The organism is Prevotella sp. AM34-19LB, from assembly GCF_003468525.1.
Classification (GTDB): domain Bacteria; phylum Bacteroidota; class Bacteroidia; order Bacteroidales; family Bacteroidaceae; genus Prevotella.
Genome location: NZ_QSIG01000008.1, coordinates 1 through 93,635, shown reverse-complemented (window position 1 = coordinate 93,635; position 93,635 = coordinate 1). Strand labels below are relative to the sequence as shown.

General features: G+C 46.0%; 77 protein-coding genes, 2 tRNA genes and 5 pseudogenes. 8 read left to right on the top strand and 76 right to left on the bottom strand.

Annotation, left to right across the window (positions count from 1 at the left end; translation table 11 throughout):
* From DW830_RS04325 to DW830_RS04265, 14 genes and pseudogenes are all read right to left on the bottom strand, one after another.
* Nucleotides 1–1,576: cysteine peptidase family C39 domain-containing protein (locus tag DW830_RS04325; protein ID WP_119249020.1), on the bottom strand; the 1,576-nt coding region annotated here is incomplete at its 3' end.
* A 4-nt stretch (nt 1,577–1,580) separates the two neighbouring features.
* A complete protein-coding gene (locus DW830_RS04320; protein WP_119249016.1) occupies nt 1,581–3,887 on the bottom strand; it encodes a TonB-dependent receptor domain-containing protein in 2,307 nt (768 codons plus the stop codon).
* A gap of 12 nt (nt 3,888–3,899) precedes the next feature.
* Entirely contained in the window at nt 3,900–5,402 is a 1,503-nt protein-coding gene (locus DW830_RS04315; protein WP_119249015.1) for a radical SAM/SPASM domain-containing protein, read from the bottom strand.
* 83 nt (nt 5,403–5,485) lie between these two features.
* On the bottom strand, nt 5,486–5,632 hold the full coding sequence (locus DW830_RS15780; protein ID WP_158573438.1) for a hypothetical protein: 147 nt from the start codon (nt 5,630–5,632) through the stop codon (nt 5,486–5,488).
* Nucleotides 5,633–5,770: 138 nt separating this feature from the next.
* Nucleotides 5,771–6,145, bottom strand: coding sequence for a DUF3244 domain-containing protein (locus DW830_RS04310; RefSeq protein ID WP_119249014.1), 375 nt, complete (start codon nt 6,143–6,145; stop codon nt 5,771–5,773).
* A gap of 183 nt (nt 6,146–6,328) precedes the next feature.
* A complete protein-coding gene (locus DW830_RS04305) occupies nt 6,329–7,738 on the bottom strand; it encodes a tetratricopeptide repeat protein (protein WP_119249013.1) in 1,410 nt (469 codons plus the stop codon).
* 619 nt (nt 7,739–8,357) lie between these two features.
* Nucleotides 8,358–9,317 carry a hydroxymethylpyrimidine/phosphomethylpyrimidine kinase gene (locus tag DW830_RS04300; protein WP_119249012.1) on the bottom strand — a complete coding sequence of 320 codons (960 nt, stop codon included), beginning with the start codon at nt 9,315–9,317 and terminating at the stop codon, nt 8,358–8,360.
* Nucleotides 9,318–9,345: 28 nt separating this feature from the next.
* The gene (locus DW830_RS04295; protein ID WP_158573437.1) at nt 9,346–12,243 is read right to left on the bottom strand and encodes a two-component regulator propeller domain-containing protein; all 2,898 of its coding nucleotides are present in this window, start codon (nt 12,241–12,243) and stop codon (nt 9,346–9,348) included.
* A gap of 250 nt (nt 12,244–12,493) precedes the next feature.
* Nucleotides 12,494–14,951: pseudogene (locus DW830_RS04290) on the bottom strand (glycoside hydrolase family 2 TIM barrel-domain containing protein).
* Nucleotides 14,952–15,039: 88 nt separating this feature from the next.
* A complete protein-coding gene (locus DW830_RS04285) occupies nt 15,040–16,116 on the bottom strand; it encodes an arabinogalactan endo-beta-1,4-galactanase (RefSeq protein WP_119249010.1) in 1,077 nt (358 codons plus the stop codon).
* A 124-nt stretch (nt 16,117–16,240) separates the two neighbouring features.
* Entirely contained in the window at nt 16,241–17,629 is a 1,389-nt protein-coding gene (locus DW830_RS04280) for a DUF5114 domain-containing protein (protein ID WP_119249009.1), read from the bottom strand.
* A 12-nt stretch (nt 17,630–17,641) separates the two neighbouring features.
* Nucleotides 17,642–19,308 (bottom strand): annotated as a pseudogene (locus DW830_RS04275) (RagB/SusD family nutrient uptake outer membrane protein).
* A gap of 18 nt (nt 19,309–19,326) precedes the next feature.
* Nucleotides 19,327–22,295 (bottom strand): annotated as a pseudogene (locus DW830_RS04270) (SusC/RagA family TonB-linked outer membrane protein).
* A 253-nt stretch (nt 22,296–22,548) separates the two neighbouring features.
* Nucleotides 22,549–22,621 (bottom strand) — tRNA-Phe (locus tag DW830_RS04265).
* A gap of 174 nt (nt 22,622–22,795) precedes the next feature.
* Here DW830_RS04265 and DW830_RS04260 point away from each other — a divergent pair.
* Nucleotides 22,796–22,868 (top strand) — tRNA-Pro (locus tag DW830_RS04260).
* 154 nt (nt 22,869–23,022) lie between these two features.
* Complete coding sequence (locus tag DW830_RS04255) at nt 23,023–24,183, top strand: tyrosine-type recombinase/integrase (protein WP_233544375.1); 1,161 nt, start codon at nt 23,023–23,025, stop codon at nt 24,181–24,183.
* Between the two features lie 48 nt (nt 24,184–24,231).
* On the opposite strand, the gene DW830_RS15775 is transcribed toward DW830_RS04255, so the two are convergent.
* The 24 genes from DW830_RS15775 to DW830_RS04135 form a co-directional block, all read right to left on the bottom strand.
* Nucleotides 24,232–24,384 carry a hypothetical protein gene (locus DW830_RS15775; RefSeq protein WP_158573436.1) on the bottom strand — a complete coding sequence of 51 codons (153 nt, stop codon included), beginning with the start codon at nt 24,382–24,384 and terminating at the stop codon, nt 24,232–24,234.
* A gap of 44 nt (nt 24,385–24,428) precedes the next feature.
* The gene (locus DW830_RS04250) at nt 24,429–26,102 is read right to left on the bottom strand and encodes a hypothetical protein (RefSeq protein WP_119249008.1); all 1,674 of its coding nucleotides are present in this window, start codon (nt 26,100–26,102) and stop codon (nt 24,429–24,431) included.
* A 2-nt stretch (nt 26,103–26,104) separates the two neighbouring features.
* Nucleotides 26,105–26,656 (bottom strand): hypothetical protein, encoded by a 552-nt coding sequence (locus DW830_RS04245; RefSeq protein WP_119249007.1) that lies wholly within the window; start codon nt 26,654–26,656, stop codon nt 26,105–26,107.
* Entirely contained in the window at nt 26,587–30,693 is a 4,107-nt protein-coding gene (locus tag DW830_RS04240; RefSeq protein ID WP_119249006.1) for a phage tail tape measure protein, read from the bottom strand. Before DW830_RS04240 ends, DW830_RS04245 begins: the two co-directional genes overlap by 70 nt.
* Nucleotides 30,693–31,259, bottom strand: a complete 567-nt coding sequence (locus tag DW830_RS04235; protein WP_119249005.1) for a DUF6549 family protein — start codon at nt 31,257–31,259, stop codon at nt 30,693–30,695. Before DW830_RS04235 ends, DW830_RS04240 begins: the two co-directional genes overlap by 1 nt.
* A 10-nt stretch (nt 31,260–31,269) precedes the next feature.
* Entirely contained in the window at nt 31,270–31,716 is a 447-nt protein-coding gene (locus tag DW830_RS04230) for an N-acetylmuramoyl-L-alanine amidase (RefSeq protein ID WP_119249004.1), read from the bottom strand.
* Between the two features lie 306 nt (nt 31,717–32,022).
* A complete protein-coding gene (locus tag DW830_RS04220; protein WP_119249002.1) occupies nt 32,023–32,412 on the bottom strand; it encodes a hypothetical protein in 390 nt (129 codons plus the stop codon).
* Between the two features lie 3 nt (nt 32,413–32,415).
* Nucleotides 32,416–33,918 (bottom strand): hypothetical protein, encoded by a 1,503-nt coding sequence (locus tag DW830_RS04215; RefSeq protein ID WP_147487205.1) that lies wholly within the window; start codon nt 33,916–33,918, stop codon nt 32,416–32,418.
* A 696-nt stretch (nt 33,919–34,614) separates the two neighbouring features.
* Nucleotides 34,615–36,087, bottom strand: coding sequence for a hypothetical protein (locus DW830_RS04210; RefSeq protein WP_119249000.1), 1,473 nt, complete (start codon nt 36,085–36,087; stop codon nt 34,615–34,617).
* An 18-nt stretch (nt 36,088–36,105) separates the two neighbouring features.
* Nucleotides 36,106–36,867, bottom strand: coding sequence for a hypothetical protein (locus DW830_RS04205; RefSeq protein ID WP_119248999.1), 762 nt, complete (start codon nt 36,865–36,867; stop codon nt 36,106–36,108).
* The gene (locus DW830_RS04200; RefSeq protein ID WP_119248998.1) at nt 36,867–37,910 is read right to left on the bottom strand and encodes a hypothetical protein; all 1,044 of its coding nucleotides are present in this window, start codon (nt 37,908–37,910) and stop codon (nt 36,867–36,869) included. Before DW830_RS04200 ends, DW830_RS04205 begins: the two co-directional genes overlap by 1 nt.
* 14 nt (nt 37,911–37,924) lie before the next feature.
* Complete coding sequence (locus DW830_RS04195) at nt 37,925–38,200, bottom strand: hypothetical protein (RefSeq protein ID WP_119248997.1); 276 nt, start codon at nt 38,198–38,200, stop codon at nt 37,925–37,927.
* Between the two features lie 28 nt (nt 38,201–38,228).
* Nucleotides 38,229–42,074, bottom strand: a complete 3,846-nt coding sequence (locus DW830_RS04190; RefSeq protein ID WP_119248996.1) for a hypothetical protein — start codon at nt 42,072–42,074, stop codon at nt 38,229–38,231.
* Between the two features lie 54 nt (nt 42,075–42,128).
* Nucleotides 42,129–42,671 (bottom strand): hypothetical protein, encoded by a 543-nt coding sequence (locus tag DW830_RS04185; RefSeq protein WP_119248995.1) that lies wholly within the window; start codon nt 42,669–42,671, stop codon nt 42,129–42,131.
* Entirely contained in the window at nt 42,650–43,162 is a 513-nt protein-coding gene (locus DW830_RS04180; RefSeq protein ID WP_119248994.1) for a hypothetical protein, read from the bottom strand. The genes DW830_RS04185 and DW830_RS04180 overlap by 22 nt, the downstream gene beginning before the upstream one ends.
* Entirely contained in the window at nt 43,159–43,971 is an 813-nt protein-coding gene (locus DW830_RS04175) for a hypothetical protein (RefSeq protein WP_119248993.1), read from the bottom strand. Before DW830_RS04175 ends, DW830_RS04180 begins: the two co-directional genes overlap by 4 nt.
* A complete protein-coding gene (locus DW830_RS04170; RefSeq protein WP_147487203.1) occupies nt 43,934–44,758 on the bottom strand; it encodes a DUF6712 family protein in 825 nt (274 codons plus the stop codon). Before DW830_RS04170 ends, DW830_RS04175 begins: the two co-directional genes overlap by 38 nt.
* Entirely contained in the window at nt 44,739–46,184 is a 1,446-nt protein-coding gene (locus tag DW830_RS04165; RefSeq protein ID WP_119248991.1) for a hypothetical protein, read from the bottom strand. The genes DW830_RS04170 and DW830_RS04165 overlap by 20 nt, the downstream gene beginning before the upstream one ends.
* Nucleotides 46,181–46,432: a maintenance system killer protein gene (locus DW830_RS04160; RefSeq protein ID WP_119248990.1), complete on the bottom strand. Its 252-nt coding sequence runs from the start codon at nt 46,430–46,432 to the stop codon at nt 46,181–46,183. The genes DW830_RS04165 and DW830_RS04160 overlap by 4 nt, the downstream gene beginning before the upstream one ends.
* Nucleotides 46,432–47,502, bottom strand: coding sequence for a hypothetical protein (locus DW830_RS04155; RefSeq protein WP_119248989.1), 1,071 nt, complete (start codon nt 47,500–47,502; stop codon nt 46,432–46,434). Before DW830_RS04155 ends, DW830_RS04160 begins: the two co-directional genes overlap by 1 nt.
* A gap of 115 nt (nt 47,503–47,617) precedes the next feature.
* On the bottom strand, nt 47,618–47,899 hold the full coding sequence (locus DW830_RS04150; protein WP_147487202.1) for a hypothetical protein: 282 nt from the start codon (nt 47,897–47,899) through the stop codon (nt 47,618–47,620).
* A gap of 2 nt (nt 47,900–47,901) precedes the next feature.
* Nucleotides 47,902–48,240, bottom strand: a complete 339-nt coding sequence (locus tag DW830_RS04145) for a hypothetical protein (RefSeq protein ID WP_119248987.1) — start codon at nt 48,238–48,240, stop codon at nt 47,902–47,904.
* Nucleotides 48,237–48,575 carry a hypothetical protein gene (locus DW830_RS04140; protein WP_119248986.1) on the bottom strand — a complete coding sequence of 113 codons (339 nt, stop codon included), beginning with the start codon at nt 48,573–48,575 and terminating at the stop codon, nt 48,237–48,239. The genes DW830_RS04145 and DW830_RS04140 overlap by 4 nt, the downstream gene beginning before the upstream one ends.
* Nucleotides 48,576–48,577: 2 nt before the next feature.
* Nucleotides 48,578–48,832 carry a hypothetical protein gene (locus tag DW830_RS04135; RefSeq protein WP_119248985.1) on the bottom strand — a complete coding sequence of 85 codons (255 nt, stop codon included), beginning with the start codon at nt 48,830–48,832 and terminating at the stop codon, nt 48,578–48,580.
* 704 nt (nt 48,833–49,536) lie between these two features.
* Between DW830_RS04135 and DW830_RS15770 the strand changes: the two genes are divergently transcribed.
* Nucleotides 49,537–49,710 (top strand): hypothetical protein, encoded by a 174-nt coding sequence (locus tag DW830_RS15770; RefSeq protein WP_158573435.1) that lies wholly within the window; start codon nt 49,537–49,539, stop codon nt 49,708–49,710.
* A 288-nt stretch (nt 49,711–49,998) separates the two neighbouring features.
* Here the strand turns inward: DW830_RS15770 and DW830_RS04125 are convergent, their stop codons facing one another.
* From DW830_RS04125 to DW830_RS04080, 10 genes are all read right to left on the bottom strand, one after another.
* The gene (locus tag DW830_RS04125) at nt 49,999–50,394 is read right to left on the bottom strand and encodes a pilus assembly protein HicB (RefSeq protein ID WP_119248983.1); all 396 of its coding nucleotides are present in this window, start codon (nt 50,392–50,394) and stop codon (nt 49,999–50,001) included.
* An 88-nt stretch (nt 50,395–50,482) separates the two neighbouring features.
* Nucleotides 50,483–50,644 (bottom strand): type II toxin-antitoxin system HicA family toxin, encoded by a 162-nt coding sequence (locus DW830_RS04120; protein WP_233544374.1) that lies wholly within the window; start codon nt 50,642–50,644, stop codon nt 50,483–50,485.
* A 640-nt stretch (nt 50,645–51,284) separates the two neighbouring features.
* Entirely contained in the window at nt 51,285–51,686 is a 402-nt protein-coding gene (locus DW830_RS04115; protein ID WP_119248981.1) for a DUF5053 domain-containing protein, read from the bottom strand.
* Between the two features lie 50 nt (nt 51,687–51,736).
* Nucleotides 51,737–51,895 carry a hypothetical protein gene (locus DW830_RS15765; protein WP_153090723.1) on the bottom strand — a complete coding sequence of 53 codons (159 nt, stop codon included), beginning with the start codon at nt 51,893–51,895 and terminating at the stop codon, nt 51,737–51,739.
* A gap of 617 nt (nt 51,896–52,512) precedes the next feature.
* Nucleotides 52,513–52,839, bottom strand: coding sequence for a JAB domain-containing protein (locus tag DW830_RS04105; RefSeq protein WP_119248979.1), 327 nt, complete (start codon nt 52,837–52,839; stop codon nt 52,513–52,515).
* Between the two features lie 38 nt (nt 52,840–52,877).
* Nucleotides 52,878–53,192: a UPF0758 domain-containing protein gene (locus DW830_RS04100; protein ID WP_119248978.1), complete on the bottom strand. Its 315-nt coding sequence runs from the start codon at nt 53,190–53,192 to the stop codon at nt 52,878–52,880.
* Between the two features lies 1 nt (nt 53,193).
* Nucleotides 53,194–53,847, bottom strand: coding sequence for a phosphoribosyltransferase (locus DW830_RS04095; RefSeq protein WP_147487201.1), 654 nt, complete (start codon nt 53,845–53,847; stop codon nt 53,194–53,196).
* A 489-nt stretch (nt 53,848–54,336) separates the two neighbouring features.
* Nucleotides 54,337–55,773: a hypothetical protein gene (locus DW830_RS04090; protein WP_119248976.1), complete on the bottom strand. Its 1,437-nt coding sequence runs from the start codon at nt 55,771–55,773 to the stop codon at nt 54,337–54,339.
* A 174-nt stretch (nt 55,774–55,947) separates the two neighbouring features.
* On the bottom strand, nt 55,948–56,538 hold the full coding sequence (locus DW830_RS04085) for a hypothetical protein (protein WP_119248975.1): 591 nt from the start codon (nt 56,536–56,538) through the stop codon (nt 55,948–55,950).
* 1 nt (nt 56,539) lies between these two features.
* The gene (locus tag DW830_RS04080) at nt 56,540–56,851 is read right to left on the bottom strand and encodes a hypothetical protein (RefSeq protein WP_147487200.1); all 312 of its coding nucleotides are present in this window, start codon (nt 56,849–56,851) and stop codon (nt 56,540–56,542) included.
* Nucleotides 56,852–57,066: 215 nt separating this feature from the next.
* Here DW830_RS04080 and DW830_RS15760 point away from each other — a divergent pair, with 215 nt between their 5' ends.
* On the top strand, nt 57,067–57,234 hold the full coding sequence (locus DW830_RS15760; RefSeq protein WP_158573434.1) for a hypothetical protein: 168 nt from the start codon (nt 57,067–57,069) through the stop codon (nt 57,232–57,234).
* A gap of 27 nt (nt 57,235–57,261) precedes the next feature.
* Here the strand turns inward: DW830_RS15760 and DW830_RS04070 are convergent, their stop codons facing one another.
* The 10 genes from DW830_RS04070 to DW830_RS16320 all read right to left on the bottom strand — a co-directional run bounded on the left by DW830_RS04070 (nt 57,262) and on the right by DW830_RS16320 (nt 67,314).
* Nucleotides 57,262–58,230 (bottom strand): hypothetical protein, encoded by a 969-nt coding sequence (locus DW830_RS04070; protein WP_119248972.1) that lies wholly within the window; start codon nt 58,228–58,230, stop codon nt 57,262–57,264.
* A gap of 101 nt (nt 58,231–58,331) precedes the next feature.
* Entirely contained in the window at nt 58,332–58,922 is a 591-nt protein-coding gene (locus DW830_RS04065) for a hypothetical protein (protein ID WP_119248971.1), read from the bottom strand.
* A gap of 39 nt (nt 58,923–58,961) precedes the next feature.
* Complete coding sequence (locus tag DW830_RS04060; protein WP_119248970.1) at nt 58,962–59,933, bottom strand: hypothetical protein; 972 nt, start codon at nt 59,931–59,933, stop codon at nt 58,962–58,964.
* Nucleotides 59,933–60,979 (bottom strand): Clp protease ClpP, encoded by a 1,047-nt coding sequence (locus DW830_RS04055; protein WP_119248969.1) that lies wholly within the window; start codon nt 60,977–60,979, stop codon nt 59,933–59,935. Before DW830_RS04055 ends, DW830_RS04060 begins: the two co-directional genes overlap by 1 nt.
* An 80-nt stretch (nt 60,980–61,059) precedes the next feature.
* Nucleotides 61,060–61,470, bottom strand: a complete 411-nt coding sequence (locus DW830_RS04050) for a hypothetical protein (RefSeq protein ID WP_119248968.1) — start codon at nt 61,468–61,470, stop codon at nt 61,060–61,062.
* An 87-nt stretch (nt 61,471–61,557) separates the two neighbouring features.
* Entirely contained in the window at nt 61,558–62,043 is a 486-nt protein-coding gene (locus DW830_RS04045; protein WP_119248967.1) for a hypothetical protein, read from the bottom strand.
* 468 nt (nt 62,044–62,511) lie between these two features.
* Nucleotides 62,512–65,802, bottom strand: a complete 3,291-nt coding sequence (locus tag DW830_RS04040; protein ID WP_119248966.1) for a CHC2 zinc finger domain-containing protein — start codon at nt 65,800–65,802, stop codon at nt 62,512–62,514.
* A 226-nt stretch (nt 65,803–66,028) separates the two neighbouring features.
* A complete protein-coding gene (locus DW830_RS15650; protein WP_147487198.1) occupies nt 66,029–66,220 on the bottom strand; it encodes a hypothetical protein in 192 nt (63 codons plus the stop codon).
* Nucleotides 66,221–66,559: 339 nt separating this feature from the next.
* A complete protein-coding gene (locus tag DW830_RS04025; protein WP_119248963.1) occupies nt 66,560–67,108 on the bottom strand; it encodes a helix-turn-helix transcriptional regulator in 549 nt (182 codons plus the stop codon).
* Complete coding sequence (locus tag DW830_RS16320; RefSeq protein ID WP_119248962.1) at nt 67,093–67,314, bottom strand: hypothetical protein; 222 nt, start codon at nt 67,312–67,314, stop codon at nt 67,093–67,095. Before DW830_RS16320 ends, DW830_RS04025 begins: the two co-directional genes overlap by 16 nt.
* 123 nt (nt 67,315–67,437) lie before the next feature.
* Here DW830_RS16320 and DW830_RS04015 point away from each other — a divergent pair, with 123 nt between their 5' ends.
* Nucleotides 67,438–67,845: a hypothetical protein gene (locus DW830_RS04015; RefSeq protein ID WP_147487197.1), complete on the top strand. Its 408-nt coding sequence runs from the start codon at nt 67,438–67,440 to the stop codon at nt 67,843–67,845.
* A 177-nt stretch (nt 67,846–68,022) separates the two neighbouring features.
* The gene (locus DW830_RS04010) at nt 68,023–68,982 is read left to right on the top strand and encodes a helix-hairpin-helix domain-containing protein (protein ID WP_119248960.1); all 960 of its coding nucleotides are present in this window, start codon (nt 68,023–68,025) and stop codon (nt 68,980–68,982) included.
* Nucleotides 68,983–69,074: 92 nt separating this feature from the next.
* On the opposite strand, the gene DW830_RS04005 is transcribed toward DW830_RS04010, so the two are convergent.
* The 6 genes from DW830_RS04005 to DW830_RS03985 form a co-directional block, all read right to left on the bottom strand.
* A complete protein-coding gene (locus DW830_RS04005; protein WP_119248959.1) occupies nt 69,075–70,430 on the bottom strand; it encodes a sodium-dependent transporter in 1,356 nt (451 codons plus the stop codon).
* Nucleotides 70,431–70,483: 53 nt separating this feature from the next.
* Nucleotides 70,484–71,848, bottom strand: coding sequence for a sodium-dependent transporter (locus DW830_RS04000; protein ID WP_119248958.1), 1,365 nt, complete (start codon nt 71,846–71,848; stop codon nt 70,484–70,486).
* Nucleotides 71,849–72,059: 211 nt separating this feature from the next.
* Nucleotides 72,060–72,545: a CYTH domain-containing protein gene (locus DW830_RS03995; RefSeq protein WP_119248957.1), complete on the bottom strand. Its 486-nt coding sequence runs from the start codon at nt 72,543–72,545 to the stop codon at nt 72,060–72,062.
* Between the two features lie 30 nt (nt 72,546–72,575).
* Nucleotides 72,576–72,725: a hypothetical protein gene (locus DW830_RS16070; RefSeq protein ID WP_176425554.1), complete on the bottom strand. Its 150-nt coding sequence runs from the start codon at nt 72,723–72,725 to the stop codon at nt 72,576–72,578.
* A gap of 29 nt (nt 72,726–72,754) precedes the next feature.
* Nucleotides 72,755–73,879, bottom strand: coding sequence for a peptide chain release factor 2 (gene prfB, locus DW830_RS03990; RefSeq protein ID WP_119248956.1), 1,125 nt, complete (start codon nt 73,877–73,879; stop codon nt 72,755–72,757).
* A gap of 26 nt (nt 73,880–73,905) precedes the next feature.
* The gene (locus tag DW830_RS03985; protein ID WP_119248955.1) at nt 73,906–75,714 is read right to left on the bottom strand and encodes an AMP-dependent synthetase/ligase; all 1,809 of its coding nucleotides are present in this window, start codon (nt 75,712–75,714) and stop codon (nt 73,906–73,908) included.
* A gap of 131 nt (nt 75,715–75,845) precedes the next feature.
* Between DW830_RS03985 and DW830_RS03980 the strand changes: the two genes are divergently transcribed.
* Nucleotides 75,846–76,910 carry a M20 family metallo-hydrolase gene (locus DW830_RS03980; protein WP_119248954.1) on the top strand — a complete coding sequence of 355 codons (1,065 nt, stop codon included), beginning with the start codon at nt 75,846–75,848 and terminating at the stop codon, nt 76,908–76,910.
* Between the two features lie 50 nt (nt 76,911–76,960).
* Here the strand turns inward: DW830_RS03980 and DW830_RS03975 are convergent.
* From DW830_RS03975 to dut, 4 genes and pseudogenes are all read right to left on the bottom strand, one after another.
* Nucleotides 76,961–78,708, bottom strand: a pseudogene (locus tag DW830_RS03975) (murein hydrolase activator EnvC family protein).
* 41 nt (nt 78,709–78,749) lie between these two features.
* Nucleotides 78,750–79,646 carry a DUF4292 domain-containing protein gene (locus tag DW830_RS03970; RefSeq protein ID WP_119249018.1) on the bottom strand — a complete coding sequence of 299 codons (897 nt, stop codon included), beginning with the start codon at nt 79,644–79,646 and terminating at the stop codon, nt 78,750–78,752.
* A 5-nt stretch (nt 79,647–79,651) separates the two neighbouring features.
* Nucleotides 79,652–81,538 carry a tetratricopeptide repeat protein gene (locus tag DW830_RS03965; protein ID WP_317125368.1) on the bottom strand — a complete coding sequence of 629 codons (1,887 nt, stop codon included), beginning with the start codon at nt 81,536–81,538 and terminating at the stop codon, nt 79,652–79,654.
* 28 nt (nt 81,539–81,566) lie between these two features.
* A complete protein-coding gene (dut, locus tag DW830_RS03960) occupies nt 81,567–82,004 on the bottom strand; it encodes a dUTP diphosphatase (RefSeq protein ID WP_119248952.1) in 438 nt (145 codons plus the stop codon).
* Nucleotides 82,005–82,162: 158 nt separating this feature from the next.
* Between dut and DW830_RS03955 the strand changes: the two genes are divergently transcribed.
* Nucleotides 82,163–83,500 (top strand): deoxyguanosinetriphosphate triphosphohydrolase, encoded by a 1,338-nt coding sequence (locus DW830_RS03955; RefSeq protein ID WP_119248951.1) that lies wholly within the window; start codon nt 82,163–82,165, stop codon nt 83,498–83,500.
* Nucleotides 83,501–83,547: 47 nt separating this feature from the next.
* Here DW830_RS03955 and DW830_RS03950 read toward each other — a convergent pair.
* The 8 genes and pseudogenes from DW830_RS03950 to DW830_RS15755 form a co-directional block, all read right to left on the bottom strand.
* Nucleotides 83,548–85,763 (bottom strand): annotated as a pseudogene (locus DW830_RS03950) (peptidase domain-containing ABC transporter).
* 35 nt (nt 85,764–85,798) lie between these two features.
* Entirely contained in the window at nt 85,799–86,572 is a 774-nt protein-coding gene (locus tag DW830_RS16315; RefSeq protein WP_119248950.1) for a galactosyltransferase-related protein, read from the bottom strand.
* Nucleotides 86,562–87,584 carry a hypothetical protein gene (locus DW830_RS03940; RefSeq protein WP_119248949.1) on the bottom strand — a complete coding sequence of 341 codons (1,023 nt, stop codon included), beginning with the start codon at nt 87,582–87,584 and terminating at the stop codon, nt 86,562–86,564. The genes DW830_RS16315 and DW830_RS03940 overlap by 11 nt, the downstream gene beginning before the upstream one ends.
* Nucleotides 87,585–87,600: 16 nt before the next feature.
* A complete protein-coding gene (locus tag DW830_RS03935) occupies nt 87,601–90,501 on the bottom strand; it encodes a carboxypeptidase-like regulatory domain-containing protein (protein ID WP_147487196.1) in 2,901 nt (966 codons plus the stop codon).
* A 5-nt stretch (nt 90,502–90,506) separates the two neighbouring features.
* Entirely contained in the window at nt 90,507–91,691 is a 1,185-nt protein-coding gene (locus DW830_RS03930) for a radical SAM/SPASM domain-containing protein (protein WP_158573433.1), read from the bottom strand.
* Between the two features lie 121 nt (nt 91,692–91,812).
* A complete protein-coding gene (locus DW830_RS03925) occupies nt 91,813–92,001 on the bottom strand; it encodes a hypothetical protein (RefSeq protein ID WP_147487195.1) in 189 nt (62 codons plus the stop codon).
* Between the two features lie 298 nt (nt 92,002–92,299).
* Nucleotides 92,300–92,671, bottom strand: coding sequence for a hypothetical protein (locus DW830_RS03920; RefSeq protein ID WP_119248945.1), 372 nt, complete (start codon nt 92,669–92,671; stop codon nt 92,300–92,302).
* A gap of 155 nt (nt 92,672–92,826) precedes the next feature.
* Nucleotides 92,827–93,635 (bottom strand): hypothetical protein (locus tag DW830_RS15755; RefSeq protein WP_158573432.1); only part of this gene is annotated, 809 nt, incomplete at its 5' end.

The following is a 93,635-nucleotide window of genomic DNA, read 5'->3' as shown; positions in this document are numbered from 1 at the left end:
TCGCCGTCACCTTGCCTTGAGGTATATGAATATCCACCCCGTCTATTGTCTTTCTGAGGGCATGAGGATCATACTTGAACATGATGTTGCTGATATGGATACCATCCTCAGGATGTTCAAGACCAGTCAGCAAGCCCTCCTTTCCGTTCTCATCATCCATCTGATGAATCTCATTGATACGTTCCAGGCTGATTTTCACATCCTGAACGGAATAGAAAAAGTTCATGAGTTGCTCCACCGGCGAGTTGAGCTGTCCGATGATATATTGCACGGCAAGCATCATACCCAAGGTCATGTGCCCTTGGATTACCGCCGTTGCGGCAACCACCGTCACTACGATATTCTTCACCTCATTGATAAAAATACTTCCTGCCTCCTGGGTCTGCTGTAGTTTCAGAGATTTCTGCTGCACTCTGAAAAGATTCACCTGTGTCTCCTCCCACTCCTTCCGCTTGCGCTGCTCGCAATCCTGCAACTTGATTTCCTGCATAGAAGTAATGAACTCGTATGTCCTGTTGTTGTTGATGGCCTGCTGCTCGAAGAGTTCATAATCGAGCACCTTTCTTCGACGCAGGAAGAGAGCCATCCATCCTCCGTACAGGATGCTGCCCAATAAGAAGATGGCAAACACCACCTTATTATATATAAAGAGCACCACCGAAAACACCACGAAGGTAAGCATGGCAAAGGTAATGTTGAGCGTCTGCTGGGTGAGAAAGTTGTTCACACGGCTATGATCGTTCATTCTTTGCATCAAGTCGCCCATCAGTTTGGTGTCGAAGAAAGACATCGGCAGTTTCAGCAGTTTGATGAAGAAATCGCTCACCAGGGAGATGTTGATACGCATGGAGATGCGGAGCAGGAACCATCGGCGGGCAAAGTCTATCGCTGTTCGACTGATGGTGAGCATCAACTGGCCTAAGAGAATGAGCCAGATGAATCCAATGTCTTGGTTCTTGATACCGACATCCACGATGGATTGGGTAAGGAACGGCAACACCAGCTGCAGGGCACTGCCCGCAAGCAGTCCCAAGACAATCCAGGAAAATGCCTTGCGGTATTTCTTGAAATATCTGAAAAGGAACTTGAAGGAACGCTTCTCCTTCTGTCTATCTTCTCCTTCCATCTGATAAGTGAAGAAGGCAGGAGTGGTCTCGAAGAACATGGCGATACCCTTGTCCTCGTCATTAGAGTGAGTGCTTATCCAATGCTGCTTGAACTCTTCTAAGCCATAAGTGACCAATCCCTTTCCTGGGTCAGCGACATAGAACCTCTTGCCTTTCTTAACCTTATATAATACAACAAAATGATTCTGATTCCAATGAAGAATACAAGGCAAAGGGATTTCACCTAACATGGTCGTGGTTGCCCTTGCACTTACCGTGTGAAATCCTAGCGCATTAGCCGCTTCATTAATACCTAGCATGGACACCCCTTCTGTTGTGGCAAAGCAAAGTTTCGACAGAGAATCCAATGTATAGTCTCTGCCGAAATATTTACATACCATTTGCAAGCAGGCTATGCCGCATTGCATGGAGTCATGTTGACGAAAACATATAAAATGTGTTATATCCATTGTTCTACAAACGATTTACCTCACTTTGTGCCGCACCTTTTCCTTTATAGTTTTTCTTTTTATTAAAAGTATAAGTAGCACTAACAAATACATTGTGAGATGCACCCTTCAAATTTTGGTAATAAGATACCCCATTGGTTTCAACCAAATTGACTTGATGCCACAACTTAAAACAATCATTCCAATATATAGTAAATGCCCAACTACCAATACTCTTATTCAATCCCATATCAAGAATAACCCGATTCTTGGTGTAATTGGTTGAAGAATTTCCTCTACCAATCCACATTCCATCAAAATAACCATATATTTTCCAAGGCAAATCAAAGCGGTTACGCACAATAATACGGAAACGAGGTGTATCATACGAATTCTTTGGTTCTCCATATTTTAAATTTTGAACTTTTAAGAGTCCATATAAGGACGGATGCCAATTACCAATATTGAATCTTTGCCCTAGAGTTATTTGAAAATAATTATAATTTGGCAGGTTAATCACTTTATAAATATTCATCTGCTTATCCGCTAAATAAAAATAGGCAGAAGCTAATTCCCTCATACAATGTACGTAAGTGAATGCTAAACTAGTTTGATGATAATTAAAACTTAGTTCCAAATTTCTATCCAACTCTGATTTCAACAAGGGGTTTCCCATAAACCACAATGTATGAGAACTATATGTGTAAGAGTTGGCTAACATTTTATAACTTGGACGGACAACCACCGTATTATAAGACAAGCCAAATCCATAATCTCCATCTTGATAATTAATGCTTATATAAGGAAGCCAATCTGAGAAGCCTTTAGTTTGTTCTGGAACTATTTTCCCATTCTCTAAATATGTAAAATCTGTATATTCCACACGTAACTCAGTTCTAGAGCTCCACTTTTTACCTATTTTCCAATTAGCAGCAATGTAACCTGCTGACAAATGCTGGCTTTCCTCATCAGACGAGTCTTCAAAGAAATCCTTAGCTTCTGCGACATTTGCGCCAAACGTTTGTTGAGTTCTTGTAAAAGAATACTGTCCACCAAGATTTAAGCTCACATATTTCCAACGAGCACTTAAATTAGCTTTTGCTGCAACTATCTTATTTTTAGCACTATTTGCTGTAGCTATCTTATTTTCATATGAATTTCCCAATTCTTCTACATTAGAAGAATTGGAGGACAAATTATAGACATAATCAACATCTGTAGTAAATTCATAATTTTTCATTTTACCAAATTTAAACACAGCATAAGAATTTAAACTATGCCGTGAACTTTGACTAAATTTTTCGCTTGTAGAACTCAGATTTTGCGAAACAGAAGTTACATTTGTTTCTATAATATTACGTGTATCGTATTTATCACTTGGTGTCCTACGAAATTCATACCGAATACCAAGAGAATTATCATTAAAGTCATAACTTGAGCCTACCGCCAATTTTATGTTCTGAGAGCAACGTTTAAATTTTCCATTTGTTTTTGTCGTATTCAAATCACTATTAAACTGTTCTAATATATATCCTTTTTGCTTAAAGCCATCCCCCTCATAATCTCCATTGGCATAAAAGCCTAATCCTTTATCACTATTATATGAAAAGTCTAGGTCTGCCATACCATGAGACATTTCGGAAAAAACTCCCGAAACTCTTGCAATACCTGCCCAACCTAATTTTTTTTTCTTTGTATGTATAATAATCACGGATTTTACATCAGCCTCGTATTTCGCACCTGGGCTCGTAATTATCTCGACATTCTTTATATTTTGTGAAGACAGTTGCGACAATTCATTATTGTCTCTTACCTTTCTGTTGTCTATATAAAATACAGGCGTTCCTTTTCCTAAGACAGAAATGTCATTCCCAACCGCATCTATCAAAGGCATTTGCTTAATAGCATCTAAGGCTGTGCCTAATTTCGAAAGTGGATTATCTGTCATAGATATGGTTATGCCCATATTGGTTGTTTTCACATAATTGCGGTGACCTTTTACAACAACCTCATTAAGTTGTTTCGCATTATCCTTTAATTCCAAATTACCCAAAGAGTCACCTTTACAGGTAAAATACCCCACAGAGTAGCCTATTGCAGAAACCTTGAGAATATCATTATGAGTGTAAGAGGGCAATAAAAATTGCCCATTCTCATCACTCACAGTACCCCTAACGAAAGAAGAATCTTGGTTAGACAACAAAAAAACATTAGCATAGGGAATTATATTACCTTCCCTACTAACGATTTTTCCACTAAGTTGCTGAGCCGAAATATGGCATATACTCAACCAAAAACTCACAAAACATATAATAGCCTTTTGTAAATTCATTCCTATATATTTTTAATACAACAAATCTGATGTTACTTTTGGAGCATATTGACAACGTGGGTCTGGATAATCCCATTTATCTTTTCCATAAGCTTTGATTACCTTGACGAAACATCTACGATGATTCTCCAAGTTACAAAAATCAAAAATTTTACAATGCGAACAAACACTCTCTTTACGAAAAACGCCTTGGCTTAAATTGTATAATTCCCATGCCTTTGGAGAATTCCAAATTTCCTCAATAGATTGTTTTTTCAAGTCTCCAATGATAAATTGAGGATGCCAATATAGTTGTTCACAAGCACTGACTTTGCCATCAGGCAAAACAAATGCCAACTGTTTCAACATAATACATTTTCCTCCATAAAAATGTTTGTCAATATCCTTTCCTTCGCCTAAATGCTCTTCTAGACAATTATCACTACAAAAAAGTTTGAACTGTGCTTTTGGTCTAAGCGTTTCATTTATATAATCTATACAGTCCAACAACTGATCCTTATTCGCCTTTATCTCCTTATAAGTTTCTGGAGTATATATAGAAACCTCAGGTATTCTTATTTCCCAATATTCTAAATTCGTAACTTTACTAATGAAAAGGAATAATTGATCAAGACTTTTCCGATTGGCAGTAAGTTTCGTCAAAATAGTATCAAATTGCACTTTGAATCCATACGCTTCCAAATTTATAATGGTTTGTTTCATTTTGTTTACATAGCCAACTTTACAATCTATCAAAGTACTTAAAACCTGTTCATCCAAAGAATCTAAAGATATTTGAACAACATTGTTGTACCCGGTATCTTTTAACCTTTTGATAGTCTCTTCAGCAATAGGCATTTTCGTAGATATAAAGTTTGGCATAAGCCCATTGTCCACAATCTTTTTGATTATTATATCCCAATCCTTACGACAAAAGACCTCACCGCCTATTACATCTATATAAGACATCTTTAAGCGTTTGGCATCATCAATCAGATGTAATACCTCATCTGTACTCATAGGAGTATACTTTGTATTCTTATCGGCGTAGCAGTACTTACATTTTGTCACACACTTATTGGTTAACATTAGCAAAATGCTTTGTGGCGCAATATGCATTCTATCTTGTTTTAAGTTTACATCATTACAATTTACTTGAACAATATTATTTGTGTCTTCCTTAAAAAGCTCCTCCACATTATGCCAGGCAATCAAAACATTTTGAGGAAAATATATTTTATTTTCTTTAAAAATAGTATGGACTACATTTTTATTCTCAATATACGGAGCGAGCATTTCTGAAATTTGCCCCTCTGAAATTCCATATTTAAGTGCCAACAATTTACATTGTTCCCCAAATGTTCTCTTTACTGCAAAAACATTTAGAATTTGAGCTTGTGTAGGGTGTATAAAGCTTACCCAATCAGAAGAACTGAATGAGGAAACTTGCTTTTTAGAATACATTACTATACGATCCTTATCACCTTTGAAGTGATAGTCTGGATTTAGGACATAAGTTTCATTCTGTGACATCATAAGATTTTATTTAAGAAAGTGCGTCGCACAAACTATGCGACACACTTTCTTCCATTTTTAATGTTAGTTTACTTTGTCAGTAATTACACTCTGCCTGCAACTGCACTACCAGCATTGCAGATAACACCACTATCTTGTGCTCTACATTCAATTTCAATCTCATCAATACCACCCTTTACAGCCATCAGCTCCATAACTTCAAGCTTACCTTCAATTTCATTTGTCTTCATAATTTAAATAATTTAGACGTTCAACAATTCATTAACCACCCAGTTTTAACGCTTTTGGGAATGTATGCGCTTTTTGCCAGTTGTGTCTGGATATATAATTTTAGTCGACAAAATTATTATCAATTATAAGAATCTACCCTATATGTCAAACATGCCCCAATAAATCATATTTTCTAGTTCTACAGTTACATTATAAGAGCCATTCTCTAATGCGGACAAATCTAAAGTGCACAATCCATTACCTTCTATAGCGACAGAAGAACTAGCCATGAGGCTTCCATTGTCTCCATAGACATAGACTTTTACAATGCCCATATAACAACCAACATTAACTGTAAGCTGATTTTGCTCTAAACTTGCTGTTACGCTAGGTTCTGCAGTTCGTGTTCCCAAATGCTTTTTTACCTTATACACAGGAATGTCTTTCGCTTTAGAAGAACACTCTGCTTTTACTTGACTGGAAGCAAATAGCAGAAACAGCAGAAACGAAATATACATTTTTACCTTCTTCATAATCTTACCTTTTAGATGTTATTGAATCTCGGCTGCAAAATTACATAGTTTTTTGACTTCATCCAAACAAAACAGGTCTATTTCTATGCCATTGCACAAATTACATATAATACTAAGAAACAAGTACTTATAATTGCCCCCCCATATTTAAAAGGTCTAAAAAGCATTATATAGCCCCTATTTCTAGAAGTTTTCTATGTAGTTACGAAGCGAAAAATGCTCATTTTTTATGCCTACCTTATCCTTATACAAGAACAACTTTTGCTTGATAGCCTTCTCACTAACACAATAAATAGATGCTAGAGTTTTTTGTGATAACCTCAAACGCAACAGCATCATTAATCGCAAATCTGCCTTAGACAAATTCGGATGCTTTTGTTTTAGTCTTGACACAAACAAGTCCTCTACACTATCCAAGAAGACTTCTAGCTCTGTCCATTCATTATCAGAAAGCACTATATGCTTACACCCATTCGGAACATTCGAATTTAACTTTTCAACTACCTCAATCTTCTTTAATAAAAAATTACGCATCACAGACAATTGTACATCCCTATGCAAAAGTTCTTCTTGATGCAACTTCTCTATCATTTGCTGCTTTTGGCTGAATATTTCCTGTTCATGAACCATGCGAGCTAATGACAGTTTTCGATACGACCAATAAGCATACAAAACAAAAGAAATAACAATCAAGCCCAAAAGTAAAAACAATCCAAATACCCATCGCTGCATTTCCGTCTTTCCTTGCATTTTTGCCCTTTCACTTTCTTTCTTCAAAAAAGAAGTATAATAGGAATTCTTGGCTTTGGATGCTGTCCGGTACATTTCTTGCAAACAAGAACATGCAGAATCACTGAAAGTTTTAGCCGTCTTATAATCCTGGGCTTTTACAGCTGCTTGACTTTGCATATAAAATACCGAATAATGATCTTCAGCAGTTTTAGGAGTTGCTTGATCCAATATTGCAAAAGCTTGCTTTATGGAATCTCCAGTAATATAAGCAGAAGCCAACATTAACTGACAAGAAAATCTATCATTACCATTCAAGTCATAAGCTTGCCGAGCATAAAGCAGACAACTATCCTTTTCTCCCATTTCCTCAAACGTACTAGCCAAATTTTGTTTTACACTTGACAGCAATTCATTATCGTTTGCATATATCGCCAACCTATATGCTTTTTTCTCTACTTCCAAAGCTCGTCGCAAACTATCAACATAAAAGAAGTTCTCCCCTAACCTCAAATGCGCTGCCACCTTATTATATATACTAACATTTGGCATGGACTCATACATCTTCACCAAAGCTTTAGCATAGTTCAAAGCTTTGTAAGGTGCCAGCTGTTCTTCTACTTCAATCAGCTTATCCAATGCCAAGCATTTTAAATTCATATTATGGAGACTGTCAGATATGGAATAAGACTTTTCCAAACAAGTCTTTGCCTGCTCCATACTATCATTCAGCAGAAAGTATTTTCCCATATAATACAAGGATGAAGCATAAAGCGAATCGTCCTGATGTTCTCCATACCAATCATACGCTATGCGAATCAAGGAATCGTTATCTACTTCCAAGCCCGACTTATCTTGTGCCATATAATAAATGAGGCATACTTCGCCATATCTTTATCTGAGAGTTTACCTTGATTGATACGGTTCAAAAAGACCAAGGCACTATCTGGCTTAGACTCTGCCAACGTATAAGCTAAGTCTAACTCTTTCTTATGACTTTGATAACATGATACCAACACTGAAAGCATCATAAAAAACAATATCGTAAACGAAATACTTCTTCTCATATTTTAGTATAATTACATTCTGGGCGCAAAAATACAAAATATTTTTCAATAATAGAACTAAATAGGATCTAAAATACAAAGTCTGCAGAAAAGCACAATATAACTGATTATCAGGTATATATATTATATTTATAACAAAAGGGGGTCTAAATAATAGTAGTATTTTCGCAAATCCAACTCATAGTTTTATGGCTTCTAAGTCTATGAGTTCCGAGAAGGAAAACATAGAGTTAAAAAGCAAAGAAAAAACAACACGGACAAATTGAATTTGTCCGGACAAATTGTCCGGCAGTCTATAAATTACTAATATTTAACCATTTACAAGCACCCGGACAAAAGAGCCGGACAAATTCAATTTGTCCGTGTTTCTAATTTAACTTAATTATTTTAACTTTTTGGTCAAAAACCACCTGTTTTCAGCCTTTCTGCCTGAAAGCAGAAGGCGTGACCCCTCTCATCTTCTTGAAGAACTTGGTGAGATGAGCCTGAGATGAGAAGCCGAAAGTGTTGGCTATCTCCTGCACCGTATGCGTGGTGGTAGAAAGCTCGCGCTCTATCTCCTTCACGATGTATTCATCGATGATTGCCTTCGGTGTCTTGCCGGAGATGCGGCGGGTAACCTGCGCCAGATAGCGGCCACTCACATTCAGCTGGTCGGCATAGAAATGCACATCGCTATAGGTGCGGCAGAAGTTATTCACCTGCGAGATAAACTGGTTGTAAAGTTCGGAACTCCTACCCTGCAGATTACTCTCCCTAGCCAGTTCTATATTGATGAAATCCTGCGCCATCGCCAACGCCTCCTCCATCTTCTTGCCCTGGTTCAGATAGATAGCAAGGGCAGAAGAGAAGCGGTTGATGAGACCATGCGAATTGGCATTATCGAGCCGGTAAATCCTGAGCCCCTGCTTTTCGGCAAGCTCCAGGAGTCGGGAGTTCTGAAGGATGATATCACTCTCCTTCTTTCTCGCCACGACTACCGAACAGAGCGGCAGCAGACGGTATTTGATCTGGCTCACCACATCCTCGGTCATCAGCGCATCACCCTGGCTCGACCAGATGGAAGGGGCGTAGATGATATGGTCGGGACGATACTTGGTCAGGGCATCAATAAGCACATTCAGCGTCTCAACCTTGCGTATCATTCCCACCTTCACGATGCTGGGCTGCATATCGTTCATGATTGCCTCTATCTGTCCGGAAACAATCTCGGCAGGAATATCGAAGAACTCCTGGATACCCAGGGTATTCTGCACGGTGATGCTGGTTATCGCCGAAACGGCATAACCTCCCAATTCGAATATCGTCTTGATATCCGCCTGCACACCAGAGCCACCGGTGCTGTCGGAACCTGTAATCGTTAATATTGGCAACATATCGTTTGAACTTTAATCCATATACTTTTTAACTGCGCATAAACTCGGTAGGAGTCATTCCAAATGCCTTGGAAAAACACTTGGAGAAATAGCTGCTGTTAGAGAAGCCTACGGTGTACATTACCTCCGACACGCTGAACTTGCCCGCCTTTAATAATTTTGCCGCCTTCTGCATTCTCATATCACGGATATACTCCACCGGAGTCTGACCCGTAAGTGCCTTCAACTTTCGGTAAAGCTGCTTGTTTCCCATACCCATCTTCTCCTGAAGCATCGACACGTTAAAGTCGGAATCCACCATATTCTCCTCTATCATCTCCCGAATCTGGTTGAGCAGTTTCCTATCCATCTCATCCATCTCAACTTCCGGATCCTGAGGAGCATGGAAATCTACAATCATTGCCGACTCTGATTCGTTGTCGGAAGCATTCACATCAAGATGAGAAACTACCAGATCATTCACTTCCTCGAACGAATGGTGAGCGGCAGCATTCTTCAGGTCATCGGCAAGGTTGGCATAGAACTGCATACGCGCCTGCACCTGCTCCAGGATTTCCTCCTTCTGCTTTTTCGCCTCCTTCAACTGCTTTCTTACGAAATGAGCATTGATGACCCAGGCTATACCCACAATCAGAAGGGTAAGATAGAACAGCTTGCACCAGATGGTGAGATACCATGGTGGAAGAACGGAGATTTCGAGCTGATAAACTTCATCTCCGATATTTCCCTCGCCATCCACCACATGCACGGTGAGATGATAATCGCCATACGACAATCCATTGTAAGTGATGTCAAGATTGCCCTTGTCCAGATAATGCCACTCGTGGTCGCTACCCTCCAGACGGTAGGCATAGACGGCGGTAGGATGATCGGCAAAAGGCAAATCAGACAGTTGGAGCGTGAAGTTGTTCTCATCATGCTTCAGTACCAGCGTCTTCAGTCCCACGGGCGAAACACCCGGTGTTCCCTCAATGTTCTCATCGAGCAAGACATCCTGGGTCTGTCTGCCATTCACCACGATACCCGCCAGGAGCAGCTGCGCCTTGTCGTCCTTCGGCATGGTAAGGTCGGCACGGATGGAAATGAAGCCATCGTTGCCCCCCATCACCACTTCGTGGTTCAGCTTGGAATAATAGATATTGTTCGGATTCTCCATCGGAATGATGAAGCGGAAACTGTTGTTCTCCGGGTCCAGTACGCTGCATGCATTGCCTGCCACCACCCAGACCTTGTCTGCCACATCGCACATGGAGACCACCTTCCCACCGATCTTCCATTCCTTGCTTTCCACCTCCTTGCCCTTCATCGGCAAGTTCACCATATAGCACTTCACGCTGGAATTATATCCTACCCATACATTGCCATTGTCAGACTTCATCAGATAATTGATGGCATCATTGCCTGAAATATGTGAGATGCGAAGGGTACGGGTATCGATACGGTCGAGATGATCATAAGAGGAAGCCCAGACAAATCCCTTGCCATCGAGTACCAGCTGACCGATGTGCAGGCCCGAGAGGGCGTTCTTTCCCTTGTCTGAGAAATGATAATCTGCCACACAGGTGGCTATAGCAGCAGATGAGAGCGAGATGGCTGCCAGAAGTCGCTGCTTGTCCAGCACGAAGACGCCACCCTGATAAGATGCCATCCACATCCTGCCCTTCTGATCCTGAAGAATATCATAAGCCCAGGCAGTAGAATACTTGCCGGTCTTGTCATAGACGATAAAGTTGAGCAACTTTCCCGTACTCTTCTGATAGAGGTTGATGCCGTGGTCTGTACAGATCCATACATCCCCCTCCTTATCTTCATAAATCTTGCGCACACGGTTGTGAGCAAGAGGAGCCGAAGGATTGTTCTGCTTATACCATACCACATTCTGATATCCAGAAGCTGCACCCTGCATGCGCACTCCCTCTGCATAGTGAATCAAGCCGTTGGTTCCGCCCATCCACCAGTCACCGCTGCGGGTCTGAAGGATAGCATGCAGACAGTTACCCTCGCCCGAGAAGGTAATCTTATCGAGCGAAGTGAAGCGATAGTAGGTATGGGTAGATAAACGGGAAAGTCCGTGATCGGTACCGATCCACACATTCTGCCACTTATCCACATAGCAGGACCATACGATATTGTTGGGGATGGTTGCCTCATTGCGCGAGTCGTGAACGAAATGCTCCAGACTGTTATTCATCGCCATGCGATAAAGTCCATTATCTGTACCGATATAGAGATTGCCATCCTGGTCTTCGTCCAGACACTTCACGGAGTTTCCATCCAGCGCCGCAATCTTGGAGAAGTTCTGCAAAGCCTGGTCGGCACAGTACAAGGCTCCCTCGGTACCTATCCAGTAACAGTGGCGCTTGGCATCGTAAGCCAGGGCATTCACCAGCGGCTGTGCTCCGGGAGTCAGGAGAATCTGGCGCTGGTTGAGACGGAGTCCGGCGAGAGAACCCACCAGAAGTCCCTTCTGTGTATGCAGGATAGCATACACATCGTTGCCAAAGGCATCTTTCCTGCCCTTCATATCAAGCACTCTCAACTCCCTTGCCACCTTTTTCCTGCCCTTGCCTCCATCAGATTCCATCGCTGGTGCAGAAGCATAGATTCCCTTCTGCGTATCAAACTTCAGCATTCCATTGCCCGTAGCCAGATAGAGCATGCTACCCTCGAAGCCGAGCGCATTGATGCGGATATGACTAAAGGTATTGGAAGCAAAATGACGATAGTCGTGGTAGCCATCATAACTGTAGAGACCGTTGTCGGTACCCAGCCAGACTACTCCTGATGTATCTTGGGTAATAGCATAGACAGCCTGAGCACCATCCAGGGTGGTGTTGATGAAACGTTGCGCATGGAGCGCTATGGATATAAAAAGCATAGCTATCGCCATGCTGACTCTAGATAAAGCGGTTAGTGATTTGTTCATAGCTGCAAAAATACACATTATTCACGACAATGCCAAATATTATTAGAGAAAAATAACAATAGAATAAGGAGAATTTGTTGCTACCATTAGAAGAAATCTCCGTTCAATACTGCTGAACGTATGTTCAACAGTGTTGAACACACATTCAACAGTGCTGAACACACATTCAACGTCGCTGAACGAAGAATTTCCCTAGGAGCAAGAACTTCTTCTCCTAGGGGAATCTATAATTATCATTAATAAGTTTGTATTATATTGCCTGCAGCGTAAGCGACTTTTCCATATTGCGCTTGCCATTCTTTACTGTGAGGATGATGTCGCCCTTCTGTGCCTTGCTCTGAACTACAATAACGAGTTTACCAGAGAAGAGTCGCATGTGTGGCTGAGTGAAGGAATCGAGCGAAGTAGCATCACCATTGCATGCTGCCTTGAAGGTTCCGGCACCCTTTACCTCGAAGGTAAGTTCATCATCGGCGAGCGGACACTCGTTGCCGTCCTTATCTAAAAGGCTCACGGTGATGAAGGCAAGGTCGTTGCCATCGGCATTCAGCAGCACGTTGTGCTCATCGGTGCATCCCTCTACCATGCAGGCGATAGGCTCATGGTCTGGAGTCTCCACGCTGAACTTCATCTGCGCTGGTTCACCGGCTGTACGCTTCACGTCCTCGCCTACCTTGTCGCCATACTGGTTGTAGGTAACCACGCGAATCTCGCCTGGCTCATACTTCACATTGTTCCAGCGGAGGCGATAGCGGTCGAGGCGGCTTGACTTATCCTTGCGAACTCTGCCCTGGCTCTTGCCATTTACGAAAAGTTCGCCTTCCACACCATCGGTGTAGCAATATACAGGGGTTACCTGTCCTTCTCTACCCTTCCAGTTCCAGTGTGGAAGAAGATGAGTGGTGTGCTGATGCTCGTTCCAGCGGGCACGATACATATAATACCGATCCTTTGGAAGTCCGGCAAGGTCGCAGATACCGAAGTAACTGCTGCGGCTTGGCCAGTAGGTATCGTATGGAGTCGGCTCGCCCAGATAGTCATAGCCCGTCCACACGAACTCTCCGATTACCCAACTGTAGTCATCCTGCATCTTCCAGTCATCATCCGGAAGATTACTCCAGGAGCAATACTCCGTGTCATAGCTGGAGCACTGGCCATCGGCGTATGGGTTGTTATCGTTGGCACGCACCTCGACAGGGAACTTATACACGCCTCGGGAGCTGACGGTAGATGCTGTCTCTGAACCCAGGAGGAAGCCCTGAGGCAACTGCTCGATATTCTTATAATATTTATGTACGCGATAGTTGAAGCCCGGAACGTCCATTACCTGGGCAAATCCACTCTTCAGGCATCCTCAGCCCTATCCATACCCTGGGTTACAGGACGGGATGGGTCGTACTGATGACAGAGATCCTGCAGATGCTTGGAAATCTCCATACCCTCCTTACTCCACTGCTCAGGAATCTCGTTGCCGATGCTCCACATGATGATGCTAGGATGGTTGCGATGGTGCTTCACCAGGTTGGTGATATCCTTGTCGCTCCAGTCCTTGAAGAACTTGGCATAGCCATTCTTGCACTTAGGATAAATCCACATATCGAAGCTCTCTGCCATTACCATCATGCCGAGAGAGTCGCAGATTTCCATCTGCATGGTAGAAGGCATGTTATGGGCTGTACGGATGGCGTCGCAGCCCATCTCCTTCATCGTCTTGATCTGGCGGATGAGTGCTGCCTTGTTCTCTGCAGCTCCCAACGGACCGAGGTCGTGGTGCAGGCAGACACCCTTGATCTTGCGGGTAATGCCATTGAGCTGGAAACCATTATTCTTGGATACCGAGATGGTACGAATACCGGTCTTCAGCGTCTGGACATCAGCCACTTTCTTGCCTTCATATCGGGTTAACTTCACCTGATAGAGATAAGGAGATTCCGGAGACCAGAGCTGAGGATTTGCTACTTTCAGGGTAGTCTTGATGGCTGGGGCGGCACCAGAGATAGTCTGCTCGGCAACCTTTGTACCAGCCTCATCGAGCAAGGCGATGACGGTTTTTCCCGACTTTCCAATCTTTCCTTCCAGCAGGGCGTTCACTTCCACTTCGGCTTCCTGCTTGTCTGCTTTCAGGGTACGCACGAAGGTATCCCAGGTAGAGAAGTTCTCGTTACCGTAAAGTTCCACGGAAACCGGACGGTAAAGACCGCCACCTGGATACCATCGGCTGCTTTCCTCTACATTGTTGAGATGAACCTCTACGAGATTCTTCTTTCCGCCAAACTTCACGTAAGGTGTGATGTCGATGCGGAAGGCATTGTAGCCGTAAGCCCATCTGCCAGCCTCCTTACCATTCACGCTCACTACAGGCTGACTCATCGCACCATCAAATACGAGGACGGCACGCTTGTAGCCCTTCGGCAACTGAAGATTCATCTTATACATACCCTCTCCAATCCAAGGGAGAGCTCCAGAACGTCCCGACTTCTCGGTCTTCTCCTTTTCGCCATTCTGCTCAATAGCCACCATCTGCAGGTCCCATTCTTATCGAAAGGACCCGCGATAGCCCAGTCGTGAGGCACGGCTACCTGAGACCACACATTGCCATCGCGGGAGAAATCCCACGATGGCAAATGAATGACTTTTCTACTCTGTGCCTGGCACATGGTAGAAAGCGCCAGGGCGAGAGACACAAAAGTAATGCTTCTCTTGATCATATCTTTTTCTTCTATGTTAGTACATTATTCCATTTTAGAAATCGCTTCCATCGCTCCCAAAGGAAGCGAAGAAAGCTAACTTACCCGATTACTTGAAAGCATCGAGTGCAGCGGTTGGCTTGCCGCTGTTGTCGAAGGCTCCCTTGTCGTAACCGTTCCAGCCGCTGTTGCACTCAGGCTCCCAGTAGAACACGCCTTCGCAGGTAGAGATTGCCTTGCAGCCATCCACCATCTTCTTGAGGAATGGAGCGGCATTCTCAGAATTCCACACCATACCGATCTCTGAGATGATGACATCGCAGTTGTATTTGCCGGAAAGGGTCTTGATGTTGCTGAGGCAGTCATCAGAAACCTGCTCCCAGGTCTGGTCGGTAATCCAATCTGGATAGAGCGACATACCGATGACATCCCACTTGGCTCTATTCTGCTTCAAGCCATCAAACATCCAGGTATATTGACTCAGATTGTTTCCCTTGTCGAGATGCACGATTACCTTTGCCTCCGGATAAACCGCCTTGACGGCATCATAACCGGCATTGATATAAGCGGCAAAGTTAGTCATGTTCTTAGAGGCACGACCTGTTACCTTCAGGGCAGCATCGCCAGCCTCATCATTCCAGAGCATTCCGTCGGTGGTCTCGTTACCTACCTGTACCCACTCAACGTTGACGCCTCTTGCCTTCAAGGCATTCAAAACATCCTTGGTATGATCGGCAACCGCCTGCTTCATCAGATTGAAGTCATAGTTTTTCCAGGCAGCAGGAACACCCTGCTTTCCTGGGTCTGCCCAGGTATCAGAGTAGTGGAAGTCAATCATCAGACGCATACCGAGCTGCTGGGCTCTCCATGCCTTTGCCACCACATCATTCTTTCCGTTCCATCCATCCTTAGGGTTTACCCATACACGAAGGCGGATGGAGTTCATGCCGAGGTCGCGGAGAAGCGCCATGCACTCAGTAGCCTTACCATTGGCGTTATAGAACTTCTTTCCGTTCTGCTCCATCTCTGTAATCCAACTTACATCGGCTCCCTTGGCGAAGCCACTCATATCGTATGTTTTCTCCTTTTCGAGAGTGGTATTATCATCATTGCTGCAGCTCGTGCCCGTGATAGAAAACAAGAGTGCTGAAGCCAGCAATATGGCTTTTCCTAAAATATTCTTCATTGTTATTATGTCTTTAAGTTATTATTATAATGCAAAGATAATCAAATAAATGATTCGTTTACAATAAGGAAACTTACCCATGATGAATATTCTGCGCAATCGGTTGCACAGAATATTCATTAAGCTATTCATACTTCCATGTCATGGTATTAAGATCGGCTGTAACCGTAAACTCAGTTTCACCATTCTCATCACCAAACCAGATATCCCAGGCACCATCGCCTGAAGTTAACTTGAACTGCTCACCATCGGCACCATACCAGGTCTGCTTGTCGTCCTTGTTCTCGCCAACGAAGATGAAGCGGAAATTCTCCCAGGATGTTGGCTTGTACTTGCAGGTATAAACACCATCGCTCACCTTGTCCATCACAGCAAGAAGGGTGTTGCCATCCTTGCTGAACATGCAGAGAGTATTGCTAGCCTCTGGCTCTGGAGCAGTCTGGTTGCCTGACTCGATAGAGTAAGTCAGGTCGCTGTTCTCACCTACCTTCACGGTAACAGTATAAGTACCCGCCTTGGCTATGTTCACGCTGCCAGCAGTTGCGGCAGCTGTCATCTTGCCATCGGCAAGAGTGTAGTTCATTGTCTTGACTACGGCTGCAGCATCATCAGTTGCGGTTGCCTTGCTGTACTCTGCACCAGTAGCAACAATACTGATAGGTGTATTATCAGCAGAGGTTGTAATCACCTTGGTCCAGGCATAGTTAGGAGCATCATAGGTCATGTCCTCACCATTCAACTGCATCGCCTTGATGTAGGTTGGCTTGAATTCCTTAGCCTTTGTATCTACCACAGTATAATAAATACCAGTCTGACCAGGGAACCAGAAGTTCCATGCCGACTCTGTATTATCCATTTCATATACATGACCATCCTGTCCTACGTTACCCCAAATGGTTCCATCATTCTCCTTGCCCCAGAAGTTGAGCCAGGAAGAAGCATTCATATATCCTGCGTAGATGCCATCCTCGTCTGGAGAATTGAGAGAGGTCAGCACCTTGTTCTTATCCGCATTCCAGATGGTCATCTTGTCCATGTGTATAATATAAGGTGTAACGTTCACCTGACACACATTGCTGTAAGCAGCATCTAGATTGTTGCCCATCAGACTCTTGATGCGGAAATAGAGAGGCGCACTCTGACCCGGAGTCGTTCCCAGATCCTTGGCAAGGGTGTTGAGATCAGCACCGGTGAAAGCCTTGGAGAGATCGGTTACAGAATACTCCTTTACCGTAGCAAAGCTCTCTGAAGGAGAAGCCTGCAGATAGGTTTTCAACACACCGTTGCCCGCAGGCTTGGTCTCGTTGCTCGAAAGCAAGGTAGGATTCTTCCAAGCCATCGAGAGCACGATGTCCTTCGTATTGTCAACAGACAGGACCACATCGCTGGCCGATGCCATCAGATCGGATGCCTTGAAGCCATCCAGATATATCTTGTCGCCACTCTCGTCGCAACTCACCAGGGCGGTGAGTGCGCAGAGAAGCATCATCAGGTTTCTAAATATCTTTTTCATTCTTTTATCCTATTAATAGTTGTCGTTATGAAGATTTGGATTGGCGGTAAGCTCGGTGTTAGGGATTGGATAGATGTTGTACTTGCTGTCAACAGCCTGTCCATCGTGGGTGCCACCCTTCCACTGCCAGATATACTTGCTGGTAGTGAACTCGCCGAAGCGAATCAGGTCGGTGCGGCGATAGCCCTCATGATAAAGTTCACGGGCACGCTCATCGAGAATGAACTGGAGGAACTCATCATCGTTGGCAAAGTTGTTAGCCCATACATCGGTATTACCTGCACGCTCACGGAGGAGATTGATCCAATAGATGGCTCCCTGCTTGCGGGAAGCGATGACCTCAGGATCAGCGGCATCAGTCTTTCCTTCTGGCCATGGATCCCAACTTGCACCCTGGGTACGGGCTACGCACTCGGCATACATCAGATAGACATCAGCCAAACGGAAGAGAGGGTAATCGGTTTCTACACCATCATTAGCAGTATTGGATGCAGCTGTTCCATCGTCCTTCAGGTTACTCCATTTCTCTGAGAGATAACCAGTGGTTTCATCGGTCATGCTGGTTACATCCTTGCTCTGACCATTGGTGAAGAACTTGCAGCGCTTGTCGCCATTGCCATCAATATCGGTCTGGGTAAACTTATCCACGAACTCCGGACGGAGACGGAACTCGCTCCAGCCATTGGTAACACCGAAGTCGGCAACATTCTGGTTGGCATTCGACATACTCAACTGTCCGCAGACCAGATAGGTAGAAGAACCCCAGCTTATGGTATGCTCTGCACTTACTGGCAAGGCGAAGATAATTTCGTTGGTACGCTTGTCGTTATCGGCATTGAAGAGCTTGCCGTAATCAGACTCCAAAGAGTAGCCCATATTCATCACCTTCTCACAAGCCTCCTTGCACTCGGCATACTTGGCAACGCCGGTATAAACCTCGCTGTTCAGATAAAGCTTGGCAAGCAGAGTGTAGCTGCGCCCTGAGAAGCCTGACCATAAGGACAGGTAGAAGCAGGAAGCATATCACCTACACAATCCTTCAACTCGCTCTCGATGTAATCGAAAGTCTGCTGTGGGGTATAACATGGAGGAATAAAGCTGCCCACAGGGTCGTTCTCTGTCACCATCGGAATGTTGCGATAGAGATCGAGAGCATGGAAGTAGAACAAGGCGCGCATGAAGCGGACTTCTGCCTTATACTCCTTCATCTTCACCTCGTCCTCGCCCGAGAAGCTGGCACCATTGGCATTACGGAGGAACTCGTTGCAGAGGGCGATGTTGTAATAGATGCGATAATACATATCTGATACCCACGCATCGTTGGCATCCCAAGAGAGATAGGTCAAACCTGTGGTCTGCTCACCTGTCAACCAGGTAGAGGCAAGCTCATCTGTACCGCACTCCTGGAGGTTGAAGAACATACGCATGTAGTCGAAGCCACTGCCGCCGTTCAATACGGAAGACATATCCTTGTTGTCGCCGCCCTTACCCTGACCGCTGGTCACCATGGCAGCATAAATCTTACCCAGCACAGCCTCATAATTGGCAAGCGAGGTATAAACATCCTTAGAGGTTGTCTCCGTCTGAGGATATTGATCGAGGTCGGATACACAGCTGGTAGCGCTGGTCAGCACTGCTGTTCCCAACATCATACTATATAATATATTCTTAAGTTTCATTGTTATCAATTTTGATTGTTAGAACTGAAGTCCGAGGCTTACTGAGTAAGTGCGAGGACGTGGATAGAACGAGTTGTCCATTCCGTTTGGCACCTCAGGGTCTGTGCCTGAGTAACCGGTAATGGTGAATACATTCTGTACCATCGCAGATACGGTGAGTGAAGCCCACTTGTTGATCTTGCCTACGTTATAGCTCAAGCTCAGGTTGTCGAGCTTCAGGAACGAAGCATTCTCTACGTAGTATCTGAGAGATACTGACGGGTCTTGAAACCGGTCTTCAGGAAGCTGGCGTTGAGGTTATTGAGCTGTGAGTTGTTGTAGCTCACGGTCTCCCATGCACCAGTGCTCATACCCATGCCATTATATACGTAGTTGTCGATGTTGGCACGGAAGCTCATACCGAGAGTCAGCTGCTTGTATCTCAGGGATGTGCTCAAGCCCATGATGTACTTAGGGGCTGGAGAATGATAGCGGTAGAGATCGGCATCATTGATTTCGCCATCACCATTCAAGTCTGCGTAAGCACCCTCGATCGGCTTGCCTGTCTCTGAATCGTAGAGCTGATGATATACATAGAACATATATGGCTCATATCCCTCGGAGAGTACCTGGAACTGGTAAGCATCGATAGATGGACCTACCTTCACATTGGTCTGACTTCCACCCTGGGTAAGAGAAAGGTTCTTCACCTTCATGTTCTGCCAGGTGAAGTTGTAGCTCAGGTTCCACTCCCAGTCCTTGGTCTGGACAGGAGTTGCATTCAGGGAAACTTCGATACCCTTGCTATCTACATTACCTACGTTGGTAAGGATAGTCTTTGAGAAGTTGGTACCTGCTGCTGTAGGAACAGAAGCCAGCAGATCCTTGGTCTTGCGGGTATAGAAATCGATGGCACCACCGATACGACCATTCAGGAATCCAAAGTCGAGACCGAAGTTCCAGGAGGTAGTTGTCTCCCACTTCAGGTCTGAAACGTATGCCTCAGGACGATAAGTTGTAATATACTGTCCGTTGATGAGTGCCTCGGCACCTGTTACACTGGATGTATAGACCGGCAGATAGTTGTAGTTGCCGATACCCTCCTGCTGACCGGTAACACCGTAGCTGGCACGGAGCTTCAGGTTAGAAACAACCTTGTTGTCCTTCAACCAAGGCTCCTCTGTCAAGGTCCATCCCAAAGCTACAGATGGGAAGGTACCCCAACGGGTATCCTTAGAGAAACGGGAAGATGCATCGCGACGGACTGTAGCAGTCAGGAGATACTTTCCATCGAAGGAATAATTGACACGACCATAGTATGACAACATCACGTGACGGTAATCAGAAGCCTTCACGGTAGAAAGGGTTGTACCTGCCGCACTCTTGGTATAATAAAGAGGTGTAGTACTCTTCCAATACTGGTAATCGTAACCAGCAGTAAGATCCACATTGCTCTTGATATTCTCGAAATACTTCGCATAGTTGGCATAGAGGGTAAGCAGGCGGTTCTCGTTCTTCTGAGGACCATACTTGTAATCGCTACCGCTCAAGGACTCATCCTTGTTGAATGACTGTGCTGCATAGCCAGGAACATAAATGGTACCATCACCCTTGGCATAATCTGCACCAATGGTAGCATGAAGCTTGAGGTCTGGCAGGAAATGAACCTTGTAATCCACATCCATCGAACCGATGAAGCGGCTTACCTTACTCTTTGAATCATACAGATCTACAAGACCGCGAGGGTTTCTCACACCCGCATTTACTGGATAGCCATCAGCATCGAGAGCCTCATTGAAACCACCATAGCTGTTATTACCTGAATATACAGGAATGGTTGGGTTGAATGTTGCGGCAGCCCATACTGCACCACCATTATTGAAAGAGTTGTTATTGAGTGTACCCTTGGCGTTGATGGTCAACTTCAGGTGATCCTGGAAGAAACTAGGAGTCAACACCACGTTACCTGTCCAGCGCTCCACATTGTCCTTGCGCACCAGACCGCTCTGGTTGTAATATCCGGCAGAAACACGGAAAGGCAAATACTTGCCGATGCTTCCACTCAAGCTGAGGTTGTTATCAGTACCGAAAGCTGTGCGATAAACCTCGTCGTTCCAATCGGTATAGGCATTGCCGAGCAATGACTTCTGGTTATCGGTACCAAACTGATTGATGACATTCACAAAATCATCATGGCTCAGCATATCCACCATCTGTGCACGGGTCTGCATACTGTTGGTAGTATTGAAGTTCACCTTCAAACCGCCCTGCTGTCCCTTCTTGGTGGTAATGATGATGACACCATTGGATGCACGGGAACCATAGATGGCAGTTGAGGAAGCATCCTTCAATACGGTCATGCTCTCGATATCAGATGGGTTGATCATACTGAGGAAGTTGCTGCTGTTACCAGAAATACCACCCTGCTCCAATGGCACACCATCAAGCACGATAAGCGGGTCGTTGCTGGCATTCAGAGAAGCACCACCACGCACACGGATGGTACTACCTGCTGAGGCAGAACCACTGTTGGACATGATCTGTACACCCGAAACCTTACCATTGATCAACTGCTCTGGCGAAGAAACGAGACCCTTGTTGAAGTCCTTTGCCTTCACCGTAGCCACGGAACCCGTCAGGTCGCTCTTGCGCGCCGTACCATATCCGATGACTACGACATCGGCAAGCGCCTTGCTATCCGATTCGAGTTTCACCTGCATGTTATCAGAAATTGTCAGTATCTTATCTATATAACCTATATAAGATACCTTGATCTTCTTGGCAGAAGAAGATACTTGAAGACTGAAGTTACCGTCGAAATCAGTAACCGTACCACCCTTTTCGCCTTCTACCATAATGGTAGCGCCGATAAGAGGATCACCATTTTGTGCATCTGTCACTTCACCTTTAATGGTGCGAGTCTGAGCGAAAAGCTGCAAACATCCCATGAGCAACAATGCCACGAGAAGGAGACTTCTCTGTTTTGTTTTGCTTAAGACGTGATTCATTTTGCTTAATTGTTTTCAGGTTCTTTTGATTTTTTATTTGATTTCGATTGCAAAAGTAGGTTAGAATACCGCAATCTCACGCTAAATATCAGACAAATCTAGCAACAAAAGGGACAAATACCCGAAATATATCGAAGAAAAAGGGAAAAGAAAGAAAAAAGACGCAGGAATCCAGACTGCAATGCGCCCATAATGAGAAAAAGCCTTATAAACACAAAAAGCCGAACCTCTTTGAAGAAGTTCGCTTTTTAAGTGGTACCACCAGGAATCGAACCGGGGACACAAGGATTTTCAGTCCTTTGCTCTACCAACTGAGCTATGGCACCATACTCTTACAGATGATTTCTCATTTGCGGGTGCAAAGGTACAACAATTATTTGGTTCCACCAAATTTTTAAGTGAAAAACTTTTCAAAAAAGATAAAAAAGTGCTTTTTATTTGGTATTATGGAGATTTTGGTGTACCTTTGCACCGTCTTTGTACTCATAAGTACCACAAAACGGGATTTAGCGCAGTTGGTAGCGCACGTCGTTCGGGACGATGAGGTCGCTGGTTCGAGTCCAGTAATCCCGACAAGATTTGCGATAACTTATTGAGTATCAGACAATATAGGCTGTTCGCTACAAAAATACTCGGTGAAAAGTCGGAAAAGTATATAAAATGATAAGATTTAGGCCATATTTCTAAAAAATTAAAGATATGGCTAAAAAAAAATTATTTCTCAGGTTTGGCTGGTGACGATATTCACCATGTCATTGCGTGGAAGCTTCCTACCTTCCATCAGAAAAGCGAGTGTTATGTTTCGTTCTCTTGCTTCGATCCAGCAATCGGCAAGATGCATCAAAAGAAGATTATGCTTGACCACATCAAGGGCAAGCATAATCAGAGAGTGTATGCTGATCAGCTGATGAAGCGCATCACCCAAAAGCTAGAGAGTGGCTGGAATCCATGGGTAGTGAAGGATCGCCCTCTTGAATACACCCTCTTCACAACTGTCCTGGAACGATATAAGAGATATCTCGAGAAGCTATGCAATGAGCATAGCTTGCGTGATGATTCGTATATCGACTACTCTAGTCGTGTGCGAGTCATGGAACTCTGGATTGAGGAGAAGAAGATAGACATCCACTTCTCCTATCAGTTCGACAGACAGTTCGTCTCCAAGTTCCTTGACTACGTCTTCATCGACCGCAACAACACCATTATAACCAGGAACAATTATCTCGGCTGGTTACGCACATTTTCCTCTTATCTTCTTGAGCGTGGTTATATCTCTCGCAATCCGACAGAAGGATTCAGCAGAATCAGAAACCGCCATCTGAAGGAGCGTGAGGTCATACCTGATGACGTGATGATGCAGATTCGCAACTACCTATTTGAGAAAAACAGGCACTACCTGCTTGCTTGTGAGATACTCCACTATCTCTTCGTCCGACCGCGCGAACTCTCGTACCTGAAGATTGAAGACTTCCATCTGGAAGCTCAAACACTATCGCTCCATGGTTCGCATACTAAGAACGGAAATGATGCCGTCATCACACTGCCGTCTCACGTCATCAAGTTGATGATTGACCTCAATGTCTTCTCATACCCTAGTCACTATTATCTGTTCTCAGATAACTTCTGCCCTGGTGAGATTCGCAAGAGCGAGAAGAGTTTCAGAGATTATTGGGGCAGAAACCTGCGCAAGGCGCTCGGCTTCTCCGACCGCTATAAGTTCTACAGCTTGAAGGATACCGGCATCACCAATATGCTGAAGGCGAATGCCGATGTCTTGTCGGTCAGAGATCAGGCACGACACTCCTCTATACTCATCACGGATATCTACACTCCTAAGGATATCAAGGCTGCGAATGAGTATATCAAGAATTATAAAGGCATACTATAGTATATATATAATAAGGTGAGATACGGAAACGTACCTCACCTTATTATATTATGATAGCATATAGAAGTAGCCAGTATAGATAGGCTCGATGGTATCATCCTTGACTTCCATCTCAATCTTCTCGCACACAAATCGCTTATTCCTGATGATGTATATCTTCGATGGATCCGGAATATCAGCAGACTTGAATTTCACTTCCATGCAGTTTCGGTTATCAATTTTGATAACTTCACCTTGAAACTGACTCAATGATGTGGTACCGGCTGTGTCTGAATTGAACGATAGAGTATAGAGATCTCTATCAATGAAGCTATGCCATTGTACCTATAGTCAGCATTGACTCGGTAATCTGTCAGGAATTGAGGCCATCTGGATTTCTCCCCAACCCAAGTAATCTTGCCGTATGGCTTGTCATGCTGCTGCACTCTACCTGGTAAGATGAAGAAGATGCTCATCACTTCCTCCTCGTCCTCGCTCTCGTCCATTGCCGACTCATCATCGATGGCATCCTGTACAGAAACGTAGCTCAGACCATCCTCGTCAGAATCGCACTCTTTTGCATCCGACTCCCTGGTATTAGTGATAGACAGCAGGCAGCGCTTTTCAATCCAATTGTCTTCTAAGACCACGCTGCTTCTGAAGTTGATATCTTCTGCTATCTGTGCAGCAGGAGAAATCTTCAAGTCAACATAATCATCAGAATCCTCGTCTCGGATAAGTGGAGACCAGATGCCTGCAAGCTGCCACTTGCGGCTACCCTCTTCACCTATATATATATAGTAATCTCCGAAATTATGGATGATAGTCTGCCTTTTCTTCTTCTCAGACCACCCCATGGTTGTTGTAGCGAACTGCTTGGAATAGCCTAGCAATTCTCTAGATTCTACCTGCTCGAAGTTCTCAAAGACCTTCTTCGGTATGACTTCATAGTCTCCTCTGTTGGCAGAATCGTCGAATTTATATTCGAGATTTGCGGTCGATGAAGTACTGAAGGAACCGTCCTCATCATAGTCTGTCGCATACTCTTCTAGCGGTTCTATCACTACGGAATCGGCTGAACTCAGTTCTGAGGAACTGACAACAGAACATGTCTTGCCCACCTCGTCGAAGTAGATGGAAGCATTGAAAAGCTTCCGGAACTCCTCGATGAATGTGTAGGATGACCAGTGCGGAAGCGCTCTGCGAAGCTCGCGAGACTTGAACGCTGACGCTATATACAGCTGGTTCCACGGTTTGATATCTATGTCATTCCTGATCAGCCGATAACCTTCGTGTTCGACAATCTTCTTGAAGATGTACATCAGATTTGGTTGTACAGCGGTATTCTGGATGAATGCCGTTTTTTGGCCACAATGTCTTCCGGTACGGTCAACCCCTACATAGTTGGCAATCATTTTATATGTCTCATCCTCTACCGGCATAAAGCACCATTTACCCTCTACACCTAGGAATTTGGTTTTGTCTGTGCTCAGGATGAAGATGTCTGTAACCTTGGATAAGTCGTTGAATTTGTTTTCGACCGATTTATTCACTGTTGAACCTGGAGCATCAGCTATGCCCAGGTCAATCTCATCGATGTAGTGCTTGGTCATCTTGTCATTGAACTTGATGCGGGATTTGCCTCCGACAATCTGCAGCTTGACCTCCTGCTGGTTCACCGAGAGGATGGTACCAACACCGCTCATGATGATTTTGCTATCAACATATAGCTTGCAGTCATCGAATTTGGCGATGTTTTTCTTGACTTCCAATCGGGATACATTGGAAAAGATTTCCCGGTTGGCCAGGATATTCATCGGGAAGGTGATATCGTAGGTGTATTCACCATCATCGGTGACATACTGATTAGCGTATGTCACCTTGATGGATGATGTTGATATCGGATAGGCTCTATGGCCATTGATAATGCATGTAATCATAACTACTTATTGCTTAACATACGATGATATTCCTTGAGTTTGCGGTCGATGCCGTCTCTGCCTGCGATAGACACATCTGCCTTGATACCTCTCTCAATATTCTCGTTGAGTCTGCTGACAGCAGAATTGACTCCATCGAGAGACTGGCGTACCTCGGCATTGTCATTGCTGACATTGACAATAGGAGCAACGACAGCAGCGCTGGCTCCTGCTCCCAGTGCTCTGCTGATATCATCAGCGGTCAGAGAGCCTACGGTGTTGGCGCGCTGCGCTCTATCTATTAGGTCGAATGCAGGTCTGATAGACGAGTTGTTGACCGCTCTATGGTTGGCAACGAACTCACCTTCGTGAACCACTCCTGCCTCCTTGCGATAGCGGTTGCCTCCTGTGTAACCACCCTCGTAGTACCCTGCTGCCTCTGCCTGATGCTGCTTCTTGATTGTTGCAATCTGCATCATACCTGCAGCTGTGGCCATGCCGGCAGCTATAGGTGCAAGTAACCAGCCAGTACCCTTGATGGAAGCTGCAGATGAGTATGCGTTGATAGCAGCCATAGCGGTAGATGCGATTGCCTGGCAATCTCAATCTTCATCGCTTTCTTGTTAGCCTTCGACTTGGCTGCAGCCAGTTCCTTGTCTCTCTTCTCTTCGAGCTTTTTCTTCTTCTTCGAATTATTGCCAGCTGCAGCAATCTGCTTCTCGTAGTTCTTGGAGATTTTCGCCTGCTCTAGGTCTGAGCAAGCCTGTGCATAGGCTGATGCTGCAGAGAGTATGTTGTTGATGCCGTTGTAGGCTGCAGATGTCTGCTCTACCATATCATTGAGGAAGTCAGCAGTCACCATTGCCTTCGCCTGCATATAGGCTGCGTGATTCTGCTCATCGTCACCATACAGCTCCTTCAGCTTCTCCATCGTGTTCTGGTAGTTGGCTATCTGAGACGTGAAGTAGCTTCCGAAGCTGGCATTTGCAGGGTTCTGCGCATCTCCTGCTTCAGCTTTAGCCTGGTTAACCATACGGTTAGAGACTCTATCCACCTTCAGCTGGGTAGAGCCTGCTCCATGATCTTCAGCTTCGAGCTGCGCCTTGCGGTCTGCATACTGCTCGATGAGATCTAGCTTTATCTGCAGATATTCCTCCTCCTTGATGAGACCCTGCTTGTAGATGTTCTCTAGGCCATTGAGATACATCTGCTTCTCAGCTTCGATGTCCTGCTTGCCGAACTGCTGGCGAAGTTCTCGCAGCTGGTTCTGGTATGCCTCCTGCATCTGTAACTGATGATCGAGCTCAGCCTGTTCCATCTCAGCCTTCAGATCCAGCCACTCCTCGCTGCCCTTATTGTAGAGTGCAAGGCGCTTCTGCATAGCATCAACATCATTCTGATAGATGGCTTCATCGAGAGCGATGTCATTCTGATAGATATCAGATTTCACATCGTTGTACTGAGATTTGATGTTCGCCTGCTTGATCAGGCGTTCGCGCTCAATGGTCTGCTCATTCATCTTCAGGATGGCATCATCATGCTGCTTGGTAGCGCTCACCTGGTTATCAAGCAGCTGCTTGTACTCATTGCTCTCCTCACCATAGAGCTGCTTCAGCTTTTCGAAGCCACTCAACTGTATTGACTGACGATCATCCACGAACTGCTGGTATGTCTTGGTACCCTCCGCATAAGCTTTGGCATTCTCAGCTAAAAGCTGATTGGTCTCAGCCTTGATGGAATCAGCAGCTTGCTTCTGCTTGCGCTTGGCTTCTGCCTCACGCTTGCGAGCTTCAGCTTCAGCTTTTTTCTCAGCCTTCTCACGAGCCTTGCGCTCCTTCTCAGACTCTCCACTGGAACCACCACCATTATCATTGTCGTTATCTTTATCTTTGACCTTCTTCACCTCCAGGCTCTGAATATCATAGCCATAAACTTTTGTGATAGTGGATATAATTTTATTTATCTCTTCAAATTTAGAGTTGATATCATCAAGTTCAGATTTGAGATGGCTGCTGGCATCTATGCGAGTATTACCAGTCGCTCCCCAACTTGTTGTGTATGACATGCCAAAACCAGCCTTCTTTGCATCATCGTATCGCTCCTGCACTTTTTGCTTCTTTATCTTTAGATCTGCCTTTTCATCTGATAATTGTTGAATTCTCTTCTTCGCTCCCTGTACCTCATAGAGATGAACGAGTGATGCAATGTATTCATCAAGCGCCTGCTTATTCTCTATGTACTTGCCTGTAGTCTTGTCTATAGTAGCATTGTAATTAGGTACAATTCGGTTCAACTCGCTAATTGCTGTATATCGCTCATTGAGCGACCTTGTCTCATCCATAGCAGCCTTGCGAAGATTCTCGAGTTTGATTTTCTCCTCAACAATCTCCTTCTGTGCCTCCTCTCTGATGTCATTGAGTTCTTTGGAGATTTTCGCAGCTGTATCAGATTGACGGTTGAGGTCTATCAGGACCGCTATCAATGCCGTAACGGCAGCAGCTACAGCCATATATGGGTGAGCGACAAGAACAGCCCATAGCTTCTTGGAGCCAGCTATCACAACATTATTCCACAAGGCAATCGCCTTCAGCTTGATGACGTGTGCAGATTCTGCAACTGTCAGCGCAATGATAGCTGCCGTGAGGGCAAGTATCGTTGTACGATACTTAATGATGAAGTCAACAACTTCAGATAGGATGCGAACAGTAATGCTTGCTGTTGACAAACAGAGGCGAGCAGCTGGGTATAGTTTCTCACCAAGTGATATTGACAGATCCAGGAACTTCTTACCTGCCTTGTCTAGCTGCGCCTGTACACTCTCGTTCTGCGTGTTGAACTCGTTGATGACTGATGTACCCTCTGCGTATGCCTCGTTGGCCAACTGCTGTGCCGTCTTGACATCATCAAGCTTGTCAGCGAGGACGGTGAGGACACCGGTCGCTCTCGATCCATCCATCTTCATCTCTTCGAACATAGGTGCCAGCTCTGCGAAACCACCTTTGGAACGCATAGCTGCCAGGAACTGAAGCAAGGCGGTATTGGCATCCTTCTTCAAGGTATTGGCGAACTCCTTGACATTGAGTCCTGCAATCTTTGCAAACTTAGCGGAATCCTGGAACATTTTAGCAAGGAGATTCTGTACTGCAGTAGCAGCCGTCTCGTCCTGCTGCATATTCTGGTCGAGGACAGAGGCGAGACCCATGATCTGCGCCTGCGTGAAGCCTGCCTGCTTGCCGACACCAGCTACACGCGCAGTGAAGTCAACGAGATAGCCAGCTGAAGCAGAAGAGTTCTGCGCCAGCTCATTGATGGCAGAACCGGTAGAGAGCATGGCTCCTCTCAGACCTTTGGTCTTGTCCTCACCGAACATCTGCGCCAGCTTGCCAATCTGTGAGACTGCTTTGTCTCCGAGGTCATCACCGAGTGCGACATTGATTTTATCGGCACCATCAACGAATTCTTCGATGGCAGCTGTTGACGTGATGCCCAATCGACCGGCATCCTCTGCCAGCTGGTTGAGTTTCTGACGAGGAGTTCGGGTGTCCATCTTCTTGAAATCCTCATTCATCCGCTCCACTTCATCAGCAGCCTGACCGGTATATTTGCGGACGTTTGTCATCTCGTCATCCATCTTGGCATACTCCTCCACGCACTTCTTGACGGTGAATGTGATGCCTGATATAGCAGCGATGGCGCTGATGGCGAGGCCCTGCATGCGGTTGAAGGTATCCGCAGACCGCTTGATCCAGGACTCTTGAGCTACGCCCTCGGCTCTGACAGCCTGCAGCTCAGCCTTCAGCTGCTTTGCCTGCAGCTGCATCTGCTTGAACTTCTCGGTACCGCGGTCCATACCAGCCATCTGCTGATTGATTGCCTTGATTGAGAATTCGAGGTCACGGATGGATGATGTCTTCAGGTTCGACATGGTGCGGTTGACAAGCTGCATCTGCCGCTTTGTCTCCTTGATATCGATATTGGTCTCCTCTATCTCCTTGTCATACTGCTGCATCAGAGTAACGACTCTACGCTCACTCTGATGTATGCGCTCCAGTTCTGCCTCCACCAGCTTCAGCTGGGCTGCTCTAGAGGCGTACATACTTGACTGAGGGTCGAAATCAGCCATCTGCGACTTCAGCTTGCTTGATGTGAAGTTGAGGTCGTTGAGAGAAGCATGCTTCAGATTAGACAAGGTCGCAGTCATTCGATGCGCTTCTTCATCAGCCTTGCGGGTCGCCCCCTTCAGCTGCAACATCTGCTCCTTGACTTTGCTCAGCTGGTTCTCCAGCTTGGCATAGTCTGACGGATCAGATGCCGCCTTCATCTGACCCTTCAGGTGTCGGGCAGCTTTCTCAAGCTGTCCGAGGCTTGCAGAGGACAGGTTATCGAGCGTCTCCTTGACGCTCATGGTCGAGTTCTTGAATTGCTTCATCTCTCGCTCGGCAGCCTTCAGGTCCTTGGCGAGGGATGCGCCTAAACGGGAATCGCCCGTCGAGAAGGCATCCTGTTTTGCCTTCTTCAGACGAGCGACTTTATCTTCGAGCTCCTTCAGACGGTTCTTCGCCTCTTCTGAATTGAGCTTCACTACGGTTGTATATACCTCTTGTCTTGCCATTATTCGGTGACTTGGATATAGTTATTATAAGATATGGTGGAATGAGGGTTGAAGTTGATGACCTTGACCTGGTATCCCTTGGTACCCCACTTCCAAAACAAGAATTTATGTTTGAATTGCCTTGCGATGATGGTCTGCAAGCTGTCTCTTGCCTTATATGTAAGGATAGAGTCTGCGGTGTTGAGCCGGAAGTTCAGCCAGGCATCACTATAGCTATAGATATGGTTTCTGCGCTTCGTCTTGACGGAATCGGCTGTGACAACAACCGTTCGCTGGTCAGCAACAATCTGCTTCACCTGCAGATTGATATCCTTGAGCAATTGCCGGTCAATGGCGTATGACCTATACTCATCAGGAGGCATCATCAGCACTTGCTGAGTGATGACCTTTACGGAATCTCTGATGGTATCACGCTTAGCTGGCGCATAGTTCAGCGCCAGTTGGTTGAACTGCTCCCTCAACTCTTTCTCCGCTCGCTTCTGTCTCGACTCGAATAACCAGACGAATGCAGCGATAGCCAATATCACTGCGATGACTATGCCTATGTATCTCAGATTTTTCTTCATACCCTATGAATTAGATGTCAGCGTATTCCGGAATCGCATCGAAGCAAGGACACTCCTTGATTCGCTCCCAAGGGTCAACCACGCCATTTTGATTCTTGTCAGGCGAGATATCACGATGACCGAGAATCTTAGCATCAGGGTATCTCTGTCTGAGTTCCTTCAGTAATTCGCGAAGGCTCTCCTTCTGCGCATCTGTGCGGTTGTCTATAGGCTTGCCAGTGCGCGAGATACCACCCATGTATGCGACATTGATAGCCTCGTGATTGTGACCCTTTACACCATTGGATGGCAGGTCTTCTGTCATCAGCTGGGTGCGCTTGCCATCCGCTGTAACCACCCAGTGATAACCTGGATAATGCCAGCCCTTGTTTCTGAACTCCTTCAGCAAGGCATCGACTGTCCATGTCTGTCGGCTTGCTGTGCAATGTACGAAAATGAATTTAATCTTTCTCCCCATGATTTTTATATTTATCTATTAAATCCTTGACTCGAGTATCGAATGTAAGTTCGAAGCCAAAAGCTGTCGCAACGTACATAAGACTCTGACCAAAATACCATAAAACGTTTGATGTAACATCATTCGAACAAAAGTAGCTGATATACACTAGTACGATTGCTGCTATCAGTACGAAACCAGCGCTGCTATAGCGTATCCAGTCTTTAGTATTTCTCTGCATCTTTTCTCTTTTTTAGGGCAAAGATACAATTATGTGGGGAAAAATAAAAATACGGCAGGTAATGCTATGACTACCTGCCGTATTGATTATGCAATATCTCGCTCGAGAATCTCCTTGGCGATTTCTTTCGCCTGCTCTCTCCACTCCTGGAATGCCTGGTATTCTGCCTCGTGAGCAGTATCGCCATCTCCATGGTTGCAGAGGATCGCTTCAACGTCATTCTGGCTGTACCTGGTTCTCACAAGTCCAGCAACGAAATCGTTGTAACCTGCAGAAGTTGCCTCAATCTTGACTGAGCCATCCGGCTCGCTACCTTCATAACTATATGCTGTGACCGTCTTACCATCACTCTCAGACTCCATCATATTAGAGTCTGGCTGATAGTTTTCAATTTTCTTTTCATTCAGATACAACAGATAATGATTTCCATCGTATCTAACATAGTTCATGCGAACGAGATAAATTTTCTTATTCATCTACTATATAAACTTGTAAAACGTTTTGCCGAATTTGTTTTTCAGCTCTCCGACTACAACATAGAAAGGCTTCTCTAGGAAGCACCATTCCTCACGTGCTTGTGTAATAAGTATCTCTGCACCGGAATACAACCACCAGGTTTCATCCTTCCAGTGCGGAACCTCGATAGGTTCCCCGTTCTCATCCAGCTCCTCTTTCCTCTCCACATGATCGATATATCTGAACTTCAGTGCCAGTCTATCGTTCGGAACCTTCTCCTGAACGATGAACTTGTTGCCGTGTTCATCAACTTTCTCGACCTGTTGAGTCTTGAAGCTAACTGTTGACTTATCAATCTTGTAGTCCTCGATGAGGATAAGATGATCTTCGTAGTCTATACCATCCTTGCACAAAACATCTCCTATGTGCTTCTTCTGCCGCTTGGTCATGCTTGCGAAGGGAATTTCCCCTCTCTTGATGCCGAGGTTGTCTCTATAAGTTTTCATTCCGATTTTCTGTAATAAGTTTTTTGTGTCTGCGTGTTTCGCAATTCCTAGCCTCGATGCAGCTATGACTCTGATTTGCTCATTATTATAGCCACTCTTGCGTAGTCTTGCGACCTGCCTGCACAATGCCAGCTTGCTACGTTTCCGGATTTTAGCATGATCCGCATATATGACCTGCCCGCAGAAGTCTATGCCATCGCAGGTGCGATGAACATTCCACGACCGGTTAATCTGCAGCTTCCAATCTCTGGCCAGATGCATAGCGCTCAATTCGACCATCAGTCGCAGGAAGACCTTATCCTCATGCAAGATGAAGATATTGTCCATGAATCTATAATAATAGCTGAGTCCTTGCCGAACGAAGCGATCGAATCGCTCATTCAACGATTGTACGCTAGTTATCAATCTTGCCTGCTCCTCAGTCCTACAAGTGACGAGCATATCACTGACGTAGCGTGCCTGCCAGTAGTGATACCGCTCAGGATCCTCCAGGATATCGAAGCATCGCATAGCGAGATAATCGAATCTAACCAGATATAGCTGACCTAAGAGCTGGGTAAGCTTGACACCGAGGACAACGCCATTGGCATAGCTGTCAACGACTTCGTCGATGAAGTATAGCAGTTTGCGATCCTTGATATACAGCCGATACTCTCTCTTTAACCGATTATGTTCTATGGTCATAAAATAATGATGTATGTCCATAGGTGCGCAATATGCAGTCTCCTGCTGTGGAGAATTGTAAATATCACTTTTGATAATCTTGTAAAAGAAATGAGTACCACGCCCTTTGGTACCTGCCGGACAATTGAACGGAATCTTGCTACGCAGCAAGGGTTCCGATGGATTGAGGGCAGCATGTTGGATGACGTGATCAGGAACTGGCAGCTTGTTGACTGTACGAACCTTCGGCTCTGTCACAACCTTAGCTTCATACTCCGATGTATGCCACAGCCCAGACTTGTAAGCACTCAGGAGCTCCAGAAGCTTATGCTCCAGGTCCTCTTCGAATGCTTGCACGCTTAATCTCGACCTCTTATGCTTCGAATACTCATAAAAGGCTTCACGAAAATTCTGTAAAGTCTCGACAACAACTGATATATTACCTATTCTCTTCACTATGCATTAATTAATGAATGATAACTAATATGGTGTATATGTCGGTGTATATGACGGTGCATTTGTCGGTGTATAATGCGGTGTATATGTCGGTGTATAATGCGGTGTATAATTCGGTGTATGAATCAGTTGTCTGCTTTTTCTAAAATCCTAACTTTCGACCGGATGACCCTACTGTCATCATCTACCAGCTAATCTTAACAAGTGTATTTTCTGCCTTGGGGCAAGGCCTGACTCCCGATTCTCCACATAAGCACACAAAAACTGTGGATATCTTTAAGTTGAGGGCCGCACCGTAGTTCGCATTGGCATCAGAGACAGCATTGTTAACGTTGAGCGTCGAAAGACACATTGACCACCATTGTTAGCATTGGCACCACGGAGGCAACAGCGAAAACCGGCACTGGGAATCACAACCTGGATTATATCCGGGTGCAAAGGTACGAAAAAAAATCGGAATGAAAAAAAGTCAAAGAGCGAAATTTCAAAAAAAATCGTCCGCCCAAAGGGCGGAAGGTGGGGCTCGCTGCGCGAGCCGTGTGCTCAGGAGCCCCAGGTTCTTCTGATTGTTCTGTCTTTTGAGCCTACGCAGCCAACCTAGGCTGCTGCGTAGTATGTTGGCTCCACAGACCACTCGGATGCTGCTTCGCAGAGGGCCGCACCGCAGCCCGCATCGGCAGCAGAGACAGCATTGCGAACGTTGAGCGACGAAAGACCACATTGACCACCACTGTTAGCATTGGCACCACGGAGGCAACAGCGAAAACCGGATGTCGCTCCACTATTGTTCCAGAAGTAGCTAGTCCAATAGGTCGAATCAGAACCACCTTTCAGAGTTGGGAAGTTTTCGAGGTGCTCCATGCACAGTTCCTTCACCCAACCTTCACCTATTGTTTCAGACTTGCTATAGGCAACCATGCCATCAGCCTTGCCTATTGTCCAGGTACCATAGATGGATGGAGCAACGAGGTGTACAACCGATGTATCCTCGTTGCACTGCACCTGCTCATCATCCATCATACGCCAGAGGTTACCGAAACCATTCTTGTATCCGAAGAAGCAAGGAATCTTGGCAGTATAGACTACAGTACCATCATCCTTCTTAACCTCGTAGCTAGATTCACCGCAGGAGTCACCTAGTTCGATGCCGGCAGACATCGGGATGACCGGACGATAACCGTTGTAGCCATTCCAGTCAGGCATCTGCGTTACTCCAGCTCCTAGTCCACCCTGGAACAGGCCATTCTCATCTTTAGCAGAATTGACAGCAGCCTGGTCGTAATGAGTACCGAAGATGACACCGAACAGTACTGCGATGGCAGCTGTATGGCGCATCGTCGTGCAGAGCCATCCGGTACCATTCTTGCGCGCTGCTGCTCGGAAGTACTCTGTAGTCTGCTGAGTTGCTGGCTTGCCCAGCATGGTGCGGTTCGTATTGTCGAGAGTCGCATCATTATTGCCTCCTCGATAGTCAGCGCCATCGTTGATGTAGCTTACGAGCTTGCCAGTACTGCGCTCGATTGTCGCAAATCCTGCTGCAGAGATGCTGGCAATTGGAATCTTGTAGTTGAACTCTCCCTGAATAGGCCAAGGGCTAATCATCTCGTAATGTAGTCTGCCTACGGTCTTGATGACCATGTACCACTCTTTTCCCCAACCCCACTGATAGTGCCCCTCGGTACCATCGAGTTTGGCCGCTTCGCCAGTCGCATACTTGTAATGATCCTTGGAATCAAGCTTGCGACGAGTATGGTCATTCTTGACCAGATAGCCACCAAGTCCGAGTTCCTCATGCAGGTTCTGCAAGAGCTCGAGGGAGCCTACATAGGCAGCAGCCTTAGGGGTAGCGTTGTCGAGGTTCCACACTCTACCGCACCACGGGTGCTGACCGAGCTGCACCGCATTCTTGATAGTCATCTGCTCAGACTTGCCCGACTTTTTGTCGAAGACCTCGATAATCTTGTCGGTTGCAGACATGTCTGACTGAGGCAGGTCATCGACCTGCTGAGCATTGTCGAAGGCTGCGATGATAGCCTTCAGCTTCGTTTCTTCACTTTCTGTAAAAGCCATATTAATTATTTTAATCGATTAAACAATTCGGATTTTATTGCCGTTTTTGCGAATCTTGCCTGATGCCGAGAGACGCATATATGGTTGTCTGACGTTGATAGTCACCTCCTGCCACAACGGTGTATTAGCGGTAGGAATCACCCAGAACTTGGTCTTGCCAACATCCTTGATGGTCAGATTGCCGGACGGGTCAGACATGACGGAATCACCCTCTACTCTCTGATAGAGGACGCTCTGCGGCAAGTATGCCGGCAGGATGTTCGCCTCAATCTTCTGCTTCTGCTTGTTGCGGATGCTAATTTCAGCCTGATAGCTGAGAATCATGCGAGATGGTGCGATGAAACCTGTCGCAATCTGCCCTGCGAGACTGTTCATCTCAGCTATCTTCTCGTCTGCTCTCGATGCGGCTTCCGTTGCAAGCTGCGCCTTCTCCTCTGCAGCTGTAGCCTGCTGCTGTGCTTCTGCTGCCTGTGCGGTTGCAGAAGCAGCTGCAGTATTAGCAAGATTCGCAGCCTTGTTGGCATCATCGGCTGCACTCTTGGCCTTGGTTGCCGCAGTCTTGTCTAGCCAGAGGCGCCAGGAGTCGCTGGTGTCTGCTGGCTCAGATGTATTGCCATCGATGAGAGATGCGTACACACCATTGGCTGTGTGGACGATGTCATTGGCATCGTAGCCCTGAATGGTCTCTCCCTCGAACTCGAAGGAATAGCCTTTGACCCACGCTCCCTTGTCGGTGAAGGCAACATTGCCCACCACAATGATATTCGTATTATCTGCCATTATACCTTGATAACTAATTTATTTCTACGTTTGACTACGTGCTCAGATACGTTAGAACCGTAGTCTATCATCAATAACTTATTCCTGGACTGCCGGAAGGTTGGGTACATCGCACCACCTCTTGCGATGACACCGGTATCTTCGTAGGCATGAGTCTGCAGGTTCCACTGCCACCAGTTGCCATTTTCTCCGGCAATAGTAGGATGCTCATTGAGCTCCTTGGCTAAATTTGTCTGTACTACTGAACTGGCAATAGCAGTAGATGTATTGGTCTCTCGTAGATGCTCAGCAGAGACTCTGCCTGCCTCTGCATTGACTCTGCCTGCTTCTGCTAAGGTTCTATCTGCCTCTGCATTACTCCTGGCCCTCTCTGCTGTCTGTCTTTCATTTTCTAAACTGACTCTAGAGTTCTCGGCTGATGCTCGATCAGTTTCTGCAGAAGCTCTCTTCTGCTCTGCTGAAGAACGTGCAGACTCAGCAGCAACTCGCTTGTTCTCAACATCAGCTCTGCCCTGCTCAGCCTTGACTCTCGCAGCCTCTGAGGTGGCTCGCGTCTGCTCTGCAGTCTTGCGAGTTTCCTCATTCTGCTCTATAGCCTTCTTACTTGCAAGCGTGTCCGAAGTAGCCATCTTGGCAGCTTCGGTCGCGGTCTTGCTCTCTGCAACGGCATTATTAACCTCCTGCTTCTTAGTCTCTAGATCCTCCCGAGCCTTATCTGCATTGGTAGCAGCGGTATTCGCCCTCTCAGTTGCCTTTTGTGCAGCAGTTGTCACCTCTTTAGCTTTTTCAAGCTCTGCGTCAATATCACGGGTGAACACCTTCATAGGCACGATGACCTGCTTGCGAGTGCCTTTGTTGTCATCGTAGAGGGCGGGAACAGTGTTGATATGGTCAAGATCATAGACCATTTCACACTCAAAGATGTTCTTCGAGTGAAGTTTCATCTGCTCTACAATATGCGGCCATAAGGCTATGCTGACCGAAGACCAATCAGAGTTCTTGATTGCATCTTCGATGCTGGTACCCACCATCACATCGCTCATAAGCACCTCCTCTCTTATTCGGCATTCTTGATGCTATCAAGCCACTCCGGGATTGATGCAAGAATCTGAGCAGTCACTTCCTTGCCGACATCATCCTTCTTGATAGAGATCGCAAGATTGCCGTTCTCTACATTAACATTACCTAAATACTCACCATTCTCACTGCTGATGATATATCCTCTTATTATAGTTTTATCTCCAGCGACATTACGCTCGAAACTCACTTTCACACTCTCGTTGAGCTCAATCGGCTCAAATTCGGTTGTCACCGTCTGCTTTGCTGTTTTCATATTATAAATATTATATAAGTTATTAAAATCAAGACCAGTTCAAATCATATTCACCACTCCAGAAGACTCCTGCACCAAGGCTGGTTGGCTCCGGATTCAGGAATTTCGGATTTACGTAAGCGCACGACAGGCTTTCGCCACCTTTCAACTCATGCCAACCACCGATGTCTGCAAAATGAATTGTCTGTCTATCATTACCATTAATGACTCGCCATTCCTTGCCGTTACCCATTCCCTCGAATACGTAATAGAAATCAGAACTGCAATTAATGACAACCATATCAATCGCCATACCTGAAGCGTCTCCATGACTAGCAAAACCATACAGAGGTATTTTATAGTATCTTCTTCCTGATACCATACCACTTTCGAGTGCAATATAGACCCCAGTATCCTCTGTATTGTCAGCATCCTTGGTGTATATTCTCATGTGTGTGCCGAAAACCCATGCCATTGTCTTTTGTCGATGTCCGAACATGCCTCTGCACCATATATCTGCCGCATAAAAGCGATAACCACGTTTTTTGGCACTATCATATCCTTGATGATACATGTCTCCCGAGAACCACATTCTACCATCCGAGCCAAACTGTATATTACCAACTACATTTCCGTTACTGTCAACACAATTAAGTGTTTTAAAGCTTCCTTTTACTCCTGTAACCGTACCGCTGAATGTTCCATTCTGACACCAAATGCTACCAGTTGAGTCAAGCTTGAAGTTCGGAGTTGTGATGGTAATCTGACCGCCCGAGAAGTTCATGCAATGACCGGTCAGATTTATCTTGTCGGCCTGGATTGTTGCTGCTGAGATTCCATTGCTGATGGCTACATTCATCTGTCCTTCGCTGACAAGTCCTTTTGCACTTACCTGACTAGTAAATAAGCCTGCGAAAGTGCTTGTAAGCACAAGGCCAGTTTTATTGATGTTGGTAATATTACCACTTGAATCAAAAGAAACCTTAGCTGCTAATGCTGAAATGCTGCCATTCGTCGCTTTGATTTCTGTAGCGGCATACGATTTTGCAGCAGCTGCCGCATCATTTGCAGCTTTCGCATTATTCACTGCTGTATTTGCGGTACTCTGTGCATTACTAGCTGCTTGAGCGGCATTGCTTGCCGTTCTCTGCGCAGTATCTCCTGCATTCTTAGCATTGGCAATCGCCTTCTCAACAGCGGAACCTCCGCTGCTCAGCACTATGTTGTCAGCTGATATCTTGGCATTGGAAATCATGTTTCCAGCTGCATCCTTCGTAATGAAAGAACTGATTTCACTTTTTACGACACCGCCTTTGTTAGTGAATGCCGTAGAGAAAAGCCCGGCAAATTCTGTAGTCAATACAGCTCCAGCAGATGATTTCAGCTTACCTTTCGAATCGAATCCTCCGGCAGCTACACTCCATCCATTGCTATTTTGCTTAACGGTCGTAATGGTAGAGGAGTAATCACTTCTTATACCGCTGCCAACACCATCTGCATAACTTTTAGCAGATGCAAGATTACTGCTGATACTCTTATTGAGCGTATCTACGTTTACCTGCAGCTGCTCTTGTGTAGCAGCCTTGCCCACTGTCAGTGTGATGGAATCAATATCCTGCTGAATCTGAGTAATGCTAGAAGCATTCGCTTCCACCATTTCCACAGTACTGGTAATTCTGCCAGATAGCAGCTCGATGCTAGATGATACTGTAGTGTTGTTGGCGTAGTCTTGACTACCTACCCACTGCCTGATACCCTCCGCAGTCTGCCTGATGGATGAAGAATACTCGCTTGTAACGGTATCGTACTGATCCTTCAGCTTCTTGTCCATCGATGATGTGATGCTGCTCGATGTCTGCACAATCAGCGAAGATGTATCTTCGCGATTCTTCTTATCCGTCTGATCTACATACTGCCTGATTTCGCCCTTTTCTGCATCAAGCTCGATGCCGACCTTGACAGCTTTCTTGTTGACGGTATCGATGTTCTCTCCCAGCAATTTGATATTGTTGGCCGTCTGCACTATCTGGGTGCTCACGGTCTTTGACAGCTCGCTGAGCGGCTCATCGGTGAGAGATGCTATTGCGAGATAGCAATCACCGGTGTACTGGATGACGAAGTCTCCGGTACCATTCCACACGCCTTCTATTGGTATAGTCTTCCACGCTCCAGAGTATGCAACATTGACTGTTCTCTGCTGCAGGGTATTCTGTTTTCCCCTCACCTCTTCGCAATCAGCGAAGCCAATAGTCAACTTGCCAGCCGTCTTGGCATAGATGCGAACGCTGATGTATAGCTTGTCCTGCACATCGGTGTACCCTGCCTCTGTTGGAGGCAGCTCTGCGCTGCTCTTCTCTCCTGCAACATACTCCTTGTGAGTTCCTGGTTGTTTAATCAGTGCATTCTTCTGTCTGATGCCGCAATTCTGCACACGGAGAATCTGCCTGCCATCCACCTTCTCCAGCGAGACCTTGCGGTTGCCGCTGGCTGTAGGATTTCCGTTGACCATGACCGGCAATCCGGAAGCGTCGAACCAGAAGACGGATTCATCAGTAGTATCTATATCCCAACCTGCGATGATCTTATTCTCTGAATCGGTAATCTGCTCCAGGAATTGGCCATTCTCGAGATAATTCTTCTCGTTGGTCAGCTCATAGCTGGTTTTGGAGAATCTTGAAGAGAACATGTTTTCGAGAACCTGAAACTTGGTGTCGATGCTCTCACCTGTTCGGCTCAGAACGAACTCGCCTACCGCATAGAGGTTGTTGAGATATTCACCGAACCCCTTCAGTTGGCCAAGAATAGGATGTCTGATGCCTTTCAGGTTTCCGATTCTACCCTTCAGAGCAGAATCCGGATTGGTTTTCATTCCATGGACAATATCTATATAAGGAGTATCGCTGCCTACGGTCATCACCTGGATGATGCCCTTACGGTCTGTGTCTGACACGTTGTCCACTCGCACGAAGGTGTCACGCTTCGTGATCAGCTTCTCCGGTGTCGCTCCTGCCATGGAGCTTGTGAAGTTCTCGAACGTCACCCACGCCAGCCTATCCTCACCCTCACCTTCTGTTCCGACCTCTTTCACCAGGAGCTCGTAGTTCTTCGTGACATAATGATCATTTTCCTCTGAGGGAAGACCATTATACTGCTGCACCATGATGTAATCACCCTTGCGAAAGGAATTGTACATACGGCCTTCTTTGGTGTCGAGATATACCCTGCCGCTCTCTGCATCGAAGTGATCCACCTCCATCATCGCAGTGAAGATGCGGTTGTCATTTTCTCCTAGCAGCTGAGAGATGATCATCTCGAAAATGCGCATTGAACCTCTCACGATGAGGTTGTCAAGTTCCAGGTTATATTTGTTCTCTAGGACACCAGCCGCATTCTCTATCGGCTCATTTTTCAGCCGCCAGCCTTTGCCTGTCAGGAATCCTGCAACGAAGTCCGGAGAACTGAGATCACCAGCGAAGACGGAGTTACCTCCAACGCTCAGGTCATTGGCGTTGATATCGTGAGCCTCTATATCACGAGAGATGATATCACCATTCTCATCGAACTTGTAGCCACGACCGATATTCAGGTTGTTGGCATCGATGGAATCGGCTAAAATGTTGCCACTCTCATCGAACTTGTAGCCTGCACCTACCCTCAGACCTCTGAGGAAGGTGATGAGACCGGCAGCTTCATCGTCCTTGACCTTCGACAGATATTTGCCCTCGATCTTCTTCAGCAGCTCCTCGATGGTCGTATGCATCTCATCAGAGGCGAAATGCAGCAGCGAGAGAAAAGCTGTGCCTATGCGGTATGCCGTATTGGCCTGCAGGCGCCGCTCATCTCTGATACCCTCGAACTGGGTCTGAAGATCATTCTTATCATATTCTACTGCCATATTGTTTTTTTGTTTGCAAAGATATAACTTCGATGAAATCGATAAAAATACGCACTACAGGTTGCGTGATGCACCGATTCCACGGAAGATTTCTGTCAGCGCTGATGCCATCAGACCATTCCACTTGCTGCCGAAGAAGTCAGCTTCATGCTCGTTGAGCTTCATGACTGAGGCATAATACTTCTGCGAAAACCAGTCGCGTCTGCCGATAGGCGGACCACCAGCGACACGACCACCCCAGGCAGGACCCACCTTCTTAGGCTTATTCATGTCGTGCTTCGCTCGATATTCCTTGCCGAGGAATTCCAGGTCCCCCTCGTTGACTCGGGCAATCTTCTCGCCTCCCTGCGCTTCTGTCCACTTCTCCCAGACGTGAGCAGGACCTACACCTGCTGCCACGTAGATACCGTACTGCAGGAACTTGTGTTCGATGGTCGTCACGGATCCTTGCTCCAGGTGCCCCTTGATGCTCGCATAGAGCGCACCTGTATCTATTGTACGCAAGCGCTCCATGCGCTCGCGCCAGTAGTCACCCATGTTGTCGGTCCATCCCTGCTCGTATTTGAGCAGTTCATCTAATGCTGATTGGTCTGCCATAAGTTCTCATCATATTGTACATCGATAGGCTCGTCTGAGTTCATCATAAAATAGAGTCCTGTGACTCCATTCAGGCTGTATCTGCCCAGCTCGCTCGAATAGATCTGACGGAGATCCAGGAACTCCAGCTGACCGTCGAATGCCTCCCGATACTTGTCGTGAAGCATTCGGCTGATGAACTGGCGGAAGATGTATCTGCAGAGATTCAGCTTCGCCTCTCTGTCCTCCATGTCGTCACGCTTGTATGCTGCGAGGATCCACACCGTATAGACGTTGCGGTCGAAGAAGCCTTCACCGGCAGAATGCGTATTGCTGTCAACGGTGTCTGAGACCATGACAAAGTTCGCAGCCTTGCGGAACTGCTGCATCACGCCCTGCACGCTGTCGGGGCCGGAACACGTCGTTGCGACAAAATTATAAGCCCTGCAGGTCTTGTTTTCCTCGCACAATTGCTTGAAATATGCGATGGAATCGAATAATTTATCTGTCATGTTGCATTATTGCTGTTTCTGGCCTTGAATTCCTCTGCCTCTCTCGCCTTGTTATCAAGCTCGGAGAGCGCATCCCAGCAGAGCGAGTCATAGACTGCCTGCTGCTTGGTGATGTCTCCATCGGTGAGTGCGCGGATCTGCGCCTGCATTGCAGGCATCAGGTCCTCCTGTTTCAGTTCTCCACCTTCCTTCGATGGCTTGAAGAAGTGAGGGAAGTTCTCTGCCAGGTATCCCTTGATGGAGGAGTACCACATGAAGACGTTCAGAAGTTCATAAGGCTGAAAAATGGCGGTTTCATCGGATTCTCCGGATTCATTCCGGTATAGAATCCACCCCATCTTCTTCAGGAACTTGTCGTCCTTGTGGATAAGATACAGCTGGTAGTTCTTCTCCAGCTGCAGATAATCGAAGAAGGTGACGTCTCTGATGAGCCGTTCCACGGCATAGAGACCGGCACACGTGTCGAGCGGCAGATAATAGGTGTAATCTCCGATGAAATCGAAGTTTTTGAGGAGAGAGAGGATTTCTCCCTCGCTCAGATATAGCACTTTCCGCTTCTTTTTGCCATTTTTTGTTAGACAGGGAACGCTGCATTTCCAACCAGTTCTGGTATGCTTAATCACTTCGATGCCGCATAGTCTGAAGAGAATGCTGCATTTCGCTACTGTCTGCTCCTGATATAGAGTCAGAACGCTGAGAATGTAGCGCAGCTCATCCCCCTGCAGCTGTTCCCAGGAACTAGGAGCAGAAAACTCGAAGACTCGTTTGCCATCACGAATTGAAAATGAAGGCAGGTTTCTCTTTTCCATTCTGATATTCTTTAAAATGATTAGCTTTATATGCCGATGAATCCGCATATAATTTGAATTTATCGAGGTTGGCATCGAGGTATCTGAGCAGACGGCCATGCTCTGTTGAGTAGGCTGTCAGCAGACCCTCAGCCAGAAAGATCATGCATCTGCGCACCTTGAAGATGAGTTCTACCGCGGTGTCATCCTTGTCCTTGGCTCCCCGCTCCATCTCTAGCAGATCATCCATCTGCTCGTCAGATATGACCCTGCGCATCACCCCATCAGCTTCGTAGAGTGCTGACAGTTTATCCTTCCACTGCTTGGATGATAGCTCCTGCTTCACCTGGAAGGCATACTGCTCGATGCTGAAGACCAGAAGCGGTATGCTCATCTTCGCCTGCAGGCTCTCACCCCACCCTTCTGTTGCAGACAACCAGGTAATCATTTCGCCCTCTGCCTTCAAGCATGCGACCATACACTGCTCTATCAGCGCCTCTACTCTCGCAGATGATGCAGGAGAGACCTCATTGTTGGCAACTACTCCGAAGCCTGTCGGAGTGAGTACCAGGTCGAGATGGCGAACGTTGCCGAGGAATGCAGTCAGGCATACAGTCTTGACTACTGCAGCCGATAGCCGCTCACTCGTCTCCAGTGCTTCCTCGCCCACGTACCCGAGGAAGCGCTTCTGAATATTGTTGTATGCCTCATAGAAATGAGGTCTCACAGACTCGAACACCTCAGAGTGCGAGCTTGTCGCTACGAGGATGCTCTGCTCGAAGTCTTCTTTACTTATCTGAATTTTCATTGCCATTATTGTTAACGATTGATGTCTGCTGGTCTTTGTTCTTGTCGAGCGTTGTCAGCTCTATTATCGGAACATCGACCGTGATATTCTTGTCTGCCCACAGATTGTAGTGAAGGATGACATGCCACGGTTTTGCCATGATGTCGTGTGATGCCTTTTCGAGCGACTGCTTCATGATGAAGAGTTCCCGCTTGTCTGAGCCGGAATTGTTCATCTGGCTCTTGCCGGGTGTCGCTCCAATCAGGTTCGGATGGCAGCCGAGTGCGAAGCAGAGCGCATTGGATGCCTCGCTCATATCTTCAGCCCAGTCTCCACCTTCCTTCTTGTTGCCCTCTGAGAGGTTAATGATGCGCACCATGCGCTGCTCCTTGCCGTTCGGATCAAGATAATAGCCAGTGATGAGCGCCTTGCCGGCATTCTCCGGGCCACAGACGAAATTGATGATGTTCTCCTTCTCCTTCAGGATGCGCGCCTTGCGCTCTTCCGGCTCAATGATGCCCTCGTTGTTGCAGAGCTCATCCCAGTAGTCGCGATGCACCTCTATCTGTATGCGAGGAGCAGACGTGTTCTTGATCATGTAGCGTTTGCCTATGCCGATGAGTCTGTAGATATCATACCAGGCATCATCGAAGATGCTGGCATAGTATGGTATCGGATAGTACTGCATGCCTGGTGTAGGCATTCGGCTGATGATGGCGAACTTGCAGTTCGTACCATCCTTTGGAGCCTTGCCCCGGATGCCCGTGTATGGGTCTGGTGCCTTGCCCATGCGGGCCAGGAGGTCGCCCAGAGGGTCGTAGAGATCCAGGAGTGGAATGACCTCTGCCTCGAGATCCTGCTGAAAATGGCTGAAATCACCGAAGAAGACGTTTTCGATGCGACCGCTCTTGTTCGGTCGCTGCAGGCGGCAGTAGGACACGTCCTTGTGTCGGATATTGACGATGCGTTTATGGTCTCGAGAGAGGATGATGACCTCCACGGACCAGGCAAAAAACTTCATATCGGTAGCCTGCTGCATGAACACTTCGTGTATGCTGTTGCTCAGGCAGAACTTGCGGATTTCCTCGTCTGCCACGTCCTGCTTGGTCTCCCGGTCGATGAACCGAAGCCCCTGCCCGTAGCAGCATTGAACGTTGAACGCCATGGCGCGCTGCGCAACCATGTTCTTGCGAAGGAGCTGCTGCAGGAGATAAGGAATGTTGTCATCATCTCCATAGTTGACATACTCGTATGACCTGCCTCCCACCTCGAGAGCCCGGAAGGTAGCATCACCAATCTCTCCTGATCCGAGAAAGCTTGTGTCTCGGCCATACTGCTGCTCGATGGTTGCAGCATTGGTTACTTCTGATACTCCCTCTGCCACTACGGCATATCGGGAGACGGTGGCATTGCCACCTATCTGCTGCATCTGATATTTATTGCTCATAGAAATACTGGTTTACCTAAAAAGTTGAAAATATAAATGTCCGGCACCGTGCGAACCTCGCCATTAGCCGGGTTAACCAGGCGATGGAATCCACCTCGCCAGCTGCCACCCTTGACCAGCCATCCGCTGTAGTCGATGACCCTGCCGTCTGATGTCCACGCCTTCAGGTTTACGGCAGCTTCATCTGCCTTCGCCTTGTCGAGGAGGAGACAGACATCATTGATATGATATGCATTCTTGATAGTCATCAGTTGAACGTATTGTCGAATGTGTTATCGAAAATCCTGCCGCCTCTCTGCAGGTCCAGTACGTTGTGCTGGCGCTGCGCATAGACGTAGCTGAAGGTGAAGCGCGGAAGGGTGTCGTGCAGGTTGTCATTCTTGGACGTTGACGAGTTGATGGTGATGCGCTTGCCCACCACCGGATTGCCATCCACGAAGTTGACGATATAGACCTCGTCGGAACGGAAGAGGTCTTCTGCCCAGTTTGCCATATCGCGGCTCAGATAGCCGGTATCAGCATTGAAGTTGCGCTGCTCAGTGATGCGATAGTTGGTCTTCAGACCGCCTATGTAGGCAGCATCCCTGGTATATTCCGGATTCACCTCGTGCTTGCCCTCGCAGTAGATGAGCTCCTGGCATCCGAAGGAATTGGTGAAGAGGAGGCACGGAGCGCAGTCTGGCTGCGATGGGTCGATGATGAACCTCATGAGGCGCTTGCCTGCCTCTACCTCGTAGTAGAGCAGGTCGAGAGCATCAGCGGTGAAGCGAGACGGAGAAACGTCGATGGTCGTGTAGATGTCATTGCCAGCTACTGCAGTAGCGGTGAATGTGCGGGTCTCCTCGCTGCCATCAGCGGCATGCTGCCTGTAGTATGCCGTCACGGTAGCCGTGCCGGTACCGAGGTAGTGGAGATACTCTAGACGGCCGATAGCGGTGCGCTTGCACTCCTGCAGCAGGGTGAGGAAATGATTGTCGAGGAAGCTCTCGCAATCTACGCCCACGATGTCCACGGAGGTGTAGAGTACCTGCAGGCTCGCCTGTTTGGTAGCCACGTCGGTCTCTGTCTCGCCCTCTACGGTCTGCTCCCTGATGGTGATGGTTGCCGACACGGCAAGCTGCTGACGTGCGTAAGGACGGAAGATGTCTGCCAGGTCGGAGACAACCACCTCGCCATCGGCAGGGTACAGAAACTCCTCGTATATGGTCTTGTCTGCGAGTGCGATGGTTACAGCCAGCCGCGTCTTGGCTGTGAGAATGATGATATCGGGTATGTTCTCCAGGAACACCTTGCCCGATGGTAGTGAATTGATGGTCATATTATCTTTTTTAGTGCAAAGATACTTTGGCAATTGCCAAAATAAAAATACGGATGGCCACTCTCCCGAGCAGCCATCCGCTTCAAAAACAGGTAGATGAAATCTAGCAAATAAACTATTTGATGATGTGAACTCTTTCCCAGATTGCCCAGGCTACGTTTCCGTCCGGTTGCGTAGCGATGACATAGCCGTGACTCTTCATGTAGTCACTCACGCAGGCGTATGATACGCCTCCCATACAGTTCAGCTCGCTGATGATATCCTGCGAGGTCTTGAAACTCTTCTTGTATTCAAGTCCGGTCTCCTCATCCTTCATTGGCAGGTTGGAACGGAACTTGAAGTATGCGTCGAGTAATTCTGTCTCGAACGCATCGATGTTATAATCTTCATTCTCCATAATCATTCTTCATTATAAGGGAATTCTTCTTCCGGTGAATATACTTGTCCGTAGGCTGAATACATCAGATTGCAAGATTCGAAAATCTTGGCTGCCCACAGATCATATTTATCTCGCTGGCGGCAGACTCTCACAGCTAAGGCTTCCAACTTTCTGATTGCATCAAACAGGTAATCTCGCACCTCTGCAACCGTTACAAGATTGGCCGCGCTTCGTAATATCTGGAGATTGTTCCACAGCTGCACGTAGTAAGAATCCAGCTCCAGGTATCTAGCGATGAGCGCCTTATATACTCTATGCCTCTTCTTGTGGAGGTCAATTACATTCTTCGGTTTGCTCATATCTTCTTTTTATTCAGCATAAGAGCTAAGTAAAGCAATTTGCGGAAATTCTCATCTTGCGCCATAAGTACGCTTAAGAAGCCCACAAGCTTATGTCTGTTTCCATCAAATCCGAAAGCAGAATTGGTCAACATGCCTTCAGGATAGCCGTTCTCCACTTTAGATTCTCCGACTGCTATGAGGATATATCCTCTATTTTCATTGCAATCTGCCCAAGCACTCAGCGCTTTATTTATCATATCGATATACTGCATGTGATCTTCTCCTTCAGGGATGCCATCACACTTAACAACATCGGCAATGAAGTCATTGATATTCTTTTTATTCTCCTCCATAACTACATCACCTCCCCTCCGAAAAGATAACCACCAACAATCATCACGCACACAAAGCTGACTATGCCAACTATGGTCTTCGCTACCTCGCCATAGCTCACGCTTTCCTCGCAGAGGAAGCTGAAGGCCTCACTCTTGGTAGCCCAGAGGCGCTTAGCCTCACGCTTGATTTCACACTTGAGGGTATGGATGCCCTCGTTGACGCTGATGCCTGCAGGTCTTACCTGCGCATCACTTAATAAAATTGAATTCTGCATAATTGCCATCTTATAAGCATTATAGACCGACCTTGATGTATAAATACAATGGTGGCGGTCACATTCACCGCTGCTTATAAGATGGTAGCTTTCCCAGCGAAGGGCAAGTATCTTACGGATCATGCAACCGCCATATTGTAAAGACCTTTTTCCCGCTGCCGGGAAAATGATACTTTATAGGCATAAAAAAGCCCACGGCGTGAAGCCTAGGCGAAACAGTCGCCATCGCTGAGTAGATTACTACTATCTTATAAGCGATGGCAAAAGTACAAAGAATATTTGGAACCGCCAAAAAAAAAGCGAGAAATTTTAAAGAAAATGACTTTTTTATGTTTTAGAGCATAAAACAAGGGGTTGAGGAATGAAAAGGAAAGAAAAGGAATCAAACGGAATGATTTTGCGGATTCATTCGGAATCATATCCAGGAATGACCGGAAACGACCGGAAAAACGACCAAAAACGACCGGAAACGACTGCAGGATCTCCCTTCGGTTCAGCCACTTCGAGGAATGGATTCCTCGGAAATTCCCCGATTTTCCGTGCATTTTCCTCGAAAATTCCCCGATTTTCCCCGATTTTCTCTGATTTTCTCCGATTTTCTCCGATTTTCTCTGATTTTCTCTGATTTTCTCCGATTTTCTCTAATATTCTCCGATTATTTTCCTAACTTTGCGGTGTGTAATTAATAATATATATAATAAGGTATGGAAAGAAATAAGGAACTTACCCTGCATAGGGTTATTGATCTTATCAAGAAGACCAATGAACGCATAGATTTGACCAACGACCGGTTAGAAATAGCAGAAAGAGACAACAACCGCCTTTTTCTGCTTGTTGTCATTGAAGCTGTAGCAATAGCCATTGCCATACTTGCTTAATGGTAGAAGCCAGGCACGAGTATAAGGCAGATATCACCATCACCAAGAACGTAATGATCTCCATCCAATATTTATTGCGTTCTCTCTTCTCAGCCTTTCTTTTGGCATCCATCTCTTTATTCTTTTTATCTTGATAATGTTTGCAGGACCACTCTATAAAATCCATATCATCATCAGGTCTCTTGCTCCTCATATTTATAACTTTAATGATTAATAAATAAGAGCCCCCGATGCGTCACGCACCAGAGGCTCAAGAGTTCATTTAATTACTTTATGAAAACACAACCATCAAAAGACGGCTGCTTGTAAATCCGCTTTAATATTGCTCATACAAGCGTTGAGTCGCTGGTATGTCTTCTCTCCAGCTTTTTTGACACCGCTGCTATATTGCCGCATGAGCGATGGGTTGATGCCCGCTCTCTTTGCGATGTCCGAGACATTGAGGAACGAGAAGTAATTGAAGAACGACTGAAGGTCGTACTTATATTCAAACTCCACCTCAGGAAACGTCTTGCCGTTCTCCTCAGCATCCTGCCTTGCTTCCTCGTAGCACTCCATCAAGTCAGCTTTTGCTGCTGCCACAGAGTCACCAATGGCACTCAGACCAACATCTCCGATGCCCTGCTCTGTATAGCACCAAAACTTGCCATCAGATGCCTGCTCCACTATAATCTGTACCTTCATATTAATATAATATTTTTATAGTTACCTTATAAAAAAGAGTCCATATCCCTCATAAAATACAAAAGGATTTGAAGGTGGAAGGTTGGGGTTAACCCCCAACCAAGTCTCTCAAGATTTTATTGGCAAGTCCCGTAGGAACCTCTCCACTATGTCTTGGTACGAACTGCGACACACCCGTTTTAGGATTAGTCCACTTGTCGTGATTTCCACCATGTCGAGACAGGACGCATCCCGCATCTCTCAGTCTCATAATCAAATCTTTTGTTTTCATAAAATCAATGAACTCTTTGTCATTTTGACACTGCAAAGGTAGCAAAAAAGCTACAAACTACCAAATATTTAGGTAGCTTTTTTGCTATATTAACTAAGTTTTAACATTTGGGCATGAAAAAAGCCATCTATGCGTCACGCACGGATGGCTCCAAAACTAAAAAACCTTATTACCTAAATCTATTACTAAAAACCTATAAAACAACTTTGAACCCTACTGATTCTTTCTAACAAAAACTAAACATTAAAATCTTAAAAGAAATTAAGCATCTTCTGGTGGATGCCTGGCATCGAAGCCCAGGAGCTTATCGCAACTCCGGCACCCTTGTTACTCATCTCACGACGAATGACATTTAGTAGTTTAATGGATACTTATATATTTTCACCCTAACTAAATAAAAATCGGTATACTTCCCTGAAGCACAATGAATGAAATTGATGCTAGATTATAGCATGTGCAAAGGTACGAAAATAATTCGGAAAAACAAGAAAAACACCGCATTTTTAGGCAATAAACCCTAAAAATGCAGTGTTTCTAACATTTTTTCTTGATAATTTACGTAAAAAGTCCCCGGCACGGAATCGTGGCGGGGACCGAGTTGAGTTATTGAACATGTTAGCTATGCTAACTGCAATGCGCTAATGCGACTGCTTATATCTTTGACCGCCTGGTTAAAGATGCCTTTCTGCTCCTGGTTGAGCGTATAAACCTTTCCACGGATCTGATATCCATTGAGACGCTGCAAAAGCCATGCTGCGCTCTTGTTGAAATAGGTCTTAGCGATGTAAGAGATAGGAAGCAGTTTGTAATCCTCTGCATCTATCTGGCTGCGGAGAGCTTTCACTTCGCCCTCCAGGCGAGTTACATTTTCCTCCAGGAATGGTTTTGCCACTTCAGCCACAGCATCCTTATCCATAGTTTCCAGCTTAGCGATAATTTCATTTTTTCGCTCCTCGCTCATTGCATCGGTATTACCTGCAAGAGACTTGTATTCATCCAATAGGGTTCTAATATCTTCCATATCAATATATATTTTGTAATCCCCTCCCGAAGGAGGGGAAGTTAAACATTTTACTTTCTTTTCTTCATCAGTCTTGAAAGGTCATCCAAGAGATAATCAAGTCTCTTTTCGATTTCCTTCTGTGAAAGACCAGTGAATTTCACGATTCGGAGAAAGTCTTCGATATCTTTTTTCTTTCTCTCGATTTCATTTTCTAAATCTTCTTGCATAGCTTAAAAATTTAATTGATTAAACATGTTCCTTAACTCGATTGCAAAGGTACATAATAATTTTGATATACGCAAATATTACATAATAAACTTATTATGTTTAATACATTTTTAACATTCCAGCCCAATAAAACACGGTTTTTACCTTTTTTTTCATCATTTGCAGAATGATGTCAAGAAATGTCCTTTCCTCTTTTACCCCGTAATGCAATGGAGGGGTTCACCCGAAAATGGTGCGTTTCTTGTGGCAATTCTGCAGGAATTGTCATAAGTCGCCATTTTCGGGTGGCAATCGTTTGCAAAACGATTGCAAAATTTGCTGCTTTTGCACAAATTTTCCACGGTCATTTTTGTCAACTTACTGAAATTCACGGAATTTTAGAAAGTTGTGGAAAAAGGAGCGTGCTTCCCTGTAAGGGTAGCCTCCACTGCCCTACGCTCGGAGGCAATTGCCTCCCGAAAACAGAGCGGTATATGTAGCGCTTTTTCCCTTGTGGCAATTGCCTTTTCTCCTTCCGTTTGCCCTGCCGATTGCCATCTTTCTGCCATCCCTGCACCAGCGGTCACCAGCGAGTTAGCCCCAAAAATAAAGGGCAGTGAGTTCACTGCCCTTCGTCCTATAGCTTGCCCTTGTCGTGATAAGAGTAGAAGCTTCCATCTGTTACTATCACGTGGTCCATAAAGAAGATGCGCATGATATCGCATGCCTGCTTGACCTTCCTCGTGAGTTCATCGTCTGCCCTGCTTGGTGCTGGGCTTCCGCTTGGATGGTTGTGAGCCAGCGCCATGATTGTTGCGCCTGCGGTCACTGCCTCCTTCATCATCACCCTCACATCTACAGATGTGTCTGTGATTCCTCCCTCACTCAGCTTCACGTGCTTGATTAGTCTGAAATTCTGATTCATCAGCAGGATGTGCGCCTGCTCTACATTGAGGTCTGCCATCTGCAGATGGAGATAATTGTAGATTGCCAGACTGCTGCCTAGGTCGGGCTTCTCGCTACATGCTCCCTTGCCCTGCGTTTGCCTATCTCTAGAGCTGCGAGTACTGCCAGCGCCTTGCAGTCTCCGATGCCCTGCACCACCTGCATTTCATCCATTGATAGCTTTGCAAGGTTACTCAGTTTCCCGTCTGCTATGTTCATCAACTGCCTTGCTTGGCTGATACTCTCCTTTGTTCCTGCACCTCGGTTGATTACCATCGATAACAGCTCAGTGTTACTAAGATTTTCAAATCCGTAATTAGCTGCCTTGTATTCCGGTCTCTCGTCTGCTAGTATATCATTGTACTTCTTCATATTATGCTGCTTTATTATTGTTCAACTTTACGTTATAAATACCTTGTGGATAACATCTCTTTGATGCTGCTACTGCTTCGTAGAAGCCCTCTGCCATCTCCTGCAGGATTCCTCTGTTGCTGATAGGGCAGTGATGAATTGTACGCCCTACGAAAATCTCTCGCTCGATGTAGGCTCCTGCAGCTTCCAGCTGCTCCTTAAACTCGTTGATGGTCTGACCGCTTGTCAGGAGGTCATCGAAAAGGATGACGTTCTTTCCAGCAAAGTAGCTGCCATCGATAGCCACGTGATAGAGTCCTTCGCTCACGTGATGGCTTCCGCCATTGTGGGTAGGCTTGCGCTCGCCATAGATGCGAACGTGCTCGTTTGCGGTCTTGATGCCTGCCTGGTTGAGAATAGCTGCGAGATAGCCGAATCTCTTGTTATACTTCCATTGAGCGCTGCAGGGTGCGAAAACGACAACGAAATCCTCCAATAATCTGCCGTATTGTCTTCTCAGATAGCTGATTAACAACTCAGCGCAAAAGCGTGTGGTGGCAGTCTTGCCTGCCTTGAAATCGTAGATAAGCTGATTATTTGCTCTCTGCTGATTCTTGTCAACGCAAAGGTTGATGTAAGCGTTTGGAACGTATTCCACTAAATAATTTTGTCTCATATCCATTAAACTTTTAAAAATTCTATTCTGGTAATGCGAGGGATCTCAGAGATTTTTCCAATCTCCCTGCTTTGGAGTATTTTTTTTATTTCATTCCGTATAAAGCTCGGTCACTCTTTCGATTTTTCCTGTGCATAACAATGCGCTGGCAGAGGCAAACAGATGTGGGGTTCTGTGGTAAGAAAAGGTAAAGATTTAGCTTGCGTGAAGAATCTTTGGCTTTTTTTAGTGCAGGTTCATACAGCGGTTTGAATCGCCAGAAGCTACCTTCGCACAGGAAAATTCGGATGAGTGACCATCGAGCTTCGAGAATGAAATAAGAAAAAGTACGGAAAAGCAGACAAAACAACCATCGACCTGCAAGGGCGATACCTATTCTGCAGCAAGAATGAAAAAAGGCTGCTACTCTCACGAGCAACAACCTTCAGCAAAAAGTAAAATAATAAAAGACAAAAAATAAAAACTAGTAAATTATATAAATCAAAAAACCTATGTCGGAAAATGGCAGCTCATGCTACCTGTATATAGAACACTCTGAGGAAACTTCTCTGCACCAATGCAGACGGTATCGAAGGCATCGGAGAAGTCAGTTCTGTTCTCCAGGCGGTCCTCGTCAGTCTCCACTAGCTTCTCTCCTCGCTTATCCTTGCCGTTGTTGTAGCAGCCGGCGCTCTCAATAGAGACAATCAGGTCCTCGTTGTTGTCCTGGTTGATGAGGATCATGTGATTGGCCTTGCCCTTGAACATTCGGTTGATGAGTTCCTGCTTCTGCAGGTGATTCCAAGGTTTTCCGATATAGACCTCAGTCACCAGCCATCCATTGTGCCTGAGCACTCTAGAGATTATCTGATAGAAGTCATCGGTGTGAGTCGCATAAGAGTTGCCCACGAAGGTTGCATCGTAGTAGAAGATGACCCTCTTGCTCTTGAGATACTTGTAATAGTCGCAGAAGTCCTGAGCAACCTCAGGAAGCTTGCGCTCATACTTCACGTAGAGCGAATTGATGATGCGGAGGCGCTGGTCAGAACCTACCTGCCCCACCACCATACAGTTGATGTTGGTGTTGGCATCCAGGCCGATGATCAGCGGTAAACCGTCCTCTATATCTCCATCAGTTCGGCAATCGATCTTGTCTTTCTTCGGGTTGAACTTATACTGCAGTGCGTCCAGATACGAAGTATTGGGCGCTGTGTAGAAGTTTCGGTCCTCGTCAAGACCGGAGTAGAATCCGTCCATGGCAATACCCACATGCTGACACATGATGCTTGTGAGGAAAGTCATCTTAGGCAAATCTCGCTTCATCTGCCTGATGAAGTCCTCGCCCAGAACTGCGAGGTTCTGAATGCTCGAACACCTGGAATATACCAGGGCATAAGAGCGGAGGGAGTGCAGAACCTTCTCGTATTTCTGCACCTGCGACATGTAGTAATCGTACCGCTCTGGGTGAGCAGCCAGCTTGTTGCGGATACTGTGCAGATGTACCAGCACCGTCTCAAGAGTAGCAATCAGCTCCTTATCCATCTTCTTCTCCCACGACATAAACCAGGAACCTTTCTTTGTCGCAGAAGTATCTGAAGTAATCGTAAGCCCATGGTGCAGGCAGCAGTCACCGAACAGCTGCTTGTTGCCTCGATTGGCAGGTAGCGTTTCGTTGTTAAGTTGCTCCCAATCAATAAATTTTGCCTCGTCGATAAAGACATGGTCGAGTGAGAGGGAGTTGGAGGTGCCACTTCGGTCCTGAGAGATGATGTTGAGGTAGCTGCCATTGTAGAAGGCTACGGTGTTCTCCCAGTTCATAGGCTGGAAGTGCGGATCCTGCCAGTGGAGCGCCTTCCACGGCTTTTTACCCACGATGTAGTGAACGTCTCGCTTGTATCCCCACTCCTCCAGGTGTACCAGGCAGATGGAAGAATATTGGTCTGACATCGCTTGACAGAGGGAGCCACCATGCCGAGGCAGCAGCCTGGCATGTGCTGGACGGCATAGAGGATGCGGCCTGCCTCGACCACACCCTTACCTGTTCCACGCCCCCACTCACAGATTAGCGTCTTGGGCATAAGCTGCAGAACCCGAGACTGAACATCATTGAAGAAGAGCTGTTTAGGTTGACTTGCTGCTATCATCTGGAATCTCCTCGAAATCAGCGTCCTCTATGTCAGGCATAGAATAGCGCTTCTCCATTTTCTTGATTTTTGCACGAAGATTCGGAATCTTCTGCAAACCGATGACCGTCGGGTCATCTGTCATACGGAATTCGACAGGAACAATCTTGTCGAATGCCAGTTCTGGTTCATCAGGAGTATCGGTGCGATTGTTCTTGATGCGGTTCTTCTGCATCACGGCAAGCGCTCGGAAGTCACCTGCAGCCAAGGCTGCTTTGCGGTCCTCGTCAATCTCCTGATTGACCTTCCACCGCCAAAACTCCTTGGATGCGGCATTGAGGTTGCCCAGCATCAGCTGGCAGAGATGGATATCATCGTATGCCTGGCTCTCGCTTACACCGAACATTGCCTTATCCTGATCAACCATCTCACGGACGGTGTATCGAGGGTAGCGCAGCCAGAATGCATAGCACCCCCGAAGTCTCTCCACTCTCGCCTTGACGATAGCGGAGAGATGAAGGTCTTGAAGCTCATCCTCGTTGAGAGGCATGTACTTCATATAATCATCTACATTGACTGGAAGACTCATATCAAGAGATTTTGGCAATAATCTGCGATAGCTGAGTCATCACTGCCTGATATGCACCAGGAGAACCGACATTTGCCAATGCAATATTGTTGGTTCTCAACTCATTAGCGGTCTCCGCTAAACCTCTAAGATAGCGCCTGCGATATGGCGATCTAGGCTCCTGCAGCTCCAGTTGCATAGCCACAGACTCATCGGGAGGCAGGTCCATCAGGATGGGAATCTCCTCCACTGGCGTCATGGTCTTTGCATAATCATATACCGCCTGCAGGTACAATTCACTCTCCTCGAGGAATGGAAATTGTGTTCTTATCATCTAGCAAATTATTGAGCATTTTATGAATATCGAGATAGACGTCTCTATCGAGAGAGATGAAGGTACATTCCGCCCGGTCACCATACGTCTGATTCTGCGATGTGATCACGGAGACTAACCACTCTGCGTTACTGACCAACATAATCTTCGAGTGATTAAGCGTAAGCTTAACCTCATCAAAAGCCTCTGTCATCAAGCGTTTTAGCTTTAAAGTTTTGCTTGAAGCTTTAATGTCTGCCACTAACGTAGAATGGTCTATCAACCCTCGCTTGCGAAGGTTGATGACTCCACACAGGAAGGCATCGGAAGTAGAGAAGGTCGTGACGGCAACATCTGCCGGACCGGTCTGCTCCAGAATCCAGCCTAACAAGCCAAGAGTGTGAAGGCCTTGACCTAGATAGACCTGCGAGCTACTCTGCTGAAGCGGCTTCAGAACTTGTTGTATCTGATTCGCTCTCATCTACCTTCTCCTCTGTCTCAGCTGCATTTTCCTCTACCTGCTGCTCTTCAGCTGGCTGCATTTCGATGCCTGCCTGCTGAATCTTGGCAATGGTATCAGCTGTGAGTTCAGCCTTGGCAGAAACAAGCAGCTGCACTCGCTCGTTGACCTTGTCACGCAAGGCAGCAGCCTTGTCTGCCTCACCACTCTCCTGCAACTCGATAATCTTCGGCAGGCTTTTTGTGATATAGGATCGCGCATTGCTTATTTGCTTGGCGGTGATGGCAGCATCGGTCTGCTGCTCTTCCGGCTCATCTTCTGGATTCGTCACAGTGGCATGGTCATAGACCTCCATGCCCTGCTTGTATGCGTAGTACTCCTGCTTAAGCGTGCCGAGGAGTTGCTGGAAGCCCTCATCTGCAGCATGCAATCCCTCGTATCTGTCGCAAGACTGAGTGTATGCCTTGCAAGCCTCGAAATGCTCCTTGATTTTCTTCCACAGCGCAGCATTTGCTTCCCAGATATCCTGGATATGAGCAGGGAGCTGATTGTGGTCCTCACGCTTACCTTTAGCAATGATGGCATCAGGGCAGAGTACTACATTATCCCCGCAGAGTTGAGGGAGATGAGGGATAAAATCAGGTGCCTGCTCATCAGCTTCAGTAGTACGATCTACTGCAACCTGAAGGATAGGAGTCACCGCATTGTCGTAGTCTCTGACCTCATCAAGCGTCATACCAGCATTGCGATAGTTGAGATGCTTGCGCAGCTCATATTTGAGCAGTTCCAGCTTACCTTGCGGATTGAAGCTGATGACCTGATAGAGATGTTTATTGTTATTAATCTGCAGGAGCATCATTGCTCCTTCCCGAATATTCTCGTCAGTATGTTCGCTATCGAACCACTGACTGATCTTCTGTGTGAATGTTTTATCAATCATATCTAAAAATAAAAGGCGAGGCGAGCATATCAGCATCGCCTCGCCAGCTTAAACTATGAGAATTATAAAAAATGGACTTGCTTACACGTCACCTGTCGCTTTCAGCTTGCAGGTCTCACCGCTATATGTACCATCAGCGGTAACGATGTCACCAAAGTAGAATGGAGGCATAGTCTCGCACGCAACAGAGATTTCCAACGTAGTGTTAGACTCATCGGTGACAGAAGCACCTGTAGTTGCAGATGGAGTGACGGAGACAGTGAAGGCATCGTCACCGAACTGGCGAACCTTACCATTGCGCTGAGGGACGAGGAAGATACAGTCGTCGTTGAGGAGCATGGAGCAGTAGCCTGCTGCTCCTCTTCAGTACCAGGAAGAACAAGGGTCGCCTTGTTGTTCATGGTCTTGCTGCCCTCTTCTCCCTGAGATTCAGGAGCGATGGAAGACTTGTCTGGAATAAACTCCACTCTGATCCACTTCTTGTCAGCCTGCAAGGTATGAGACTCCTTGATAACAAGGTATTCCTTAAGAGCAGCAGCAGCTTCCTTCTGCGGCTCTGCCAGCTTAGTGATGTATGCACGACGGATAAACCAGCCGTATGCACGAGTACCAGGCAGTCGTTTCTGGCCAGGGCACTTGATCACATCCTCGTAGAGGTTGACTGCATCAGTACATGATTTTTTCTGTGCCATATATATAATGTATAATCGTTAAACTATCAGACGCTCTCCCTATGCTGTAGGGAGAGTGTCATAACCAACCAGGATTCGCTCCTTCGAAATCGATTCGAACTGACAACCGAAGAACATGGTAGCGACGAAATCGAGGAGGAAGTGTGATCGAAGACTCTTCTCTATCTCGAAGTTGCACTTCTCACCAGATGTAGCGATACCGACGAGCATATTCTTCTTAGGTGTGATGAGCTTGAAGCCATCAGGAACGCAAGAGAGACCGACGATTTCACACTTCTGGTCACCATCGATGTAAGTCTTGTTGAACTCCTTGTTGTAGTTGAGATGGCCGTAAGTATTACGGTATGCTCTCTCGTACAGAGTCTTACTTTTCTTGTTGCAGAAGAGGATGGTGTTCTCACCTCTCAGCTTCTCATCAGCTGCATCGATGAACTGCTCAATGACATCAACCGCATTCTCAGCGGTCATGGCTGTAGTCTTGAAGAGGTTGCCCTTTGCAGTATCAAGATTGCCAGCTTTAGCCTCTGCGTCAGCGATGGTCTTGAAGCCATTGTACAGCTCTGCGGTAGTCTTACCAGCATCATTGCGCTTCGCGGTGAAGATGCTGTTGCGGAAAGCTTCACCAAGAAGCTTGAACAGGTACATCGCTACCAACTTGGTGATAGGAGTGTTTTTAAGCGCATCACCCTGCACTACTGATGAGCCATAGATGCTCTGTACTACAGAGATAGGATTGAACTCCTTGACTCCGGAACCCAGGAAGGTCTCGAGCTTGCGGCCAACAATCTTCACCTGCTCATCGTCGATGCGGGTGTAAGAGAATGGTCCAATCTCGAATGAACCAGCAAGCTCTCCCACCTCCTCAGCATAGCGAACGCCTTGGCGCAGCTGCATATATTTTGTAACTTCTTCGAGCGCCAGAATTGGCATCTGAAGAATATCCTTGCGGTACGTGATGAAGCTCTTTGCAAGCTCCTCAGGTGTAATATCAATATTTTTTGGTTCAGCCATTAAATATTACATAAAGCATTATAGCAATCGCGAGGAGAAGCCTGAGGTGCTGTTGAAGGTGCATCAACGGTGTCATCACCAGGTGCGCCCTTCAAGTCCTCGATCTCCTTAGTCTTGTCTTCGATAGCCTTGTCTTTCTCGGCCATCTGAGCCTCCAGGTCCTTGACCTTCTTCTCAGCTGCGTCGAGAGCAGTTGACTTCTCCTCGAAGTCTTTCTGCTTCTGAACAAGGCTATCCTCGATTTTCTGCATCTCTGCATCGGTGAGAGTAATCTTCTCATCGGTAACCTCAAAATCATCCTTGCGGTCAAGGATGGTCTGAAGGTTGAGGAATTTCTTCTTCATTTTAATTATTTGAGAATTGTTTTTAAACATATCCTTGAGAGAGTTGTAAGCTTTCTCGAGGAATGTCTTGCTAGGCTCATCAGCTGCGGTCACGTGAGGTAGTGGAGGAAGACCGAGTGTTGAGCATACTGAATTATTGAATCTCTTGGCAAGATTGGTCTGTCGCATCTTATCCTCCTCATCCAGGTCTTTGATCTCATCAATCAGACCCATTTCAAGCGCCTGCTCTGGACTGAGCCAGTTCGCTTTTTCCATCTGAGCGAGGATATCATCGCTTGACTTGCCCGACTTCTTGGCATAGACAGATGCGATGACCTTGTCGATTGTATCGAGGTCATCACGCTGCTTCTTCCAATCTCTGATGAGTTCATCAAGCTTGGCCTTGTTAGCAGACTCCCACACGGTGACTCCAGTGGAGGCATTGTGTATGAGCATTGTGCTGCCCACCGACATATCCACATGTTTGGCTCCCATGCAGAGAACCGTAGCGATGGAGGCTGTCATACCCAAGATATGCACATTGACCTTGCCATGATCCTTGATGAGCTGATACATGGTCAGACCCTCATCAACAAATCCACCAGGTGACGAGACTGCGATATGCACCTCTTCATCCTGATGGGCGTCAAGGTATGCCTTGACGTCCTTGGAACGTGTACCGTAGTCCTGACCACCAGTCGTAGCCGGCTCCGATGGTACCACAAATCATCATTCCGTATTTCATTTGCTTACCTTTTTTCTGCAAAGGTAATTTGGCAATTGCCAAAAATAAAATACGACAATCAGGCTATTTTTGGTGCCTTTCGCGTGTAGATCCACTGAATGACCGCCTCTACGAAGGTAGAAGAGCCTAGTGAATCAGGATGGATATCTGACATATTGATGATAGGATAAGGTCTATCTCCTACACCTATGAGATACTTATTAGATTCCAGATCCGTCACCAGGTAAGCGTATGGAACACTCGTATCCAGGTCATCATCAGGAAGGCGAAGAGTCAGCTTATGGGTATATAATCTGACTCCATCCTCTAATTTGTCTGTTATTTCTAGCTTTGCCGGTCGCTGACACTTAACCTTCGGCCACTTGTCAGAACCAGGAATGGAAAAAGTCTTGTTGCAGGTAAGCGTCTCGAACGGAAGCTCACTCACTGGTACTCGCTGCACTTTAGTGATAAAACTCAATCTCTTCATACTATATATAATAATGTGGAAAACTAATATTTCGCAGTTGTTCGCACCTGTTCAAAAAAGGGGTATATGGTATATGCGATTTTTGCGTTAAAAATCGTTATTTCTGCATCTTTTATGATTAAAGAGGTTCACACCTCTGTTCTGGTATGACTTGCGCATGCGGTACCACTTCATGCGGACGGTCTCAGCGTATTCGACATCTATGCCGTGCATGGAACACCAGGAACGGAATGCGGACATCTTTTTGCAGGACGTATCTGATAGGTCTCCGAGGTCATTCCACATGTTTATGCGGAACAGGTCGCTGATGCTCTCGGTCAATGCCTTCTTGGCTTGATGAGAGAGATAATTGTATGTAGCCGGATTCTTGTATTTGCAGGCAGGTATGCAGATTGCGATCTCGTCTGCTGATGGCAGTTCTGGCTTAAGGTTTGTAGGCTGCTTCTGTGTGAATCTTCTGATAACAGCATTCTCGTTGCTGCTAGCAGGGAATTCGACAGGATTGCCGAAGGAATGGATGAGCCACTGCTTCATGTATGGCTCAACATGGAGATAAACTAGAAACTTATTCATATTTTTTATTTTAAAACTTCGCAAAGTTACAAAAAAGATTTGAGACCACCCTAAGTTTTAAGGGGAAAATACCTTTATTTGCGGTTATTTTTTGTTTTTATTTTCGATGAACCCATTTTTGGCAAATTAAGTTGTGGCAATTGTGGCAAAAATGTTAAGTACTTGATTATTAATATTATATTAGTTATCTTATTGACACATTATATATAAATATTGCCACAATTGCCACAACCTTTGCCACACTTATCTCTCCGTTGCCACAAATTGCCACACAATTGCCACAACCGATTTCACTCTTAATACGCTGATTATCAGTATTGCCCGAATTGCCACAATTGCCACAAGCAAAAACGAGTCGTGCGCATCTACCATAACTTTTTCTGCAACATATATACATATTGTCAACTAAAAAGCCCTGGAAGGTTTTCACCTACCAGGGCTCAGATACATTAAACAAAAAATATATAACTATAGAGGCAAACATTGCAATCCAGCTTCAGCCAGCTCCTTGTCAGTCATAGCTGCAGGATCCTTGCTGTCGCTGTCGGTTTCGGTATCGAGGTCGATGCCATATCTGCTTGATACCATTTTGTAATCGAAGCAGAGTGGCCTATCCTTATAATATATCTTCTGACGGCCAACCATATTTCCTGCGGCATCCAGTTTCTCTACGGTCTCCGGAACTCCGCCTGGGTTGAACTTGATGAAACGCTCCGGGTTCTTGGTCGATCCCAGGAAGTCTGCACCTATCTGCAGATAATGAAGTAGTGACTCCTTAGGAAGGAGATTCTCATCCATCTGGCGGCCTAGCTTGCGATATATGGCCATAGTGATGTCCTTGCGGATCATCAGGATGCTCTTCGGCATCGCCCAGTTTTCGATTTTCAGTTTATTTGTAGTCAGACTGCCGACTGTCTTAATCTTGAAGTCCTGGTCTTTTTTCAGTTCGCCCATCTGCACTGCAGCATTGACGATATTCCAGAAGCCAGCCACCTCGTCGGTAGTATTACACATCGAGTTCTGCGTTTTGATGCCCTTGACAACTACCTCGATGAGTTCAGAATAGCTGAAGGGAAATTCGATGTAGTCACGAATTGCCAGGTAAGCAGCTACCGGAACCTTCCAGTTAGTCATAATTCGGTCTAGGATGCTCTCGCTCTCCAGTCTCTTCTCTAGGTCATCTGAAGCCTGCTTCCAGGCTTTGCCGAAGCAAGCTTGGAACTGCTCTCGATGCTTAAGCAGCTGCAGGGTGATGTGCGTAGCGCCTATCTGTCGATAGCGCTCGAGCTCTTCAAAATTCATCTTCTCTTCACGAGTATGCTCGCCCTTGTCGAATGTCAGATAGATAAGGCGACTGAAGAGTGCAATATCTGCGGTCGGCATCTCCTGACCAGTTAAGATGATGCCGGAATCAACCTTCGCCTGCACTAGCTTCTTGTCCTTATCCATATTCATCTTAGTTCGACCAATACCATTCCACAAGTCCTTCAGCCACTCTACCTTGTTTTGGGTGATGGAGTTCTTGTACTCATCGATATGCACCAGGGCATCACTTACACCTCCGACATAATCGGAGAGTGCCGGCATAGATGCATTGGTGATGGATAGCGGCTCATACTTCGTTTCATATTTATAGAAAAAATTCATCAGAGTCGCTGCGAATTCCGTCTTACCGCATCCCTTAGGGCCGAATGCATTTAGGAGAGGGAAGGAACGGCTCTTGCTGATGACAATGTCTCTGAACAGAGTGGCTATGTAGAAGCATAGACCTACCATGGCATTCTCACCGAAGACCTGCACCACTTTTGCAAAGAATTCAGCTTGTGAAGTTGGATGCTCCACCAGCTTCTCATGACGGAACTTTTTTTCTGACACGTACAATTCTCGGCTATCCTTATTGAGCTTGCTCATTGCAGGCAGGTAGAACTTGCCTGCAGATAATCTGAGGATACCCATATCATCGATAGGCTGCCAGGTTCCATCTTCGATGGCGCCATTGCAGAAGGCATAGAAGCCTTCACGCTGCCAGCCTAGCTGCTTGATAGGGTCTGCAGTCTCGGTCACTCTACCGAGATAGCCTAGTAACTTGATAAGCTGCTCATCTCTGGCCATCCAGATATAATCACCAATACCGAACAGGCGCTTGCGAAGTGAGCTGCTGGATGTGATCTCATCCATATTTAGCTCGATGAGCCTTGATGGTTCCTCACTGTTATTCTTTATCTCGAAGAGTCTGACCGGATTGAAATCATCGCGAATGTGGAATAGAGGTTTCATCTTGAAGTTCGACCACTGGATTTCATCACCCTCTTTATTGGTACCCCAATAACAATTATCGTGTTCCGTGAAACCGAATTCACGGAGCATCTTGATGTCTCCCTTGCGCTCTCGCTCCTGCTTCTCGCTCAGTTCTGCCTCCTTGGCTCTCTTGAGCGTATCCTTCCACTCTCTTGAGTGCTTGTAGTTGGATATGAGACTTGTCAGATAGCTGCTTCGCAGGTCTTCATCCTTGATCAGCATCAGGAGGCCGCAGATGTCTGCGATTGCTTGCAATCTATCCTCGGTCGTATATGACTCGATATCCTCGACAGAAGGCCAATATCTACGCCTGCAGTACCAAAAGATGAATTCCTCTTCCTTCATCTGCAGGAAATGACCTTTATCGACTATCCAGGAGTCCGGATCCTCTTTTTTGGGTGCTGGATAATCAACCGGAATCTCACGCACATTGACGGTGAAGCCTACCTGCAGCGCTGCCCGGCCATTGGCGAAGACGTTAGCGGTACCTGCCGGGAATTCATTACCTGGTTTCAGTGTATCTGCGTCTGGAATGAAAGTCACCTTGCGGCTCACTCGATAGAGCTGCTTCAGCTGATTCTCAGTCCAGGAACCACCCAGTGATGCTACTGTATTGAGGATGCCTATCGACTGCAGCTTGACTACATCAGGCGCTCCCTCTACCAGGTAAAACTTATCCTTCAGTCTCGCCTCCTTCTGTGCGAAGTTGATGCCAAAAACAGAAGTATCCTTGTGATAAACAGGAGAGTTTTTTAGGTTGAGGTATTTGCAGATATCTGAGTTGTCGGATAGAGTTCTGGCGGTGAAACCGATAACTCTACTCATCTTGTCATAGATAGGTATTGTATATCGATCTCGAAGCATAGCGAACTTGCCTCGCTCGCCCATACCTATCAAACCTACCTGTTCTAACAGATCAAGATCAAGCTGCTTCTTCATTGCCCAGCTGATGAATCCATCAGCTGGAGCATAGCCAATACCGAATTCATCGATTGCATCGGCTCCCCATCTTTTGCGCACCACTTCCCTGGCCTTGTTAGCACCTGTATTGACTTTATGCATCTCTTCGACGAAGTAGCTTTGCGCATAGTCTAAAGCTATGCGCAAGGCTTCTTGCTCTTTCTGTCTCTCCTCGTCCTCCCGGCTAGGCTTATACTCGTCATCGATATCCTCATTGAGATATTTCTTGGCCAGTTCCTTGCACGCAATTGGGAATGGCAGGCCATTCTTTAGCTTGCGGTAGAGGCTTATGACATTGCCACCAGAGCGGCATTGTCCGAAGCATCTCCAAACGTTCATTCCTGTATCAACATAGAATGATGGTGTATTCTCGTTGTGGAATGGGCATGTTGCCCATGATCTGTTGCCTTTCTCCTTGACGAAGTTGATGCCTTCATCCTTGGCCACATCTTGAATAGGTACATCACTTATGATGCGATCTATAATTTCTTGTTTAATCATATCTGTATATTTTTTGCGTCTGCAAAATTACACTAGACTTTTGATTATTGAAAGTACTAGGATAATCTGCGCATTATCTTATCGATGTCTGCGTTGATGTAATAGCTTATTTGCCTCCTATAGCTCATACTACGCTCCATCATCAAATTTGCGAGGACGCCCTTATATTTGCCCCCCCGCTTTGGCATTGCTGCCATAATTTCGCGGTCGGAATAGAATTTTATTTTCATTTTCGACCTCCCTTTCTGTTTCGATAGAAGGAGCATTTCTCCTTCTCCATAAACTGCTCGTAAGCTTCATTCTCTTTATGCTTCTCCCGGTATAGCTCACGATGGGATATACCCCAGAATGTACATCTTACACCATTCTTGCGTGCGCAAGAATTGTGACACTCCACTATAATTCTCTTGTTTGCCATTTTTTATTTTCTAATATCTAGAGGTTCATATCTCAACATTCTGTCTCTTGATCCGCCTATACGCATAAAACAGATTCCATCATCGCACCACCAATATTCACTGCCATCAGCCAATTGTAAATATGCTAAAATGCCATATTCATTCTGAATAACTAATCTGTCCGATGAATTTACGCAGAAACCTATTTCTATCATTTTGCAAATGATGAGATCATATATCATTTTATTCTTCAGACTCTTCACACGCTTTGATATCTTTACTGTACTCCACATATCTCTTAAACTTTAAGCACCAACGCCCATTAATGCAATTGCGCTTGTATTTGCAAGAATCACATATCATAGGTGCATGCTATGTACTACCTTAATCAGATCTCGGTTAGATTTGAGTTTCAGTCGCTTAGTCATCTTACGCAGCTGAGCTGAAACCGTATTGGCAGACTTGCCTAAAATATCAGCAATCTCTCTTGCTACATAGCCTCTCGAAAACAGTTTGACAACCTCCAACTCCTTAGGAAAGAATGGAGATTTTACCTTTGGGCAACAGATGATGCCCTCTTTTGGGCAGAGCCCTCGAAGAGGGCATTGAACCTTCTCCAGATTGAACATACTGTTCTCGATGTCATACTGCAGTGTATCATTAGAGCCTAGATTGCATCTGATGAATCGATTCGTAATCAGGAATCGATGATAGAGATTGTTGCGCTTGCTCTTGATATTCTCCTCATAGAGGTACTTGTATGCAATAGGATACATACGTTCGATGAGGTCAGCCAACTCTCTAATCAGCTCGACTTGACTCATGTCATACTTATGCATAGCGCCATCTTGGCCATAGAAGTATACTTCGCCTTGCGAAGATACGAAAAACTCTAGTTGCTTCTCCATAGATCTTCTTTTATAACCGTTTTTACTACCAGCAGATCTCTAGGGTTGAAATCACTCTTTCCGGTCAACTTCTGCTGGATGGTGTTGTACCGGAATCCGTAATGAGTAATCAGATAACCAAGTATCTGGGATTTCTCTTTTTTACTGAGTTTTGCGTAATAATCATTAATGGTTATTGCGCTTTTTTTAACTTCATTTTCTTGCATATCTCGAATATTGTTACTATTTTTGTGGGCAAATATACGACAAAAATTCAAAACACCCAAATATTTGGGGATTTATCCCCAGTTTTGCGGTGTTATTTAACGTTTATAAATATATATTTAGTTATGTTCAATGGAAATTTAGTAGATCGTTTGCGCAAGGAGCAACGCAGATCAGTTCGCTCTCTTGTTGAATTCGTCTTTGGCGAGACGACCAAGATCACGATGACTTATTTTCGCGATAGAGTGCACATCGATAGTAGACATATTGAGAAGTTATCAGAATTCTTCCAAGTTCCTATACAGGACTTCTTCTTAACTGAAGAGGAGTTTGAATCGAAAAGGAATGGAACTAATGTCCACCACATCTCCAACTCTACCGTCAACATCAATTCAAGCCCTGAATTAATGATGAGTGTCATCGAATCTCAGAAGGCTCTGATAGAACAGCAGGCGGATCAGATTGCCTGGTTACGTGAGCAAGTTGAGAAGCTGCAGGCTGGTCGCACCGTTGAAAAAAAGGCAGAAAAATAATAATATAGACCTGCAAAATGCTTGTTTTACAGGATTTTGCAGGTCTATATTGAAGTGAAAACTCGGTGAAACATTACTAAAAACAAGAAAATGGTCTATTGATTATCAGTACTTTACGGACGCATAAGTGCCCCCATAAAGTCCAGTAATCCCGACTCACCTATAAAATCGGAGCTTATGAAGTTCAAAGACATTTTTTACCTTCAAAAGAAAGACCGACAAGCTCTCCTCACCCTGCTTGCCATTATGATTGTGTGTGTTTCTCTCACGTTCCTGATTCAGGAAAAGCAGAACGATGCTCCTGTGACTTCCCAACTAGACTCCACAAACAGCAATCAAGAGAAAGATGCATCATCTGCCAAAATCCATCACGCCTCCAAATCTCATCCTTTATACAGCAAAGAAGAAGGTATGGTGCACGAACTCTTCCCTTTTGATCCCAATACGGCTAGCGCTGAGGATTTCGAACGACTGGGATTAGAAAGCTGGCAAGCCAGAAGCATCATCCGTTTCCGGGAGAAAGGCGGCATCTTCTCCCGCCCATCCGATTTCGCCCGGGTCTATGGCATCACCAAGAGAACCTACGAGGTGCTGTTGCCGTTTATCCAGATAGCCGACGATTACAAGCCTGCGGCTGATTTCTACGGAAAAGAAGGGTATGGAAGAAGCGGAAGGCGCAATACACCTTATTATAATAATAGAAGAAACGATGATACCAAGGTTTATAGTTATCCACATAAGCTGAGAGCCAACGAGCATATCGAAATCAATGGTGCCGATACGACGCTGCTGATGAAGATTCCCGGTATAGGCAGTTACTATGCCAGCCGCATCGTAAGATACAGAGAACGGCTGGGAGGATTTGCATCTGCCCAACAGCTGGAAGAAATCGATGGATTGCCAGAATCTGCCATCGACTATATCAAGATTGACGAGCAGCAAATCCGCAAGATGAATCTCAACAAGTTAACGCTCAACCAGCTCAAGAAGCATCCCTATCTCAACTTCTATCAAGCCAAGGAAATCTGTGATTATCGCAGGCTGAAAGGTCCACTGCATAGTATAGAAGACCTCAAACTGCTGAAGGATTTCCCACCAGACGAAATAGAAAGGTTGAAGCCCTACATCTGTTTCTAACTATCCAGACCTGCATATAAAAAGTAAGGGCAAAAGCATCGTACCCTATTGGCGTACGGTGCTTTTGCCCTTACAAGACTATATGTGAGGAACTAGATGATTCCAAACTGATGCAGGAAGATCAGGAAGATGCAGATTGGACAGATGAATCGGATGGTAAAGAGGAAGACAGGAAAAAGCTTTCCACTTACCGTATTCCAGTTGGTGAATTCATCACGTACAATCTTCTTTGGTACATACCAGCCCAGGAACAGGCAGGTGATGAACGAAGACAACGGCATCAGAAGCTGCGCCGTCAAATTATCACAATTGGAGAGAAAATCCTTACCGAAGAAGCCCAAGCCCTCTACCGCACCCTGAGAAAGGGAACAGAATACTGCGATAATACCACATACTATCGTCTCTACCCAGGCTCCCTTTGCACGACTTATCTTGCCCTCTTCATAAATAAAGGCGGTACCAATCTCGTGCATCGAGATCGTAGAGGTAAGAGCAGCCAACACCAACAAGCCATAGAACAATACAGAGATGATGTAACTAACCACCGGCATATCGCCAAAAGCCTGCTGGAATACATTAGGCAGGGTGATGAAGATTAGCGAAGGACCACTATCCGGCTGAACTCCCACGGAGAAAGCAGCTGGGAAGATCATCAATCCAGCCAATATGGCGATGAGCGTATCAATGGTTACAATCTGAGTGGCTGATTTCAAGAGATTCGTCTGACGGTTGAAATAAGAAGCGTAGGTGCAAAGACATGCCGTGCCCATACTCAGCGAGAAGAAAGCCTGTCCCAAAGCCTCGAGCAGCACATTCTCATCTACCTTGCTGAAATCCGGTTTCAGCAGGAACTCCACTCCCTTCATCGCTCCCGGCAATGAGCAGGAAGCAATCACGATGATCACCAGCAGGATGAAAAGCAGCGGCATCAAGATCTTGGATGCCTTTTCGATACCATTACGCACACCGCGAACCACCACCATGTGGGTGAGCAGGATAAAGCCTAATGCCCATAATACAGGACGAACCGGATCGGATGCGAAAGTCTGGAAATAGCTTTTTACATACTCAGGATCACCATGCACGCCACCGATAATGCTGGCATAAAGATACTGCAGGCACCAGCCTGCCACTACGGAATAAAATCCGAAGATGATCATGGAAGTGATGATTCCCATCAATCCCAAGGCACCCCACGCCTTGTGCTTACCCAGATTGGTATAAGCACGGGCTGCATTGGATGCAGAATGACGACCGATGATAAATTCGCTCAGCATACCCGGCAAACCCAGCAGAATGATGCAGACTAAATAAATCAGAATGAAGGCTGCACCACCATTCTGACCAGTCATATATGGGAAACGCCAAATGTTTCCCAATCCTACGGCAGATCCCGCCGTGGCGAGAATAATGCCTAATTTACTTCCAAAATTTCCTCTTGTTTCCATGATGTTAATGTTAATACACCTTATATTATATATGCCCTATATCCAAACTCCGATTATCCCAAAACTCCAAACTGGTTTAAGAACACCAGCAAGATGAGGATAGGGCACACGAACTTAACCAGGAAGAAATAGATGCCAAAGAGACGCCCCTTCAAGGTTCCCCAGTTGGTAAACTCATCCTTCAAAATCTTCTTTGGTACATACCATCCCAGGAACAGACAGGTAAGCAAGCCTCCCATTGGAAGGAAAATCTGTCCGGTGATGAAATCAAACCAATCGAAAAGCGTCTTGCCCAACCAGGAAAGCTTATCGGTAGCTCCCAATGAGAACGAACAGAATGCACCAATGATGGCACAGGAGATGGTTACAATCCAAGCACCCTTCTTACGGTCGATCTTCAACTCCTCGTAGAAGAACGAAGTATTCACCTCGTGCAGCGACATCAGAGAGGTCAATGCTGCCACTGACAGAAGTACATAGAACAGCAGGGAAATAATCCATCCCAATACAGGAAGTGCCGCAAACGCCTTGTTGAAGACATTCGGCAAAGTGATGAAGATGAGTGACGGACCACTATCCGGAGAAATACCAACAGAAAAGGCTGCAGGGAAAATCATCAGACCCGCCAATACAGCAACCATCAAGTCAATGACAGAAATCTGCAATGCCGACTTAAAGAGATTGGTCTGGCGACTGAAATAAGATGCATAGGTACAGATGCAGCCCATACCGATACTCATGGAATAGAACGACTGTCCCAAGGCATTGAGGAACACATTGCGATCTACCTTTCCAAAATCAGGCTTGAGCAGGAACTCTACACCCTTGCCCGCATCAGGCAACAGGCAGGAAGCCACAACGATGATGAGCAGCAGGATGAAAAGCAGCGGCATCATCACCTTGGATGCCTTTTCGATACCGCCACGAACACCATGGATAATCACGAAATGACAAATCAGGAAAATAACCACCGTCCACAATACAGGACGGAACGGATCGGCAGCAAACTCCTGGAAATACTGAGTCACATAATTGGCATCACCATGCAGTTCGCCTATGATACTGGCATACACATACTGAAGGCACCAACCCGAAACCACGGCATAGTAACCCGTAATCAGGAAACCCGTGAGCACTTCCAGAAATCCCACCCACTTCCAGGCTGTGCCATTGGCAAGCTTGGTGTAGGCGCGAGCTGTATTGGAAGCACCATGGCGACCGATGATAAACTCCGAAATCATACAAGGGATGCCGAGCAAAAGCACGCATCCGATGTACACCAAGATAAAGGCTGCGCCACCTTCCTGACCAGCCATATAAGGGAAGCGCCATACGTTACCCAAACCTACGGCACCACCAGCGGTAGCAAGAATCATTCCCAACTTGCTACCAAAACTACCTCTATTTGAATCTGCCATTTCGTTTACTTTCTCCTTATTATTTCTTTTAATCCTTATTATTTCTTTTAAAAAACTTAGATTCTTCTTTATTATTTCACATCAAACTCACAGCGCTATTATATCTTTCTTAACGCTTCAGCTCTTTGATGCTGCAAAATTATAAAAAATAATCCAAATAAGCGTATAAATCGAAAGCAAATTATGCGAAATCCTAAATAATTATGCGATTTTACTGCAAATCACGCCATTTACAGAATGGATTTGTCAAAAGATGCGAATTATAGAAGCGTTTGTCTCCTGTAACTTCGCGATCGATGAAATCCGGTTTCTCGTAACGTTCGGTCTCGCTTTCCAGCTCTACCTCCGCCATTACCAAGCCTTCGTTGTCACCATAAAACTCGTCCACCTCGAAGATATGACTGCCACTTTTCACGAGATAGCGGCGCTTATCAATCACACCCCCCTGGCAAAGCTGCAGGAGATGCTGCGCCTCGTCCATGGTAATCTCCTTCTCAAACTCATAGCGGGTCATTCCGCCATTCACCGACTTACCCTTGATGGTAAGGTAAGCCTTGTCGTCTCGGGTGCGAACGCGCACCGTAGCCCCCTCAGCCGGAATATATCCCTGCTGGATATGGCTACTAGAAAAGGCAGCGCTTTTGTAAGCGTCGCCCTTCTTGACGAGGAATTTTCTTTCTATTTCCAATCCACTCATTTCTTACTCTTTTTATGCGATAAAAGCTTATTAAGCTATAGAAGCTGCATAGATGGCAAAGAGAGCACCCAGTGCTATCAAAGAGATAAAAATCCACTTTACTACTTTCTCGCCCTTAGCTGCCTGCTTCTTCTGATAAGCCTCATGCTTGGCTCTTCTTAAATCTTTATTTCCACTCATAGTTATCTTATTTTTAGGTTGTTATAATTCTATTGTTCGTCATCGGTAGTTGGGAACTCCATCAGGTATGCCTTGATGAAATCATCTATCTTGCCGTCCATCACGCCATCCACATCAGAGGTCTGATAGTTGGTACGATGGTCTTTCACACGACGGTCGTCGAAGACATAGCTCCTAATCTGGCTTCCCCATTCTATCTTCTTTTTGCCTGCCTCAATCTTCGCCTTGGCTTCGAGGCGCTTCTTCATGGCGCGGTCGTAGAGTTGACTCTTCAAGAGCAACAATGCCTTGGCACGGTTCTTCGGCTGGTCGCGGGTCTCGGTGTTCTCGATGAGGATTTCTTCCTCCTCGCCTGTATCAGGATCTGTGTACCAATAACGCAGACGGACACCCGACTCTACCTTATTTACATTCTGACCACCGGCACCACTCGAACGGAAAGTATCCCAGGAGAGCTTGGCAGGATCTACATACACCTCGATGGTATCATCCACCAGCGGAGTAACAAAGACACTGGCAAAACTGGTCATTCGCTTGCCCTGAGCATTGAAAGGAGATACACGCACCAGACGATGCACACCATTCTCGCTCTTCAGATAACCATAGGCGAACTCACCGCCCTCGATGGTCATCGTCACACTCTTAATGCCAGCCTCATCGCCTTCCTGCATATCGGTGATGGTTACCTTGTAGCCATGAGCCTCAGCCCAGCGCATATACATACGCATCAGCATCTGAGCCCAGTCCTGACTTTCCGTACCACCGGCACCGGAATTGATCTTGAGCACGCAGTCCATCGGATCTTCCTTCTGGCGAAGCATGTTCTTCAACTCCAGGTCTTCGATGGCCTTGATAGCCTTGCTGTAATCGGCATCCACCTCTTCCTCGGTCACCATTTCGTCCTTATAGAAATCGAAGGCGAGCTTCAATTCATCGGCATAAAGGCGCACGGTCTTATAGCCATCGAGCCATTTCTGGATGCTCTTCACCTTCTTCATCTGCTCCTGCGCATACTTTGGGTCTTCCCAAAAGTCAGGAGCCTGGGTGCGGAGCTGCTCCTCCTCGAATTCTACTTTCTTCTGGTCGATATTGAGATAGTGATGGAGAGCATCGGCTCTGTCCATCACATCTTTCAACTGGTCAGCTGTAATCATTAACTTTGAATTTTAAAGTAAAACCATTATTCCTCATACATCTTGTCAATCTCCGCCTTATAGTTCTTGTTGATGATAGGACGGCGAATCTTCAATGTATTGGTCAACTCTCCCGACTCCATAGAGAAATGGTGAGCCAGGAGGGTGATACGCTTGATCTGCTCATAATAAGCCAGATGCTGCTGCAGAATCTGGACACGGTCCATCAACATCTTCTGCACTTTCCCGTTGGCACACAGGTCCTCACGGCAGGTGAAGGCGATGTGATGCTCACGCGCCCAATCCTCTACGAGGCGGAACTCAGGTACAACGAGGGCTGAAACGAACTTGCGCTGGTCGGCGATGACTGCCACCTGATCAATGAACTTATCCACCAGGAGCAAAGACTCTACCTGCTGCGGAGCGATATATTTACCATTCGAAGTCTTGAACAAATCCTTGATACGCTCGGTGAGGTAAAGCTCACCATCCTTCAGATAGCCGGCATCACCGGTATGGAAGAATCCATCCTTATCGAAAGCCTTGGCATTGGTGGTATCACGATGGTAATAGCCCGGAGTGATGGTAGGACCTTTGAGGAGCACCTCATTATCCTCACCGATCTTTACCTGAATGCAGGAGATAGGACGACCCACAGAACCCAGACTGCGCTTCTTGTCGAGATGATCGCAAGATACGGTAGCAAGACTCTCTGTCAAGCCATAACCCACTACCATATTGATACCGATGGCATGTACGAATTCCTCCACCTCCGGACTAACATACGCACCAGCCGTAGGGAAAATATTTGGATTATCCAAGCCCAGCTGCTTGCGCACGATGCTCAGGATGGTCTTGTTGATGATCTTATATTCCAACTCCAAAGCCAAAGGAGGGCGCTTGCAGTTGGCAATATACTCGATATTGCGCTTCCGACCCACTGCCAGAGCATGGTAGAAGAGCTTCTTCTGGATAGAACCTGCATCATCCATCTTAGCCTTTACAGCAATATACACCTTCTCCCAGAAACGTGGCACGCTACACATACAGGTAGGGTGCATCTCGCGCATACTCTCCTGAATCTCCTGTGGATAGGTATTGATGATGAGCTGGGCACCCTCACTCAAGCAGAGATATGCCCATCCACGTTCAAAGATATGGGTGAATGGAAGGAAATCAATGACACGATCCTTTTCGGTAACAGGAATGCACTCATTGTTTGCCTTCAAAGCAGCATAATACTGGCTATAGGTCAGCATCACGCCCTTGCTATCTCCAGTTGTTCCACTGGTATAGAGGATGTTAGCCAAATCATCCATACTTGCCTGCTTGTAGAGTTCCTCCACTTCGGTCTGACGTGGAAGATTCTCACCCAACTTCAGAAAGTCCTTGAAATAGAGGGCTGCAGGGTCGTGTGTACTAATGCGCACACTGGAATCGAAGATGATGATGCGCTCCAGGGATGGGCAGAGGGCAAAGATACGATGTGCCTTGTCATACTGCTCCTGTTCGCCAACGAAGAGAAAGCGAATCTGGGCATCATTGATCATATATTGAATCTGCTGCTCACTGCTGTTGGCATAGAAAGGAACGGAGGTTACTCTGATACCGTATGCACCAAAATCGGTGTACAGATAATGCACACAGTTCTGTGAGAAGACAGCAATTTTGTCTTGTGGTTTAGCCCCAAGATTGAGGAGGGCATTGCTCACTTGTTTCACTCTTAGGGAAAACTGATTGAATGAAACCGTTTGCCACTGGTCACTACCAAACTTCCTGAAGGTAAGCGCAGGCTTATCTCCCCACTTCTTAGCGAGGTCATGAACCAGAACCGAAAGATGACTATTAATTTGCATAAGCTTAGTATTATAATATTGGTGCAAAGATAATAGAATTTGTTAAGAACACAAAATAAAATGTTGGTTTTTCCACTTTATATGCTCTTTTTTTCGTAACTTTGTCCCCAAAATCAAAAAATAGAGAGATTATGATGACACAGGAACAATATGTTAGCGACGCGGTGCAACTGCTTAAAAAGCTGATTGCCACCCCATCGGTAAGCCGCAACGAAAAGGATGCTGCCGACATCATGGAGCAGACCATCCGCAGCTATGGTTTCGAACCGCAGCGCGAGGCAAACAACCTCTGGATTATCGACCCTCACTACGATGAGAGCCGTCCTACCCTGCTACTCAATGCCCATATCGACACCGTGAAGCCTGTGGCTTCGTGGAGTCGCGATCCATTTTCTCCAGATGTAGAAGATGGCGTGCTTTATGGACTGGGTAGTAACGACTGCGGTGGCGGATTGTGTTCCCTTCTCCAGATGTTCCGAATGCTGACGGAGAAGCCGCAGAGCTACAACCTGATTTATCTGGCTTCCGCCGAAGAAGAGGTTTCGGGAAAGGATGGCATCACGCGTGCCCTGCCCTTGCTTCCACACATCGATCTTGCCATTGTGGGAGAACCTACAGGCATGAATCCTGCCGTAGCCGAAAAGGGACTGATGGTGCTGGATGTGATTGCTCATGGCAAGAGCGGCCATGCGGCAAGAAACGAAGGAGTGAATGCGATCTACGAGGCACTGGATGACATGCGCTGGATTCGTGATTACAAATTCGAGAAGGTAAGCGAATTCCTGGGTCCTACCAAGATGACGCTCACCGTAGTGAATGCCGGAACCCAGCATAATGTGATTCCAGACAAGTGCACGATGCTTGTGGATATCCGAACCAACGAGTTTTACGACAACGAGGAGGTTTACGAGTTTATCCGCCAGCACCTCAAGAGCGAGGTAAAGGCACACAGTTTCCGTCTGAAGTCATCACGTATCGACCCGGAGCATCCTCTTATCAGGAAATGTGTAGCTATGGGTATGAAGCCATTCGGAAGTCCTACCCTCAGCGATCAGGCATTGATGCATTTTCCATCCTTCAAGCTGGGGCCGGGCGAATCTTCCCGCTCCCATTCTGCCAACGAGTTTATCCGCATCAGCGAAATACGCGATGCCATTGCTAAATACGAAACCCTCTTAGATGGCGCTGCCATCTAAGAGGGTTTCCTCTATCTGTCTATACAGTTAACCTTGATAACTCCTGTATTTTATCTTCCCAGCCAAGCCTCTGGATTGAGTTTTGCCGTCTCCTTGCGAAGCTGGAACTGGAGGATGTTATCAGATCCTACACTACCCAAAGCCTGACGGGTACTAACCTTCTGACCCTTATGTACGCTGACCGATTTCAGGTTGCAATATACCGAGATGTAGGCACCATGGCGAACCAGGACATTCCACATACCACCATATCCGAAGACGGCACTCACCTCACCATCGTAGATGCTGCGAGCCACACAACCCGGTTTACCCTGGATATTGATACCCTTGTTGTCGAGGGTAACACCCTTCAATCCCTGAACATTATACTGTCCGAAATGGCTCACGATGCGATAACCGCCGCTGATAGGCATAGGCAATCTGCCACGGTTTGCCTCGAATCCACCACTCAACATTCTATCTACCGAACTCAAGGTTGACGCTTCCTGCGCCTCCTTCTTGGCAGCAGCAATCTCACGGGCCTGACGCTCCTCATCCGCCTTGGCTTTCAGCTCAGCAGCCTTGCGGTCAGCTTCCGCCTTCTTAGCCGCCTGTTCGGCAGCAGCTTCACGAGCCGCCTGTTCTGCGGCAGCACGCTGAGCAGCTTCGGCAGCAGCACGGGCCTTAGCCTGCGCCTTTGCTTTAGCCTTCGCCTCAGCCTGGGCAGCAGCTTCTTCCTGCGCCTTTCTAGCAGCCTCGGCAGCAGCACGAGCCTCCTCGGCAGCCTTTCTTCTTGCAGCCTCTGCAGCTGCCTCACGAGCCTTCGCCTCAGCAATACGACGTGCATTCTCCCTTGCAGCAGCCTCAGCAGCAGCTTTCTTACGCGCCAGTTCCTCTGCACGCTTCTTGGCAGCAGCGGCTGCAGCTGCCTTGCGCTTAGCCTCGGCAGCAGCACGGGCACGAGCCTTGGCTACTTCCTGCTGGACCAGACGGTCGATCTGAGCATTGATGGCTGCATCCTTCTGGCGCTGGTCGGCGATGACAGCCTGAATGGTCTTCTGCTGCTTCTGCAGTCCGTGTACCATCTCCTGCTGCTGGGTCTGCTTACCTTCGAGCACGGTCTTCTCCTGCTTGCCCTTATATAATAAGGTATTCTTATGCCCCTTTACATTCTGCAACTGCTTGTGCTTATCGTTCACCTGCTGCTGCTTAGCCTTTACAGCCTCGCCCTGCACCTTCTGATAAGAAGAGTACTGGCGGATGAACGAGAGACGGCGGTACATCTGGGTCAGGTTTTTGGCACTGAAGATAAACATCAGCTTGTCCTGCACCGTATGATGCCGGCTCATATATCGCATAGAACGGATATACTTGTTCTTTCTATCCTGCAACTGCTGCTGAAGAGTCTTCAACTGTGCCTGCAGGATACCGATGTTTCCATCAATATGATGAATATCCTTCTCGATACCTTCAATCTTCTTCTGACTCTGGTCTATTTCGCCATTCAGCGCCATCAGGTCTTCCAGGCGCTTTTTCACGTCAGCCTTGTTCTTGCGCAAAGCCTGCTCCTGCTCCCTGATTCTTCGCTGGATATCGGCACGCTGCCCCTGCAATCCTCTGATAGAAGCATTGCTATAGGTAGCAGCACGGCGTTCTGCCTTGGTAGGTGCTTGGCACGGCGAGCCGCCGGTTTTCTTTGAGCCTGATGTTTACGATTGGCAACAGCGGTTTTCTTCACCGGCTTCTTATGCACCGTTTTCTGCGCATAGGGAGCAAGCGAGAACATGATTGCCAACAGGAAAAATATAATTCGCTTCATTATTCAATACATGATTTCATTGTTTTCTTTCGCGACAAACACTACATACTCATCAGTTTGCCGAGTACATCTTCTGGAGCCACCTTCTTGTACTTGTCAGACACTTCGGTCTGTGCCTCCCATTTACTGTCGGTCTTCACGCTCTTCATATCGATGTTGATCTTCACTACCTGAGGCTTGTTGTTCACCATAGCAGAGAGCGTAAGATTCTGGGTAGCCGGGAACATCTTCACACCCACGCTCTTGAAATTGCTGTATTTCAGATTGAGCTTGGCTGCGCTGGTGCTTCTGTCCTGATACACTACATTGGCCTCGGTGATTCTGCCCGAATTACGGTTGGCAGTCCAGGTATAGTTCAGTTTGCCATATTGCAGAGCTACAGGTACATTCTCACCTACAGCATCCAGATTGGCAGAGAACTTCTTCAGGTCTGCATCTGCCACCTTCTTGGTTCCAGGCACGAGCAACTGGTTCCAGAAGAGTGCCTGGAGAGAATAGAAGTTCACACCCTGCTTCTTCAGGAAATCCACCTGGGTATAATCAGCCTTGATGTATTCCTTGTGAAGGCGGTCGATGATCAGCACATAGTTAGGGGTGAATTCCAGTCTTCCCACCTCTGTACCCAGGATAGGGATGAAGAGCTGGATGCGGATTACCTCATCCTTGCGCATACTCAACTTGCCCGGCACGGTGATGTCTTTATCTGCTGCCTGCAGATTGAAATTCATATTGCCCACAATATTATTGGTATAAACCTGATTATCCGATACTTTCTGGACAAAAGCCAGATTCCTGAGCGCAGCCGACTGCTCTGCCTTTGTCTCGGTCTTCTTATCATTGGCATTCACCTTTCCAGCTCCTTCCATCTTCTTGGTCGTGCCGCAGGAAGCCATCAGCAGGAGTGCCGCAGCAGCTACTGCCATATTCATCTTCTTCATATTCATTACTTCTTTTTACCTTTCCTATTCTTTTTACCCGCAGACTTGCCTGCCATTTTCGATTTCTTGAGCTCAGCAACTGCAGGGTTCTTCTTTCGTTGGAATTCTTCCTCGGAAATATATTGCTTATTTTCTATCTTCCATTTCAGGATCTCGGTCTGATGGTCGTCATCCAAGGCCTGTTTCCAATAGCCGACAGCCTCATTCACCATACCGTTCATGGCGTAAATATCGCCGGCATGTTCCAATACTGTACTGTTATTCTCGGTAGAATCACGGTTCTTGAGAGCCGCATCGATGTAGGTCTTGGCATCTACATAACGCTCTTCCATAAACAGAATCCAGGCGTAGGTATCAAGATAGGTACCATTGTTCGGTTCCAGTTTGATGGTCTTGTAGCTCATCGCCTCAGCCTTGTGCAGATCCTTGCCTTCCTCGCTCAGATAGTAGGCGTAGTTGTTGAGCGCCATTACGTTGTCGGCTTTCCACTGCAGACAGGAATCATAGGCAGCAAAGGCTGCATCCTTCTGATTCTTCTGATGCAGGATGTCGCCCATCACGGCATAGAGATCAGAGACCAGGTCGTTGGCAGAGAGTTTATTCACCTGAGCCACACCCAGTCGGAATTCATTGAGCGCAGCATCTTCGTCCTTATTCTGATAGTAAGCCATACCTCCGAAATAATAGAAGATCATCTCTTCCGGATTGTATTCGTGGGCAGCCTTCGCCTGTTCAATCACCTCATGATACTTCTTCTGATTCCAGAGCAGCTGAATGGTCTGGATGCGCGCATTGGCATTGTCTGGAGCGATATCAAGCACCTTTTTGAAGGCTGATATCACTGAGTCTGCCGGCATCTTCTTCAAACTCATATAGGCGGCACGCACCTCGGCTATCTCAGAAGATGGCTGTGGCACATTGAGCACCTTATCGAAGAGGGCGATGACCTTGGTAGAGTCGCCGCCTTCGGTTTCATTGTTCTGGATGAAGGAACGGAACATCATGATCTTGGTCTGGGTATCCGTCTTCTGACTCATCAGAATCTTATCGAGCATGCCATTCGCCAGATCCGCCTGCTTGGTGGCATTGTAATAATCATAGAGCGACATCTGGGCGTAGGAATTATCCGGCTCTTCCTTCAGCACATCAGTGAAGTACTTGAACGCTTCCTTCTTACGGTCGTGCTGCATCAGCCAGTTGCCCAGCATGGTTTTATACTGCATATCCAGAGGATGCTGTTCTACGAGCGATTTCAGTTCGTTATAGGCTGCCTTCTTGTCATCCATCATCTCATGGATACGCATCTTGGTGAGTGTAAACTGCTCGCTCTCACCTTCTTCGGTCTCCAGACGGCTGACGGTATTGAGCATCATCTTGAAGTTCTTCTGCTGCTGATAGAGCTGCGCCAACACGCGGAGCACATCCGTATTGCTGTGATTCTTGGCATAGACAGCCTCGTAGGCATTGATGGCATCCTCGTATTTTCCCTTGCTGATATAGTATTGGGCGAGTCGCTCTGCAAAAATCAGGTTCTCAGGTTCCTGCTCTATCGCCTTCTGTAATCGCAGAAGACCCAGCGAATCCTGCTTCATCTCGGTCAAATAGAGAGACAGATAATAATTTGCCGTTGCCGAGTTAGGATCGATGTTTCGGGCGTGTTCATAGAGATCGAAGGCGGCAGAATAATTGCCAGCTGCATGTTGGCGAGCCGCCTCGGTCAAGAAGTAATCATATCGCTTACGATTGTTCGGAGAAAGCGAATCCACCCTTACAGTCTGCTGTTGCTGTCCGACAGGCTGCATCTTCTTTTTTCGGGCGAGCGAAGGCAAGGCTATGGCGCCGAAGAGCACCACAGTCACCCAGACTCCCATGTTTCTTAAATCTATCTTCACGATCAAATCTTATCTAAAAATCCTTATCTTATTTTACGCCGGTATGACCATAACCGCCTGCACCACGCTCAGTTTCATCCAGCTCCTCCACCTCGATGAAGTCGCACTGTTCGTGCTTGGCAAGCACCATTTGTGCTATGCGCTCGCCGTCATTGACAACGAAATCTTGCTGTGAGAAGTTGATGAGCAGCACCATGATTTCACCACGGTAATCGGCATCGATGGTACCCGGAGTATTGAGCACGGTGATACCATGCTTCAGGGCGAGACCGCTGCGAGGTCTTATCTGCGCTTCATAACCAGCCGGCAATGCCATGAAAAGCCCCGTAGGAATGAGTCGGCGCTCCATAGGATGAAGCACGATAGCCTCTTCGATGTTTGCACGCAAATCCATGCCCGCACTCTGAGGTGTGGCAAACGCAGGGAGAGGCTGATGCCCCTTATTGATAATCTGTACTTTCAGCATAATTTTCTATTTTTCTGCAAAAATACTGCTTTTTAGGCGAATAATCGCATTTTAGACGTGAAAATGATATAATTTATCCTTTTTTATTTTGATTTATCCTAACTTTCGTGTATTTTTGCACAATAGACAACATAAAAGACTCATAATACAGAAAGAATATGGAATGGACCCAACTCATATCTAACAAGCGCTTCGGACAGGAGCATAAGCACGCCGAACGCCACGACGACCGCTCGGAGTTCAAGCGCGATTACGACCGTCTGATCTTCTCTTCGGCTTTCCGCCGGTTGCAGAACAAGACGCAGGTATTTCCGCTGCCGGGCAGCATCTTCGTACACAACCGTCTCACTCACAGCCTGGAAGTGGCAAGTGTGGGTATGTCGTTGGGCAACGATATCTCCCGCCACATCATCCAGAAGCGCCCGGATTTGAAGGATACGCTCTTCGAGGAAATCGGAACCATCGTGAGTGCAGCCTGCCTGGCGCACGATCTGGGCAATCCTCCCTTCGGTCATTCCGGAGAAAAAGCCATCCAGACTTTCTTCAGCGAGGGTGCCGGACAGGGATTGAAAGATGAAGTTTCTGCCGAGTTCTGGGACGACATCACCCATTTCGAGGGTAATGCCAACGGCTTCAGAATCCTGACGCATCAGTTTAAAGGTCGCCGCCAGGGTGGTTTCGTGATGACCTATCCCATGCTTGCTGCCATCGTGAAATATCCTTTTGCCAGTAGTCTGGCAGGAAAGCACGGCAAGTTTGGATTCTTTACTTCCGAGGCCGAATCTTACCAGAAGGTTGCTGAGGAGTTGGGAATCCTGAGAAAATCGAAACCGGGAGAGCCACTGGAATATGCCCGTCACCCGCTGGTGTATATGGTAGAAGCTGCTGATGACATCTGTTATGAGATTATGGACATCGAAGACTCCCACAAGCTCAAAATCTTATCCTTCGAGGAGACTGAAAACTTACTGCTGGGATTCTTTGACGAGGAAACCCAGCAGAAGATTCGCCAGCGAATCCTGGATGAGGGTTTGACCGATGAAAATGAACAGGTAGTGTACATGCGTGCCTGCGTAATCGGAAAGCTTGAGAACGAATGCGTCAATGTTTTTCTGAATCAAGAAGAGGAGATTCTTGGCGGCACTTTCGAGGGATGTCTCATCGAACATATCGCCGAACATCAGCGCCAAGCCTATCAGAAATGTACGCAGGTTTCCCGCAAGAAAATCTATGCCAGCAAACCGGTTCTCGACATCGAACTTTCGGGTTACAAGATCATGGCTACCCTGATGGAGGTATTCATCGATGCCGCCGTGAATCCATCCCGCTTCTACTCCAAGCAACTCCTGAGAAGGGTAAGCTGCCAGTACGACATAGAGAACGAGAATCTGGAGGAGCGAATCATGGCGATATTGGATTACATCAGTGGCATGACGGATATCTATGCGCTCGACATCTATCAGAAAATCAACGGAATAAGTCTGCCGATAGTATAGAAACAAAGCAGGCATACGAAATCTGATGCTTACCAACAAAAAGCATTTTAGTTTCCCAATTCCAACTGATTCTTCACAAGATTATAGTATGCGCCTCGTTTGGCAGTCAACGATTCATGATTGCCAACCTCAACCACCTTTCCCTGGTCAAGGACTACGATTTGGTCGGCATTCTTTACGGTGCTTAGGCGATGCGCTGCCACAACCACGGTTCTTCCATTGTAAAAATCATACAGATGGTGCATTATCTCCGATTCATTGGTTGTATCAAGGGCATTGGTTGCCTCATCGAAAAAGATATACTCCGGATTCTTATAAATGGCACGAGCTATAAGTAAGCGTTGGCGCTGACCTTGACTCACACCATTACCCTCCATACCTATTTTCGTATAATAACCCAGAGGCAACGTGCGGATAAAACCATCTACATTAGCCATCTTTGCCGCCTGATAAAGTCGAGTCTCATCCAGAGAATCGCTGTCAAGCGCAATATTATGGGCAAAAGTATCACTGAATATGAAACTCTCCTGCATCACAGATCCTGTCACGCTGCGCCAAAAATGAGGATTTATGGAAGTCAGCGGCAAATTACCCACCTTGATGCTTCCATGGTTAGGCTGATAAATCCCTGCAGGAGTTTGATAAGCGTGGTCTTGCCACAGCCGCTCTCTCCCACAATCGCCGTCACCTTACGTTCTGGTATTTCCAGGCTGACGTCATTGAGGGCATAATTTCGCTCAGCACCATCATAGCTGAAAGTAACGTGCTCTACACGGATGGTCCTGTCCTCAGGCAGTTCGGTAACCTTGTCATCAAGGTCAGTATCCTCATCGGGCTGTGAATGAATCTCATTCAGTCGCTCCAGGCTGATCTTGGCATCCTGGACAGACTGGATGAAGCTGATGAAGTCGTTGATAGGAGCGGAAAGCTGACCGATGATATAGGTGAGAGACATCATCATACCCAGCGTCATATCGCCATGAATGACGTTACGGGCTGCAATGAAGGTAATGAGGATGTTGGTGGACTGGCTGAAGAAAACGGAACCAGACTGCTGAAACTGACCGATGGTCAACCCTTTCACGCTGATGCGAAAAAGCCTCATCTGCACACGTTCCCATTCCCAGCGCTTCTGACGCTCACAGTTGTTAAGCTTGATGTCCTGCATTCCCTGTATCAGCTGAATCATCTTGTTGCGTTCCGTAGCCGACTGGCTGAAGCGCTTATAGTCTAATTCACGGCGATACTTCATGAAGAATGCAACCCATAATATATATAAGGTATTTCCCAGCAAAAACACACCAAGCACGAGAAGACTATAATAACCGAGCACAACTGAAAACACGACAAAGTTGGCAAGAGAAAAGATAAACCCCAGCGAGTTGCCCATCAGGAACGATTTTATGCGGGAATGATCTTCTATGCGCTGCATCAGGTCGCCAATCTTCTTTGTATCGAAGAAATGGAGCGGCATCTTCATCAGCTTGACCAGGAAGTCTGAAATCAGGGCAATGTCAATTCGGGTATTCACATGCAGCAATATCCAGCCCCGGATAAAGTTCACGCTGAGCTGGGCGATGAAAAGCACGAGCTGGGCGATGAGGATGAGCGTGACGAAGCCTAGGTTCTTTCCATTGATACCCCTGTCAACCAACGCCTGGGTCAGGAAAGGGAACACCAGCTGCAGCAAGCTGCCCAGCAACATCCCCAGCAGGAGAACCACAACCTGACGGCGGTAGGGTTTGAGATATTTGAAAAAGAACCACAGACTCTGCCTGTGGTTCTCGCATTCCTCCTTGCGCTTGCCAAAGTTCACTCCCGGCACCATCAGCAATGCCATACCACAGTCCCGTCCCTGCACACTGGTGCTTAGCCAGCAGCGCATGAACTCCTCTTCAGTATAGCACAACTTCTGGGAAGCGGGATCTGCGATATAGAAGCGGTAGCGCCCGCTCCGGTTCTTCTTTACCTTATAGCAGACCACGAAATGGTTCTGGTTCCAGTGAAGGATGCAGGGCAGGGAGGCATCGTGGGCCAGCTGTTCCATCGTGATTTTCACTCCCAGCGTACGAAAGCCCAGATACTCGGCTGCCTCGCTGATGCCGAGCATCGACACACCGTTGCGGGTGATGTGGCAATGATTGCGCAACATCTCTGCCGAATACTCCTTACCGTAATATTTCGCTATCATCCGCAACGAGGTGGAACCGCAGTCCATCTCGTCGAGTTGCTGATAATGGGGAAAGGTCTTAAAAAAACTCATTTCTTACAATATTCTATATGACGACTCAAGGCACGTTATAACTGCAAGCCCATACGTTTCTGAATTTCTTCTTTGGAAGAAAACAGAGTCGTATCTTTCACATAATAAGAAAACATTTTCTGCTGGTTGGAATTATGATATCCATTCAAGTCACGAGGATGTGAAAGATGGAACAAGCATCCCTTTGCATAACCGATTCTATAACCAAGATTTGCCCATCGTTCATAACGCTCCCAATCCTCAGGTCCCCATCCGTAAAAATTCTGATTCTCCATCCCAGATGCACGATAAGCTCTGGCATTTACTAAAAAAGCGCCACCTCGCACACCTGGACCATAAGGGGCAAACATCATCTTCTTAAAGTCCTCCAACACGGCAACATCTCCATTTTCCAAATAAAATTCACGGATAAGCTTGCTCGTATCTAAAAAAACACCATCATACGGATAGCAAACTTCATATTTGCCAGAGCGCAAAGACACAAGGGCCTCATAAACCTGAGAGGGAGAAAAAATGACATCAGCATCCCAAACTGCAAGATAGTCGGATGTTGCATTCATCGCCATCTGGTTAATATACTTTGTACGATAAAAAACAGGATCTGTATCAGGAACAAAGATGTAAGCTACATCCTGCGGAAGTAAGGAACGCAAAATACCTTTGTCATACCTATCGGCTTCCAGGACCATTAAATTCACATCAAAGTATCTATACAGATATCGAATTACCGCCAACACATTTTCTAATCTTACCAAAGAATCCACTCTTATCGGTATCAACACCGTAAGATCTCTCATTTCATATCTCATTTTGTTGTCTTAAATAGTCCAGAAACATTCTTACACCACAATATCCATCTAGAGAATAATAGTTAGAGAAAAACTCAGCATCTTTCTCTATTCTATCCCAAATCGAAGACTCGATTACTCTTTTTTCAAAATCATAGGAAGAATCCCTGACGGCAAAGCCCATCCACAAATTAAACTCTTTCAATAGCCATATTCCGATTACACCTGTCTGAGGCAGGATGTTCTTGTCGGCCAGTTCTTTTTCCAGGATATAGTTCATATCAACATTCTCAGCCAATCTGTCAGCAAAAGTGACCCATTCTTTGTCGTTGACAAACTTTCCAACGCAACGAGCCACTGTCATAAGCTGAAAGCGGTTGGCATGCAACACGGGAAAACAGGAAAACAGAAAAGGTTTAATTTCCTCAAGTATATGCCCTATCCTTTTCTGAGCTATTCCTATTTTGTAAATCCAGACTAACACACACAGAAACAAGTACGAGTCCTTCTTTAAACGGAAAGGATATGACTCTTGGTAAAAACTATCCTGACGATGTATATATATATGATTAAACAGGTGCTCTATGAGTTTTCCATAAAACCTTTTTCTGGCAGGGGCTTTCACGTCAATATACCTAACTATATAAAAAATCAGGATATCCAAAGTTGGAAGCTTGGTATCAGGAGCTGTTTCGTTCTCCAATACGACACACGCACCCTTGTATATATAGTCATCAATATCCTGCAGCACATCATTGACATCTCCTTCTACATACTTGTATTTCAACAAGAAAGAGATTCCTATTGCAATACCGACAACGCCATCCTCTATAAAGAGTTTCTTATTCTGCCCCATTTTTGACATGATCCTTTTCAAAGAAGCATTGCCAAGCTGAGTCATATGGGAATCATTTCTCATTCTTCCTGAGACAAAATAATATATACACACACCCATATCTCCCTTCAGCAATCCTGAAACGCAGAATTGCTGAAGGGCTCCACATATTTTATATTCAAGTTTTTTATTCAACATAAGAGTAAATCATAAATTAATGTTTCTTGGGCTTCATGTTAAAATGATATGCCACATGCAATATTGCATAGCGTGGCAAGGCATTGACAAATGTCTCGGTTCTACCCTGGGCATTTACCATACGAGTGATGTTGTTCAAGTTGCCCAGGATGTCAAAGCCATCAAGCATCCACGTCAGCTTTCCCTTGAGCATTGTATAGGAAAGGCGGGCATTCCAGAGCAAATCGTCAGTATTCATTGAACTTCCTTCGTAACCACGGCGGGAATACATGGTCAGGTCGGTACCCACCTGAATATGCCAAGGCAGATTGAAAGAGGCTGTAGCTCCATAGTTGAAATCCACTGCATTGATGTGATCGAAGTCCATAGCCTTGCCGTCAACATTTCTCCAGGCTGCGGATATCTTTACGCCCATGGTAGAAGAGCTACCTACCTTATAGTCAAGCTTCAAGGTTTCATCGAGCAACGTCGTCTGTACAGAGCTGCGGGATGCCTGATAATCAGAGCCTTCAGAGTTACCTATCAGATCTACGCTGTTCACGTATTCCACACGTGTCCAGGTTCCAAATGACAGTCGCTTCATCTTGTCAAGCGGCTGCTCAAAACTATAGGAAGCTGATGCATTCCAGTTACCATTTACATTGTCTGCACGATATTTCCTGACACCCGTATGGGCATCATAGCTATATCCCATAGCCAGGGCATTTGCACGATAGGTGTAGCCCAGGCGAAGGCTCTGGCTTCGCTGCCTGGCAATATTCATAGAGTTGAAGAGAAGATTCACGTCATAAGACATCTCATTTTTCAGGCTGCTGTTTCCCACCTTCACATTCATCGGGTCTGTCGCATCCTGAATATTCACCATGTTCAGGAGATCAGGGAGCTTCGGGGTTGCCTTGAAGAGCAGCTGGAATCCCTTCGTGTGATTCTTTACCCAGTAGCTCAGTCGGGTAAAGGGAAAGGTAAGAAGCACCGTGTTTCTTACGATGGTTGTATCTACCTCTCCTCTCTCATAGGCAAGTTTCTGGCGGGTCGGTACGATTCCCAGTTTGGCCTGCGCACTCCAGTTGCCATGCTCTGTATCCTTATCCCATGTGATAGACGGAATCAGACTATGCGCATCCTCCGTATATTGACTTACATAACTGTTGCTTCTATCCTTCGTGCGTTCATACTCCGCCACCGATGGCAGCCAGCCTATGGAAGAAGAACTCTCCTCTTCTGCCCCATCCAGCTGGTCCAGCAGATAAAGCGAAGAATGGCGTTTCTTGTCACGATGACCAAAACCGTAATACATGGACAATTCTACCGCCTGACTCAAGCGGAAGTTGTAGGCTGCCCCCAGCTGATAGAAAAAATTCCGGTCTGGATGGTTTCTGAAGTACTGATTGCCGGAATTCTGCACCTGCGGATCATCACCATAGTGTACGGCATACTTGTTGAACAAGTCCTCCTTGCGCTTATCGTAGGAGACCTGTCCTATCAGGTTGATGTAGTCACTAGAGCCCTTGAGCTTGATAGTGCTTACCGCATTGAAACTTCCTGCCATCTGATAGCCTTTGCCCAATCCCTCCTTCTTATATCTGTTAATCAGGGACTGGCGGATAAGATTCTCCGAACCGACGGCATAAATATTATCGAGCATTTCCCGGCTGACATCATATTGCATAGAGGAGAATGTGCCGGAAATATAATTGCTGTACCTGTCAAACTTATCATATTGGAATACCGGCTTCAGGAGCAGGTTTACCTTGTTGTTAAATACAAGGTATAGCTGGTTGACAGCTGTCAGGTGAAAATTCTTCACGGTTTCTTTCTGGCGCTCATAATCGAATGTATTTCCCTTCTGCAGGAAGTTCACACGGTCGGTATTGGTAATGACTTCCTGATTGGAATGGCTCACCTGTACATTGCCATTGAGGTCAAACTTCTGGTTCCTGTCACTCACCGCATAGTCTAATCCGCCCAGCTTCTCCCTATTGTCACCCTTCGGCATGTCAACGGGGTTCCAGTCTGAGTCACGGCCAGGCTTTCTGTTGTCATTAAGATTGTTCACATTTCCATAGAAGGTAATGCGGGAATGGTCCGTATAGCGCATGGCAAAGAGACGCCCCAGGTAACGGTCTTTCGTACCTGCTCCGCCCTCAAGGTTAGCAAGCAAGCCGATGGAATATTCTTTCTTGAGATTGACATCCATCACATACGCCTTGTCGTCCTCACGCTTCTGACCAAGGAATTCGCTGTTCTTGCCATACTTGTCGTATATCTTTATCTGCTTGACGGTATAGGAGGGAAGATTCTCCAGCATGACCTCCTGGTTGCCTCTGAAGAAATCCTTGCCGTTGAGCAGCAGATTCTCAACAAACTGGCCGTTGTGATAGATGCGTCCGTCTTTCTTGATTTCCACACCCGGCATCTGTCGGACCAAGGCATCAAGCATACTGCCCTCTGCCAAAACAAAGGCATCGGCATTATAGACAACAGTATCTCCCTTATGATAAAACTTCACCTTACTTCCTACGACATTTACCTCCTGCAGCATCTTCGAATCAGGGCGCAACACTACAGGAGGAAGCTCCCTCAGATACTCCCTCTTCCTCAGGTCACCTATGGAAATGTTGACATACGATGTCTTATAGCCCAGATAGCTGGCACGAATGATATAGTTAGCCTTAACTCTTGGCACGTCAAACTGAAAGATGGAGGAATAACCTTCCTGATCATCCCGGGTCCAATGGTTGTTCGCCACCAAGGTTTCAATAACCGTACTGTCTGAGGATAGGAGTTGTACGGTGACTCCAGGCACGTCATTGCGGGTCTTGGAATCTACCACGCGACTTTTGATAGTCACCTTTTCCTGACCGTAACATGCCACAGACAATAACATGGCAAGAAATAATGTAAACAGTTTAGTCATAATCTCTATTGTTTAATTGCACAATGATTCAACAAATAATTCTTCAGATTTCCTTTTATCAACGGACAAACGTTGATTTTATTGTCTTCAGAATCACGTTTAATACGATTGTATGGACAGCCACCCCCACACACCGGCAGCAAAAGACATTCCTTGCACTGTTCATCATCAAATGGGTCCGATGCTGCCAAATATTGGAATAACAAGGGCTCATTGGTGATTCTTCCGTCCAAATAGCCATACACCCTATCAGCTTTGCCAACATCGTTCCAGCATTTATACAGTTCACCTTCAGGACCAATGACTACACTATTGGGATTTCTGACAAAGCATTCCTGTCCAGGACTCGGATAGAACCTATTGAAGACTATTCCGTTTTCACGAAGCAATCTGTTTATATAGTTGTTCTGCTCTTCAGTATTCAATACACATTTATTGACTTTTTCTATGTCGTCAACAAAAGCAGGAGTCAAATAAATCCCTTTAAACTCTTCTTCTTGAAACAACTTATATAATTCTAAAAAATCGAGTTCATTAGTTCTGTCTATGTTTACCCTGACATTTAGTTTAATGTCTGGACAAACTATATGCGTATGCTTAATATTCTCGATAATTTTATCAAAAGTAGGGTATCCGTTTTTCAAGCATCTCCGCCCATCATGCACATCTTTCAACCCTTCAACAGTTACCTGTATGGACTTGATCTTCATATCTGTAAGATGGTCAATGACTCTGTCTGTCAGCAAATAACCATTTGTAATCATACCAGCCTCATATACCAAATCCATATTCAAGAACTTTTGAGTCAAAGACTTCATCCTATTAAACGCCAGGAGAGGCTCGCCGCCAAACCATACCACATTTAGAGATTTAACCATCTCATGTCTCTTTACAAATGAAACAACATCTTCCTCTACCTGATCCGACATATAAACTTGTGGATGTTTTCCCTCAAAGCAATATGGACAGGCAAAGTTGCAGTCTAAAGTTGGATTTATTGTTAGGGATAAATGCGTATTGGCAAACCTTCTTAAAAGTGTCCTATACTTAAAACGCAAAAATGCATCATGATCATTATCTACAATCACTTTCATTTTCATTAAAATCTCTTTCAGACCTTCATCAGATATATTTATATCATTCTTTTTCTCTGATTGTTTACACAAGAGAGTATAGGAATCTCTATCCAATTCCGCAAAGGAATTGGACAGAGAATTATACAGATAGAACCTATCTCCTTCCTGAAAAAGGTAACTATATTTTGACCAAATCATACTAAATTATAAGCATTATTATGTACTTAGTACAATGCTACCAAGAAAAACTTTCACATTTTGTACCTTCAGTACCAATACAACTAAGCCCTGATTGATATCCTTGACAATGGTTACCAACACGAATACCACAAAAATCCCCACCCAACAAAGCCTTCATAGACTCTTGATCTAACTGAAAATCTTCAATCGGATTTTCTATCATTTTAATCTTATCTATTTTCATAATCATTATTTTTAATTTAAATTTTTAATTCAAGTTTTTTCTTTTTGCTTTCTCAAGAAGAACGTATCTTCTTAGGATTATTGCTCTATAATAACGAAAGCTGATATTAAGAGCTCTATTTACTATCTGGGGACGATTTTTCAGCTACTCATAAGAATTATCGTACTATAAGCACGTGCAGGTCGGAAGTCTGCATGTTCTTTGAAAAATTGACGATGCAAGCAATCCTTCCCGACAGACACAAATACTGCGTTTTTCTTTAGAACGATTCTTTCAAGCATAGCATAGAATTATTAATTCATAAAGTAATATTACTAATAAACATCCGTTTCCCTTGAAACAAGATCAGCTTATAATCACCTTTCAATTCTAAAGGAATTTCTAGTTGCAGAACATCTTCGGGAATACTCTGTTCGAAAACGACATATTCATCTTCGTTTTCCAACCTTATTATATATGATGGATGAGAGTCTGAAAAGAAAAGCTCATATTCATCTATTGCAACACTCGGCATCATCATAATTGTCCTTTGAGGAGTATCATTTGGAACGTCTGAAGGATTAATCTTACAGACCGTAAATATTAGGTTTCTTTTTTCTGCAAAAGAAACCTGTGGGTATTGGGCCATTAATACAAACAGCAGAGTTGTATAAAAAAAGATTCGTCTCATAACTTCATTATTTTTGGGGGCAAAGATATAAAAAATAAAGTTATGAGACGAATCTTTTGATTACACGTTTTACATTTATCACGAAATTCAACTAATATAACATATTAGAAATGAAAGCTTTATATGTCATATTACATTTTTTACACTGATGGCTATCATATCCTCCAGAGATTGGCATCAAGGGTTTTGGCTCCGCTTTTACCAAATAGCTTGCTGTTGATTTTCGAACGGATATTGGTTATTTGTTGCGACCCGACACCCAATAAAAGAGACAGCTCAGAAGGGATAAAATGTAGTTTTACCAATATGGCTACAAGATATTCCCTATCTGTTAATCCTTTGCCCGGAGCTGAAATGAAGCGGATAAAATCAGGCAGTTGCTTTTCTACCAATAATTTCAACTTTTCCCATTCACTATCTGAGATCTTGCAACTCACTCCATTTGCCTGCGCATGGAAATGATTCACCAGTTCATTATCAAGCAAACTAATCTCTGTCATCCAGCTCTCATTTTCGCCAACCTGATGAAAAGAATTCAGAGCCAGATTCATCTGCTGGATTTCCTGTTCTTTCTTCTGCCGATATTGTTCAAAATTATTTTCTATCATTTTCAAATCGGCAACAGAACGCTTATACTCATCTAGCACCTTATTATAGTCTGCGTTTATTCCAGCCAACACAGCCTTTCTCCGCTTCATCTGCTTGCGTATGTATAAAAAGACAACAACTGCAACAAAAAACAAGACAACGACGCCCAAAGCCAGAGATAGCCACAACAGTTGATTCTCAGTCTGTGCTTTCAAGGTTCGTTGCTGGTAATGCTGATAATCATACAAGGATTGTATATTATACATGGACTCCACAGTGCTATGCCTATAGGAAGAATCATTGGCATTGACAAACAGCTGGGCATACTTGGATATGGAATCAGGAATCCCCTTGAGCTGATAAGCAGTATGTAATC

Bases quoted from the DNA above. Each gene is read 5' to 3' on its own strand.
- DW830_RS04155 (WP_119248989.1), bottom strand. From the start codon at position 47,502: ATGACCATCAATTCACTACCATCGGGCAAGGTGTTCCTGGAGAACATA.
- DW830_RS04115 (WP_119248981.1), bottom strand. From the start codon at position 51,686: ATGGAAGATATTAGAACCCTATTGGATGAATACAAGTCTCTTGCAGGT.
- DW830_RS04120 (WP_233544374.1), bottom strand. From the start codon at position 50,644: ATGAGACTGAGAGATGCGGGATGCGTCCTGTCTCGACATGGTGGAAAT.
- DW830_RS15770 (WP_158573435.1), top strand. From the start codon at position 49,537: ATGGAAAGAAATAAGGAACTTACCCTGCATAGGGTTATTGATCTTATC.
- DW830_RS04060 (WP_119248970.1), bottom strand. From the start codon at position 59,933: ATGGCTGAACCAAAAAATATTGATATTACACCTGAGGAGCTTGCAAAG.
- DW830_RS04250 (WP_119249008.1), bottom strand. From the start codon at position 26,102: ATGATTACATGCATTATCAATGGCCATAGAGCCTATCCGATATCAACA.
- DW830_RS04175 (WP_119248993.1), bottom strand. From the start codon at position 43,971: ATGGAAAAGAGAAACCTGCCTTCATTTTCAATTCGTGATGGCAAACGA.
- prfB (WP_119248956.1), bottom strand. From the start codon at position 73,879: ATGATTACAGCTGACCAGTTGAAAGATGTGATGGACAGAGCCGATGCT.
- DW830_RS04000 (WP_119248958.1), bottom strand. From the start codon at position 71,848: ATGGCAGATTCAAATAGAGGTAGTTTTGGTAGCAAGTTGGGAATGATT.
- DW830_RS04150 (WP_147487202.1), bottom strand. From the start codon at position 47,899: ATGGAGAATGAAGATTATAACATCGATGCGTTCGAGACAGAATTACTC.
- DW830_RS04300 (WP_119249012.1), bottom strand. From the start codon at position 9,317: ATGTTGCCAATATTAACGATTACAGGTTCCGACAGCACCGGTGGCTCT.
- DW830_RS04180 (WP_119248994.1), bottom strand. From the start codon at position 43,162: ATGACAGATAAATTATTCGATTCCATCGCATATTTCAAGCAATTGTGC.
- DW830_RS04285 (WP_119249010.1), bottom strand. From the start codon at position 16,116: ATGAAGAATATTTTAGGAAAAGCCATATTGCTGGCTTCAGCACTCTTG.
- DW830_RS04235 (WP_119249005.1), bottom strand. From the start codon at position 31,259: ATGAAGAAAAATCTGAGATACATAGGCATAGTCATCGCAGTGATATTG.
- DW830_RS04105 (WP_119248979.1), bottom strand. From the start codon at position 52,839: ATGGCAGACCTCAATGTAGAGCAGGCGCACATCCTGCTGATGAATCAG.
- DW830_RS04080 (WP_147487200.1), bottom strand. From the start codon at position 56,851: ATGATAAGAACACAATTTCCATTCCTCGAGGAGAGTGAATTGTACCTG.
- DW830_RS04220 (WP_119249002.1), bottom strand. From the start codon at position 32,412: ATGAATAAGAAAATTTATCTCGTTCGCATGAACTATGTTAGATACGAT.
- DW830_RS03920 (WP_119248945.1), bottom strand. From the start codon at position 92,671: ATGAGACGAATCTTTTTTTATACAACTCTGCTGTTTGTATTAATGGCC.
- DW830_RS04065 (WP_119248971.1), bottom strand. From the start codon at position 58,922: ATGGCACAGAAAAAATCATGTACTGATGCAGTCAACCTCTACGAGGAT.
- DW830_RS04195 (WP_119248997.1), bottom strand. From the start codon at position 38,200: ATGAAAACAGCAAAGCAGACGGTGACAACCGAATTTGAGCCGATTGAG.
- DW830_RS04320 (WP_119249016.1), bottom strand. From the start codon at position 3,887: ATGAATTTACAAAAGGCTATTATATGTTTTGTGAGTTTTTGGTTGAGT.
- DW830_RS04190 (WP_119248996.1), bottom strand. From the start codon at position 42,074: ATGGCAGTAGAATATGATAAGAATGATCTTCAGACCCAGTTCGAGGGT.
- DW830_RS04070 (WP_119248972.1), bottom strand. From the start codon at position 58,230: ATGATTGATAAAACATTCACACAGAAGATCAGTCAGTGGTTCGATAGC.
- DW830_RS03985 (WP_119248955.1), bottom strand. From the start codon at position 75,714: ATGCAAATTAATAGTCATCTTTCGGTTCTGGTTCATGACCTCGCTAAG.
- DW830_RS04090 (WP_119248976.1), bottom strand. From the start codon at position 55,773: ATGTCAGACCAATATTCTTCCATCTGCCTGGTACACCTGGAGGAGTGG.
- DW830_RS16315 (WP_119248950.1), bottom strand. From the start codon at position 86,572: ATGAGATATGAAATGAGAGATCTTACGGTGTTGATACCGATAAGAGTG.
- DW830_RS04310 (WP_119249014.1), bottom strand. From the start codon at position 6,145: ATGAAGAAGGTAAAAATGTATATTTCGTTTCTGCTGTTTCTGCTATTT.
- DW830_RS04140 (WP_119248986.1), bottom strand. From the start codon at position 48,575: ATGGAGGAGAATAAAAAGAATATCAATGACTTCATTGCCGATGTTGTT.
- DW830_RS04015 (WP_147487197.1), top strand. From the start codon at position 67,438: ATGTTCAATGGAAATTTAGTAGATCGTTTGCGCAAGGAGCAACGCAGA.
- DW830_RS03980 (WP_119248954.1), top strand. From the start codon at position 75,846: ATGATGACACAGGAACAATATGTTAGCGACGCGGTGCAACTGCTTAAA.
- DW830_RS04170 (WP_147487203.1), bottom strand. From the start codon at position 44,758: ATGAAAATTCAGATAAGTAAAGAAGACTTCGAGCAGAGCATCCTCGTA.
- DW830_RS04210 (WP_119249000.1), bottom strand. From the start codon at position 36,087: ATGGCTTTTACAGAAAGTGAAGAAACGAAGCTGAAGGCTATCATCGCA.
- dut (WP_119248952.1), bottom strand. From the start codon at position 82,004: ATGCTGAAAGTACAGATTATCAATAAGGGGCATCAGCCTCTCCCTGCG.
- DW830_RS03995 (WP_119248957.1), bottom strand. From the start codon at position 72,545: ATGAGTGGATTGGAAATAGAAAGAAAATTCCTCGTCAAGAAGGGCGAC.
- DW830_RS04125 (WP_119248983.1), bottom strand. From the start codon at position 50,394: ATGAAGGTACAGATTATAGTGGAGCAGGCATCTGATGGCAAGTTTTGG.
- DW830_RS04005 (WP_119248959.1), bottom strand. From the start codon at position 70,430: ATGGAAACAAGAGGAAATTTTGGAAGTAAATTAGGCATTATTCTCGCC.
- DW830_RS04040 (WP_119248966.1), bottom strand. From the start codon at position 65,802: ATGATTAAACAAGAAATTATAGATCGCATCATAAGTGATGTACCTATT.
- DW830_RS03940 (WP_119248949.1), bottom strand. From the start codon at position 87,584: ATGTTGAATAAAAAACTTGAATATAAAATATGTGGAGCCCTTCAGCAA.
- DW830_RS03955 (WP_119248951.1), top strand. From the start codon at position 82,163: ATGGAATGGACCCAACTCATATCTAACAAGCGCTTCGGACAGGAGCAT.
- DW830_RS04245 (WP_119249007.1), bottom strand. From the start codon at position 26,656: ATGGCTGCTATCAACGCATACTCATCTGCAGCTTCCATCAAGGGTACT.
- DW830_RS04100 (WP_119248978.1), bottom strand. From the start codon at position 53,192: ATGAAGAAGTACAATGATATACTAGCAGACGAGAGACCGGAATACAAG.
- DW830_RS04050 (WP_119248968.1), bottom strand. From the start codon at position 61,470: ATGAAGAGATTGAGTTTTATCACTAAAGTGCAGCGAGTACCAGTGAGT.
- DW830_RS04305 (WP_119249013.1), bottom strand. From the start codon at position 7,738: ATGGCACAAGATAAGTCGGGCTTGGAAGTAGATAACGATTCCTTGATT.
- DW830_RS15780 (WP_158573438.1), bottom strand. From the start codon at position 5,632: ATGAAGACAAATGAAATTGAAGGTAAGCTTGAAGTTATGGAGCTGATG.
- DW830_RS15650 (WP_147487198.1), bottom strand. From the start codon at position 66,220: ATGGCAAACAAGAGAATTATAGTGGAGTGTCACAATTCTTGCGCACGC.
- DW830_RS04045 (WP_119248967.1), bottom strand. From the start codon at position 62,043: ATGAATAAGTTTCTAGTTTATCTCCATGTTGAGCCATACATGAAGCAG.
- DW830_RS04010 (WP_119248960.1), top strand. From the start codon at position 68,023: ATGAAGTTCAAAGACATTTTTTACCTTCAAAAGAAAGACCGACAAGCT.
- DW830_RS04135 (WP_119248985.1), bottom strand. From the start codon at position 48,832: ATGCAGAATTCAATTTTATTAAGTGATGCGCAGGTAAGACCTGCAGGC.
- DW830_RS04205 (WP_119248999.1), bottom strand. From the start codon at position 36,867: ATGGCAGATAATACGAATATCATTGTGGTGGGCAATGTTGCCTTCACC.
- DW830_RS04145 (WP_119248987.1), bottom strand. From the start codon at position 48,240: ATGAGCAAACCGAAGAATGTAATTGACCTCCACAAGAAGAGGCATAGA.
- DW830_RS04280 (WP_119249009.1), bottom strand. From the start codon at position 17,629: ATGAAAAAGATATTTAGAAACCTGATGATGCTTCTCTGCGCACTCACC.
- DW830_RS03935 (WP_147487196.1), bottom strand. From the start codon at position 90,501: ATGACTAAACTGTTTACATTATTTCTTGCCATGTTATTGTCTGTGGCA.
- DW830_RS04200 (WP_119248998.1), bottom strand. From the start codon at position 37,910: ATGAGCGATGTGATGGTGGGTACCAGCATCGAAGATGCAATCAAGAAC.
- DW830_RS04295 (WP_158573437.1), bottom strand. From the start codon at position 12,243: ATGAACAAATCACTAACCGCTTTATCTAGAGTCAGCATGGCGATAGCT.
- DW830_RS15765 (WP_153090723.1), bottom strand. From the start codon at position 51,895: ATGCAAGAAGATTTAGAAAATGAAATCGAGAGAAAGAAAAAAGATATC.
- DW830_RS04240 (WP_119249006.1), bottom strand. From the start codon at position 30,693: ATGGCAAGACAAGAGGTATATACAACCGTAGTGAAGCTCAATTCAGAA.
- DW830_RS16320 (WP_119248962.1), bottom strand. From the start codon at position 67,314: ATGCAAGAAAATGAAGTTAAAAAAAGCGCAATAACCATTAATGATTAT.
- DW830_RS04165 (WP_119248991.1), bottom strand. From the start codon at position 46,184: ATGAGCAATAAATATCAGATGCAGCAGATAGGTGGCAATGCCACCGTC.
- DW830_RS04315 (WP_119249015.1), bottom strand. From the start codon at position 5,402: ATGATGTCACAGAATGAAACTTATGTCCTAAATCCAGACTATCACTTC.
- DW830_RS15775 (WP_158573436.1), bottom strand. From the start codon at position 24,384: ATGGAAGTGAAATTCAAGTCTGCTGATATTCCGGATCCATCGAAGATA.
- DW830_RS03925 (WP_147487195.1), bottom strand. From the start codon at position 92,001: ATGAAAATAGATAAGATTAAAATGATAGAAAATCCGATTGAAGATTTT.
- DW830_RS04095 (WP_147487201.1), bottom strand. From the start codon at position 53,847: ATGAGACAAAATTATTTAGTGGAATACGTTCCAAACGCTTACATCAAC.
- DW830_RS04025 (WP_119248963.1), bottom strand. From the start codon at position 67,108: ATGGAGAAGCAACTAGAGTTTTTCGTATCTTCGCAAGGCGAAGTATAC.
- DW830_RS04185 (WP_119248995.1), bottom strand. From the start codon at position 42,671: ATGGCAGACCAATCAGCATTAGATGAACTGCTCAAATACGAGCAGGGA.
- DW830_RS03970 (WP_119249018.1), bottom strand. From the start codon at position 79,646: ATGAAGAAGATGAATATGGCAGTAGCTGCTGCGGCACTCCTGCTGATG.
- DW830_RS04160 (WP_119248990.1), bottom strand. From the start codon at position 46,432: ATGACTATCAAGAATGCATATCATATCAATGATGTCTGTCTCCTCCTC.
- DW830_RS16070 (WP_176425554.1), bottom strand. From the start codon at position 72,725: ATGAGTGGAAATAAAGATTTAAGAAGAGCCAAGCATGAGGCTTATCAG.
- DW830_RS04230 (WP_119249004.1), bottom strand. From the start codon at position 31,716: ATGGGGAGAAAGATTAAATTCATTTTCGTACATTGCACAGCAAGCCGA.
- DW830_RS04085 (WP_119248975.1), bottom strand. From the start codon at position 56,538: ATGAGTCTTCCAGTCAATGTAGATGATTATATGAAGTACATGCCTCTC.